This is a genomic window from Ferrovibrio sp., from assembly GCF_002796975.1.
Classification (GTDB): domain Bacteria; phylum Pseudomonadota; class Alphaproteobacteria; order Ferrovibrionales; family Ferrovibrionaceae; genus Ferrovibrio.
This window is the reverse complement of the sequence record NZ_PEKV01000005.1, coordinates 685682-792639: the sequence shown is the minus strand read 5'-3', so window position 1 is coordinate 792639 and position 106958 is coordinate 685682. Positions and strand designations below refer to the sequence as shown.

Below are 106958 nucleotides of genomic sequence, written 5' to 3'. Positions count from 1 at the left end.
CCGCAGAAACCTTCGGCGCCATGCGTGCCCGAGATGGTGAGATAAACGCGCTCGGCCTTCTCCGATCCCAGCAGTGCGACGTCGGTGGTCAGCGTCTCGCCCTTCGGCCCCTTGGCGTTGGGATTCTCGAAAGACACGAGCTTGGCGCCTGCATCCGTAGCGGCGGCGCGGAACTTGTCCCGCGCCTCGCCATAGGTGGCGGAGAAATACGATTCAACAGTCATGGGGAGGCTCTCTTTTTTTGGTCTAAGGCAGTGTCAGTTCCAGCGCGACAGTTCGAGGCGGCCGATCTGGTTGCGATGCACTTCATCCGGACCGTCGGCGAAGCGCAGCGTGCGGGCCTGGGCGTAGGCAGCGGCGAGACCGAAATCTTCCGATACGCCGGCTGCGCCATGCACCTGCATGGCCCAGTCGATCACCTGGCAGGCCATCACCGGCGCCGCCACCTTGATCATGGCGATCTCCTTGCGTGCCGCCTTGTTGCCCACGGTGTCCATCTTCCAGGCCGCATGCAGCGTCAGGAAGCGGGCCTGATCGATCATGATGCGGGCATCGGCGATACGCTCCAGCGTCACCGTCTGGTCCGCCACCGGCTTGCCGAAGGCGACGCGGCTCTTGGCGCGCTTGCACATCTTCTCCAGCGCGCGCTCGGCCTGGCCGATCAGGCGCATGCAGTGATGGATGCGGCCCGGGCCGAGACGTCCCTGCGCGATCTCGAAACCGCGGCCTTCGCCCAGCAGCATGTTGGACGCCGGCACGCGCACATTCTCGAAGGTCACTTCGCCATGGCCGTGCGGCGCATCGTCATAGCCGAAGACCGGCAGCATGCGCAGCACGTTGACGCCCGGCGCATCGCGCGGCACCAGGATCATCGACTGCTGCTTGTACTTGTCGGGATTCTTCGCGTCGGACTTGCCCATGAAGATCAGGATTTTGCAGCGCGGATCGCCGATCCCCGAGGTCCACCACTTGCGGCCGTTGATCACGTAGGAGTCGCCGTCCTTACGGATTTCGGATTCGATGTTGGTGGCATCCGACGAGGCGACGGCCGGTTCGGTCATCGCGAAGGCCGAACGGATCTTGCCGGCCAGCAGCGGCTCCAGCCATTCCTTCTTGTGCTCGTCGGTGCCGTAGCGCTCCAGCACTTCCATGTTGCCGGTATCGGGCGCCGAGCAGTTGAACACTTCAGGCGCCCAGTGCACGCGGCCCATGATTTCGCACAGCGTGGCATATTCGTGATTCTTCAGGCCGGCGCCGCGCTTGGATTCCGGCAGGAACAGGTTCCACAGACCTTGCGCCTTGGCCTTTTCCTTCAGTTCTTCCACCACGGCAGTGGGCTGCCAGCGGTCGCCCTTGGCGACTTCCTCGTGGAAGCGGTGCTCGTTCGGATAGACATGGTCGTCCATGAAGCGGGCGACGCGTTCCTGCAGGTCTTTGACCTTGTCGGAAAATTCGAAGTCCATGTTTCGTCCCTTTGTTTTCAAGTTAACCGATAGCGGATACAGGGCCGAGTTTAGGCCCGCCCAGTCGCTTCGGCTAGAGACTGGCGCTTCGGCCAGGATTGAACCAATCGCGGCGATTGGGACGGTACTATCGCCTCGCGGTGAAAAAACCGCGCAGCAGTTCGGCCGCTGCAACCTCGCCGATACCCGCATAGACCTCGGGCCGGTGATGGCAGGTCGATTGCGCGAAGAACCGCCCGCCATGGGCGACGCCGCCGCCCTTGGGATCGTCGGCGCCGTAATATAACCGCCGCAGACGGGCAAAGCTGATCGCACCCGCACACATCGCGCAGGGCTCCAGGGTGACGTAAAGATCGCAACCGCTTAGCCGCTCCGCTCCCAGCGTCGCGGCAGCCTGGCGGATCGCCAGCACCTCGGCATGGGCGGTCGGATCGTTGCGCAGCCGCGTCTCGTTGCCCGCCCGGGCCACAATGGCGCCGGCACCATCCACGATCACGGCGCCGACCGGCACTTCGCCGCGTCCAGCTGCCAGCCGGGCCTCGTCCAGCGCGATGTCCATGGGGGTTTTGGCAGTCTCCGTCATGGCGCGGAGGGTGCTGGAGGCTTCCCCGAACGTCAAGCGACCCCTCGTCATTTCAGGCTGCCCGGCCTATAAGATGGCCATGAACCAGCTCAGTCCGACACGCCCGCCCCTGATCGGCATCACCCTCGATTCCGAGGAGCCGGGCGGCTATTCGAAATTCCCCTGGTATGCGCTGCGGCAGAATTACTGCTCGGCGGTGACCCAGACCGGCGGCCTGCCGCTGGTGCTGCCGCATGAGCCCGACGCCGTGCCGGCCTATCTCGACCTGCTGGACGGCCTGATCGTCACCGGCGGCAATTTCGATGTCGACCCCGCCCTGTTCGGCGCCGCCGAGACGCATGACACCGTGAAGGTGAAGGCGGCGCGCACCCAGTTCGAATGGGCGATCACCCGCGGCATGCTGGACCGCAACAAGCCGGTCTTCGGCATCTGCGGCGGACAGCAGCTCTTGAATGTCGTGCTGGGTGGCACGCTGATCCAGCATATCCCCGACAGCGTGAGCAATCCGCTGGCGCATGAGCAGCCCAATCCGCGCGACCAGGCCGGTCATCCCGTCAAGGTGAGCGCCAACACGCTGCTGCGCCGCATCGTCGGCACCGACGAACTGCCGGTCAATTCGGCGCATCACCAGGCGGTGGATGCCGTGGCGCCCGGTGCGGTTTGCGATGCCGTTGCGCCCGACGGCGTGATCGAGGGTATCGAGCATCCGGGCTACACATTCTGCCTCGGCGTGCAGTGGCATCCGGAATTCTTCATCAGCGAAGGCGACCGCAAACTGTTTGCCGCCTTCATCGCCGCCTGCAAAAAGCCATGAGCGACGACAAGGACGACAATAGCGGCGGCGAGCGTATCGCCAAACGCATGGCACGCGCCGGCCTGTGTTCGCGCCGCGATGCCGAACGCTGGATCGCCGAGGGCCGCGTCATGGTCAACGGCCGGAAGCTCGATACGCCGGCCTGCGTGGTCACCGATGCCGACGTGATCCTGGTCAACGGCAAGCCGCTGGCCGGCGCGGCCAAGACCCAGCTCTGGCTCTACCACAAGCCGCGCGGCCTGATGACCACGCACAGGGATCCGCAGGGCCGGCCCACCGTGTTCGACAACCTGCCCACCGGCCTGCCGCGCGTGATCTCGGTCGGCCGGCTGGATTTCAATTCCGAAGGCCTGCTGCTGCTGACCAACGACGGCGAACTGGCACGCCGGCTGGAACTGCCGAGCACCGGCTGGCTGCGCAGATATCGCGTGCGCGTGAACGGCCTGCCGCACAAGCAGCATCTGGCCGAACTGGAAAAAGGCGTCAGCATCGAAGGCGTCAACTACGGCCCGATCACGGCCAGCGTCGAGCGCAGCCAGGGCGACAACACCTGGCTGGTGATCGGCCTGCGCGAAGGCAAGAACCGCGAGGTGCGCCGCGTGATGGAGCATCTCGGCCACCAGGTCAGCCGCCTGATCCGCACCGCCTACGGTCCCTTCCAGCTCGGCGCCATCGAGCCCGGCAAGGTGAAGGAAGTGCCGGGCAAGGTGATCAGGGAACAGATCGGCGGCGCGCAGAAGCCTGCCCCGAAAAAATGAGGATTGCCCGGTGCGCATAGTCGGGGGCACACATCGCGGCCGGCCGATTGCCGCGCCGCCCGACAAGACCACGCGGCCCACGACAGACCGGGTGCGCGAATCGCTGTTCAACATGCTGCTGCATTCGCCCAGCCTGATGACCGATGCGGGCAAGACGCGGCTGGACGGCGGCATCGTGGTCGATCCCTTCGCGGGCTCGGGCGCGCTCAGCTTCGAGGCGCTGTCGCGCGGCGCGGCGCACTCTTACCTGTTCGAGATCGACCCGGCAGCGCGGCGCTGCATCCTGCGCAATGCCGACACGCTCGACCTCGGCCGCCAGATCACGCTCCGCGGCGCCGATGCACTCAACCCCGGCCCTGCCCCCGCCCCGGCCGACCTGGTACTGATGGACCCGCCGTACCGCTCCGGGATCGGTACCCAGGCGCTGACCGCGCTGACGCAGGCCGGCTGGCTGAAATCCGACGCGCTGGTGATCGTGGAAACCGACGCGAAAGGAAGTTTCGCGATTCCGCCGGGATTCGCCCTGCTGGAAGAGCGCCAGCAAGGCCCCGCGCGCCTGACCTTCCTGCTGCGTGAAACGCATAAATAAGTGAAAATACTAACTTTTACTGGCTGCCCGGAGCGTCTTATCCGGAGCTTTTCAGGCGCTTGTCCGGCTTCAAAGCGGGCTTAATTCGACCCTTATTCGATGCTTATTTGCGCTTATCGGATGCTTATAGCGTGCTTATTCCGTGAAACATCCTGTGAAACGTAAGCCGTATAAAGAACAATACAGGAACTTAGATCTTTCGGCAAGTCTCATTCCGTCGTCAAGGTGCCGGTCTGCGCCAGCGTGTAGCCCCACTGCCACATCAGTTCGGCATCCTCCTTCGCCGAGCTGCCGCCCAGCCCCTTGGCGGACATCTGCACCAGCTCGATCCGCGTCACCATCTGCGACGGCTGGTTGCCGGCATCGCGCGCCTCGCGCGGGGTCATGCCGAAATAGTCGCGGAACATGTTGCTGAAATGGCTCGGCGAGACGAAGCCATGTTCCAGCGCGATATCGAAGATGCGGCGATGTCCCTGCGTGGCAATCGCCTTGAAGCAGGCCATCAGGCGGCGACGCTGGATATGTTCGCGCACGCCGCCCAGCGGCTTGAACAGGCGATACAGCGTGGCGCGCGAGCAGCGGAACTGGCGGCACAGGCTTTCGACGCTGAGCTCGGGACTGCGCAGATGCCGGTCGATGAAGCTGCACATGGTGCGCAATGTGGCCTGCTGCGCGGCGCTGGCGGTGATGTCGCCGCCCTGCACCAGCGCACCGAGCAGGCCGAGCGAGCCTTGCGTGATGGCAGCGGTTTCGGCCGTGGTGGCACGGGACAGGCTGTGCTTCAGCGCCATCATATGATGGCAGAAGACCTGCGCGCTGGCCGAGCCGTGGGTGAAAATGCCGCCCAGCGCATCGGTCAGCTGAGGAATTTCGCGGCGCACCAGTTCGCGCGGCAGGATCAGCAGCAGCACCTCCGAATCCTCGGACTGCGCCTCGATCTCGTAGGCCAGGTTGACCGCGAAGATGTTGCCCGGCTGCTCGACATATTCGGCGTCGCCGTTAACCACCTGGTTGCGACCGCGCACGAAATACTGCAGCGACAGATGGTCGGTGTCGTCATGCCGCGCCATCATCGCCATGTCGCGGCGGAAGCGCTGGGCTTCAAATTTCGAGTCCATGAACAGCGCCTGGCCAAGATGATACTGATGTATCTCGGGCGGCGTCTTCGACTGCGACGGGTCGAGTATCGGCTGGGCATCGAAATAGGCGGCAATCGACTGGCTGAACAGCGGCTGCAGCCATTCATCCGGCGCCAGCCCGCGCGCCAGCGATGCCTTTGGTATTTTCGGTGCCATATGTCCTCAATCCCCGGCGCAAGTTTTCCCATGCACCACCCGGCAAGGCAATCGCGGAGTGGCCCGGAGTTCCCCTGGCGGAGGCAATGAGACAGGGAGGCAAGGCTTTCGAGCAGTACGGACAAGACAAGTTGTGTCGGGCGGGCTAGTATTCCCGCTATGGCCTGAATGGCCATGACATCTCCAGAAGGGGGATACCATGACCCGAAAATACCAACAGATTTCACCGCCGGATTCCGTTATTTCCGTCGCCGCCTGCGGCAGCGCGATCCGCGACATTCCCGCTCCAGACAACTCGATGCTCGCAGCGCCGCCCGGTGTCGATCTGGCGGCGGAAGCAGCGGCCCTGGAAGCCTGCCAGGTGTCTGCCCTGCTGGCATCGGGGATGCTGTCGCTGACGAACCTGAGATCCGACGCGATGCCCCGGCTGCTGCACCGCGCGTAGCAGTGCTGGTCGTTATGGCCCAGGTATTTCTGGCCCATGTATTTTGTCCCGGTATTTCTGGCCTTGGCAGCGCTCTGGCCATGACGCGCTGATCCGGGGCCGGCAGAGACGAGGTCCGCTTACCGAGGGGGTGCGGCGGACCTCGTGCCCTGTTCCGTAGTCACCACATGCTGGCGCATACCCACGTGGGCGCCCATTACCACATGGTAGCGCGGGAGCGTTCCGGCCATTCGCGGTCGTAGCTCTCGCCGCCCACCCTGCCCTTGCTGAGCGCGGCCAGGATCTGCCCTGCCGTAGGCAGCGTCTTCGGATCGACATGCAGCGCCGGATTCCACAGATCGGCGCGCGCAATGGCGCGGGCGCACTGGAAATAGACGCTGTCGACCGCAATCACCATCACCGACCGCGGCGCCTTGCCTTCCATGAGGAAGCTGTCGAGCAAGGCCGGATCGGTCTCAAGATGGGCGCGACCATTCACCCGCAGCGTATTGCCCGAACCGGGAATGACGAACAGCAACCCGACGCGCGGATCGCGCACGATATTGCGCAATGTATCGACACGGTTGTTACCGCGGCGATCGGGCAGCATCAGGGTGCGCTCGTCATGCACGCGCACGAATCCGGTCCTGTCGCCGCGCGGCGAGCAGTCGAGGCCTTCCGGCCCGGCAGTGGCAACGATGACGAAGGGTGAGGCTTCGATATAGGCGCGATACTCCGGCGCGATGTAATCGACTTCCTTGGCCAGCGAGGTCTCGCCTGCCTGGCCGTACAGCGCTTCCAGCTCTTCGACAGTTCTGATGATGGTCATTGCGGCATCCCCAATCGGCAATTCGAACAAGAGACGGTATGCCGCTGTTGTGCCACGGTCCCGCGCGCGAACCAATGGATCGCAGTGCGATGGGTCTATGGATTTCGGTGAAATTTGCGAAGGCCGCGGCGGCAGTATAGTGCAGCGGTGAATTAACGCCGGCCATTCATTTGATGCGCGCCATTACTTGATACGGTGCGGCGCTAGCCGCATCAGCAAATCGAAATGGCGCGACACGCCGAGCTTGCGGTAGAGACCGCGCTGCTGCGTGCGGATGGTGTGGATGCTCAGTCCGGTCTGGCGCGCGATTTCCTTGGGCGGCAGGCCGGCAATCAGGTAATTGGCCAGCCGGCTTTCCGCCGCCGTCAGCCGATAGGCCTGGATCGTGGACTGCAGATCCTGTTTTTCCTGATCGATGATGCGCAGCGCCGCGACAATCGCATTCTCGTCGGTGAAACGGTTCCGCATCACCATGGGAACGGCCTGGATCGCATAGGGTGCGCGCCCCGATGGCCGCGCGATGGTGAGTTCGTTGCGGCCCGGCAGGCTGTGCGGCCCGAGCGAGCCCGCGATCACGGCGGCGGCCAGTTTGCCGATCGCCTCGGTGCCTTCCCATCCGCCGGCAGCGACACCGCCGTCCTTCAGATACAGCCCGTCCATGCCGGCAAAAATGCGCCGGGCATTGTCGTTCACCAGCACGACGCGGCCGGTGGTATCGAGATGCACCACCCCGACCTCCAGGTCGTTGCCCTGCAGCAGATGATGTTCCAGCGACGCATAGACCTGGGAGAAAGCGTCCCGCATCCGGCAGGCCCGCGCCAGATGCGGCAGAACCTGCTGCAGCAGCGCGACGCGCTCCGCATCGAACGGCCCGGCACCGCTCGCGCGCAGGAAACGGAGATAGCCGAACCTGTTTGCGTCATTAAGGAAGGCAACGGTCAGCATGTAGCGCCAGCCGGCCTTGCGATACTGATCGTAGAAATCGGCGGCCTCGCCGCCGTCCTGTTCGTTCAGGTCGTGCCAGAAGAGTGTGCCGACATTGTCCGGCAGCCGCAGCGGCGCGATGAAGGGATCGTGCGCGCAGTAGGCGCTGTCATAGCTGCTGAGCAGGTGGTAATCGTCGGCAATGCCGTGGATATGGCGCACCAGCGGTGCATCGGTGTCGCTCTCGCGCAACACCAGCCGTCCGCTCTCTGCCTCCAGATGCCGGCTGAGCGCGGCCAGCCCGCCTTGCAGCTGGGCGTCGTCGCGCAGGAAGCCGAAAGAAAAGGCTTCCACCAGCCCGTCGAGCATCGCCGTATCTGTCACGCCGGATGTCATCCCCGCGAATCCTGCAACCACGCCCGGCAGCATGCTGTTTTGGCGTTAAGGATACGCAAACGCTGGCACCTGCGACCCCCAGAAACGGTTTGGGGGCGGCCCTTAAGGCCGCCCCCATTCCTAACTCGGTAACTGTGATGCCGTCTGGTCCGATTAACGGAACAGGCTGAGCAGCGTGTTCGGCTGCTGGTTGGCAATCGACAGCGCCTGGATGTTGAGCTGCTGGCGAACCTGCAGAGACTGCAGATTGGCGCTTTCCGCAGCCACGTCGGAGTCGACGAGAGCGCCGAGGCCCTTCTTCGCCGCATCGACCAGGTCGTCGGTGAAGTTCTTCTGCAGGGTCAGAGCGCGGCCTTCGGCAGCGATCGTCGCCATCGCGGTGTTGACGGCGGTTTCCAGAACGGTCAGCGCGTCGTTGGCGGTGGCAAAGTCGGTGGTCGGATCGGTCACCGTCGAGTCACCCTCGAAGGTGGTGATCGCAGCTTCGATGTCCTGATTGGTCAGCTGCAGGGTGGCACCGGCGGTGTCGGCCACGAAGGTCGACGGGTCGGTGGTCGCAGAAATCAACAGGTTCTTGCCGTTGAAGTTCGCCTGCGTGGTGTACGACGTCATCGTGCCGACGAGCTGGGCCACGTCAGCGTTGTAGATGGCGCGCTGGTCGTCGCTGATCGAGCCGCTGCCGAGCAGGGCGAGCTTGGCGCGAATGTCGCCGATCACGTCGGAGATGCCCTTCAGGGCGGCGTTGGTAACCTGGGCGAGACCTTCACCGCCAGCCAGCGAGGACTGGACCGAGGCCTTGGCCTTGATGTCGCCACGGATACCCTGGGCGACAGCGAAAACGGCGGCGTCGTCCTGTGCATCGGCAACGCGATAGCCGGTCTGGACGCGCTTGGAGGTGACGTCGACTTCACGGTTCACCGTCCGCAGCGAGGACAGGGCGATCAGCGCGCCGACATTGGTATTTACGGAATTGGCCATGACGTATTCCTTTCTGGAGATTTCGGGACTCTCTCTGAGCACCAAAGTCCTGGCAATCAGGACGCCTTCGTTATCCTAGCTTCGACGAAAAGGTAAAATCGCTATGTTTGGGTAGATTAACATTTTTATATACCCAAATTTGATTAGTTGTCTATGGTTAATTTTTCCTGAACTACCGGGAAAAACCAGACGCCCCGTCAAATCAGGTACGATCCGCAGTGTAACATTCGGCGCCGAAATGGATACCGGATTCTGCCGTCGGCAGGCGGCAAAAGTCCCTTTTCAGCCTTACCGCCGGCCGAACAGCTTTTCGATATCGGCCAGCTTCAGTTCGACATAGGTCGGGCGGCCGTGATTGCACTGGCCGGAATGCGGCGTCGCCTCCATCTGGCGCAACAGCGCATTCATCTCGTCCAGCGTCAGCCGGCGGCCGGCGCGCACGCTGCCATGGCAGGCCATGGTGCCGCAGACCTCTTCGAGCTTTTCCTTCAGCGGCAGCACATTGCCGTATTCAGCAATCGCGTCGGCCAGGTCGCGCACCAGGTTCTGCACCGCGACATCGCCCAGTAAAGCTGGCACTTCGCGCACCACCACCGCACCGGCGCCGAAAGCTTCCAGAACCAGGCCGAGTTCGGCCAGTTCGGTCGCACGCGCCGCCAGCCTGCCCGCTTCGGCCTCGGTCAGCTCGACCACTTCGGGCAGCAGCAGCGCCTGGCGCGGCACTTTGCCGGCTTCGAGATTGACCTTCATACGCTCGTAAACCAGGCGCTCATGCGCGGCATGCTGGTCGACGATCACGATGCCATCCGCCGTCTGCGCCACGATATAGGTCTCGTGCAGCTGGCCGCGTGCGGCACCCAGCGGATAGCTCTGCAGCGGGACCGGGGCGCTTCCGGCATCTTCATTCCGGGCGGCTGGCGCCAGGCCGTCGGCCTCGGCCGAGACTTCGCCCGAGAAATCCCCCTGGGGCGCATTATAGAGTGCGGCTGCATCGGCCAGCCCCGGCACGGAACTCGGACGCAGGTTGTCATAGCCGCGCCAGCGCGAGGCACCGCCACCGCCAAAGGTGGACTGGCCAGAAGTCCCAAAGGGCAGCGGCATGGTCGGCGCCGATTGCGGGCGCAGCGCACCCAAAGCTGCCTGCGCCACCGTGGTCGACGCGCGATGGCCGGCCTCGGCCAGCGCATGGCGCAGCGCGCCGACGATCAGGCCCCGTACAAGGCCGGGATCGCGGAAGCGCACTTCGGCCTTGGCCGGATGCACGTTGACGTCGACCTGCTCGGCCGGCACCTGCAGGAACAAAGCCACCACCGGATGGCGGTCATGGCTGAGGAAATCCGCGTAGGCGCCTTTCACGGCGCCGACGAACAGCTTGTCGCGCACCGGGCGGCCGTTGACGAAGAGATACTGGTGCTGGGCATTGCCGCGATTGTAGGTCGGCAGACCGGCATAGCCGGTCAGCGCAATGCCTTCGCGCTCGGCCCTGATCGCCACGGCATTGTCGGCGAAGTCGCGGCCGAGGATCTGTTCCAGCCGGCCCAGCCGCTGCAGATCGGGACGCTGCACATCTTCCGGGCCATCCAGCAAATTGTCAGGTACCGCATCGGCGCGGAAACTGGTGCGACCATCCTGTTGTAATGTGAATGCTATACCTGCATGTGCCATTGCCAGCCGCTTGACGATCTCCTGCACGGCAAGGTCTTCGGCGCGGTCGGTCTTGAGGAATTTCAGCCGTGCCGGCACGGCATAGAAGAGATCGCGCACCTCGATGCGGGTGCCCGGACCCGCAGCGGCCGGCTTCACCTGCCCCACCTTGCCTGCATCGACTTCGAGCTGCGATGCGCTGTCGGCGGCCTTCTCGCGGGTGACGATATTCAGCCGCGCCACCGCACCGATCGAAGGCAGCGCCTCGCCGCGGAAACCGAGCCACTGGATGTTCAGCAGATCGTCGCCCGGCAGTTTCGACGTGGCATGGCGTTCGACCGCCACCGGCAGATCGTCGGCCGCCATGCCCTTGCCGTCATCGGCGACGCTGATCAGGGTGCGGCCGCCGGATGTCGTGGCGATGTCGATGCGGCGCGCACCAGCATCGATGGCATTCTCCATCAGTTCCTTCACGGCCGAGGCCGGACGCTCGACCACCTCGCCGGCGGCGATGCGGTTGACCAGGGTTTCCGGCAGGCGACGGATGGACAAAAGCTCAGCCTCCCTGTTTCCCGCCGGGCGTTTCGAGACCGGCCGGCTGGCCGACCACGACCACCAGATAATCGTCGCGCGCAAACAGCCGCTGCGCCACCCGGAGGATATCGTCCTGCGTCACGGCGTTGATCAGGCCGGGATAGGCGTCGATATAGTCCGGCGGCAGGCCGGTATTCTGGATCGCCACCAGCATGCCGGCGATGGCGGCATTCGAGGTCAGCCGCAGCGGGAAGCTGCCGGTCATATAGGATTTCGCCGACGCCATCTCGCCGTCGGTGACGCCCTCTTTCGCCACACGCGCCAGTTCGGCCCGTACCAGCTTCAGCGCATCGCCAACCTGGGCATTGGCGGTGGCCAGCGAACCCGAGACCAGCGCCGCCGCCTTGTAGGGCGTCAGCTGCGTGCCGACCGAATAGACCAGACCGCGCTTTTCGCGCACTTCCTCGAACAGCCGCGAGGTCATGCCGCCGCCGCCCAGGACCTGGTTCAGCACGGTGGCGGCATACCAGTCGGGGTCTTCGCGGGCGATGCCCGGCGCACCGAACAGCACGATGCTCTGCGGATTGGGGAACGGGATCACCACCGGCTGGGCGGCGGTTTTCGGCGTCACCTGCGCCGGCAGCGCCACCGTTGCCTGCGCCGGCAGCGCGCCGAAGCTGGTATCGACCAGGCGGGCGAGATCGTCGGGCGCCACATCGCCGACCGCGCCGATGACGAGATTCGAGCGCGCGAACAACGACCGGGTGAAGCCCGCCAGCGCCGCACGGTCGATGCGTTCCAGGCTTTCGGTGCTGGCGGACGAACGGCGACCGTAGGGATGATCGCCATAGGCCAGCTGGGCAAAGCGTTCGCCCACCAGCGCATTGGGGCTGGCGCGGCTGCGTTCATAGGCGACGCGGGCCTGCGCCTTCACACGCTGCACCGGCTCGTCGTCGAAACGCGGCGCGGTCAATGCCAGTTTCAGCAACTCAAAAGCACGGGCGCGGTTGCGCGTCAGGGTGCGCAGCGTCGCGGTGGTGTAATCGCGGTCCGCGCCGAAGCCCATATCGATGGCGCCATCCTGCAGCGCAATCTGAAAGTCGTCAGCGGAGAGGTCGCCGGCGCCTTCGTTCAGCAGCCCGGTGACCAGTTGGGCAAGGCCCTCCTGCCCGGCCGGATCGCTGGAGGAACCGCCGCGCCAGGTCGCCTGCAGCGAGACGATCGGAATGCTCGGCTCGCGCACGAACCAGACCTCGATGCCGAGTGGCGTTTTGATCCGCTCGATCTTCGGGCCCGCGACGGCGGGCAGCGCTGCACAGACCAGCAACAGGACGGCAATGACGAATTTGCGCATCGGCATGTCCCTAGCTCTGGTCTTTCGGCAACAGGTAACCCGTCACCGAGCGGCGCAGGTCGAACACATGGCGCGCCGCCGCCAGCACCTGTTCGCGGGTGACGGCATCGACCAGCTTGGGCCAGGCCTCGACATCCTCCACCGTCAGGCCGGTGGTGAGCGCGACGCCGAAGATGCGCGCCGCACCCGACAGGCTGTCGCGGGCATAGATCGTCTCGGCCTGCATGCCGGTGCGGGCGAGCCGCATTTCCTCGTCCGTCACGCCATTGGCGAGCAGGTCGGCGATCACCTTGTCCAATGCAGCTTCCACCTCTTCCAGCTTGCGGCCGTTCTTGGGCGAGGCGCTGAAGCCGAAGGTGCTCTGGTCGAGCGACATCGAACTGTACCAAGCGCTGGCAGAGACGGCCGGACCGTCGCCCTGCACCAGCGACTTGTGCAAGCGGCCGGTCGGCGCATTGAGGATTTCGGACAGCACGGCGAGCGGCACGGCATGCTGCTTTTCGCCCGCCGTGCGGCTCGGCGCCAGATAGCTGCGCCGCATCGAGGGCTGCACGACACGGGCATCCGACATGCTGAGGCGGCGCGCGGCCAGCTGGTTCGGCTCCTGCGGCCGGAAACGCGGCGGGATCGGGCGCATCGGGATCAGGCCGTAATATTTCTCGGCCAGCGCTCGCAACTCGCCGGGCCGCACATCGCCGGCCACGACCAGGATGGCGTTGTTCGGCGCGTAATGGCTGCGATAGAAAGTCATCGCGTCGTTCAGCGTCAGCCGCTGGATCTCCGCCGGCCAGCCGATCACCGGACGGCCATACGGGTGGCTGAGATACTGCGCGGCGTCGAGCTGCTCGCCGAACAGCGCGCCCGGGCTGTTGTCGGTGCGGCTGAGGCGCTCTTCCATCACCACCTGCAGCTCGGGCTTGGCATCCGACGCTTTCGGGTCCAGCTCGCTCATGCGATCGGCTTCCATGCTCATCACCAGTTCGAGCCGGTCGCGCGCAATGGTCTGGAAATAGCCGGTATAGTCCGACGAGGTGAAGGCATTGTCGCGGCCGCCTTCGCGCGCCACGATCTTGGAGAAATCGCCGGGCAGCACATTCGGCGTGCCCTTGAACATCAGGTGTTCGAGATAATGCGCCACACCCGACACGCCCGGCTGTTCGTCGGCGGCGCCGACCCTGTACCACACCATGTGATGCACGACGGGGGCACGGTGATCCTCGATCAGGACCACCTGCATGCCGTTGCCGAGCATGAACTGCGTCGGATTGAAGATCTGGGCCCGGCTGTCCGCGGCCATGCCCGCGAGACAGAAGACGGCGGACAGGGCGGCGATCAGTTTACGCACAGGCGGCTCCGTCGGCTGGAAGACTCCGTCAGAAAATTCCCTCAAGCGGGCCGCGTTCGCGCCGCTTGATGGTCGGGACGGTGCCGGCGGTGAGCGGCTTGCCGGTGGCGGCATTCTCGCGCAGGCGCTGGGCCTCCTTGGCCGGATCGATGGCGACGCCCGGATCGGTCGGCCCCTGCCAGAACATCAGGCGGTCGACAAAGCGGCTGTCGCGTTCGGCCAGCTGGGTGAATTCGTCATTCACCTTGCGGCGGATATCAGGATCGACGTTGCTGGCCTTGGCCTGGCTCAGCAGCGCCTGCTCACCGGCGGAGCGCGGCGTGGCAGCCGGCGCGGCGCGGCGGCCCAGCGGCGTGATCTGGCCGGCGGCATCGGTGCTGGCACCGCCGAAGGCCGCAGCGGCACGGTCGCGCGCCGGCACTTCCTGCGGACGCGGCGCGCCGGGTTCGGGCGGGCGCAGGCCGAATTCGGGTGGCAGCACCAGCGGAGCCTTGGTCACGACGACGAATTCGTCCGGCGACTTCTTGGTGATGCCGAGCGCCTCGCGCGTACTGTCGCAGCCGGCCAGCGCCAGGCTGCCGGCGGCGAGCGCGGCAAGGCTCAGCAGGCGCAGAGGTCGGCCGGCAAGGATCGGTCGACGCATGAAACAGTTCCTTCTCGAACGCGAGGCCAGAATGAAGCGGGGCCGGAATGACGTGAGGCGGGGATTTTAGCCTCGGGCATGGCGGCGGCACAAGGGCGCGCCCCGGTCCGGACGTGCACAGAACACTGCGGTTTTCCGCCGCCGTTACACCCCGTTCAGGCCGGCATGGCCAGCGGAGGGATCAGGCGCCTCCGGGCGACCGGCCGGGCAGCCGCATGGTGGCGACCGTACCCCCCGATTCGCCGCGCTCGATCGACAGCGTGCCGCCATGCAGCTCGACGAATTTGCGGCTGATCGCCAGGCCGAGACCGGTGCCCTCGCTGCGCCGGCGGATATTCGGATCGCCCTGCCAGAAGGGCTCGAAAATCCGGCTCAGGTCTTCCGGCCGGATNNGCATTGGACAGCAGGTTGAGCAGCACCTGCTTGATCGCGCGTGCATCGATGCGCACCGACGGCAATGCGGTGGGGAATTCATCGATCAGGTCGATATCGGCATCCTGCGCACGGCCTTTCACGATGGTCAGGCAGTCGCCCACCACGGTGGGCAGATCGACATCCTCAAGCGACAGTTCGTAGCGGCCCGCCTCGATCTTCGACATGTCGAGGATATCGTTGATGACATGCAGCAGATGCCGCGCGCTCATCACGATATCTTCGGCATAGTCGAAATAGCGGTCGGAGTTGGCACCCCACATGCGCAGCGTAATCACCTCGGCAAAGCCGATGATGGCATTGAGCGGCGTGCGCAGCTCGTGGCTCATATTGGCGAGGAATTCCGACTTGGCGCGATTGGCGGCAATGGCGTGTTCGCGTTCGCGGGCATAGGACGAGGCCAGCCGCTCGAGATCCTCGGCCTGGGCACGCAGGCGCGTGTTGGCCTCATCCAGCGCTTTTTCGGCCAGCTTGCGCTCGGAAATGTCCAGCGCGATGGAAATCGTGCCGGTGACCAGGCCGCTCTGTGCGTCGAACAACGGCACCTTGCTTTCCAGCATGGTCAGATGCGGCGCATCCGCCATGTGGTAGGTACGTTCGATATTCAGCACCGGCTGGCGGCTGTCGATCAGCGCCTGCTCGTTGTCTTCGCTGAACTGCACGAAGGCCTCGCGCTGCTCCGGCAGGATGCCGGGCAACGGCAGTTCGTTCAGATGCCGGCCGATGATCTCCTCTGCCGGCAGGCCAAACACATCGGAGCAGCGGCTGTTGACCAGCATGTAGCGGCCATCGGCATTCTTCAGCGTCACCGGGGCCGGGATGGCATCGAGCACCACGCGCAGCATTTCGCGATTGCGCTCGACTTCCGCCAGATATTCGCCGCTGGCGCCAAGAATGGCATTGACGCGGTCGGTCAGCAGGCCGAATTCGTCGCTCTCATGCCCTCTGGGCGCCGCGATTGCGGTTTCCTTCGGGCGGCGCGGGTCGGCGCGGTCGATCTGCGCCACCAGATTGAGCAGCGGCCGGGTCAGCGTGAAATAGAACAGCACGGCCAGGATCAGCGCGAGCACGAAGTTGCGGATCAGGCCGGTGACGATCACCACGCCGGTGCGGTTGATCACGCTGCGCGCCAGCAGCGTGCCATCGACATGCACGCGCATCTCGCCAACCAGATCGCGTTCGCGCGGTCCGTAGAGCGGACGCACCAGGATCTCTTCCGTCTCGGGCAGCGCGACGACCAGGATGCGCGTCACCAGCGAGGTATCCATCGGCGCTTCCGCGTCGCCCTGCTCGCGCTCCTGCAGCGCCATGCGGCGGCCGTAATTGTCGTAGATCTCGGCGCGCCAGACCGGCTGGTACAGCAAAAGCCCGCTGACCACGCGGGCGGCGAGCTGTTCATCGAGGGCGTAAGCGGCCTGGGAGGCCGCATCGTTGAGCATATCCATCACCTGCGCGACGGTGGCTTCGCGCTGGGTCACTTCATTGCGGATATCGAGAACGAGCTGGAACAGGCTGGAGACGAAACCCAGCACCAGGGCCGCGATCACCGTGACCTTGACCTGGCGGGCGGAAAGCTGGTGACGCGCGGACCGCTTTACTGGCGCCGGGTCGGTCATGCGTCGCCATCGGTGAGACGTTTTGCGGCAGCCGACGACGCGGCCGGCATCCGGCTGCGGCTCGTCACGTCCCCTGTCACGGACCGGTCTTGCCGTCCGGTCCACCCCGACCGAAGCATCCCGCCTCTCGCCCCACACATCATCTTCGAGGGCGATGCTGCCACCATTCGCGCTCGGGCGCAATGAATCGACATAACAACTACCGAAGGTAGCGAGCGGGCCTGATCGGCGTCTTAATCTGCTGTTTTCTGGGGCCGGAAGCCGTCGACGAGCAGGAGCAGCACGCCGATCACGATACCGCTATCTGCGACGTTGAAAGCCGGCCAGTGCCAGCCGAAGGCATGGAAATCGAGGAAGTCGAACACCGCGCCGAAGCGGTAGCGGTCGATCACATTGCCGATGGCGCCGCCGATGATCATGCCGAGCGCCACGGCTACCAGCCGGGAATGCGCGCGCCACAGCCACCAGCCGAGCCAGACCAGCACGCCGGCAGCGACCGCCACCAGCGTCCAGCTGCGGCTGGCGCTGTCTTCGCTGAACAGGCCGAAGCTGACACCGGTATTCCACACCATCACCAGGTTGAAGAACGGCGCGACGGTAATACCGGCCGGGTTCTGCTGCATCAGGCCGAGGAAAAACAGCTTGCTGATCTGGTCGGCAATGAGAATGCCGACCGCGACCAGCAGCCCGTAGAGAGAAATTCGCATCACGCCACCGCTTCAGCGCAGCGCTTGCATAGGTCGCTGTGGCCCTTCACATGGCCGACTTCCTCCAGCACCTGCCAGCAGCGCTCGCATTTCAGGCCCGAGGCCTGCTGCGGCACCACGGCCACGCCCTTGGCGTCGTCGGTGCGGAAGGCATTGGCCGGACCGTCGCCGACCTGCAGGTTGATGCTGGAGGTGATGCAGATCTCGGCGAAATCGATGCCTTCCAGCGCCGCCTTGTCTTCCGGCACGACATAGACCGTCGGGCTGGCCTGCAGGCTGGCGCCGATGCGCTTCTCGGCGCGTTCGATCTCCAGCGCGCCGGTGACGGCACGACGCACGCGGCGCACACGGTCCCACTTGGCACCCAGCGCCGCATCCAGCCATTCGGACGGGATGGTCGGGAACAGTTCGCGATGCACGCTGCCGTCTTCCGACGGGTAGCGCGTCAGCCAGACTTCTTCCGCGGTGAAGCTGATGAAGGGCGCCAGCCATTTCACCAGGCAATCGAACAGGTGATCCAGCACGGTGCGCGCGGCGCGGCGGCGAATGCTGGTCGGCGCGTCGCAATAGAGCGCGTCCTTGCGGATGTCGAAATAGAAGCCCGATAGATCGACGGCGCAGAAATTGTAGATCGCCACATACATGCGATGGAAATCGTACTGCTCGCAGCTTTCGCGCACGATGGTGCCAAGTTCGGCCAGGCGATGCAGCACCCAGCGCTCCAGTTCCGGCATCTGCGCATGCGGCAGGCGCTCGGCTTCCTGGAAGCCGGCGAGATTGCCGAGCAGGTAGCGCAGCGTGTTGCGCAGGCGGCGATAGGCGTCCGACTGCGCCTGGATGATGGTCTTGCCGACGCTGAGATCGTCGGAGTAATCCGACGACACCACCCACAGGCGCAGGATGTCGGCGCCCGACTGCTTGATCACGTCCTGCGGCTCGGTGGTATTGCCGAGCGACTTGGACATCTTGCGGCCCTTCTCGTCCAGCGTGAAGCCATGCGTCAGCACGGCATCGTAGGGCGCGCGGCCGCGCGTGCCGCAGCTTTCCAGCAGCGAGGAATGGAACCAGCCGCGATGCTGGTCGGAACCTTCGAGATACAGTGAGGCCGGCCATTTCAGGTCGGGGCGCTGCTCCAGCACGAAGCTGTGGGTCGAGCCGGAGTCGAACCAGACATCGAGAATGTCGGTCACCATCTTCCAGTCGGACGGATTGTACTTGTTGCCAAGGAAGTCGGCCGGCTGGGCGGTGAACCAGGCATCGGCGCCGCCTTTGAGACAGGCTTCCACGATACGCTCGTTCACTTCCTCGTCGCGCAGCAGCTCGCCGGTTTCCTTGTTCTCGAAGATCGCAATCGGCACGCCCCAGGCGCGCTGACGGCTGATCACCCAATCCGGACGCTGCTCGATCATCGCATAGAGACGATTGCGACCGCCGGCCGGATAGAACTCGGTGGCGTCGATGGCGGCCAGCGCCTTCTTGCGCAAATCGTTGGTGGTCATCGAGATGAACCACTGCGGCGTGTTGCGGAAGATCAGCGGCGCCTTCGAGCGCCAGGAATGCGGATACTGGTGCCGCAAACGCCCCTTGCCGAGCAGGCCGTTGGCCTCGATCAGCGTGGCGATCACGCGACCGTTGGCGTCACCCTCTTTGCCGGAATCGTCCAGCACGCGGGCCGGCTTGTCGCCGCCGAAGATCGGCACATGGCGGAAATAGCTGCCATCGGCATCCACAGTGTGCGGCACTTCAATGCCGTTGGCGGTGCCGAGATTGTAGTCATCGGCGCCATGGCCCGGCGCGATATGCACAAAGCCGGTGCCGGCATCGAGCGTGACGAAATCGCCGAACAGCACCGGCACGTCGTATTCGTAACCCTTGCCGCGCAGCGGATGCGCGCAGATCGTGCTAGCCAGATCCTCGCCCTTCAGCGTGGCGAGCACGCTGCTGCCCTCGATGGCGCAGGCTTTGCTCACGCTTTCGATCAGGTCTTTCGCGATGATCACTTCGTCGCCGACCCTGGCCAGCGTCTTTTCGCCGACGGCATCGACGCGCAGGCGGACGTATTCGGCATCCTTGGCGGCGGCGATGGCGCGGTTGCCCGGCATGGTCCAGGGCGTGGTGGTCCAGATCACCACGCTGGCGCCTTCGGCTGCCTTGGCGTTGCTCTTCACCACCGGGAACTTCACGAAGATGGTGGAGGATGTGTGCTCGTGATACTCGACCTCGGCTTCGGCCAGCGCGGTGCGTTCGACGATCGACCACATCACCGGCTTCGAGCCCTTGAACAGCCCGCCGTTCATCAGGAATTTCTGGATCTCGCGCACGATCTGGGCTTCGGCGGCGAAGCTCATGGTGGTGTACGGCTTCTTCCAGTCGCCGATCACGCCGAGCCGCTTGAACTCCTCGCGCTGCACGCCGATCCAGTGATCGGCGAAATCGCGGCATTCCTTGCGGAACTCGTCGATCGGCACTTCGTCCTTGTTCTTGCCGGCGGCACGGTATTTTTCCTCGATCTTCCATTCGATCGGCAGGCCGTGGCAGTCCCAGCCCGGCACGTAATTGGCATCGAAGCCCATCATCTGCCGCGAGCGGTTGATCACGTCTTTCAGGATCTTGTTGAGCGCGTGGCCGATATGCAGGTTGCCGTTGGCATAGGGCGGGCCGTCATGCAGCACGAACAGCTCGCGACCCTTTGAATCGGCGCGCAGCTTTTCGTAGAGGCCGATCTTCTCCCAGCGGGCGAGGATTTCCGGCTCCTTGGCCGGCAGGCCGGCCTTCATCGGGAAATCGGTGGTCGGCAGGAAAACGGTGGAACGGTAGTCGGTGGTCATGGCTCAACTCGGGTGGCGCACCAGGCCATGTGCGGCGGCGCGGAATTTCAGGAAAAGTCGAGGATATCCCGGGCCTTAGAAAAGGACCGGGCCGCTAATTCGCAATGGCTCAGAGGCCGCAGATATGGCGAATTGCCCAAGCATGGCGATGATTTAGCATTTGGGCCGGGGACTGTCGAGGCAGCCCTCACCCTCCCAGCCTTCGGCCGGGCCCCTCCCTCTCCCGCTATCGCGGGCGAGGGCAATGAAAAAACTCCCTCTCCCGCTTGCGGGAGAGGGTTGGGGTGAGGGCCTTACGATTCTCGCAATGCCTCCGCAATGCGCCGGATAACGCCCTCGGCATTGGTCAGCACCTCGTTGTTCCAGAACCGAAGCACCCGCCAGCCCTGCTCTTCCAGCCAACTCGTCCGCTGACGGTCATGTTCGCTGTTGGCATGTTGTCCGCCATCGACTTCGACGGCGAGCTGCTGACCGACACAGGCGAAATCCAGCACATAGGAACCAAGCGGATGCTGGCGGCGAAATTTATGCCCGCCCAGTTGCCGGTCGCGCAGCAGTGACCATAGCCGTCGCTCAGCATCGGTCATCGATTTGCAGAGAGTGCGGGCGTTCGGCATGGCTGAAGAGTAGCAAGAAAGCCCCTCACCCTCCCATCGCAAAGCGATGGGCCCCTCCCTCTCCCGCTACCGCGGGCGAGGGGCGTAACTTACCCTCGCCCATGCAATGGGAGAGGGAGGGCCCCGCGTCAGCGGGAGGGTGAGGGTCTTAAGATTCCTGCCGCTTTCGCGGGGACGACGGAGTATGTGCGGTTGGCGCTTGAGCTATTGCCGCGCCATCACAGCCTTCGCCGCTTCCACATCCGCCGCGATCTGGCGCTTGAGCGGCTCGGGGCCTTCGTATTTCAGTTCGGGGCGCAGGAAGGCGTGGAACTCCACGCGCAACGAACGCTCATACAGATCGCCGCTGAAATCGAACAGATACACTTCCAGCTTCACACCGGTCTGGTCCGCGAAAGTCGGCCGGATGCCGAGGCTGGCGACGCCGTCATGCACTTCGCCGTCCAGCACACAACGCACAGCATAGATGCCGAATTTCGGCACCTGGAAATCTGTGAGCGCCACATTGGCGGTCGGATAGCCCAGCTCGCGGCCGCGCTTGTCGCCATGCTCGACGATGCCGACCACTTCCCAGGGCCGGCCGAGAATGCGGTTGGCTTCCGCCTGTTCACCGGCTTCGAGCAGACGCCGCACACGACTGGACGAAAACACCTCGCCATCACCCTGCGGCGAAACCACCGTCACGCCGATCCTGTGCTTGGCGCCGAGGTCGCGCAGCAGGTCGGTGTTGCCCGACCGCGCCTTGCCGAAGGTGAAGTCATAGCCGACCACGACATGGCTGAGGCCGAGATCGCGGGCCAGGATATGATCGACGAAATCCTGCGGTGACTGCGCTGCCAATGCAGCATCGAAAGGCAGCGCCAGCGTGGCCTTGATCCCCAGATCGCCGAGGATGCGCGCCTTGGTCTCCAGCGCATCGAGCCGGAAGGGCGGCGAGTTGGGCACAAAGAAGCGGCGCGGATGCGGCTCGAAGGTGATCACCGCACGCGGACACGCTTCGCCGGACCGCGTGGCGATCCTGTCGGCTTCGGCATGTACGGCATTGATCAGGGCGCGATGGCCCAGATGCACGCCGTCGAAATTGCCGATGGCGGCCACGGCACCACGAAGTGCCGGCGGGAAACTGGCGCTGGAACGCAGAAGACGCATGCTGGTCGTGAAACTCCGGGAAGACCCGGCGCCCCTCACCTGGTCTTGCGGGAGACCATCATGGTGGCGGCGCCGTCGATCACCACAGTATCGCCGACCCGGCATTCGCAGGCAAAGGTCACACGGCGCTTCTCAGGCACAATTTCCGTCACTGTCACTTTGGCCACCACGGTATCGCCGATCCGCACCGGCGCCTTGAAGCGCAGGTCCTGCGAGACATAGATGCAGCCCGGGCCGGGCAGTTTGGTGCCCAGCACCGTGCTGATCAGGCTGGCCCCCAGCATGCCGTGGGCGATGCGGCCCTTGAATGGCGTCGCGGCCGCAAAGGCTTCGTCCATATGCACCGGGTTGGTATCGCCCGAGACATCGGCAAAGGCGACGATGTCGGCCTCGCTCACCGTCTTGGAGAACTCTGCCGTCATACCGACCTGCAGGTCTTCGAGGTAATAGCCGTGCAAGGCCTGATAGGTCATGGCTGGTCCTTTATGGGCGAATCGACGGGCGGTTGACGGTTTTTTTTGTGGCGGCGACTATAGCCGCCCGTTTGCGCGCTGCACAACCAATCTCTTCGCACTTGCAGCATAGACATTTGTATACTGGCCCCATGACCGATATTCGCCCGCTGTCTGCCTTTACCCCCGAAAATCGCAGCGGAATCCGCTACGTACTGACCGACATCGACGACACGCTGACCATGCATGGCCGCCTGCCGGCCGCGGCCTATGCGGCGCTGGAGCGGCTGGAGGCTGCCGGTTTCAGGGTCATCCCGATCACCGGACGCCCGGCCGGCTGGTGCGACCTGATCGCGCGATTCTGGCCGGTGGATGCCATCGTCGGCGAGAATGGCGCGCTCTACATGCGCTACGACCGCGCGGCCAAAAAGATGACGCGGCGTTTCTTCCAGACCGAGGCCGAACGCGCGGCTGCGCGAAGCAAGCTGACTGCCCTGAGTGAAACCATCCTGCGCGAGGTGCCGGGCACGGCGCTGGCGTCTGACCAGCAGTATCGCGAATGCGATCTCGCCGTCGATTTCTGCGAGGACGTGCCGCCGCTGCCGCAGGCCGCGATCGACAAAATCGTCGCGCTGTTCGACGCGGCGGGCGCCACTGCGAAAGTCAGTTCGATTCATGTCAACGGCTGGTTCGGCCATTGGGACAAGCTCTCGATGACGAAGGTGCTGTTTGACGAATGCTATGGTCTGCAGCTCGATGCCGTGCGTGACCAGATCGTGTTCGCCGGCGACAGTCCGAACGATGCGCCGATGTTCGGCTATTTCCCCTGGAGCGTGGGTGTGGCCAATGTGCGACCGTTCCTGGATCGCATCGCAGCCAAGCCCGCCTTTGTCACAGAGGGCGAAGGCGGCACGGGATTTGTGCAGCTGGCGGATGCGCTGATCCAAGCCCAAAAATAATCGTCATCCCCGCGAAAGCGGGGATCCAGCACGGCGGCTCGACTGGGTTCCCGCCTTCGCGGGGACGACGAAATTGAGTTACGCCGCTTTGGCCATCTTCGGCGGACCGAACAGCAGGCCCTGGCCGAAGGGGAAATTCAGCTCGGCGAGCTTCAGCAGTTCGTTTTCCTTCTCCACCTTGGCCAGCACCGGCATCAGGTCGTGGCGGCGGCAGATCTCGGCAAGATCGGCGGGATCGACAGTCGCACGGGAGATCACCGCCGGATCGGTGAAGCAGCCGGCGTTGAATTTCAGGAAACGCACGCCGGTCTTGGCCAGCGCGGCAAAATCGAGGTCGAGCCGGTCGATGCCGTCGAGCGACAGCGCGAAGCCGAGCGCCGACAGCTGACCCAGGCGATAGAGCCCGTTGCGATCGAGCAGGCGCACGCCCTCGTAGCTGAATTCCAGCACGATATTGGCGGCATGCTCGCGTTCGCGGGTGAGGAAATCGTAGAGCGGATTGAAAGTCTCGATCTGCGCCAGCATGTCGGGCGAGAGATTGAGGAAGAAGCCGACATCCTTGGCGCGCTGCTCCAGCTTGCGCACCATCTGCACGCCGCGCAGCAGCATCAGCGCATCGAATTCGGCGCGCAGGCCGGCGGCATCCAGCGCCTGCAGGCAGGCGGCGGCCGGATAGGCCTTGCCGTCGGCATCGCGCGGCCGGGCCAGCAGTTCGAAGAAACGGATCTTGCGCTGCGGCAGCGTCACGATCGGCTGCACATGCAGCTCGACGCGGTTGTTGTTCAGCGCATCGCGCACGGCTTCCAGCAGCGTACCGTCATCGGCCGGCGCGGGCGCGCGCAGCGGATCGGGCACAGTGAGGCGCGGCTCGTTCGCCGGCTGGCGGGCGGCGAGAGCTTCGGGCTGCACGTCGATCATGCCCGGGACCATGGTCGGTACGGCCTCCTGGTCGCGCAGGCGCAGTACCTCCTCGGCCAGTTCCTCGATTTCGGCCAGCAGGCGCTTCTGCACCCGGCGGCGCAGCAGGATCTCGCGAACCGCCCAGAACAGCATCAGCAGGCCGAGTGCCAGGATGCCGGGATGCTGGGCGCTCAGACCGGGCACCAGCCGGGTCAGCGACACGCCGGCGACCAGGGCGATCAGCGACAGCGCGGCAAAGGTGAGCAGGGTCGGCATCGGCATTCGCCTCCGAAAGGCGTTTGGCGGGCGCAACAAGCTGCTGCCCGGACGGGTTGATAACGCTATAGTTAAGCCCGGGTAGCGTTAATGGAGGCTGAATCATGGGCGGCCACAGCATGGACACAGGAAATCATACGTTTAGCAGGCTGCCGATGCCGTCGATGCGCCGCCGGCTGGTCGGGACGATCGCGTCCCTGCCGCTGATCGCCGCTGCCCTGGTGGCGCTCGGCCCCTTCGGCAGCAATGTGCAGGCCCAGCAGATCAGCAAAAGAGGGACCACCGGCATGACCGCGCATGATTTCGAACTGACCGGGATCGACGGCACGCCCATGCCGCTGAAGCAGTACAAGGGCAAGGTCGTGCTGCTGGTCAACACCGCCTCGCAATGCGGCTTCACCCCGCAATATGCCGACCTGGAAAAGGTCTACAAACAGTATCGCGACCGCGGCCTGGTCGTGCTCGGCGTGCCGTCGAACGATTTCGGCGGCCAGGAGCCCGGCACGGCGGCGCAGATCAAGGAATTCTGCGAGGTGAACTTCGACATCGATTTCCCGCTCGCCGAGAAGCAGGTGGTGAAGGGCCCGAACGCGCATCCGCTCTATCGCTGGATCGCCGCCGAACTGGGCGAGGACGCACTGCCAAAATGGAATTTCCACAAATACCTGATCGGCGCCGACGGCAAACTGGTCGAAGGCTTCGCCACGCCGGTCAAGCCGACCGACGCCAAGGTGACCAAAGCCATCGAACTGGCGCTGCTGAAGGCGAAGGTCTGATCCGGGGCCTAGCCCTTATCTCCCTGATGCCGTAAAGAGCCGGCATGAACTACCGCCACGCCTTTCATGCCGGCAATTTCGGCGACGTGCTGAAGCATGTCGTGCTGCTGGAGCTGCTTGATGCTTTGCACCGCAAGCCCAATCCGGTGCATCTGATCGACAGCCATGCCGGTCTCGGCCTCTACGATCTCGCCGCCGACGAGGCGCAGCGCAGCGGCGAATATCGCTTCGGCATCGGCGCCGTGCTGTCCGATCCGGCGGCTGCGAAACTCCTGCCACGCTACTGGGATGCACTGAAACGGCTCAACCCCGATCTCAAAGCCGGCGGCAGCGGGCTGCGGCGCTATCCCGGTTCACCCTGGCTGCTGCAGGACAGCGTCCGTGCCGGCGACCGCGTTTCGCTCTGCGAATTGCATCCGCAGGATGCCGAAACGCTGCGGCAGAATATCGGGCGCGACCCGGCTGTCTCGGTGCATCATCGCGACGGTTTCGAGGCGCTGAAGGCGCTGACACCGCCGACGCCGCGCAGAGGTCTGGCGCTGATCGACCCGGCCTTCGAGGCGAAGGATGAATTCGACACGCTGAGCAAAGCCGTGCTGCTGACGCATCAGCGCTGGGCCACCGGGCAGCTTGCCGTGTGGTATCCGATCAAGGACCAGAAGAGCATCGACCAGTGGAAGTCCGCACTGGCCCGGCAGATCAAGGTCGAGACGCTGTGTCTCGAACTGACGGTGCGGCCGGCGAAAGACGCCAGGCAGATGAACGGCAGCGGCCTGCTGGTGATCAATCCGCCCTGGCAGTTCGCCGAGACTCTCAAGCCGATGCTGGAGTTTCTGAAGACCCGCATGGCGCGCGAAAGCGGCGCTGGGGCGCGGATTACGACGCTGGTGAAGGCGAACTAAGCCCCTCACCCCAACCCTCTCCCATTGCATGGGAGAGGGAGTCCGACCTCGCCCTCGCCCGCTTGCGGGAGAGGGAGGGCACCGCCGCGAAGCGGTGGGAGGGTGAGGGTTTCCTGTTTAGTGAATGGTCCCCGACGGCGGATCGAGATCGTCGTCGTCTTCATCCTCGTCATCGAGGTCGTCGTCGATATCCTGCTCGTCGTCGTCATTCGCGCCGGTCGGCGGGCTGGCCACCGGTCCGGCCTGGTGATGGCTGAGCCGCCAGGCCTTGCCCTCGCGCACGAACACATTCGAGGCGATCAGATACTGGTCCTCGACCTTCTCGAAGCAGATCACCAGCGCCACATCGCCCCACAGCGTGACGCGCGGCCCCATCATCTGCAACGCCGGCTGCGACGGGTTGGACAGGATGCGGCGCCAGCCTTCCAGCACGGCCTCGCGGCCCATCAGCGGCGGCCAGCCCGGATGGATGCAGACGACAGGCGCCGTCTTGGCCCACAGCGTCTCCATGGCGTCGATGTCACGCGAAGCAAACGCGCGGTAAAACGCGGCGTTGATATCGAGCAGGGCGGTTTCGTCGTCGGGCGGCGGCGTCGGCATGCCAATACTTTAGAATGGGCGACGGCGGCTTGGTAGTGCCTTGCGGCACCTCCTTTGGAATGCTTCCCTCAGGTCATGACAGCCACCCCTGCCGCCAAGCCTGACCCCAAACCAGACTTCGCCATCCTGATGGTCTGCACCGGCAACATCTGCCGTTCGCCCACCGCCGACGGCCTGCTGCGCCATGCCCTGCAGCGCGCCGGGCTGGCTGACCGGGTGCGGGTCGATTCCGCCGGTACGCATGACTATCACGTCGGCGATCCGCCCGACCGCCGCAGCACCGCCCATGCGCAGCGCTTCGGCGTCGACCTGAGCGTGCTGCGCGCCCGCCAGGTGACACTGGAGGATTTCGCCGGCTTCGACCTGATCCTGGCGATGGATGAAGGGCATTACCGCCAGCTGCTGAAACTCTGCCCGCCACCGTATCGCGACCGGGTGAAGCTGTATCTTTCCTACGCGCCGCGTTTCGGCCGCGACGTGCCCGATCCCTATTATGGCAATTCGGATGGCTTCGACATCGTCTGGCGCATGTGCGAGACGGTGACCGAGGCGCTGCTGATCGAGATCAACCAGCGCCTCGGTTCAAAGTAGTCGTTACGGGCCGAACAGGCGCTGCATGGCGGCGACGCCCTGCTCCATCATCGCCTCGATGGCCGGCTTCATCTCGGCTGGCAGCAGGTCGGCACGCCAGACGATGCGGCAGCGGCCGGGGCCGTCTTCCGTCACCGTGAACGAGGCATTGTGATGCGTCAGGCGCCCGCCGCTGGCCGAATAGGCCAGGCGATGCGCCGCCTCGTCGAGATCGACAATCGCCTCGCGCGCTACGATGCCGTTGGCGAAGGTGACGATGCGCGCCGCGCCGCCCTCTTCCAGCCTGCAGTCGGTGACGAAGCCCGGTGCCAGCCGATGGACGGCGCCGGTATCGCGGAACGCCGCCCAGACGCGGTCGATGCCGGCGGCCACGGTGAGTTCTTTACGGATCGTCGGCATCGGTATGCCCTTTCTCAGCCAGCTTTGCTGCAGTAAGCCTCGATCCGGTAGCCGTCCGGGTCGATCGCGAAAGCCGCATAATAGTTGTCGCCGTAATCGGCGCGCAGGCCGGGCTGACCGTTATCCTGGCCGCCCTGCGCCAGCGCCGCGGCATGGAAAGCTGCGACGCCCTTGCGGGTCGGCGCGTCGAAGCAGAAATGCAGGCCCGACGCCATGTCGGCCGGCACGGGTTTGTCGGTCTGGCTAATCCACAGCACCACGGTCTTGTCGCCATAGCCGAGCGAACCCTCGCCTTCGCTGAGGCAGGTATAACCCAGAGGTTTGAGGACGGCGTCGTAGAAAGCCTTGGTCTTCGCCGTATTGCGAACACCGATGGACACGTGATTGAGCATTGTTTTCCCCTGCAAATTTCCGGGTGACGTTCTGGGCAAATTTCCGGCAGCAGTGACCGCCGGGAGCCGCACCATGCCCCGGTCTGCGGTTCCCGGGCTTGGGGAAAATTGCTATTCTTGCGCCCATGCCCGGGCTTACCTCCCAGATCAATCCCATTCCGGCCGCCCGCGTCATCGCGCGCGACGCCGACTGGACATTGAACGAGTTCGTCTGCGAGGCCGGGCCACAGGATCGCCCCTTCGAGGAACGGCATGCCAGCGTCGCCATTGCCGCGGTGCTGGAGGGTTCTTTCCAGTATCGCTGCGACAGCGGCCGCGCCCTGCTCTATCCCGGCGCGGTGATGCTGGGAAATTTCGGCGCCTGCTACGAATGCGGCCACGACCATGGCAGCGGCGACCGCTGCGTCAGCCTGCAGTTCAGCCCCGCGCTGTTCGAGGAAATCGCCGCCAGCACGGCGGGCAGCAGCCGCTTCCGTTTCACGGCCGCCATGCTGCCGGCACTGAAATCCCTGTACCGGCCGATGGCGGAGATGGCGGCGCTCGCGGCAAATACCCAGACACCAAACCGCATGACGCCAAATCACATGGCAGTCGAAGAACTGGCCATCGACATGGCCGAAGCCGTGGTGGAGGCCGTCGCCGGCGGCAATGCCCGTTCGGTGCTGCCCTCGGCAGCAGACAGCCGGCGCATCAGCCGCGTGCTGCGTCATATCGAAGTTCATGCTGCCGAACCGCTCGATCTCGCGGGCCTGGCCGCCGTGGCCTGCATGAGCAAGTACCATTTCCTGCGCAGCTTCCGCCGCATCACCGGTGTCACGCCGCACCAGTATCTGCTCGGCCTGCGGCTGCACCGGGCCGCCGAACGGCTGTGCAGCAGCAACGACCCGGTCAGCGCCATTGCCTGGGATGCCGGCTTCGGCGACCTGTCCACATTCAATGCCGGTTTCCGCGCCCGCTTTGGCGCCAGTCCGGGAAATTTCCGGAGCGCGCACGGGCGGTTGATTGCTGCCTGAGCCGGTGATTCAGTCAATGAATCCGGCGCGATCCGTATAGTGATTGAAAAATTATTTCGTTTTCCGGCCGGCATCCCGTACAAGGGCGCGGTTACGCCGTTTTATCAGGATCAGACCTATGCGCGATCATGCCTTCGCCCTTGCCCTGCTGATTGCCGCCGGCACGTTTTTCGCCGTGCAGGCCCAGGCTCAGTCGCAGCCCGGCACCGCCGCCGCCATCGAAGCCTGCATGCGCGACCTGCGCAGCGGCCTGAAGGCCGGCCAGAAAATGACCGAGCAGCAGCGCATGGTCGCCGAGACGCAGTGTCGCGCCCGCGCCGAGCAGGCCGCACAGCCGGTCAAGAAGTAAGCGCGACTCTTCTTTTAGAGATTCTTCGGGCGCGGTCCGCCGGTCGCCCAGTCGAGCAGCTGCACCGTATGCAGCACCGGCGTCTCCATACCCAAGCTTTTTGATCCCTGGGCAATCTGCACCAGACAGCCGATATTGCCAGCCGCCACGGCATCCGCATGGGTGGAGGCGATGTTCTTCACCTTGCGGTCGCGCAGCTGCGCCGAAAGCTCCGGCTGCAGCAGGTTGTAAGTTCCCGCCGAGCCGCAGCACAGATGCGCTTCCGGCACATCCTTCACCGTGAATCCGGCCTGGCTGAGCAACTGCTTGGGCAAGGCCGTGATCTTCTGGCCATGCTGCAATGAACAGGCGCTGTGATAGGCGACCGTCAGCGGCGGCAGGTCGGCCACAGGCTTCAGGCCGAGATCGCGCATCACTTCGGTGATGTCTTTCGCCAGCGCGCCGATCTTCGCGGCCCGCTCCGCCCAAGCCGCATCGCTGCGCAGCATGAAACCGTAGTCTTTCACCGTGGTGCCGCAGCCCGAGGCATTGATCACCACCGCGTCCAGCCCCTCGCCCTCCAGTTCAGCGGTCCAGGCGGCGATATTCGCCTTCGCTTTGGCATGGGCGTCGTCTTCCTTGCCCATGTGATGCGTCAGCGCACCGCAGCAGCCGGCGCCCTGTGCGACCACGACCTCGCAGCCATGCCGCGTCAGCAGGCGTATCGTGGCGGCGTTGATCTCGGGGTCGAGCACGCGCTGGGCGCAGCCGGTCAGCATGGCGACGCGCATGCGCCGTTCGCCTTCCGCTTTGAACACCTGCGGCTGGTCCAGCGGAGAGGCCGGCGGCAGCGAAGCCGGCGCCAGCGCGACCATGGCTTTCAGTTTCTTCGGCAGCAGGAAACGGAACAGCTTGCCGATGGTCGCCAGACGCAGGCTGAGGCGGAACAGGCCCGGATGGGGCAGCACGCGCGCAAGGACTCCGCGCAGCAGGCGGTCCATCAGCGGGCGTTGATACGTCTCTTCGATATGGGCGCGCGCGTGATCGACCAGATGCATGTAATGCACGCTGCTCGGGCAGGTGGTCATGCAAGAAAGGCAACTTAAACACCGATCGACATGGCGCACGGTTTCTTCCGTGGCGTCATGCCCGCCCTCCAGCATCTGCTTGATCAGATAGATGCGCCCGCGCGGACTGTCGCGCTCATCGCCGAGCAGCACATAGGTCGGGCATGTGGCCGTGCAGAAACCGCAATGCACGCATTTGCGCAGAATGTCGTTCGAGGCGGCAATGTCCGGATCGGCAAGCTGGGCCAGGGTGAAGGAAGTTTGCATGTTAGGTTCCCGCGACCATGCGGCCCGGATTGAGGATATTCATCGGATCGAAGCTGTCCTTCACGCGGCGGCTGAGCGCGGCCAAAGCCTCCGGCTGCGGCTGGAACACCGGCACAGCGGCGCGGGTCGCCGCATCGGCACGGAACAGCGTGGCATGGCCGCCGCCGTTCCCGGCAACAGTGCTGCGCACCAGCGCCGCATGGGCGTCTTCGGCGGGCGGCAAAGTGAGCCAGACCAGGCCGCCGGCCCAGTCGTAGAAGAACTGTGCGTCGGGCTGTGCCTGCGCAATCGCGGCGGTAACAGATGGCCCGCTCATCGGCGCCACGGAGATCCGCCACAGCACACGATCCTGCGGCAGTACGAAGGCTGCGACGTCGCGGATTTCGCGCCACAGCCAGGCGGAATTCATCGAATGCAGTTCTTCCAGCGGCGCCCCTACGCTGACCAGCAGATCGCGCAGCGCCTCGCAGCGCGCCTTGACTGACACCTCCGTGCCTTCGACGCGGATCGCGGTGACACTGGTGCCCGCCCTGGCAACATAGGCGATGCCGGATTGCGCGGCGATGCCGGCCGGCAGATGCGCCAGCCCCGCCACTTCATGCGGCGAAGTGGCGGCGGCGCTGAGTGCCTGAATCGCTTTCGTGTCGTCGAGGCCGAAGATCAGTACCGTGCGCGTCTTCTCCGGCGCGGGCAGCACCTTCAGCGTCACTTCGGTCAGTGCGACCAATGTGCCGTAGGCGCCGCAGACCAGCTTGGGCAGGTCGTAGCCGGTGACGTTCTTCACGACTTTCGCGCCGGCCTTGAAGATTTCACCGCGGCCCGACACGCCGGTGAAACCGAGCAGGTGGTCGCGCACCGCACCCGACTTGAATCGGCGCGGCCCGGCGAGATTGCAGCCGATGGCGCCCCCAATGGTGCCGCGCGCCGCCGCCCCGCCCCAGAGCGGGCCGTAATCCGGCGGCTCGAAGGCCAGCATCTGGTGGCTGGCCCCCAGCAGTTTTTCGACATCGGAGACCAGCGTGCCGGGGCGCAGGGTCAGCACCAGTTCGGCCGGTTCGTAATCCAGAATCCCACTGAGCCGGCCGATATCGAGTGCGTATTCGGTCTGTGCGGGACGACCGAGCCCGGCCTTGCTGCGATGGCCATGCAGGCTGAGCGGCTTGCCTTCGGCGGCGGCCCATTTGATCAGGTCGGCAACATCGGTGGTGCCGGAGGGAATGAAGGTTTCAGGCATGACCTAACACCCCCCCTCCGTCATCCCCGGGCTTGTCCCGGGGATCCATCCCAACTCTCCGCGCATCGAACTATGCAGATGGATGCCCGGCACAAGGCCGGGCATGACGATATTTTTTGTATCTTCGATATTCATGACGATACTCAAAACCTCGGCAAATCCGGAAACGCCAGCTGGCCCTTGTGCACATGCATGCGACCGAGCTCGGCGCAGCGATGCAGCACGGGAAACACCTTGCCGGGATTGAGGCGGTGGCTCGGATCGAAGGCGCATTTGACGCGCTGCTGCTGCGCCAGATCCTCTTCCGAGAACATCGCCGGCATCAGGTCGCGCTTTTCCACGCCGACGCCGTGCTCGCCGGTCAGCACGCCGCCGACCTCCACACACAGACGAAGAATATCGGCGCCGAATTCCTCGGCGCGCGCCAGTTCGCCCGGGTTGTTGGCATCATACAGAATGAGCGGATGCAGGTTGCCGTCGCCGGCATGAAACACATTGGCGACACGCAGCCCGTGCTTTTCCGAGAGCTGGCCCATGCGGGTCAGCACCAGCGGCAGGGTCTTGCGCGGGATGGTGCCGTCCATGCAGAGATAATCCGGCGAGATACGACCGACGGCGGGAAACGCCGCCTTGCGTCCGGCCCAGAAGGCGAGCCGCTCGTCCTCGTTCTGCGACACGCGCAGGGAAACCGAGCCGCAGCGTTCGGCGATTTCCTTCACGCGCAGCAGCAGGTCGTCGACTTCGGCCGGCGGCCCGTCCAGTTCGATGATCAGCAGGGCTTCGACATCGCGCGGATAGCCGGCATGGACGAAATCCTCCGCCGCATGGATGGCGGGGCGATCCATCATCTCCATGCCGCCCGGGATGATGCCCGAGGCAATGATCTTGGCGACGCAGTTGCCGGCAGACTCCGATGTCGGGAAGCCAGCCAGCACGGCGCGCTGTGTGGTCGGCTTGGGCAGGATGCGTACGGTGACTTCGGTGATGACGCCGAGCAGGCCTTCCGAGCCGCAGATGATGCCCATCAGGTCATAACCCTCGGCATCGAGATGCTTGCCGCCGAGCCGCACGATGTCGCCATTCATCAGCACCATCTCGACGCCGAGGATATTGTTGGTGGTGAGGCCGTATTTCAGGCAATGCACGCCGCCGGAATTCTCCGCCACGTTGCCGCCGATGGTGCAGGCGATCTGGCTGCTGGGGTCCGGTGCGTAATAAAAGCCGCGATGCTCGACCGCGCGGGTGATGCCCAGATTGGTGACGCCGGGCTGCACGACGGCGCAGCGGTTGTCCCAGTCGATGTCGAGTACCTTGTTGAACTTGCCGAGCCCCAGCAGCACGCCGTCGGCCAGTGGCAGTGCGCCGCCCGACAGCGACGTGCCGGCGCCGCGCGGCACGATCTTCACACCGCGCTCGTTGCACAGCTTCATCACCTCCGCCACCTGCTGCACATTGCTGGGCAGCACCGCCACCAGCGGCAGCTGGCGATAGGCGGTCAGTCCGTCGCATTCGAAGGCACGCAGGCTGGTCTCGTCGGCGATCACGCCCTCGCCCGGCACGATGCGGCGCAGCGCGGCGATCAGATCGAGCCGCTGGGCAATGATGTCCTGTTCCGGCGCCGGCATCAGCATGGCGTCACCCCTTCTTTTGTGCCGCCAGGTAGCGCGCGGCGGCATTGGTCACATGGCGCCGGGCCGCGAAACCCGCCGCTTCGGCATCACCCTGCAGGATCGCCTTCACCATATCGAGATGTTCGGCCTGCGCCGCCAGCGTGCTGCCGCTGGCGCGCGCTTCCGCCTGCCAGGTCACGGCGCGGGTGGCGGAGAAATGCTGCGCCAGAAAGGCGGCGAACTGCGCCAGATAAGGATTATGTGCGGCGGTCGCGATGGCGGCGTGGAAGGCATCGTCGGCCTCGGCACCATCCGTGCCGGCTTCCAAGGCGCCCTGCATCTGCATGAAGGCGGCATCGAGGGCTTTGATATCGGCCTTGCTGCGGCGCTGCGCCGCCAGTTCGGCCATGCCGACCTCGATCACGCCGCGCAGCTCGAAGACATGCGCCAGATCGGTGGCCTGCAGCCGACCGTCGATACGGAAATTGGCGAGGCCGGGTTTGGCCGCCACGAAAGCGCCGGAGCCCTGCCGGCTTTCAACGAAGCCGTCGGTCTTGAGCCGGGCGATCGCCTCACGCACCACGGCGCGGCTGACGGCGAAACGCTCGACCAGCTGCATCTCGGTCGGCAGCCGGGCGCCGGGCTGAAATTCCCCTGCCCGGATCGCGGCAGCAAGGCGGGCCGCCAGGGTGGCGCCGAGGCCGGCGCGGGGCAGTTCGGATGCGGATGAAAATGGAGTCGGCATCGGGTAAATTTGTCAGGTTGTCAGACAAATTTCCACCCGGAACGCCACCGTCCGGGCAAAAGAAAACGGCCCGGCTGCATCAGCAACCGGGCCGTTTAAACCACACAAAACCGACGGGGTATTACCCCCGGATCGATTAACCCTGGCGCGCCTTGAAGCGCGGGTTGGTCTTGTTGATCACGTAGACGCGGCCCTTGCGGCGCACGACGCGGCAATCGCGGTGACGGCCCTTGGCCGACTTGAGGGAATTCACGACCTTCATGATACCTGACCTCAGTAACGAAAAACCGGGCGCAGTCTTCACCCGCCCGGCGGAAAAGTGGGCCGGAACATACCGGCGGGTCCCCGGCCTGTCAACCGGAAACCCCGCCGGAAATCGCCCCGGCCGCAGTAAGGCTAAAGCCTTAGAATTCCTGCCAATCCTCATCCTTGTTGGCGGCCGGAGGCGCAGGTTTGCGCGGTGCGGCGGCGGCCGGTTTCGCCGGTGACGCGGCAGGCCGGACGACAGGCGCCGGACTCGGGGCCGGCAGGCTGGGCGCAGCGCCACCCGAAACCTTGAAGAAGCCGACCAGTTCGGCGAGCTGCCCGGCCTGGGTATTCAGGCTCTGCGCGGCAGCCGTGGTCTCTTCCACCAGGGCGGCGTTGCGCTGGGTCATCTCGTCCATGCTGCCCACAGCCGTGTTGATCTGGTCGAGGCCGGTGGCCTGCTCGCGCGAGGCGGCAGCAATCTCGGCGACGATATCGCTCACCTTCTTGATTGCGGTGACGATGTCGTTGAGCGAAGCACCGGTCTGGTTGACCAGCGACGCGCCGGTCTTGACCTGGGCATTCGAGGCCGAGATCAGCGCCTTGATATCCTTCGACGCATTGGCCGAGCGTTGCGCCAACGCACGCACTTCCTGCGCCACCACCGCAAAGCCCTTGCCGGCTTCGCCGGCGCGCGCCGCTTCCACCGAAGCATTCAGCGCCAGCAGATTGGTCTGGAAGGCGATCTCGTCGATCAGGCCGACGATATCGGAAATCTTCTGCGCGCTGGCTTCGATCTGCGTCACCGCGGTGACGGCATCGCTGACCACGCTGCCGCCTTTTTCGGCCGTGTCGCGCGCCGCGACGGCCAGCTGGTTGGCGGCCTGGGCGTTGTCGGCGTTCTGCTTCACCGTCGTGGTGATCTCATGCATCGAGGCGGCGGTTTCTTCGATGGAAGCGGCCTGCGATTCCGTACGCTGCGCCAGATCCTGGCTGCCGGTCGAGATTTCGTCCGAGGCCACCTTCACCGACTGCGCCGTCTGGGTCAGACGGCCGGCGAAATCGCGCAGCCGCTCGGCCATGCCGTTGGCGCTGGATTTCAGCTGGCCGAACACGCCGTGATATTCGCCGCGCACGGCACGGGTGACATCGCCCTGTGCCATCGCGCTCATCACCTCGGCCAGTTCGCCGGCCATGGTCTGCAGCGTGGCGGTCAGGCGGTTCAGCTCCTGGCTGGTGGAGAGGAAGAAGCCCTCCTTGCCGCTTTCGCTGATGCGGCCGGTCAGGTCGCCATCTGCCACCTTGTTGACCAGCGCTGCGATTTCGTCGCCGGCGGCCTTTTCGCGCGCCACCTGCTGGACGCGGCGCTGCTCGGCTTCCTCGCGCTGCTGCGCGATCTCGGTCTCGGCGGCCTCGCGCGCGATCATGCTGTCCTTGAAGACCTGCACGGCCTTGGCCATCTCGCCGATCTCGTCGCGGCGCTCGCTGCCGGTGACGGCAACGCCGGTATCGCCGGTCGCCAGCCTGTTCATCACCCCGGTGATGCGGCTGATCGGACGGGTCAGCGTGGCGATCACGATATACAGCGCCAGCGCCACCGACACGGCAATGGCAGCCACCGTGATCATGATCAGCAGCGGACGCTGCGTGTTGTAGTAGGAGGTCAGCCCGTTGCTGACTTCCACGACGCGCTCGGCATTGCGTTTGGTGACGCCGTCGATCAGGCGATTGACCGCCTGGCGGTTGCTGCGGTTGGCATCGTTGTCGCCGTAGGTGCGCGCTTCACCCGGCTTGCCTTCGAGGCCGAGGCGGGCCAGTTCGCGGCGGAACTGGATGAACTGATTGACCGTGGCGATGAACTGCTTGGCCTCGTCGCTGTTGCCGGCCTGCGGGCCGATCAGCGCGCTCCATTCCTTGATGACGTTTTCCATCTCACCGGTGAAGCGCACGATGCCGGCGGAATAAGGCTTGGCGGCAGCGGCATCGGCCGACATGTAGACGCCGCGCGAATCCATCACCACGGCATAGACCAGCGCATTAAGCCTTTCGCCATACTGCGTCTGCTTGGCGATGCTCTCCATCACGTTGGTCTGCCGCTCGAAGCGGTCGAGGGAAATCACACCCATCGCGCCGATGGCGGCGGCGGCAATCGCCAGCAGCGCAACGACAGCGAGTACCCGCGGGCCAATTTTAAGGTTCGACGCAAAGGACATGGGATTCCCCCTGATTTTTCGGCGAGATGCGCGACTGTATCACTTTCTCATAAATCTTTGATATGCGGGGTTAATAAACAGACACCTCGCCAAATTTCCAAGTCTGAACAGTGGTTTGTGATACTGGCATTACCTCTTGGCCGTACACTCACGGATTGAATTGTATACGGAGCATCCGAAATCGCTCTGCCCCAGCCGCCGGGCGCCGCTATGCAGACGTCATAAAAACCGCCTGGAGCGCCACCTCGCACCTCCCCATCGGGCAAATTCAGCTATAGTTTTCAGACACTAGGCCGCCTTTCGCGCCTTAACGCCCGCCCCGCCCAGCAGGTCATGACTCCAGCCCCTCCCCCGGTCGGTACTTTCGCTCCATTCCAGCACCGGATCTTCCGGCTGTTCTGGACCGCCTCGCTGATCTCGAATATCGGCGTGCTGGTCCAGACCATCGGCGCCAGCTGGGTGATGATGACCATCAGCGGCTCGGCCAGCCTGGTCGCGCTGGTCCAGGGCATGAATGCGCTGCCGGTCATGCTGTTCGCGCTGGCCGCCGGCGCGCTGGCCGACAGTTTCGAACGCCGCCTGGTCATGCTCGGCGCCCAGGTGGCGATGCTGTGCTTTTCGCTCATCCTGGCGGCCGCGGTGTTCTTCGACTGGATCACGCCCTGGATGCTGCTGGCGCTGACGTTCCTGATCGGCACCGGCAGCGCGGTGAACAATCCGTCCTGGCAGGCCAGCGTGCGCGACACCGTGCCGCGCGACACCCTCTCGGCTGCCGTGATCCTCAACAACATGGGCTTCAACGTCACCCGCAGCATCGGCCCGGCGATCGGCGGCACCATCGTGGCCGCGCTCGGCGCCGCGCTCTCCTTCCTGTTCAACGCCGTCACCTACCTGCCGATCATCTGGGTTCTGGCCCGGTGGAAACCCGACACGGCGAAATCGGATCTGCCGAGAGAAGACTTCCTCAGCGCCATGTCGGCGGGACTGCGCTATGTCGCGATGTCGCCGCAGATCCTGGTGGTGCTGCTGCGGACCATCCTGTTCAGTTCCTGCGCCGGATCGGTGCTGGCCCTGCTGCCGGTCGTCGCCCGCGACCTGCTGGGCGCCGGCGCGCTGACCTATGGCGGCCTGCTCGGCACCTTCGGCGTCGGCGCCATCCTCGGCGCGATCATCAATGCCCGCGTGCGCCGGGCGCTGACCGATGAAAACATCACGCGGCTCGCCTGCCTGATCTCGATGGCAGCCACCGTCACGCTCGGCCTCAGCACCAATCTCTACCTGAGTTTTGCCGCGCTGATTCCGGCCGGCGCCTGCTGGGTGATTGCGCTGTCGCTGTTCAATATCTCGGTGCAGCTCTCGGCGCCGCGCTGGGTCGTCGGCCGCGCCATCGCGCTCTACCAGATGACCAATTTCGGCGGCCTCGCCATCGGCAGCTGGCTCTGGGGCTCGCTGGCGGATGCCCATGGCGTATCGACCGCGCTGGTGGCGGGCGGGCTGGGACTGCTGCTCTGCGCCGCCGCAGGGCTCCGCTTCACGTTACAGAATGTCGTCTCCGTCGACCTCGATCCGCTTGGACAGTTCCAGGCGCCGGCCACCGGGCTCGACATCAAGCCGCAGAGCGGCCCGATCTTCGTGATGGTGGAATATCGCATCCGCTATGAGGACGTGACGGAATTCCTCGCGGTGATGACGCGCCGCCGCCGCATCCGACTGCGCGACGGCGCCCAGCGCTGGGCGCTGCTGCGCCATGTCGAGGATACCGAATTGTGGACGGAGTCCTATCACGTGCCGACCTGGCTGGAATATATCCGGCACAATACGCGGCGCACCAAGGCCGATGCCGACGTGATGGCATTGCTGCGCGGGCTGCATCAGGGCGAAGGGCCACGCGTGCATCGCTGGATCGAACGCCAGACCGTGCCGCCGCGGGAAGACATCCTGGTCAAGGACAATCCGGAACTGCACTAAAACAAACAGAGGCGCCTTTTGGGCGCCCCCGTGGAATCAGGTATCGGAAATGGTAATTGCCAGATATCTTTCCTCAAAACTACCGATAACTCGTTGATGCCGACGTTCAAATTGCCAATTTGCGGCAACATTTTGCCATATAAAGAACCGAGATTTCGGGGTTTTGCCAGATAAGAAGCGATACTCTGAAAACTCCCCACCTTCTTCGGCTGAAAAGTTACCAAGCCTATTTGGATTTTCGAAGCGGCCGCTTGAGGTTATCAATTCCGTCAGGAAGGACTGGCCCCCAATCGAAAGACGCCACGTCATCACGTCGGAAAATGTGCACCCTTGTATTAAATTGGCGCTTTACGCCACCACGCACTAGATGAGTGGACGCAAATCCGCCGCCGTAGCCCGGCATCCGCCCCAAACGATACAGCGCGTAGGCGAGCGACACCAGGGTATACAGGAACCCAAGGTAATAGATGTTGTCGCCAATCTTGTCCTCGCGGATACGATACCGCTTGGTGACCAGCGCCACGCCCGCATACCCGAACATGATGGCCACGGGGAATGCGGTTACGACATACTGATGGAAACCGGCCATCTTCATGAACCAGATCGCCAGGCCGCCCACCGCAAACAGGCCGAAGAACAGCGCCTGATCCGGGATATCGTTCAGCGGGTTCAGATACTTCTTCTTCGACGAGGCAATCTCAACCATCGCCCGCTCCTATTAAATTGGGTTCCATTCGCCAACGACCCCGTTGGCCGCCGCAGTAAACTCAAACCAGAACTCGACCAGCGGTGGCTGCTGTACGCGCCGCATCGTGTCGCGCGGTATCACGAAGTAATCGACAGAAGCTCCGGCCAAATCCGGCTTAATCTGTGGATAGTAGTTGGTCGTGCGGAATTGCTTGAACGACTGCACACCCTGATACATGGAATGCTGCCGGGTATGATGGATGAAGTCCGAGATGATGATGATTCGCTTCTTGGCAGGTACGGCCCTGGGCGTTCCCAATGACGTCACCGCCACCGACTGCAAACCCTCGAAGATGGGTGAATTATTCTGCTGAGGCAGCTTCTTCAGACCTTCAATGACCTCGTCCAGCTTTGCCTCAAACAATTGATGATATCGCTTGTTTGCTAGGTCCGGATTTCCATAGAACCTGCTGTCGACATCGGCACCGGTGCCGGGGCTGCAGGCTGCAAACAGCGGGTCGATTGTCTTTGTTGCGACGGACTCCAGGGGATAAGTGCTGCTGACCTGGCCAAGGCACCTCAGATTGATGCACACGAGTTTATCGCGAGGTCGATTGAGGGCGATGTCGACCTTTGACTTGCAGCAAGGCGCTGACCGTTTGAATTTGCTGCGAAAATTGGCGAACGCATACATGGGTAAACCCGCATGCGGACGAATCCAAACTCATTGCAACAGCCCTCGACCTGTCGTGCCGCTCGGGCGTGCCAAGCTCCGATTTCTTCCGCTAAAGTCGCAGTGGGCAGGCAAGGCAAGTTCAGGGGGAGCTCTCCAATGGAGTGGCTGGTACTCATCGTGATCGGCTTCGTCATCTACAGGGTGACGCGCAAGAAGAAGAAACCGGAACCCAAGCCGGACTTCGCCAACTTCAAGCTTGAGCCAGTCACCCGACGTAATGACCCGACGTCATCGTCGCCAGCCCGCCATGCCACGGATTCAGACACACTCGCTCGCTGGGGCGTTACCGTCAGCTTGTCCACATCTTCAGGGTCACGCAGCAATAACAAAGACCCCGGCCGCTGGCTGCCCCCCAGCGAATCCATCACCATCAAAGGCATCACAATCAAAGGCGGCCTATTCTACGTCGGCGGCCTGTTCCCCGGGCAATCTCATTACGACGTCGACAACTGCCTGGTCGATCCGACCCTGACTGTTGCGAAAACCGCCGTCGGCGCTCAGATGAACTATTGGCCGTCATATTCGACCATCGGTGCGACCGCCCGTCGGGGGTACCTCGAGTGGCTGGCGAGCGATCGCAGTGACCCGAATGCCGATATCGGATACGTCTTCCTGTATTTCTACGGCATCGAACGCCGGATGTTCGTCGACAAAGCCATTGCTGAAGCTCCAACACTGATTGCCGAGGTCAGGCGCCTGAAGGCGCTTCGAACTGACAACAATTCTTTCCAGAGGTATGCCGAGGCTTTCCTGCAGTCGGCTCAGGCTCTGATGGGCGTCACTCCCACCGAACCTGACTTGACCGACGTTGATGCAGCAATGAGCGATCTAAAGCTTCCCGTGCTTATGTATCTGGGCCGGAAACTGGCCCAACAGGAGCCACTCAATGCTTTTGATTCCTTGGCGTGGCTACTAGGCGCACCGGATGTCTATTCCAAAACAGCGCTGACGCGGTGCTGGGATGAATTCAAGCTGCTCTGGGCTGTGCGGTTTGCCGCCAAGTATCCCAAGGGCAGAAAGGTCTCTACCCCCAAAACGCTACTCAAGGCTCACTACAGAGCCTGCAGCGGAAACTTCGGTGCCGACATTCCGCTAGCAGGCGACTTTCCTGATATCACCGCCGTCTCGGCGCCGATGAAGCCGTTGCGTGAATTGTACAACCGCTGCATTGATGACCTTGAGGCGTACAGCCGCCTGCTGGGGCGCAAACCGCAGACCCGGGGCAAGCCGGAAAGCATCTTGCTGTTGCCGAAGGAAATTCAGCACAGCGTTGCCAACTCGCCGCTCAAAGCAATCTCGGAGTATCTGACCACCGCGTTTTCAGGTGATGACACCTTCGTCACCAGTGCCGAAAAGATGCTCGAGACCTTCAGTGTCGAACAGGACGAGAAGAAGACGCTTGCCGCCCAAATGGCGCAGATTGCTCCGGCATTCGACGCGATGAATGTCGGATTCGAGCCTGACAAACGCTACGGGTCATCCAGCTTCCCAAAGGACGGCACCGTTGTCCTGTTCAGGCGCACCGAGCAGCAGGAGGTAAATCCGGAAAAGCCGGAATACCAGATTGCCAAAACACTCATCGAAGTCACATCGCTGGCCGCTGCGGCCGACGGCGGCGTCAACCCCGCCGAACTGGCCGCCGTGAAAGCGGATATTCAGGCGCTGAATGGCCTGAACCCGGCGGAAAAACAGCGATTGGCGGCCTATGCAAAGCTGCTGGCTGAAGATGCACCGCGCCAGCAGGGCGTCATGAGCCGATTGGCCAAGCTGTCGTCGGCCGAAAAAGCTCGCGTGGCCAGTTCTGCAATCGCCTCTGTTCTGGCTGACGGCCACGCCGACCCGGCCGAGATGAAATTTCTGGAGAAGCTCTACAAGGCATTGGGCATGCCTGCGGATGAGTTGTATTCGGCCGTCCATCGCGGTGCCATTGTCATTGATGAGCCAGTCACCGTGGTGGCGGAAGAAGCGCCACGCGGGCGGGCCATCCCCAAGAAGCCCGCTCCGGCCGCGATTCCTGCTTCCAGTGGCATCAAAATCGACATGGCCCGCCTGGAGCGCATCAAGAGCGAGACGTCCGCTGTCTCCAACCTGCTGGCCGATATCTTCGTCGAGGAAACACCCGCACCAGCAGCAACAGCTCCCATTGTCGTCGAGGCCAGCGCGTTCGAGGGCCTGGATGCTGCTCATGCCAGGCTCGTCGTCCTGTTCCTGGCTCAGCCGGAGTACGACCGCGGTGCATTCGAGGAAGAAGCACGCGGATTGCAGTTGATGCCCGATGGTGCAGTCGAGACCATCAATGAATGGGCATTCGACACTTTCGACGAACCCCTGCTGGATGGTGAAGACACCATCGTTGTTGCCGAACACCTTGTTGCCAAGCTGAAGGAAATGGAAGTCAGAGCATGAACACCGCGATTAAGCCCAAAGACCGTGACGTTATCCTTCAGGCACTGGCTGCCGGTGTCGTCCCTCGCCTTGGCCTGCGCCATATCCAGGTCGGCCGCGCCCCGGAAGTGGGCGCGCTCGTCAAAGACATCGACCGCATTACCGGCAACGGGTCGGCCATCCGGTTCATCATCGGCGAATATGGTGCAGGTAAGACCTTCTTCCTGCACCTGACGCGCCTGATCGCCATGGAGAAGAAGTGCGTCACCATGCATGCGGACCTCGCACCCGACCGTCGCATCCACGCGACCGGCGGCCAGGCACGCGGCCTGTATGCCGAAGCCATCCGCAATATGGCGACCCGCACGAAACCTGACGGCGGCGCTTTAGCCAGCATCGTCGAACGCTTCATCACGGACTGCATCAAGGAAGCCGGTCAGCGCGGCATCACCGCCGACGCCGTTACCGAGCAGCGGCTGGCATCGCTGCAGGAACAGGCCAGCGGCTATGACTATGTGGCGGTCCTGAGCGCCTATAGGAAGGGTAGCGAGGAAGACAACGAAGCCCTGAAGGCCTCGGCGCTCCGTTGGCTGCGCGGTGAATTTCCGACCAAGACAGACGCCCGCAATGCGCTCGGCGTCCGCAACATCATCGACGACCATGAGGTCTACGACGCTTTCAAGGCGCTGGCTGCCTTCATCAAGCTGGCTGGATATGCCGGTACCCTCATCATGTTCGATGAGATGGTGAACCTGTATAAGCTGCAGAGCTCCCAGGCTCGCAACCAGAATTACGAGCAAATCCTGCGCATCGTGAACGACACCCTGCAGGGCAATGTCCAGAATCTGGGCTTCGTCTTCGGCGGAACGCCTGAGTTCCTGATGGACACCCGCCGCGGCCTGTACAGCTACCAGGCACTGCAGTCTCGGTTGGCGGAGAACGCGTTTGCCAAGAACGGCCTGGTCGACCTGTCCGGTCCGGTCGTCCGGCTGCCCAGCCTGACGCCGGAAGACCTGCTGGTGCTTCTGTCTAATATTCGCGGCGTCTTCGCCCATGGCGATCCGGCCAAGAACCTGGTGCCCGACGAGGCGCTGCCGATGTACATGGACCACTGCAACAAGCGCATCGGGGACGCCTATTTCCGGACGCCGCGCAACACCATCAAAGCCTTCATCCACTTCCTGAACGTGCTGGAGCAGAACCCGGCGACCAACTGGAAGGAGCTGCTCGGCCATGTCGACGTCGCCGTCGATACTGACGGTGCGGACGATACCGAAATCGCTGACGCCCCCGAGCCGGTCGCAGCCCAACCGGTCAATGGCGCCCAGCCCCAGCCTGCCCAGGACGGAAATGACGAGCTCACCAGTCTCCGTCTCTGAGGTGACCTCCGCTGTTGAGCTGGCGTCCAACTTCGACCGGCTGCATCCCAAGGTCCGCCAGTGGATCTGGGAGCAGAACTGGACGGAGCTGCGTGAAGTCCAGGAACTGGCTATCGAAGCCGTCATGGGTGGCCAGGACGATGTCCTGATTGCCGCTGCCACGGCTGCGGGCAAGACCGAAGCGGCCTTCTTCCCCATCCTGTCGCAGGTGGCGGAAAAGGAAGAAGCCGGGCTGTCCGTCCTGTACATCAGCCCGCTCAAGGCACTCATCAACGACCAGTTCGGCCGCCTTGACCAGGTCTGCGAGAAACTGGAGCTGAATGTCGTCCGCTGGCATGGCGATGCGTCTCAAGGCGCCAAGAAGCGCATGCTCAAAAAGCCGAGCGGCGTGGCCCTGATTACCCCTGAGTCCATCGAGGCGCTGTTCGTCCGCAAGCCTAAGGACGCCTACGCCCTGTTCCAGAACCTGGAATTCATCGTCATCGACGAGCTGCACGCCTTCATGCAGGGACCGCGTGGGCTCCATCTGGCGAGCCTGCTGCGGCGTATCGATGCCCTGTGCAAGGTCCGGCCTCGCCGGGTCGGCCTGTCGGCTACCATCGGCGACCTGAGCGTGGCAGCCAAATGGCTCAATTCGGCCAACCCCGCGGCTGTTGCGATCGTGAACCCGCCCGGCGGCAGCCCTGAACTGCGACTGCAGGTCCGCGGCTACATCGAACCACCCGATATCGGTGCCGATGACTTGGAAAAGGATGAAGGCCGCAAGGAAGCCTTGGACTTCATCGCCGACCATATCTTCGCCCACCTGAGGGGCAGCAATAACCTGGTCTTCGGTGGCTCCAGGCGGCGGGTAGAAGCCGTCGCCGATCGTCTGCGCCGCCGCAGTGAGGCGGCAGAAGTCCCCAACGAGTTCTTCCCACACCACGGCAGTCTGTCCAAGGAGCTGCGAGAAGACCTGGAACATCGCCTTAAGGCTGCTGAGCTGCCGACGACGGCCGTTGCCACCACGACCCTGGAGCTGGGCATCGACATCGGCTCGGTCGATTCAGTCGCCCAGATCCTTGGGCCGCGTTCCCTGGCATCGCTGCGGCAGCGCCTGGGGCGCAGCGGACGTCGACGGGGCAAGGCAGCCACTCTGCGCATCTATGTCCGCGAGAAATACCTGACGCCGCTGTCCGACCCGATGGACCGCCTGCGGCTGGAGGTGGTGCGTTCCGTCGCTGCCGTCGAACTCCTCAAGGAAAAGTTCGTCGAACCGCCGGTCCAGGACCCCTCCATTGCGACGGTGGCGCTCCACCAGACACTTTCCATCATCACAGAGCGCGGTGGCGCCAGGGCCGAGCAGCTCTACCAGACCATCTGCGGTGACGGGCCGTTGTCGGCCCTGACCCAGGCTGACTACGTCGAACTGCTGAGAGCGATGGCATCGCCGGAGGCCGGTTTGATTGAGCAGGCGCCCGACCGCACGATCATGCTGGGCGAGGTCGGCGAGAAGATTGCGTTTAGCCGAGACTTCTACGCCATCTTCCCTTCCGACGAGGAGTGGCGCCTTATCAACAATGGCCGCCAGCTCGGCACCATTCCCATCTCCAATATTCTGGGCATCGGCAGCCTGGTGGCTTTCGCGGGAAGGCGTTGGCGGGTCATGGCGGTCGATGACACCGCCAAGGTGCTGACCGTCGAACCGCACCGGTCTGCCCAGATTCCGAAATTCGAAGACCCGTCGCAGGAGGCCATCCACGACAGTCTGGCGGCCCGCATGAAGGCGGTCCTGATGGGCACCGATATCCCGCCCTATCTCGACCAGACAGCCCAGGAGCTGCTGGTCGAGGGTCGGCAGGCTTTCCATGAGATGAATTTGGAAACGGAAATCCTCGTACAGGCGCAGAAGGACACGCATCTCCTGCTGTGGCACGGGGAAGCCATGAACTCGGTATTCGCCGTCGCCCTGTCCAGCGCCGGGTTCGAATGCTCGGCCAGCGATATCGGGGTCACCGTCGCTAAGGCCACCCCGGACGACGTGCGGGCGGTCCTGAAGGTGCTCGCTGAGAATCCGCTGTCGGTGGAGGACGTGGCCGACTTCGTTCAGAACCTGCAGGTCGCCAAGTATGACGAACTTATCCCGACCGGATTGCTCAGGAAGCTATGGGCGCGGGCGAATGCGGAGACGGTGGAACGGGTGGCGGGATTGGCTAAGAGACTGGTGGATACGCATGAGCATGGTCAGCCATCCAAATAAGAAACGGCGACACATCTCAGTGTCGTCGTTCTAAATCGGCCTGAGTGAAAATTTATTAAGTCACTGATATTATTGCCACAAAACCACGAAACTCGTGGCAAAAGATCGAAACTTATGTGGCAATTACCAGAAAGTCCGCTGCCGCTCAGGCGGCGGCAGGCACCGCAGGCACGCCGCGGCTGAACAGGCGGTTCACGTCGAGCAGCGCGACCATGCGGTCTTCATGGGTGGCCAGCGCGCTGAGGAAGGAATGTTCTTCGTCAGCCGCCGTGGCCGGCACCGGCTGCAAGGCCGAGGCATCGAGGGCGAGAATATCCGACACGGTATCGACCAGCAGGCCGACAGACTCGCTGCCGATCTCGACCACGATCACCACATTGGCGCTGGTCGCCTGGGTGATGCCGCCGCCGAGGCGGACGCGCAGATCGAAGATCGGCACCACGGCGCCGCGCAGGTTGATCACACCGCGCACGAAAGGCGGCGTGTTGGGCAGCGGCGTCACGTCGGTCCAGGCGCGGATTTCGCGCACGCTGAGCAGATCGAGGCCGTAATTCTGGTCGCCGATGGTGAAGGTGAGCACTTCCTGGCTGCCGAGCGCAGTCCCGGCCTTGTCGGCGGTGGCGGGCAGAGCGGGAGCCGAAACGGTCGCGGGCATGGACATGTCGCTTACACCTTCTGTTGTCGCGCTCGCCGTCTTCTGCGGCAGCGCCGTCACGAAATCTGGTTAGAAACGCCGTCCCCGGTAACAAAGGACGGCGCATGCCCGGTGGGGCGTTTGCTGCGGTTTCCCTTCGGCGATCGGAACCGGCGACAGGCCTGACCCGCCTGCCGCTTCAGGGCAACCGTAAATATGATTGGCAAATTTCCGGCACAGCTGCAAACGGAATCGGGTTTAACACCCGAGCATTATCAAGTGTTTAGCATTTCGCCGCCGCGCCGCTACCAAAGCTTGTGGTGGTTTCAGAACACCAACTCAACGAGTTGTGGTCCCCTGGTTTCCAGCGCCGCGGCGAAAGCCCGGCTGAAATCGCCCATCTCGTCGACCCGCACGGCCGGAACGCCATGGCCCTTGGCCAGGGCCACCCAGTCCGGGTCGGGACGATCCAGCGTCAGCATGTCGACGGCGCGCGGTCCCGGATTGAGAACGCCCACATTGGTCAGTTCGCCGCGCAGGATGTTGTAGGTGCGGTTGGCGAAGATCACGACGGTGATGTTGAGCTGTTCGCGCGCCATGCTCCACAGCGCCTGCAGCGTGTAGAAGGCGCTGCCGTCGCCAGTCAGTGCGATCACCTTGCGGTCGGGACACGCAACCGCACAGCCGACCGCCATCGGCAGGCTGTAGCCGATCGAACCGCCCATATTCTGCAGCCAGTCATGCGGGCCTGACGCCTCGGTGGCGGCAAAAATGCCGCGGCCCGACGTGAGCGATTCATCCAGCACGATGGCATGGTCGGGCAGCAGGGCTGCCACGGCGGCGGCGATCTTTTCCACGCTGACGCCGCCGGTGGGAAGGCCGGGCTTTTCCAGCGGCGCCGGGCCGGCGGCTTTGCCCTTCGGGGCTTTCACCGCATCGGCGAGACGTTCCAGCGCATCGAGCAGATCGTCATCCACATCGGCGACCGGCGTGATGTTGCAGTGATCCGGCGTCAGCAGGCTGGGCTGGTCCGGATAGGCGAAGAAGGCCACCGGGCGACGGCAGCCGACCAGCACCATCTCGTCGGTGTCTTTCAGATAGGCGAGCGCCTGCGACAGGATGTAGGGCACGCGGCCGGTGCGCGGCAGGTCGCCACCGCGTTCCATGCGTGCGCTGGCGCCGGGATTGGAGAGTTTGCAGCCGGTGGCAGCCGCGATGCGCGCCGCCACGTCCTGGCAGGGCCGCAGCAGGGCATGGCCGCCCAGCACCAGCATGCCGCGCGGGCCGGCCTTCTTCAGCGCCGCCGCCGCCGCAAGGATCGCGCTGTCATCGACCTGCGCGCGCGGCGGCACTGGCAGCTGCGGCGCCGGGCCGGTCACTTCGGTCCAGGCAGTATCGGCCGGCAGCACCATGGTGGCGATTTTGCCGGAACCGCTGCGGGCGATGCTGACCGCTTCGGCGCCCAGCTTGGCCACGTCATGCGCGGCTTTGGCGCGGCCGATCCAGGCCGAGAAAGGCCGCGCGATGCCGTCGATATCGGAAGTCAGCGGCGCATCGTATTGCAGGTGATAGGTGGCATGTTCGCCCACCACGTTGACGATGCCGGAACTGGCCTTGCGCGCGTTGTGCAGATTGGCCGCGCCATTGGCGAGGCCGGGCCCGAGATGCAGCAACGTGGCGGCCGGCTTGTGCAGCATGCGCCAGTAGCCGTCGGCAGCGCCCGTGGCCACGTTTTCCTGCAGGCCGAGCACGCAGCGGATGCCGGGCACATGATCGAGGGCTGCCACGAAATGCATTTCGGAGGTGCCGGGATTGGCGAAGCAGGTGTCGACGCCGGAGGCAACCAGGGTTTTGACGAGGCTTTCGGCGCCGTTCATCGGGAACTCCTGAGGGACTGATTTATACGGTGGCGATGGGCGACGACGGCGAACCGACCGCACCGGTGAGACGCAGCGGCGGCGCGGTGAGCAGGAAGCGGTTGCGCTTGTTCTGCTTCAGATAGGCCGCCAGTTCCGACAGGTACCAGAGTTCGCCGAGCGGCACGCCGAGCTTGAACAGGCAGTGTTCATGCAGCGGCAGCATGGCATGGCTGCCATCCACCGCCTTGGCCGGCAGGCCTTCGACCGCGTAATTGTCGGCGATCAACGTGCTGACCTTCGAGTCGGTGATCCAGTTGAGCAGCTTCCTGTCGCGTCCGTCGATCACGGCACAGGAATTCTCCAGCCGGTGATGATCGGGCTTGCGGCCCATCGACAGCAGCACATCGCCGAAGCCGGTATAGAAACAGAGCATGTCGCCCTGCTCGACTTCCACCTTCTGCGCCTCCATCGCCTTCATCAGCAGGTCGTAGCCGACCCAGGTGCGGGTATCGCCGCAATGGTCGTGCAGATTGACCAGCACGCCGCGCCCCTGCAGGCCGTGCCGGGCGAAATTGTGGATGCCCAGCGCCTCGGTGCCCTTGGAGGGGAAGCGTTCCAGTCGCGGCTCGCCGACGCCGCGGTCTTCCACATCGGGAATGTCGCTGCCGCCGCGCCAGCCGTTGTAGAAGACGCGCTCGGGCTCGCCGTCGCCATCGGCATCGAACATCGAGCCGATATGGGCGAAGCTGTCCCATTGCGTGGAATACTGCAGATAGAGCAAAGCCGCGTCGTCGCTGGAGACGTCGGTGACTTTCGGATCGTACAACGACAGCGGCAGCGCCATGTTCGGCCGGCCTTCGCGCACGACGGCAAACAGCTGCGGCGGGAAGCGGCGCGGATTGAGCAGGTTGCCGCCGGGATATTCGAGCGGCAGGGAAAGACAGAAGGTGCGGCCCTCGCGCACTTCGGCGATGCCCTGCTTCACCTTCTCCGGCGTGATCCAGTTGACGCGGCCGATCCGGTCATCGGCACCGAACTCACCCCAGTTCGACCCTTCCGGCCGGTTCTTCCAGCGCTTCGTCATGTCGCTTCCTCGAAAATGATGATGGCCGGCGGGAGAAATCCCGGGCCCGGCCATCACACACAGTTACGTCGGATGTTTCAAGAAGGTACGACTTGGTTCAGGCCGCCGCGCGCTCCCGCATCGCACCAACGGAATAATTGCGCCAGCGCGCTTCGACCGCGTCGTGCAAATCCTTCTGCTGGCCCAGCGCAAACACGGTTTCGGCGACCAGGAACATCGGGCCGATCAGGGCCTGCAGCAGGTTGTCGGCCAGCGCCGGACGGCGGCCTTCGAAAGCATGGCCGACCAGCTGGAACACCCAGCCGCCGACGAAGAAGACGGCAAACGCGATCCAGCCGGTCATGCTGCCCATATTGGCAACCTGGGCGGCGAGCTGCATCAGCACGAAGGACAGCAGTATCATCAGGCTGCCCATGCGACGGTCGAGCCAGAGGTAGAACATCCCGGTGCCGAACCACAGCAGGGTGGCCAGCGTGACCACGGCCTCGCCCTGCCACAGCGTGAACAGCGTGACCCAGTGCAGCGGGATGAACAGCGCAAACACGATGGCCGGAATGCCGATGAAATGCGTGGCGCGATTGCGCGCGTCGCGGTGATAGGCGGAATACATCGCCATCTGTTCGATGAAGAACGGGTTCATCGCAGTTTCCTCCAGTATTTATCGAGTCGCCGAGTCGCGCTGGCGAAACGGCAAACCGCTTTGCTGTGGATAACCCTAAACCGCTCTAAAGCATTGTCAATCGTGGTCTTTTCCAGCTTCCGTAAGGTCACGGGGAAACTCGTTGACTCATATAGGGCGCCGTCTATCCTCGCCGCGTCGCTAGCAGTCTGGCGGGAGAGACGCGAAACCCGATTCTATCTCGGGGGCCCGCGCGCCGAAGGAGCAACCGCCCCGGAAACTCTCAGGCCAAAGGACCGACCGGACTGGCGACACTCTGGAAAGCGGATCGGGAGTCCAACCCCGGTCCCACCGAAGGAGTAAGGAAGAGCATCACTCTTCCGAATCTCTCAGGTTCCCGGACAGAGGGGGCGAACGGCGAAACCATCCGCCGGTTCGACTCTGATTCTGTCTGCAAGGGAACCTCGCTTGGGCGACACAGCCGAAACTCTCAAAGTCACGCCACTTCACGCGCTGCATAAGGAGCTGGGCGCGCGCATGGTGCCCTTCGCCGGCTATGACATGCCGGTGCAGTATCCGACCGGCATCCTGACCGAGCATAAGCATACGCGAGCTTCTGCAGGTCTCTTTGACGTATCACACATGGGCCAGGTGAAGCTGACCGGCGCCGATCCGGCCAAGGCGCTGGAGACGCTGGTGCCCGGCGATATCCAGGCGCTGGATGTCGGCAAGATGCGCTACACGGTCTTCACCAATGATCAGGCCGGCATTCTCGACGACTTCATGGTCAACAAGCGCGACCGCGACCTGTTCGTCGTCTTCAATGCCGGCTGCAAGGATAACGACCTTGCCCATGCCCGCGCCAACCTGAAGGGCGTCGAGATCGACTATCTCGAAAGCCATGCGCTGCTGGCGCTGCAGGGCCCGGCCGCCGTCGCGGTGCTGGCGCGGCTCAACAGCGTGGTGCAGGCGATGAGCTTCGGCATGGGCGCCACGCTGGCGCTCGGCAAATACGAGGCTTTCGTCACGCGGTCAGGTTACACCGGCGAGGACGGCTTCGAGATTTCGGTCGCAAACGATCAGGCCGAGGAGTTTGCGCGCTGGCTGCTGAGCCAGCCCGAGGTCAAACCCATCGGTCTCGGCGCGCGCGACAGCTTGCGCCTCGAAGCCGGGCTCGCGCTGTATGGCCATGAACTCGACCCGACCACGACGCCCATTGAGGCCGGCCTGAACTGGACGATCTCGAAACGTCGCCGCGAGGAAGGCGGCTTCCCGGGCGCGGCCATCGTGCAGCAGCAATTGAAAGACGGCCCCGCCCGCAAGCTGACCGGCATCCAGCCCGAAGGCCGCGCGCCGGCCCGCGAAGGCACGGAAATCCTCAACAGCGAAACCGGCGAGAGGATCGGCGTGGTGACCTCGGGCGGTTTCGGCCCCAGCGTCGATGCGCCGATAGCCATCGGCTATGTCGCCACGCAATACGCTGCGCCGGATACACCGCTCAGCCTGATGGTGCGCGGCAAGGCGCTGCCCGCCAGAACCTGCAAACTTCCCTTCATCGCCAAACGCTACGCGAAATAACAGGAGAGACGATCCATGACTACCCGCTACAGCAAGGACCATGAATGGATCCGTCTCGATGGCGATGTCGCCACCGTGGGGATTTCCGACTACGCCCAGAGCCAGCTCGGCGACGTGGTCTTCGTCGACCTGCCGGCCAAGGGCAAGACGGTCGCAGCCGGCGCCGAAGTGGCTGTCGTTGAATCGGTCAAGGCTGCCTCTGAGGTCTACGCGCCAGCCGGCGGCGAAGTGGTCGAGACCAACCAGGCCATCGTCGACGATCCGGCGCTGGTCAATCGCGCCGCCCAGACCGACGGCTGGTTCGTCAAGCTCAAGCTGGGCAACAAGGCCGACCTGGACGCCCTGATGGATCAGGCCGCCTACGACGCTTACCTGAAGACTCTCTAACTTTAAGGAGCGCACATGCGCTATCTCGGTCTGACCGAAGCCGATCGCGGCAACATGCTGGAGACCATCGGCGTCTCCGGCATCGACGCGCTGTTCAAGGATGTGCCGGCCGGCGCGCTGAATCCCAGGCTGGACCTGCCGCCGCATCAGGGCGAACTGGAAGTGGAACGCGCGTTCGCAGCTCTGGCGAAGAAGAATGTCTCGCCGATGGACGTGCCATTTTTCCTGGGCGCAGGCGCTTATCGCCACCATATCCCGGCTGCCGTCGACCATCTGATCCAGCGTTCGGAATTCCTGACATCCTACACGCCGTATCAGCCCGAGATCAGCCAGGGCACCTTGCAGTATCTGTTCGAATTCCAGACCCAGGTGAGCATGATCACCGGCATGGAAGTGGCGAATGCCTCGATGTATGACGGCGCCACTTCGGCGGCCGAAGCCGTGCTGATGGCACAGCGCATCACCAAGCGCAGCAAGGCGGTGCTGTCGGGCGGGCTGCATCCGCATTACCGCGACACGGTCGCCACGTTGATGGACCAAACCGACCAGCCGCATGTGGCGGCGCCGGTCGATCTCGCCGGCACCGAAGACCTCTCCACCTTGATCGATGACCAGACCGCCTGCGTCGTCGTGCAGAATCCGTCCGTGTTCGGCCAGCTGCGCGACCTGACTTCGCTGGCCAAGGCCTGCCAGGCCAAAGGCGCGCTGCTGGTGGTTGCCGTTACCGAGATCACGTCGCTGGGCCTGATCACGCCGCCGGGTGCGATGGGCGCCGATATCGTGGTGGCGGAAGGCCAGAGCATCGGCGTGCCGCTCAGCTTTGGCGGGCCTTACGTGGGCCTGTTCGCGACGCGCGAGAAATTCGTGCGCCAGATGCCGGGGCGCCTCTGTGGCGAAACCGTCGACCAGGACGGCCGGCGCGGCTTTGTGCTGACCTTGTCGGCGCGCGAGCAGCATATCCGCCGCGAAAAGGCGACCTCGAATATCTGCACCAACTCGGGTCTCTGCGCGCTGGCCTTCACCATCCATATGAGCCTGCTGGGCGAAGCCGGGCTGACCCGCCTTGCCGAGATCAATCACGGCAAGGCCGTGCAGCTGGCCGAGAAGCTCAGCGCCATGAAGGGCGTCGCCGTGGTGCCGCAGGCCTTCTACAACGAATTCGCCATCACGCTGCCCAAGCCGGCGGCAGGCATCGTTGAGAAGCTGGTCGAGAAGAAAATCCTCGGCGGCGTGCCGGGCTCGCGCCTCTTCCCGGGCGACAAGTCGCTGGAGAACGTCCTGCTGGTCACGGTGACCGAAACCAATACCGAAGGCGACATGGACAAGCTTGTGGCTGCGCTCAAGGAGGTGCTGTGATGAACCGCCAGGGACGCCCCACCACGCCGCATGCCGCTGCCAATGCGGCGTCAGCCGGCACCATCACCGGCAATCGCGGGTTGCTGCAGGAAGAAGCGCTGATCTTCGAGCAGGGCGAAGACGGCCGCACCGGCGTCGACCTGCCGGATGCGCCGGATGTGAAAGACCGCCTCGGCGGTCTGCGTCGCGCCGGCAGGATCGGCCTGCCGGGCCTGAGCGAGCCGCAGGTGATCCGCCATTTCGTGCGCCTGAGCCAGAAGAACTACTCCATCGATGCCGGCCTGTATCCGCTCGGCTCCTGCACGATGAAGCACAATCCGCGCCTCAACGAAAAGATGGCGCGCCTGCCGGGCCTCGGCGACGTGCATCCGCTGCAGCCCATCTCGACCGTGCAGGGCGCGCTGGAAGTCATCGACACGCTGGCCACCTGGCTCAAGACGCTGACCGGCATGCCGGCGGTGGCGATGTCGCCTGCTGCCGGCGCGCATGGCGAACTCTGCGGGTTGATGGCGATCCGCGCGGCGCTCAAAGCCCGCGGCGATGTACGCAAGCGCATCCTGGCGCCTGAATCCGCGCATGGCACCAACCCGGCCACGGCGGCGCTCTGCGGCTACACCGTCGATCCGATCCCGGCCACTGCCGACGGTCGCGTCGATCTCGACGCGCTGCAGGCCAAGCTCGGCCCGGATGTGGCGGCGATCATGCTGACCAATCCGAATACCTGCGGGCTGTTCGAGCGCGACATCAGGAAGGTCGCCGATATGGTCCACAAGGCTGGCGCCTTCTTCTACTGCGATGGCGCCAATTTCAATGCCATCGTGGGCAAGGTGCGGCCGGGCGATCTCGGCATCGACGCCATGCATATCAACCTGCACAAGACCTTTTCGACGCCGCATGGCGGCGGCGGTCCCGGTTCCGGTCCGGTCGTGCTGTCGGACTCGCTGAAAGACTTCATGCCGGTGCCCTATGTCGTCCACGGCAAGGATGGTTTCACGCTCATCGAGAGCGGCGACGCCAAAAGCTTCGGCCGCATGAAGGGCTTCCACGGCCAGATGGGCATGTTCATCCGTGCGCTCGCCTATATGATGAGCCACGGCGCCGACGGCCTGAAGCGCGTGGCGGAAGACAGCGTGCTATCGGCCAACTACGTGCTGGCCAGCCTGAAGGACATCATGAGTCCTAGTTTTGAAGGCCCCTGCATGCATGAGGCGCTGTTCGACGACCGCTTCCTGAAGGATACCGGCGTCACCACCCTGGATTTCGCCAAGGCGATGATCGACGAGGGCTATCATCCGATGACGGTGTATTTCCCGCTCGTCGTGCATGGCGCCATGCTGATCGAGCCGACCGAATCTGAGAGCAAGGACAGCGTCGATACCTTCGTGAACACGCTGCGCGGCCTGGCCGAAAAGGCGAAAGCCGGCGGTGAGAATCTGGCGATGTTCCAGGCCGCGCCGCAGCTCACGCCGCGCCGTCGTCTGGACGAAACCCGCGCCGCGCGGTCTCCTGTGTTGCGGTGGAAACCCGGCAGCAACGGTGCGCCGATCGATAAGGCGGCAGCGGAGTAAACGCTGCCATCATCCCTGAAATGCGAACCGCCCGGTCAGCAATGGCCGGGCGGTTTTCTTTTGCCCCTTGCGTCATGGCCGGGCTTGTCCCGGCCATCCACGACTAAAAACGGCAATCCGAAAATGGCCTGCTCAGCTTTCCTCTCATACGGAGACGCAAGAAAGGCGTGGATGGCCGGGACAAGCCCGGCCATGACAACGATGGATTATGAGGTGCCTTGTTACGGCAGATTGATCTGCCAGCTGACACCGAACCTGTCCTGCACCCAGGCGAAGAGCTGACTGAAGCCGTAGTTGTTGACCGGCATCAGTTCCGAGCCGCCTGCCGCCAGCGCCGCATGCAGGCGGCGCAGCTCGGCCTCGCTCTCGCAATCGATGAAAAACGAAAACGACGGCGTGAATTCGAAAGCGTGCTTGACCGGGCTGTCGATGCAGATCACGTCCTGGCCAGCCAGCGTGAAATCGGCGCGCATCACCGTGCCCTCCGGCCCCGGACCGGCAGCGCCATAGCGCTGGATGTCGGTCACCTTCGCGCCAGGGAAGAGTGAGACATAGAAATTCATCGCCTCTTCGGCATTCTGTTTCTGGAACATCAGAAACGGGCGCAGTCGCGTCATGGCAATCTCCTGTGGCCTGTTGTCGCACAAGGTCTCAATTCACGGCAGACATGTAAAGCTTGGCGATTTTTCAAGGCTTGGCAGGAAACTATTCAGGCCTTACTGCCTTTATCTGGCATGAGTGATTTCAACATCCTGTTCGACCGTTTTCTGCTGCAGCTTGAATGGATGCCCAACTGGGCCGCCAGTCTGCTGATCCTGCTGCCGGCGCCGTTTCTGGCGCATATCCTGCATCGCTTCCTGTTCCGGCATGTGACGCGCTGGGTCAGTGGAATGGACCTGCTATGGCGCGCATTGGTGGCCCGCACCGAAGGTCCGACGCGGCTCGCCTTCCTGATCGCCGCGATTGGCTTTGGCGCCAGCATCGCACCGCTGCCGCCCGGCTGGGCGCCGATCATCCGCAACATCCTCTCGGTCGGCTTCATCGCGCTGATGGGGTGGATGGCGCTGACCGCCTTCCATGTCTGGATGGTGGTGCATCTGCGCCGCTTCAAGCTGGATGCCGCCGACAACCTGCTGGCGCGCAAGCATGTGACGCAGACAAAAATGCTGCAGCGCGTGGCCAACGTGCTGATCGTGGTGGTGACCGCCTCGATTGCGCTGATGACCTTCGACAGCGTCCGGCAATATGGTGTGTCGCTGCTGGCTTCAGCCGGTGCGGCCGGTCTGATCATCGGTCTGGCGCTGCAGCCGGTGCTGAAAAACCTGATTGCCGGTATTCAGCTGGCCGTGACCCAGCCGATTCGCATCGACGACGCGCTGATCGTGGAAGGCGAATGGGGCAATGTCGAGGAGATCACCTCCACCTATGTGGTGGTGCGGCTGTGGGACTGGCGCCGCATGATCCTGCCGCTCAGCTATTTCATCGAGAAGCCGTTCCAGAACTGGACGCGCGAGAATGCCGACCTGATCGGCACCGTCTTCATGTATCTCGATCACAGCGCCCCGGTGGGCACCATCCGCGCCAAGGTGGAAGAGATCGTCGCCACCATCCCGGTCTGGGACAAGCGCGTGGTGGCCGTACAGGTGACGGATTTCAAGCAGACTACGATGGAAGTGCGTATCCTGGCCAGCGCCGGCACTGCCGGGCAGGCCTTCGATCTGCGCTGTCAGATCCGCGAAAAGGTGATCGACTTCCTGCAGCGTGAACACCCCTATGCCCTGCCGCGTTTCCGGACGGAAACACCGATAGGACCAAATGTCGACGTTGTGAAGTAACCTCAACTCTCGTCGTTCCCGCGAAAGCGGGAACCCAGTCGTGCCGTTGTGCTGGATTTCCCCGTCGCGCATAGCGCGACAGTATGTAAGGCGGCAAAGCCGCCGGGCGCGGGGATCACGAAGGGAAGAAGGTCTATTCCGCCTTCTTCACATTGGTATAACTGGCATTCCCAAGACCGGTCCCGATGGTGAGCGCGGCCCAGCGTTTCACATCGCGCATGCGGAAGACCTCGCTCAATCCCTGCACCACGGCATCGTTATGCAGGGCCACGCTGATGCTGCGGCCGGCGATGCGCGGCAGGCGTTCATGCAGCGCATCGGTCAGGTTGAAATCCTCGCCTTCCCAGTTGCCCGGCAGGTTCTGGGCGCCGCGCTTGATCCAGCCGTCGCCGGCAATCAGTCCTGGGCAACCGACGGCGATCACCGGGGCAAGCCGAAGTTTTTTCTTCTCCGCGCGCGCGGTCAGTTCGCGCATCATGCCGCCAAGATGGTCCAGCACCGCCTCGCGGCCCAGTCGTTCGTCGCGATGCCGCCAGTGCAGCAGGCGCTCGACTTTCGCGCTGTCACCCAGCCGATCCTTGCGGCGGATGGTGACGATGCCGCAACGAAGATTCGTGCCGCCGATATCGATGGCCACGAAGCCGTCATGGCCGCGCATCACCTCGGGCGCCAGCAACTGCAGCCCGCCGAGCAGTCCGGCTTCGTCTGGGTGATGCCCCAGCGGCCACATGTCCACATTGAGGTCAGCCTGCCGCAGCAGCGTGGCGGCGCGCAGGATGGCGATCTCGCCGATGCGGCTGCGCCGCAACCCGCCGCCGACGACGATGCGCTGCACGTCTTTCCAGGATTGCTGCCGCAGGAAGCGCTGCGAGACGGCAGCCAGGTTCTGGGCGAATTCCTCGATGGCACCCTGCACAATGGCGGCGGCGCCGAGATCGTCTCCGGTCAGGATGGCATCGAGTTCGGACTTCGACATGTCATGCGTCGACGCCATGTCGGTCTCGGTCGTGCCTTTGGCGTCCTTGCGGATCTCTTCCAGCAGTTTGCGGAAAGCGCGCCCGCTGGCCTTGTCACCAATGAAGCCTTCGGCATCGCGCAATTCGAGATTGTAGCTGTCGACATGCACATGCGGCAGATCGGCGGCACCATGATAGGGCAGCGCCACAGCTGGCGCGTCACGGCCGTTATTGTCGTGCGCGATTCGCTTTGCCGCGCGTGCAGCCACATCAACCTCGCTGAGCATCACAGGCAGGATTGCCTGCGCAGACTCAACGTTCGATGCGGGCCAGCAGTGCCATCAGGATATAGGCGACGAGCGCAAAGCCCAGACCAGGCAGCAGGATGCTGCTGCCGACGAAGCCCCAGTCCACGCCGCAGGTGGTGGGAATGCCGCTGCCACGACTCATGTCGATCGGGATATGGCCCTGCGCGGCCGGCACCGGCTTGCACAGGCCCATCGGCTCATAGCCATGGGTGCGCAGCAGCAGGATGCCATACAGCACCACCGGCAGGCCGAGGCCGGCCACCAGGCTGGTCACGATCCGGCCGGCAACTGTCCGGGGCCGGATCAGGCGGGATAAGCGCAACAGCACGTCTGTCTCCAATTCGGGAGGTCCTGATAGCAGGCCCGGGCGATTTACGCCAGTTCGATGGCCGCGATCCGGCGGTCATGCCAGCGCGACAGAGCCAGAGCCGCCAGTGCGCCGATCAGCGCCATGAACATGTCGGACTGCGTGTCCCATTCATCGCCTTGCGTACCGAGGAATTCATCCGCGCCCTGCCCCATGCTCAAGGCAGCGGCCCATTCAATCAGTTCGTAGACCGCGCTGATCGCCAGACAGATGCAGACCACCAGGAAGCCGGTCAGTTTTCTGCCGTCGATGCGGAATACGCGAATCAGCAATTCGCGCGCCACGATGGCGGGCACGAAGCCCTGTGCCAGATGGCCGATGCGGTCATAGGGATTGCGCTCCAGCGACAGCCAGTCCTGCAGCCAGAAACCGAGCGGCACGCGCGCGTAAGTGTAGGCGCCGCCCAGCATCAGGATCAGGCCATGCAGTGCGATCAGCGCCATGGCGAGATCGGTGAAGCGGAAGCGCGGACGCAGGTAGAACAGGATCGGCCAGGCGATGAGTGCCGGCAGCACTTCCATCAGCCAGGTCAGGCGGTCGTAGGGCGCGATGCCGCTGAGGATCAGGCCGGCGGCCCAGAGCGCTGTGAGAAGCCAGAACATGGGGCGGATTATGCCGCTTTCGACCAGCTGCGGTCCACCAGCGCGACGATGGCACGCATGATCTGGGTCAAATTGAAGTCCTTCGGCGTGAACACACCGGCGATGCCCGACGCCTTCAGCCGCGCTTCATCCTCCGGCGGGATGATGCCGCCGACCACCACCGGTACGCCGCCGATGCCCTCAGACCGCATGCGCTGCATCACGTCGGTGGCGAGTTCGACATGGCTGCCCGACAGAATCGACAGACCGACGAGATGCACACCTTCTTCCAGCGCCGCGGCGACGATCTGCTCCGGCGTCAGACGGATGCCTTCGTAGACCACTTCCATGCCGCAATCGCGTGCCTTCACGGCGATCTGCTCGGCGCCGTTCGAATGGCCATCGAGACCCGGCTTGCCGACCAGCAGCTTGACCGGCCGGCCGAGGCGTTTGGCGACAGCCTTCACTTCCTCGCGCAGCTCGTCCATGCCGTCATTGCTCAGCGCACCGCTGGCGGCCGAGACACCCGTCGGTGCGCGATATTCGCCGAAGACCTTGCGCAAGGTGGCCGCCCATTCGCCGGTGGTGACGCCGGCCTTGGCGGCGGTGATGCTGGGTTCCATGATATTGCGGCCGTCGCGGGCTGCAGCTTCGAGATCCTTCAGCGCCGCCGCCACCGCCGCCTGATCGCGTTTGGCACGCCACTCTTTCAGCCGCGCGATCTGCTCGCTCTCGGCGGCGGCATCCACCGTCATGATCGCACCACCCTCGGTGCCGACCAGCGGCGACGGCGCGCTTTCGGTGAACTTGTTGACGCCGACGACGGTAATGCCGCCGGTCTCGATGCCGCGCACGCGCGCCGTATTGCTCTCGACCAGAGCCTGTTTGAGATAGCCGCTCTCGACCGCCTGGATCGCGCCGCCCATATCCTCGATGCGCTTCAGCTCGGCCCGTGCAGCGTCTTTCAGCTCATTGACCTTGGCGTCGATGGCCGGGTTGCCATCGAACAGATCGCCATATTCCAGCAGGTCGGTTTCATAGGCGACGATCTGCTGCAGGCGTAGCGACCATTGCTGGTCCCACGGGCGCGGCAGGCCGAGCGCCTCGTTCCAGGCCGGCAACTGCACGGCGCGGGCGCGGGCTTTTTTCGACAGCACCACGGCCAGCATTTCGAGCAGGATGCGATAGACATTGTTTTCCGGCTGCGGCTCGGTCAGGCCGAGCGAATTGACCTGCACGCCATAGCGGAACATCAGCGCCTTCGGATCGGTGACGCCATAGCGCTCGCGGCCGATCTCTTCCCAGAGATCGACGAAGGCGCGCATCTTGCAGATTTCGGTGACGAACCGAATCCCGGCATTGACGAAGAAGCTGATGCGACCGAAGGCCTGCGCGAAATCCTCCGGCGGTACCTGGCCCGAGGCCTTCACGGCATCCAGCACCGCGATCGCCGTGGCAAGCGCATAAGCCAGTTCCTGCACCGGCGTGGCGCCGGCTTCCTGCAGGTGATAGCTGCAGACGTTGGTGGGATTCCACTTGGGCAGTTCGCGATAGGTGAAGGCGATCACGTCGGTGATCAGCCGCATCGAGGCTGCCGGCGGATAGATATACGTGCCGCGCGACAGATATTCCTTGATGATGTCGTTCTGCACCGTGCCGTTCAGGTCGGCGCGCTTCGCGCCCTGTTCCTCGGCGACGGCGATATACAGTGCCAGCAACCAGGCGGCCGGCGCATTGATGGTCATCGAGGTGTTCATCTGCGCCAGCGGGATCTGGTCGAACAGCACCCGCATGTCGCCGAGATGGCTGATCGGCACGCCCACCTTGCCCACCTCGCCGCGCGCCAGCACATGGTCGCTGTCGTAACCGGTCTGTGTCGGCAGGTCGAAGGCCACCGACAGACCGGTCTGTCCACGGCCCAGGTTGGTGCGATACAGCTCATTCGAGGCCGTGGCCGAGGAATGGCCCGAATAGGTGCGGAACAACCAGGGCTTTTCCCGGTTATTGTCAGACCCTTTTTCGCGTGTGCGAAGAGAGTCAGCCTTGCCGGCATCGGTCGGGCGAGTCGCAGACATAATTTTATTCCGAGTCAAGTTGACGTTAGGATATTTAGTTTCTCGTTGCGTCAGGCTTGAGAAATAACATAACCTGTGCTGCATTGCAAAACGATCTTGCCATTTTTTCGCCACTGCAAAAAGATAGGCCAAGGTCTTGCCAGGTACCGTCTCGCGGCGCTGCACAAGGCTAATCCCGGCCCGTGCGGCCCAACAAGACCAGAAATGACGCCTGCGGTGACAATCGTGAGCGTAATAGGGAAACAACGAGGGAGTTTCGTCATGTCGAATGCGGGTGGATCGGTTGTCACGCTGGCGACCAATAACGGTGCCCCGGCCGGTCAGGCCGCAGCTCCCTCCAAGGGTGGCGCGCTGAAGGACCTCTATGAGGTCGGCGAAATTCCGCCGGTCGGCCATGTGCCGAAGCAGATGTATGGCTGGGCGATCCGTCGCGAGCGCCACGGGCCGCCGGAAGAGTCGATGCAGCTGGAAGTCCTGCCGACGCCCGAGATCGATGCCGACGAAGTGCTGATCCTCGTGATGGCCGCCGGCGTGAACTACAACGGCGTCTGGGCTGGCCTCGGCGTGCCGATCTCGCCCTTCGACGTGCACAAGGCCGAATATCACATCGCCGGCTCGGATGCCTCGGGTATCGTCTACAAGGTCGGCCGCCGCGTGAAGCGCTGGAAGGTCGGCGATGAAGTCATCGTCCATTGTAACCAGGATGACGGCGACGACGAGGAGTGCAACGGCGGCGACCCGATGAATTCGCCAACGCAGCGCATCTGGGGCTACGAGACTCCGGACGGCAGCTTTGCGCAGTTCGCCCGCGTGCAGTCGCGCCAGCTGATGCCGCGCCCCAAGCACCTGACCTGGGAAGAGAGCGCCTGTTATACGCTGACGCTCGCCACCGCCTATCGCATGCTGTTCGGCCACCGTCCGCATATTCTGCGGCCGGGCCAGAATGTGCTGGTCTGGGGCGCCGCCGGCGGCCTCGGCTCGATGGCGATCCAGCTGATCGCCATTTCCGGTGCCAATGCCATTGGCGTCATCTCGGATGACTCGAAGCGCGATTTCGTCATGAGCCTGGGCGCCAAAGGCGTGATCAACCGCAATAACTTCGACTGCTGGGGCCAGTTGCCGCCGGTGATGGATACCGAGAAATACGGCGAGTACATGAAGAAGTGCCGTGCTTTCGGCAAGGCGATCTGGGACATCACCGGCAAGGGCAACGATGTCGATTTCGTCTTCGAGCATCCCGGCGAGCAGACCTTTCCGGTCTCCTGCTTCGTGGTGAAGCGCGGCGGCATGGTGGTGTTCTGCGCCGGCACCACCGGCTTCAACATCACCTTCGATGCGCGGTTTGTATGGATGCGCCAGAAACGCATCCAGGGCAGCCACTTCGCCAACCTGCTGCAGGCCAGCCAGGCCAACCAGTTGGTGATCGAACGCCGCCTCGATCCCTGCATGTCAGAAGTGTTCAGCTGGGCCGATATCCCGCGCGCCCATACCAAGATGTGGAAGAACCAGCACAAGCCCGGCAATATGGCCGTGCTGGTCAGCGCCAAGGTGCCGGGCCTGCGCACCCTTGAAGATGCAATCGAAGCAGGGAATTCATAATCCCTCTCGATGCTGACCGGCTGGCGGGGGAGACTTCGCCAGCCGACATTCTTTATTCCGATTTTCAAGAACGAGCTTCCGCATGTCCGCTGCCCCGAAACCCACTCCTGTCACTGATAGTCTGGTGATCGCCGACCTGCTGCCGACCTGCGGCAAGGCGCTGGAGGCGGCCGAGCAGCTGCTGGCCCATGCCACGGCGGCGGTGGCGCAGCTGGTGCGCGACGCGAATGGCAATATCGACAGCACCAGGCTGGAAGACGAGCAGTATGCCACGCATGGCCTCGCCTGGCTCGCGACCTATGTGGCGACGCTGAAGGAAAGCCTGCACTGGGCCGAGCGCATCAAGGCCGATGGCAAGCAGCGCGAACTCGAGCAGCTGATCCTGCAGGCCGGCTTCGGCGAATATCTCGCGCAGATGCAGGGCGGCATCAGCATGAGCCAGGTGGAAATCTGCCGCCTGTCCGACCTCGGCGTGGCCGCGGAAGCCCAGCAGGCGCTGCTGACGCCGGCCGTGAAGACGCTGATTGCCAGCGGCAACACGCCGCCGGTGCGCAGCCGTATCGCCGAGCTGGTCAAAGACGGCCTCGATACCGGTGACTTCGGCGAACTCGGCCTGGATGAAACCATGGCCATGGTGCGCGAACAGTTCCGCCGCTTCGGCGAAGACAAGGTCATCCCCTACGCACATGACTGGCACCGCAAGGATGAATTCATCCCGATGGCGGTCGTCGACGAGATGGCCGAACTTGGCGTCTTCGGCCTCACCATTCCGGAAGAATACGGCGGCCATGGTCTGGGCAAGACCGCCATGTGCGTCGTTTCGGAAGAACTCAGCCGCTGCTATATCGGCGTCGGCAGCCTCGGTACCCGCGCCGAGATCGCCGCCGAGCTGATCCTGCGCGGTGGCACCGAGGAGCAGAAGAAGCAGTGGCTACCGAAGCTCGCATCCGGCGAGACGCTGCCGACCGCCGTCTTCACCGAGCCGAATACCGGCTCGGACTTGGGTTCGCTGCGGACACGCGCGGTCAGGGACGGCGATGTCTACAAGGTGACCGGCAACAAGACCTGGATCACGCATGCCGCGCGCACCGACCTGATGACCCTGCTGGTGCGCACCGATCCGAACGAGAAGAGCTACAAAGGCCTTTCGATGTTCCTGGCCGAGAAGCCGCGCGGCGACGATGCCAATCCCTTCCCGGCCCAAGGCATGACCGGCGGCGAGATTGAAGTGCTCGGCTATCGCGGTATGAAGGAATACGAAATCGGCTTCGACGGTTTCGAGGTGAAGGCCGAGAATCTGCTGGGCCAGCGCGAGGGCCAGGGTTTCAAGCAGCTGATGGAAACATTCGAGTCAGCCCGCATCCAGACCGGCGCGCGTGCGCTCGGTGTCGCGCAATGCGCGCTGGAGCTTGGCCTGAAATACGCCAACGAGCGCGTGCAGTTCGGCAAGCCGATCTACAGCTTCCCGCGCGTGCATGGCAAGATCGCCTGGATGGTGGTGGAAACCATGCTGGCGCGGCAGCTGTGCTATTTCGCCGCGCGCGAAAAGGACCAGGGCCGCCGCTGCGACCTGGAAGCCGGCATGGCCAAGCTGCTGGCCGCGCGTATCGCCTGGGCCAATGCCGACAACGCCCTGCAGGTGCATGGTGGCAACGGCTATGCCGAGGAATATCCGATCAGCCGCGTGCTGTGCGACGCGCGCATCCTCAACATCTTCGAGGGCGCTGCCGAGATCCAGGCACAGGTGATCGCCCGCCGCCTGCTGGAAACGCGGAATGGCTAGTTCATAAAGTCCGTGCTGGTCGGGTTGCTGCCGCAGACCAGCACAGCGACCTTCTCCCTCGGCTTCGGCACATAGCGGCCCGACAGCAGCGCGGCGAAAGCAGCTGCACCCCCGGGTTCGGCCACCAGCCGCAGCTTTTCCCACAGCGCCTTCTGCGCGTCGCGGATCGCATCATCCGTCACCAGCACGGACTCCGCCACGCCCTTCTGCGCAATCGGAAACATCAGGCTGCCGATCATTTTGGGGGCGAGTGAGTCTGCTGCGATACCACCGGCGGGCGCCTCCACCGGCTTGCCGGCCTTGAGCGCCATGTTCAGCGTCGGCGCCGCTTCCGGCTCCACAGCCACCACTTTCACCTTGCCGCCATACCAGGCGGCGATACCGCCGATCAGCCCGCCGCCGCCAACCGCGACCAGCAGCGTGTCGATCTCCGGCACCTGCTCTTCCAGCTCCAGCCCGACACTGCCCTGGCCGATCAGGGTTTCCGGCTGGTCATAGGCATGGATCGCCAGCGCGCCGCTTTTTTTCAGCCAGACCTCGCTGGCCGCCAGCGCATCGGCATAGCGGTCGCCACCCACCACCAGATCGGCGCCGTAGCTTTTGATCTTCGCGATCTTCATCGGCGCAGCGATGCTGGGCACGAAAATCTTGGCCGGCACTTTCAGCACCATGGCAGCATAGGCCACGGCCGCCCCGTGATTGCCGCCCGAGGCCGCCACCACCCCGGCGGCCGGTACCTTGCCGGCCAGAAGCCCGGTGAAAGCGCCGCGCGGTTTGAAGGAGCCGGAATGCTGCAGCAGTTCGAGCTTGAGCTGCAGGCTCCCGACCGGCAGGCCGAAATCCGACCCCGCCACCGCCATCACCGGCGTGCGCCGTATATAAGGTGCGATCTTGGGATAGTTGGCAGCGATGGCGGCGCGGTCGACAGAGATAGATGTCATGGGTATCCCGGCAGGCAGATGAAACAGGCTGGCTTGACTATAATTAGGGAAATGGCTAATTGACAATATGGCTTCGGAGCAAAATACGCTTGCCGTCTTCCGGGCGCTGGCCAGCGCCCGCCGTCTGGCCATCCTCGACTGGCTGCGCGACCCGACAGAGCATTTCCCGCCGCAGAGCGACGGCGACCTGGTGCGGGACGGGGTCTGCGGCCTGCTGATCGCGGAAAAGCTGGGCGTGAGCCAGCCAACCGCCAGCGAGCATCTGAAAATCCTGGTCCAGGCCGGCCTGCTGCGCGGCAAGCGGATCAGGCAGTGGACCTTCTATCGCCGCGACGAAACCGCACTCACCCAGCTGAAACAGGGCCTGCGCGACCTCTAAGCCTGCGGCGGCCATCCCTTGCGGCGGATTGCCGCCGAGGGGTGCTGAGACTTGGACCTGCCCGGCCGGACCCTATATTCTCAGGCCATGCAGAATTTCGTCCAGTACCTGATCCCGGCCTTTGCAGTCGCCACCTTCGCGGTGCTCTGCGTCGGCATCTATGCGCTGTTCCGCGGCGGCCAGTTCAACCGGTCGTATTCGAACAAGCTGATGCGCTGGCGCATCCTGCTGCAGTTCATTGCCATCATCCTGATCGGCATTGCCAGTTTCGCCTTCCGCAACTGAGGCTGTCGCATGGTTAAGCTCGACCGGATCTACACCCGCGGTGGCGACAAGGGCATGACCTCGCTGGGCAACGGCGAGCGCGTGCCCAAGCATGACCTGCGGGTGGAAGCCTTCGGCGCCGTGGACGAAGCCAATGCCGCCATCGGTCTGGCCCGGCTGCATACCCGCCCCTCGGAGGATGACGGCACCGACCTGGATGCCATGCTGTCGCGCATCCAGAACGACCTGTTCGACCTGGGTGCCGACCTCTGCACCCCGGAAGAGGAAGAAGAGAATCCGCGCCAGCGCCCTGCCCTGCGGATGGCACAGGTGCAGGTCGACCGGCTGGAAGCCGAGATCGACGCCATGAATGCCCGGCTCAGCGCGCTGACATCTTTTATACTGCCCGGCGGGAGCCCGGCGGCCGCCTACCTGCACCTGGCCCGCACCATCGCCCGGCGGGCAGAGCGGCTGGTCACCGCCCTGCAGGATGCCGAACGCATCAACCCGGCCGCGCTCAGCTATATCAATCGCCTGTCCGACCATCTCTTCGTCGCCGCCCGCCATGCCAACCAGGACGGCGCCGGCGACGTGCTCTGGGTGCCGGGACTGAACCGCGGCTGAGGCTCCCCGGTCGATCCTGGCCGCCGGTCATGCCCGGCAAAATCTGCCGTGCCGGACCCGGCAAGACGGCGACACGGCAGAAGCTGCCGCGTTAACCCAGTTCCGAAATATTGTGATTTCCCCTGCAATAATAATGCATTAGCCAGCCAACCCAAAACTGGCACGGCGCTTGCTCCTCCTAAGCCAAATCAGTTTCCAGCCCAGGAGGGGTGTTATGTCAATTAGTGGCGCTTTGCAGACCTCGATCACCGGCCTGAATGGTCAGTCCGCGGCGATCGGCTTCATCTCGGACAACGTCGCGAACGCGAGCACCATCGGCTACAAGAAGGTGGAATCGCGGTTCCAGACCCTGGTGACGCAGTCGAGCGCCCAGGCGAATACGCACTCGCCCGGCGGCGTGCTGAACCAGCCTTTCTTCGCCAACAATTCACAGGGCGCGATCCAGCAGGTGTCCTCCACCACCTCGATCGCCCTGGTCGGCGGCGGCTTCATCCCGGTCTCCAAGAAGAACGGCACCGACGGCTCCACCGGCCTGCCGACTTTTGAGACCACCAGCTACTTCACCCGCGTCGGCGACTTCAACCAGAACAGCGATGGTTTTCTGGTGAACTCCTCGGGCTACTTCCTGCGCGGCTGGCCGATCGATCCGGTCACCGGCGTGGTCGACAGTTCGGCGACCGAGGAAGTGCGCGTGTCCAACCTGCTTGACGCACCCGTCGCGACCAGCATCGTGGACTACGCCGCCAACCTGCCTTCCAACGCCCTGGACACGTCGGGCACGCTGCCGGCCACCCTGCCGGCCAGTTCGATCCAGATCTTCGACGCGCTGGGCAATGCCCGCACGCTGAACCTGACCTGGACCCGCACCAGCAACAACGCCTGGGAACTGGCGCTGAATGCCCCCGGCGCGGATACCACCGCCTCCACCGTCGCCTTCGGTCCGATCACCGTGACGTTCGGCGGTTCGATCGCCGGCACGAACATCGCGCCCGGCACCATCGCCACGCTTGGCGCCGCCGACGGCACCACCCCCTCTGGCGCCGGCGCCGGCGCCCTTTTGGGTTCGGCAGCCACCGCGGTTGACGACGATGCCTCGATCAGCTTCAGCATCGACTACGGCTCGGGCGGCCAGACTATCCGCCTCGACCTGGGCTCCTACGGCAACTCGCTCGGCACCACGCAGTATGCCGGCGATACGCTGACGCTGAACAACTTCCAGCAGAACGGCGTGCCGCAGGGTAACTTCAAGAACCTTGCGATCGACCAGGACGGCTTCGTCTCGGTCACCTTCGACAACGGCAACGTCAAACAGTTCTACCAGATCCCGGTGGCCAAGTTCCGCGATCCGACCGAACTGGACCGTGTCGGGGGTAACGCCTTCGTCGAAACGCCAAGCTCCGGTGCTGCGGTTCTGACGCAGTCGGGTGCGAGCGGCGCGGGCGACTATGTGTCCGCCGCCATCGAAGGCTCGAACGTCGATATCGCGGATGAGTTCGCCAAGCTGATCGTCGCCCAGCGCACCTACTCGGCCAATGCCCGGCTGATCACCGCTGCCGACGAACTGCTGCAGGAAACCATCAATATCCGCCGCTAAGCCTGAACTGACGGCCGGACGCTAACCCCGCCCGGCCGTCGTAACCGCCCCCCAGGAAAGGTTCTGTATCATGTCTCTGAGCGCCGCCCTCAACACTGCCGTCATCGGCCTGCAGACCCTGCAGAGCCAGACGCGCATTGCGGCGGGCAATGTCTCGAACGCACAGAACCCGAACTACACCCGCAAGGTTGCCACACTGACCACGCCGACGGCCGACGGTCTGCCGCAGGCAGCCCTCGTCTCCAGCGTCACCCGCGCCGTCGCCCCGGAAATCCAGCAGGACTTCTTCACTGCCAATGCCGACTATGGCCGCCTGGATATGCAGCTGGGCTATTCGAAGGAACTGGCCGAAGCGCTGGATGCCACCAATACCACCGGTGACCAGCCGACCATCCTGGCCATGATGACCCGCTTCGAAGATGCCTGGAAGCAGCTCGAAGCCACGCCGGAAAACAACGACCTCAAAAGCCTGGTGGTCCAGCGCGGCAGCGAACTCGCGTCCGAAATCCGCCGCCTGAACGGCCTGCAGTCTGAACTGCAGAACCGCGCCCAGCAGAATGTCCAGACCGACATCGAGGCCATCAATACTGCGACGGCCAAGGTTGCCGAACTGAACGGCAAGATCGCTTCGCTGAAAGCCGCCGGCACACCGGTCGGCGATCTGGAAGATCTGCGCGATGCCGAGATCAAGCGCCTGTCCGACAAGGTCGGTATCCGCACTCTTGAGAACGATCGCGGCGAAACCTTCGTCTATACCGAAGGCGGCGTTCAGCTGGTCGGCACGACCGCGCAGAAATTCGAGTATGTCGAGACTGCCAATCCGCCCGCCTACCCCCAGGCCGGCATCTACCTGCAGGGCTCCAGCACCGACGTAACCGGTGGCTTCCTGAACGGTTCGACGCGCGCCTCGCTGGATTATCTCGACGTGACCGCCAGTGCGCTGGCCTCGACGGATCCGAATGTCGGCTCACTGTCGAAATTCTTCAACCAGCTCGACACGTTCGCCGCCAATCTGGCCGACGTGGTGAATACCGCTTACGGCGGCGTATTCTTCGACTACAGCGCCCCGGTCGGCACGCCGCCGGACGAGGCTGGCCTGCTTGTGGTTGAAGCAGGCGTTGTGGCCGATCCGAGCACGCTGGATGCAACCGTGGCCGGCACCGTCCAGCAGGCGATGCGCAATACCACGATGAACAATGCGCAGATCAACCGCTCCACGGACCCGAACGGCCTGGTCGTCGCCAACGTCAATATCTTCGGTATTGCGAACAGCATCCTGTCCTACCAGGCGCGCGCCGCCGCCGATAACGAGCTGCAGCGCGACACCTCGGAACGCCTGCAGCACACGCTGGACCAGAAATTCCGCAATATCACCGGCGTGAACATCGACGACGAGCTTGCGCAGCTGCAGCTTCTGCAGAACAATTACGCCGCGCTGGCCAATGTCATGAACACGATCACGCAGATGTTTGACACGCTCGTCAACATCGGGAGGTAAGTCATGGTCGCACTCGTAGGCACTACCCAATACGCCACCCAGCTTGATGTAACCCGTAATATACGGCTGCTGAACCTGCAGCTGAACAAGCAGAACCAGCAGCTGGCCGATGGCCGTTATGCCGATGGCCTGATCGGCGTTTCGCAGCGCGCCCAGGAACTGGGCAACCTGAAATCCGAAATCGGCACGGTCAACAATTACAAGAGCGCGATCCAGTCGGCGTCGAACCGCACCAACCTCTATGCCATCACGATCGAGGAGATCATCGATATCGCCGTCGAGGCGCAGGATACGATGATCAAGAACCGCGACCCGTATTTCGCCACAAGCTCCGCGCCGGATGTGCAGGCGAATCTGCTGCTCGACCGCATCGGCGGCCTGTTGCAGACCAAGGACGGTGACCGCTACCTGTTTGCCGGCACCAATTATACCCAGAGCCCGATCAATGGCACGCTCTCGGGCATGGGCGTTATCTACGGCGCCAATGCCGTCCCGGGCGTCGACTACGATCCCTTCACGGCCTTCACGGCGCCGGCTGGTTTTCCCGGTACCAGCCAGTATGCCACGGCAAACGATTTCTACATCAACCCGAACGCGACGGCACCGGGCACCTATGACGCTTTCTACGACACGACCAGCACGACGCTCTATACCGACGACAATGAGCAGTTGAGCTACGGCGTCTCGGCCGCAGAAGGCGGTTTCCAGATTCTGGTCGATGCCATCATACGTTTCCGCGATGCCGCCCAGGACATCGCCGGTAATCCGGAAAACTATCAGGCCCGCGTCGACCAGGCCCGCAGCCAGCTCAACGAGGCGATTTCCTCGCTGAAGTCGATTGCCTCGCGCAACGGCTACAAGCAGCAGCAGCTGACCGAGGTGATGGAGCGCCATGACCGCGCGCTGGACGTGCTGAAGGTGCGCGTCGGCAGCATCGAGAATGTCGATATCGGCGAGGTTTCGGTGAACATCAAGAACCTGCAGACCACGCTGGAGGCGTCCTACGTGATCACGCGCGACAGCCTGCAGCTCTCGCTGGTCAACTACCTCCGCTAAGAGGCTTTTCCCGCTCTTTTGACCGGCCGGCCTTCTCGGACTGGGGGGAGTAATCCGCCGGTTGCGATTCCGGCACCATTCCCTATATTCCGGGCCATAAGCACGGGCCCCGGAAATGGACATTCAGCTCTACAATACCCTCACCCGCCAGAAGGAAGTCTTCCAGCCGCTCGATCCGCAGCGGGTGACGATGTATGTCTGCGGGCCCACCGTTTACAACTACGCCCATATCGGCAACGCCCGCCCGGCCGTGGTGTTCGACACGCTCTACCGCCTGCTGCAGAAAAACTTCCCGCAGGTGGTCTACGCCCGCAATGTCACCGACGTGGACGACAGGATCAACAAGGCCGCCAAGGACCAGGGCGTGCCGATCAGTGCGATCACTGAAAAGTATCTCGCGGTCTACCATGCCGACATGGACGCGCTCGGCGTGCTGCCGCCGGGCATCGAGCCCAAGGTGACCCAGCATATCGACGCGATCATCAGCATGATCGAACGGCTGATCGCCAACGGCCATGCCTATGAAAAGGATGGCCAGGTGCTGTTCCATGTGCCCTCCTTCAAGAAGTATGGCCAGCTGTCGCGCCGCGACCGCGACGAGATGATCGCCGGCGCGCGCGTCGATGTCGCCGCCTACAAGCGCGACCCGGCCGACTTCACCCTGTGGAAGCCGTCGGATGCCGAGATGACCGGCTGGGACAGCCCCTGGGGCCGCGGCCGGCCGGGCTGGCATATCGAATGCTCGGCCATGATCGAACGCAGCTTCGGCATCGGCCCGATCGACCTGCATGGCGGCGGCCATGACCTGATCTTCCCGCACCATGAAAACGAGCTGGCGCAGAGCACCTGCGCCCATAACGGTGCGCAGTTCTGCCGCACCTGGATGCATAACGGCTTCGTCAACATCAATGCCGAGAAGATGTCGAAGTCGCTCGGCAATGTGACGCTGGTGCATGACCTGCTGAAGCTGGCGCCCGGCGAGGCATTGCGGCTGGTGCTGCTGTCGGCGCATTACCGCCAACCGCTCGACTGGACCGAGAACGCCGTGAGGGATGCGCGGACCCAGCTGGACCGCCTCTATCGCGCGCTGGACTCGCTGAAGGATGTGCAGGCCATCGCAACGGCTGCGCCGGCCGCTTTCATGGCCGCACTGGCCGACGACCTGAACACGCCGAAGGCGCTGGCCGAACTGCATCAGATCGCCAATGCGGCCAACAAGGCCACCGATCCGGCCGAACGCGCGCGCCTGAAGGGCGAACTGGTTGCCGCCGGCTGGCTGATCGGGCTGCTGCAGCAGGATCCGGCGGCATGGCTGAAAGGTGGCACCGATGCCGATGTGGACGCGGCTGCGATCGAAGCCCTGATCGCCGAACGCAAGGCGGCGCGCGCCCGCAAGGACTGGGCTGAGTCGGATCGCATCCGTGACGAACTGGCAGCGCGCGGCATCCTGCTGGAAGACAAGGCCGGCGAAACCACCTGGCGGGTCGCATCATGAGTGAGACCGACATCAAGGCGGTGCAGGACGAGATCATCGAGGATTTCAGCCTCTTCGACGACTGGATGGACCGCTACCGTTTCCTGATCGATCTGGGCCGCGCTTTGCCGCCCTATCCCGACGAATTGCGCACCGACGACTGGCGCGTGAAGGGCTGCATCAATCGTGCCTGGCTGCATGGCGAGGCGCGCGACGGCCGCGTCTATTATCAGGCGAGCAGCGAGTCCGAGATCGTCGCCGGGCTGATCGCGTTGCTGTTGAAGGTCTATTCCGGCCGCAAGCCGCAGGAGATCGTCGATACCCCGCCCGACTTCCTGCAGAAGATCGGCGTGTGGGAAAACATCACGTCCAACCGCATCAACGGCCTGAATGGCATGATCGGGCTGATCCAGAATGTGGCGAAAGCGGAGCTGAAGACCGCTTAAGCCCTCCTGCTGGCCTCAATCTGATCGATCGCCTTCACGGCGGCCTCAAAGGGCAGCAACACGGCATTGTGTCGGGCCTTGTGTTCACGCACCGGCACCAGCACCTCCAGGTCGCTGAAAACCCCACCGGCAAAATCCGCGTCCGGTGGCGGACCGTTATCCTTGAGCATGCTGCGCATCACCCCAACCAGTTGGCGCAGTGTGGCGGCATCCTGGCCGACGATATGCTGGCCCAGGATGCTGGCCGCCGCCTGGCCCAGCGCGCAGGCCCGTACCTGCTGGCCGTAGGCCGCCACGCGGCCCTGGTCGTCCAGATTGAGGTCGACCGTGATCCGGCTGCCGCAGAGCGGGCTGTGATGGGTCACCGTGGCATGAGGTGCCGCCAGCCGCTCGGTCTGGCCGATATGTGCCGCAAAATTAAGGATTTTTTCGTTGTAGAGGGCATTCAGCATGGGCTTAGGCTACTCCTCGGGCGGCCACGGTGCACTGCCTTGAGGCCCCATTGCCTTGAAGCAGGGGCCACCCGACGATATATAACGGCCCATCTTTCAAGAGCAATCCGGGCGGCCACCCTTCAGGCCCGACCGGCAGGAGCAAAGCCCGTGTTCGCCAAGCGTGTTTCGATTGAGCAGGTTGAAGAAGGCAGGGATCTGGCGCCGAAATTCGATGCCGACGGCCTGATCGCCTGCGTCACCACCGCCGCCGAAAGCGGCGAGGTTCTGATGCTGGGCTACATGAATGCCGAGGCCCTGCAGAAGACCATCGAAACCGGCGAGGCGCATTACTACAGCCGCAGCCGCAAGGTGCTGTGGCACAAGGGCGCTACCTCCGGCCTGGTGCAGAAAGTGGTCGAGATGCGTATCGACGACGACCAGGATGCCGTCTGGCTGCGCGTGAAGATTCCGGGCGATGCCTCCTGCCATGTCGGCTATCGCTCCTGCTTCTACCGCTCGGTGCCGACCGGCGCAGCAGCCGACCAGGTCGAACTGACCTTCGAAGAGAAGGAAAAGATGTTCGACCCGAAGGCGGTCTACGGCGACGCGCCCAATCCGACGATCCTGTAAGGCCGACCATTCTCTGAGCCGCAGCGTTCCGACGCCGAACGCGTCGCAGACATAGCGACGCTGGCCTCGCCGCTCGATTCTACGACTGAAATTTGTGCAACTTTTGATGCGCGTCGGCGTTATTTCCGCGTCGCGGGGCAATCAACTGGCGTCGACCGGCCAAGGTGAAGTGTCCTTCATATTGCCGCAGCCATGCCCGATGTCCTATATCAGCCAAGTCTCGAAATCAGTTCCGTCCCGGACGACCAGCCAAGAACGAGGAGTCGAAGATGACCGCCCCCTTCACCATGAAGCCCCTGCCCTATGCCGATAATGCCCTGGATCCGGTCATCACCGCCCAGACCATCGGCTTCCACTATGGCAAGCACCACACCACCTATCTCAACACGCTGAACAAGCTGGTGGGCGAGGATGCATCGCTGCAGGGCAAAAGCCTGGTCGAGATCATCAAGGCGGTGCACGGCAAGAGCGACAAGGCCGCCGTGTTCAACAATGCGGCCCAGGTCTGGAACCATGACTTCTACTGGGACAGCCTGAAGCCCAATGGCGGCGGCAAGCCCACCGGCCGCATCGCCGACCTGATCAAGGACAGCTTCGGCGACTACGACAAGTTCAAGACCGATTTCGCCCAGACCGGCGTCACCCAGTTCGGCTCGGGCTGGGCCTGGCTCTGCCTGGAAGGCGGCAAGCTGGTGTTCAAGAAGACCGGCAATGCCGAGAACCCGCTGCATATGAACGGCGTCACCCCGCTGCTGACGCTGGATGTGTGGGAACATGCCTATTATCTCGACTGGCAGAACCGGCGCCCCGACCATCTGAATGCCTGCATNNTTTTTCATGCCGGGCTTTTCATAAATCCCTAAGACATTCGCCGCTACAAAGCAGGGGATAAAAAGGCGCCAGTTGCGCCCCATTGCCAAAGGACAGTTCGATTATGCCGCATGACGCACCGCTCATCACGATGCTGGCGCTTGCCTTCGTGATCGCGTTTGTCTTCGGCATGGTCGCCCAGAAATTCCGGCTGTCGCCGCTGGTCGGCTATCTGCTGGCCGGCATTGCCGTCGGACCCCATACGCCCGGTTTCGTCGCCGATACCGTACTGGCGCAGCAACTGGCCGAGATCGGCGTCATCCTTCTGATGTTCGGCGTCGGCCTGCATTTCTCACCCGCCGACCTGATGCGGGTGCGCTGGATCGCCATTCCCGGCGCGCTGGCGCAGATCGTGGTCGCCACCCTGCTCGGCTTCGCGGTGGCGCAGGTTTTCGGCTGGGGCCTGGGCGGCGGCCTGGTCTTCGGCCTGGCATTGTCGGTGGCCAGCACCGTGGTGTTGCTGCGCGCACTGGAAAGCCGCAACGAGGTGGACAGCGACCAGGGCCGCATCGCCGTCGGCTGGCTGCTGGTGGAAGACATCCTGATGATTGCAGCCCTGCTGCTGCTGCCGGCCTTTGCCGACCTGCTGGCCGACCGGCCGAGCAGCGGCAGCGACAGCCTGGCCTACAGCCTGCTGATGACGGTGGTGAAGATATCGTTGTTCGCGGCGCTGGCGCTGGTAGTGGGGCGCCGTGTCATTCCCTGGCTGCTGCAGCATGTCGCCGATACCGGCTCGCGCGAGCTGTTCACCCTCGCCGTGCTGGCCTGCGCGCTGGGGATCGCCTTCGGCGCAGCCATGCTGTTCGACGTGTCATTTGCACTCGGCGCATTCTTCGCCGGCGTGATCATGAACGAGTCGGATTTCAGCCACGATGCCGCGCAGCGCTCGTTGCCCTTCCAGGATGCCTTCGCCGTGCTGTTCTTCGTCTCGGTCGGCATGCTGTTCCGCCCCAGCATCATCTTCGAGGCGCCGCTGGCGGTGCTGGCCGTGCTGCTGATCATCCTGCTGGGCAAGTCGGTGGCGGCCTTCCTGATCGTGCTGGCCTTCCGCCACCCGCTTACCTCGGCGCTGACGATTTCCGCCAGCCTGGCGCAGATCGGCGAATTCTCCTTCATCCTGGCCGGACTTGGCGTGTCCTACGGCCTGCTGCCGCCCGAGGGTCGCGATCTGATCATGGCCGGCGCGCTGCTGTCGATCTCGCTCAACCCGCTGCTGTTCCGCGCCCTGGAGCCGGTCGAAGCCTGGCTGCGCGCAAGACCCGACCTGCTGCGCAAGCTCGGCTCCGAGGAACACAAAGACTGAAGCACGTCCGTTCAGCCGGTGGCGATATAGTGCCGCAGCGCCTCGGCTTCCATTTCGGTGTCGGCGATGCGGCGTTTGACCACGTCGCCGATCGAAATCATGCCGATCAGCTTGCCGCTATCCACGACAGGCAGATGGCGGATGCGGCGCTTGGTCATCAGATGCATGACATCCTCGATGGTGTCATGGCTGGAACAGACCATCACATTCCGCGTCATGATGGTGTCGGCGCTCTGCTGCAAGAGGTCAGTGCCGATCATCGCCAGGCCGCGCACGATGTCGCGTTCCGACAGGATGCCGGCGATGCCGCCATCGCCCCGCAGCACCATCACCGCGCCGATCCCCTTGTCGGCCAGTTTCTGGCAGACGGCCTCGATGCCGTCATCGGGCCGGACGCTGATCACCCCGGGCACCTTGTCCTTGAGTATTGCCGCAACGGTCATGGTGTTTCCTCCTGGATTGCCCGCACTGCGGCGGGCCTGTGCGCTATCGATCCGTAACAGTCCTCTCCTGCCAAACGTCGCAGCCGACGGCCGGGTTCAGGTGCCAGATTGCAAAGAGCGGCGCCGCAACGAACGGCGCTGTGATGAATTGCGGGTGCGGAATGACGACCGCAGCGGCCGGCAGGCCATTGCGGCTGGGGCATTTGCGGGCGTGGTCAGGCCCAAACCGACCTTTTGTACCGGTGCTCATGCGGCCTCCCGGTTCTGGCGCCGCCGAACCTGCCTGCTGGCAGTATAAACGGCGCCTAAACAGTCTCGGACAAGGCCGGGGCGATGACAAGGCCATTCGAAACGGCCCTGCAAAGGCTGTTTCAAGTGCCTGAAGCGGCTCCAGCTTTGCCGTGATTCAGCAGGTCGCCCAAGGCCTTGCGGGCAGGGAGCGGTTCAGTTAAGGTCCGCGCCGTTTTCGACCCCCGGCCGTGGTTTGCACCTTCAGCCGGTTCCTCGCGGAGAGGTGCCAGAGTGGTCGATCGGGGCGGTCTCGAAAACCGTTGTGCGTGCAAGCGTACCGTGGGTTCGAATCCCACCCTCTCCGCCAGTATTCTCCCCAAGATATTGAAGACGCTGATATTTGCATCAGATCTTGTTCTGCACTCATACATTCCCGCAGGCACACCTTCATGAAGAAGATCGGCTTCTTATCCTTTGGCCATTGGTCGGAATCGCCTGGGTCAGAGGCGCGGTCGGCGCAGGACGTGCTTTTGCAGTCCATCGATCTGGCGGTCGCCGCTGAAGAACTTGGCGCCGATGGCGCGTATTTCCGTGTCCACCATTTTGCCCGCCAGCTTGCCTCGCCCTTCCCGCTTCTCGCCGCCGTCGGCGCGCGGACGCAGCGGATCGAGATCGGCACTGCCGTCATCGACATGCGGTATGAAAATCCCCTCTACATGATCGAGGATGCCGGCGCCGCCGACCTGATTGCCGGCGGCCGTCTGCAGCTTGGCATCAGCCGCGGCTCGCCCGAACAGGTGATCGATGGCTGGCGCCATTTCGGGTATGCACCGGCCGAAGGCGAGAGCGATGCCGATATGGGCCGCCGCCACGGCGAGGTGTTTCTGTCGCTCCTGAGCGGCAAAGGTTTTGCCCGGCCCAACCCGCGCCCAATGTTTGCCAATCCGCCGGGGCTGCTGCGGCTTGAACCTCATTCGGAAGGTTTGCGTGACCGCATCTGGTGGGGCTCTGCCTCCGACGCCACCGCCGTCTGGGCAGCACAGCAGGGGATGAACCTGCAAAGCTCGACCCTGAAGGCCGACGAGACCGGCGAACCTTTCCATATCCAGCAGGCCAACCAGATCCGGCGCTATCGCGAAGCCTGGAAAGCAGCGGGGCATACGCGGACACCGCGCGTCTCCGTCTCGCGCTCGATCTTTGCGCTGGTCAACGATCTCGACCGTACCTATTTCGGTCGCGACACCAGCAGCGACCAGGTCGGCGTCATCGACAATATGCGGGCCATATTCGGCCGCTCCTACGCAGCCGAGCCGGAGCAGTTGATCGAGGCACTCAAAAGCGATGAAGCGATTGCCGAAGCCGACACCCTGCTGCTGACCGTGCCCAATCAGCTGGGCGTTGCCTACAACGCCCATGTCATCGAGACCATTCTCACGCAGATTGCGCCGGCGCTTGGCTGGCGCTGAGTTTCTGACGTAAAGGATAAATCATGGTGGACGACAACGTCGCGGCGCGGGTCAACGCACTTGAGGAGCGTGTCGCATACCAGGATGAGACAATCGAGGCCTTAAACCAGACCATTACCAAACAATGGGCTCAGATCGATAATTTAACGCGACTGGTCAAGGCCCTGAGCGACGGGATGCGCGACATCGAAGCAAAGGCAATCCAGGGGCCCGGAACCGAACGCCCGCCGCATTATTGATCGGATGCCAGCGCCGCTTCGAACTTGCAGAAGCGGGCGGCAGATCTAGCGTACCGCTCCCGGCCCCGGCGTGGCGCTGGGCGGGCATTTGCCCAGGATGATCATCCCGAGCACTTCATCCTTGGTGACATTGGCAACGCGCACCGAACCGACCACCCGGCCGTTTTTCATCACGAAGACCCGATCTGCCAGATCGAAGACGTCATGAATGTCATGGCTGATCAGGAAAATGCCGATGCCCTCAGTCTTGAGTTGGCGAACCAGATCGGCGACTTGCTTTGTCTCGGCCGGGCCGAGGGCTGCGGTCGGCTCGTCCATGATCAGGATGCGGGCGTCGAAATGAATCGCCCGCGCGATGGCGACCGACTGGCGCTGCCCGCCTGACAACGCCCTGACCGGCATCTTGAAGCGATGGAAATGCGGGTTGAGGCGCGCCATCACCTTGCGGGTCTGCATTTCCATGGCGCCGTCGTCGAGCGTGCCCCAGCGCGTCAGCAACTCGCGACCGAGGAAGACATTCGCGGCAGCATCGACATTATCGGCCAGCGCGAGCGTCTGGTAGATCGTCTCGATGCCGTATTTCTTCGCGTCGGCCGGATTGCGGATCGATGCCGTCTGGCCATTCACGCGGATCTCGCCATCGTCAGGTTTGTAGGCGCCTGACAGGATCTTGATCAGCGTCGACTTGCCGGCACCGTTATGGCCGAGCAGCCCGACCACCTCGCCGGGGAACAGGTCCAGCGAGGCGCGATCCACCGCCTTCACGCCACCGAAGGCAATGGAGATGTCGCACATTTCGACAAGCGGCGACGCAACCGTATCTGCCATGGCCGTCCCCTTATCCGACGCGCCGCCGGAAAACGCCATCCACCCAGACGGCAAGCACCAGCACGCAGCCGACGACGATGTTCTGCAGCGGTGTCGGCATGTCGAGCAGCAGCATACCGGATTGCAGCGATCCCATCAGAACGGCACCCAGCATCGCACCATGGATGGTGCCGACGCCGCCGGCCAGCGAGGTTCCGCCGATCACCGTGGCGGCAATGACATAGAGTTCGTCAAAGGTGCCGGTGGCATTGGTGGCGGATTGCAGCCGCGCGGTGGAGATGCAGGCCGCCAGGCCGCAGAGCACACCCATCAATGTGAAGACCAGCATCTGGGTGCGTCGGGTACGGATGCCGGAAAGCTCTGCGGCTTCCGGATTGCCGCCGATGGCAAACAGATACCTGCCGAAGCGGGTCCGGATCGCCAGGAAGCTGACCAGGATGCCGGCGACGATGGCAATCAGTACCGGGATTGCATAGCCATGTGCGATCTGCACGCCGCCTTCGGGCCAGACCTGCCCGCTGGCTTCGACAATCCGCCGGGCGACCGAGACAGGGATGTAATAGGCATTGAAGATCCAGGTCACGCCGAGGATGGTAATGGCGACGACACCATAGATCGCCGCTTCCGACCAGGCCGGACGTATCGAGAAGCCGTAAGCGATGCGCCGGCGGCGCGCCAGCAGCATCAGCCCGATCACCAGCAGGGTTGTCACGATACCGATGGCCCAGCTCACAGGTGCTCCGACCGAACCCTTTATCCCGCCGCCGAGCATCTGGAAGCGGGCATCGATCGGTGCCACCGTCTGGCCCTGGGTCACCCACCAGGCCGCACCGCGCCAGACCAGCAGCCCGCCCAGCGTGACGATGAAGGACGACACACCGAGATAGGCGATGATGAAGCCCTGGATGGTGCCGATCAGACCGCCGATGCCAAGGCCGGCCAGCACGGCCACCAGCCAGATCCAGTGGTTGTCATAGCCCCAGCCGAGATCGACGGGGAGGAACCGCGCCTGTACCACGCCGACGATCATACCGGCGAAACCCAGGATCGATCCGACCGAAAGATCGATACTGCGGGTGACGATCACCAGCACCATGCCGCAGGACATGGTGGCGATCGACGCCGTCTGCACCGACAGATTCCACAGATTGCGCGGCGTGAGGAACAGGCCGCCGGTGAAATAATCGAAGCCGATCCAGACAAGGCCGAGGGCAGCGACCATGCCGACCAGGCGAATGTCGATCTCCAGCTTAGCCAGAAGGTCGTTCATCGCCGCAGCCCCCGTTCCCGCGTCGCGTCAGGTCCGCGTCAGCCGCAGGCCTTGACCGTGCCGGCTTTCACGCCCTGACAGACGGCGGCTTTGGTCGCCCAGCCGGCATCGATCACGACATTGAGGTTCTCTTTGGTGATTGCCACCGGCTTCAGCAGCCGTGCCGTCATCTTCACCTTCTTGGGTCCGTCGCCGAAGGTCGTTGAATTCGGGATCTCGGACAGCTTCTTGCCCGAGGCCAGGGCGACCGCGATCTCGGCGGCATTCTGGCCAAGCACGCGCGCATCCTTCCACACCGACACCGTCTGCGTGCCCAGCGCCACGCGGTTGAGCGCCGCCTTGTCGCCGTCCTGCCCCGACACCGGCACGGTGCCGGCCAGGCCCTGCGCCGTCAGAGCGGCGATGACGCCGCCGGCGGTACCGTCATTGGAGGCCACCACGGCATCGACCTTGTTGTTGTTGCGCGTCAGGATCTGCTCCATGTTTTTCTGCGCATTGGCCGGCAGCCACTGGTCGGTATAGGCCTCGCCGACATTCTTGATGTCGCCCTTGGCGATGGCCTCTTTCAGCACATCCTCCTGACCGGCGCGCAGGAAATCGGCATTGGGATCGGTGGAAGATCCCTTGATGAAGACGTAGTTGCCCTTCGGCTTGGCCATATGCACGGCGCGCGCCTGCAGGCGACCGACTTCACGGTTGTCGAAGGTGATGTAATAGACGCCCGGGATCTCGATCAGCCGGTCATAACCGACCACGGGTATGCCCTCCTGCGTCGCCCTCTCTACCGCCGGCCGGATCGCATCTGAATCCTGGGCCAGCACGATGAGCGCCTTTGCGCCGCGCGCGATCAACCCTTCGATATCGGTGAGCTGCTTGGCCGGCGAAGATTGCGCATCAGCCGAGATATACGTGCCGCCGGCCTTGGCGATCGCCGCCTTGATCGCGGCTTCGTCGGTCTTCCAGCGTTCCTCCTGAAAATTCGACCAGGATACGCCGATGGCGGCCTTTTGCGCCATGGCGCCCGTGCCGATACAGGCAAACAGCATGACAAGGGTAGCAATCGAAAGCAGCTTTGTGCTGAACCTCATGTTTTCCTCCTTGGCCTTCATCGCGGTCTGATTATGATTTTATGCAGCCGCGCCGCGCTGCGGCTTTATGTCCGCACTATAACTGCAATTGCCAAGGTGAGTTCCGGAACTTTCTCGAAGGCGTAGAGTTGGCCGGCGTTGTTGCAATGAAGCTGCATGTGCTCAAACATGTTTGGCATGGAGAAGCGAATATGACACTCACCGCAATCTACCCAAGCCTGAAAGACAAGGTCGTCTTCATTACAGGCGGCGGAAGTGGAATTGGCGCCTGCCTGGTGGAAGCCTTTGCCCGCCAGGGTGCGAAAGTCGCGTTCGTCGATATCGCCGTGCCTGCCAGCGAAGCCCTGGTCAAACGGCTGCGCGACGAGTCCTCCGCATCCGTTCTTTTCCTGCCCTGCGACATCACCGATATCGAGGCCCTGCGCCGCGCCATCGCGACGGTGCGCGAAAAGCTCGGCGATATCGGCGTGCTGCTCAACAATGCCGCCAACGACCAGCGTCACGCGACGCTGGAAGTTTCCGTCGACTACTGGAATGAGCGGATCGCGATCAACCAGAGACCGCAGTTCTTTGCCGCGCAGGCCGTGATCCCGCAGATGCAGGCTCTGGGTGGCGGCGTCATCCTCAACTTCGGTTCGGTCAGCTGGATGCTCAAGCAGGGCGGCATGGCCGCCTATACGATGGCAAAGGCCTCGGTGCAGGGGCTGACGCGATCGCTGGCGCGCGATTTCGGACACGACAATATCCGGGTCAATACCATCGTGCCGGGCTGGATCCTGACCGAACGCCAGGTCGAACTCTGGCTCGATCCCGAAAGCGACAAGGGGCGCCGCGCCGGCCAGTGTCTCGACATCCGCCTGCAGCCGCATCATGTGGCCGCAATGGCCCTGTTCCTCGCCGCCGACGACAGCAGCGGCTGCACGGCACAGGATTTCATCGTCGACGCCGGCTGGGCATAATTTCGTCCGGCGTGTGACCGCTCGCGGCAGACGGCAATGCCCCGATTTTGGGCAGGCCGTCGCCGGCTTTTGCCCAAATACTGTCCCGCAGCGGCGTAAGCCCCGGTTCGAGGGCACGATTTTGCAGTGCAGCGTCGCTGGCACGATCCCTGCTTTGCACAGGTCACTCAGGCCAACGGCGGTTTGAGCCCAGGCGCATCGATGGCGCCATCCGTGAAAATGGACAGGGGCCCCGTTTCTGAGAACCGGCGCTTTGTCCCTTTGAAGCACTGAAGGGGACTCTCATGGCTTATCTGATACCGACCGAATTCGTCACCAAGATGATCGATGCCGGTGAATCGAAAATCTTCATGTCGACGCGCGACACCATCATACGCGCCTATATGGCCGGTGCGATCCTGACCCTGGCGGCCTGGTTCGCCATCACCATGACCGTCAATACCGGCGTGCCGATCATCGGCGCGATCCTGTTTCCGGTCGGATTCTGTATCCTCTATCTGTTCGGCTTCGACCTGCTGACCGGCGTTTTCGTCCTGTCGCCGCTGGCCCTGATCGACAAACGTCCGGGCGTGACGTTCGCCGGGGTGCTGCGCAACTGGGGGCTGGTCTTCGTCGGCAATTTCGGCGGCGCCTTCACGGTTGCCGTGATGGCGGCCATCGTCACCACTTTCGGCTTCTCCTCGCCGCCCGACAAGGTTGGCGTCGCCCTCGCCCATATCGGCGAAGGCCGCACCCTGGGTTATGCCGCGCATGGCGCTGCCGGCATGCTGACGCTGTTCATCCGTGGCGTGCTCTGCAACTGGATGGTGTCTGCCGGTGTCGTCGGCGCCATGATCTCCACCACCGTCAGCGGCAAGGTGATCGCCATGTGGATGCCGATCATGCTGTTCTTCGCCATGACCTTCGAGCATTCGATCGTGAACATGTTCCTGTTCCCGTCCGGCCTGCTGCTCGGCGGCAATTTCTCGATCATGGACTACCTGATCTGGAACGAGATCCCCACCGTGGTCGGCAACCTGGTCGGTGGCCTGGCCTTTACCGGCCTGACCCTCTACGCCACCCACGCCCGGACCGCACCGAAGCGCGGCCTGGCCTGATCACCACCGTCCGGCAGGGCCCTTCTCCGTCACGGAAAGGGCCCTGCCGAGATCGGACACGGCATGGTGAGCGAACTGAAGATATCGATCGGGCAATATTCCGACCGGGGCCGCAAGGAGATCAACCAGGATTTCCACGGCGCCGTCATCCCGAGGGAACCCACACTCAGCGCCAAGGGCATCGCCATCGCGCTGGCCGACGGCATCAGCAGCAGCGATGTCAGCCAGGTTGCCGCCGAGTCCGCCGTCAAGGGCTTTCTCACCGACTATTACTGCACCTCCGACGCATGGTCGGTGAAGACCTCAGCGCATCGTGTGCTGGATGCCACCAATTCCTGGCTGCATGCGCAGACGCGGCGCAGCCACTATCGTTACGACGGCGACAAGGGCTATGTCTGCACCTTCAGCGGCATGGTGATCAAATCGGCGACCGCACATCTCTTCCATGTCGGCGACGGTCGCATCTACCGGCTAAACGGCAATGCGCTGGAACAGCTGACCAACGACCATCGGGTTGCCGTCTCGTCGCAGCAGAGCTATCTCAGCCGCGCTCTCGGCATCAACCCGCAGCTCGAACTCGACTATCGCGCCGTACGGCTGGAAAAGGGCGATATCTTCCTGCTCGCCACCGACGGAATCTACGAATATGTCGACGACGCCTTCATGGCCGAGACAATCCGCAGCAACCCGGAAACACTCGATTTCGCCGCCGAAACCCTGGCCGGCGAGGCCTTGCGCCGCGGCAGCCCGGATAATCTGACCGTCCAGATCCTGCGCATCGACGACCTGCCCGGCCGCGACGCCAACGAGGCGCTGGGCGAACTGGCCGACCTACCGTTGCCCCCGGTACTGGAGGCTCGCATGGTCTTCGACGGCTACCGGATTCTGCGCCAGGTGCATGGCAGCAGCCGCAGCCATATCTACCTCGCCACCGATGCGGCCTCCGACGACCTGTTCATCCTGAAGATTCCGTCCATCGACCTGCGCGACCAGCCGGATTACCTGAAGCGTTTCGCGATGGAGGAATGGGTGGCGCGCCGAATCAACAGCGCCCATGTGCTCAAGCCGCGCGAACAGAACCGCCGGCGCAGCTATCTCTATGTCGCCATGGAATACATTGAGGGCCAGACGCTGGCGCAGTGGATGATCGACAATCCGAAGCCGGACCTGCAGACCGTGCGTGGCATCGTCGAACAGATCGCCCGCGGCCTGCAGGCATTCCATCGCATGGAGATGCTGCACCAGGACCTGCGGCCGGAAAACATCATGATCGACCGGACCGGCACGGTGAAGATCATCGACTTCGGCTCGACCCGCGTCGCCGGCGTGATCGAGACCGCCAGCCCGAGCAGCCGCAGCGGCATTCTCGGCACGCATCAATATACGGCGCCGGAATATTTCCTCGGCGAAAGCGGCAGTCCACGTTCCGATCTCTTCTCGCTCGGCGTCATCACCTACCAGATGCTGACCGGCCGGTTACCCTACGGCGCCGCCGTGGCCCGCACGCGAACCCAGGCGGCGCAGAAGAAGCTGCACTACGCCTCGGTACTGCATGAAGATCGCGATATTCCGGCCTGGATCGACAGCGTGCTGCGCAAAGCGGTGCAGCCCGATCCGCTCCGGCGCTATGCCGAGCTTTCGGAATATATCTACGATCTGCATCACCCGAACAAGATGCATCTGAGCCAGCCGGACAGGCCGCTGCTGGAGCGCAACCCAGTGCGGTTCTGGAAATCCGTTTCCGCGGTTCTGGCGGTTATCGTGGCCGGCCTGCTGGTGTGGATCGGCCTGCACCGCTGATCGCGGAAGCCGATCACTCAGGCCTTGTACAGCGTCTTGTATTGATCGCGCAGCAGGTTCTTCTGCACCTTGCCCATGGTATTGCGCGGCAGGTCGTCGACGAAGAACACGCGCTTGGGCAGCTTGAACTTGGCCAGGCGGCCGTCCAGCGCCTTCAGCACGCCGGCTTCATCGAGCTTGTGGTCTTTCGTCGCCACGATCACCGCGGTCACGCCCTCGCCGAAATCGGGATGGTCGACGCCGATCACCGCCGATTCGACCACGCCCGGCATCGCATCGATCTCGGTCTCGACTTCCTTCGGGTAGACATTGTAGCCGCCGGTGATGATCAGATCCTTGCCGCGGCCGACGATATGTACATAGCCGCGCTCGTCGATCTTGCCGAGATCCCCGGTGATGAAGAAGCCGTCGGTCCGGAATTCGGCCGCGGTCTTTTCCGGCATGCGCCAGTAGCCCTTGAACACATTCGGGCCCTTCACCTCGATCATGCCGATCTCGCCCTGGGCAAGATGCTTGCCGCTCTCTGGGTCTGCAATGCGCACCGACACACCGGGCAGCGGGAAGCCGACCGTGCCGGCAACGCGCTCGCCGTCATAGGGATTCGAGGTATTCATGTTGGTCTCGGTCATGCCGTAGCGTTCAAGGATGCGGTGGCCGGTACGCGCCTCCCATTCCTTATGTGTGTCGGCCAGCAACGGCGCCGAGCCGGAGACGAACAGGCGGATATGCTTGACCGCGTCCTTGGTCAGCGCCGGGCTCTGCAGCAGACGCACGTAGAAGGTCGGCACGCCCATCATGGAAGTCGCGCGCGGCAGCAGCTTCATCACCTCGTCGCCGTCGAATTTCGACAGGAAGATCATCGAGGCGCCGGCCAGCAGCGTGATGTTGCTGGCGACGAACAGTCCATGCGTATGGAAGATCGGCAGGGCGTGCAGCAGCACGTCGTCCCTGGTGAAGCGCCAGTAGTCTTTCAGCGTGGCGGCATTGGAATAGAGGTTGTGATGCGTCAGCATCGCGCCCTTCGAGCGGCCGGTGGTGCCCGAGGTATAGAGAATCGCAGCGAGATCGTCGGCCGCACGCGGCACGGCGGCGAACCCGGTCGGCACCGCCTTGGCCTTGTCCATCAGGCTGCCGTCGCCGTTGCCGCCCAGAGTCAGCACATGGGCGACGCCCAGCTTCGTGGCCAGGGGCGCGAGATCTTTCTCGGCATTCGGGCGGCAGACCACCACGCGCGGTTCGGCATCGCCGATGAAATATTCCAGTTCGGTCAGGGTATAGCCGACATTGAGCGGCAGATAGACGCCGCCGGCGGCCACAACACCCAGATAAAAGATCAGCGCCTCGGCCGATTTGTCGACCTGTACGGCGACGCGATCGCCCGGCTGCACACCCAGCCCGGCCAGCAGGCCGGCAAAGCGCTCGGCCAGCGCGAAGGTATCGGCGTAGCTGAATGTCCGTCCGTCGCCGGTCTCGATGAAGATCTTGGCCGGATCGGCAATGCTGGAACGGATCAGGGTATACAGGTTCTCGGACATCGGCGTTTTTCGTCTTGCGCGTGGTTGCGGATCAGGAGCGATACTAAATCGCCCCGATACTTAATCGTTCCCGGCCCGGTTCGCGCAAGTCTCCCAGCCGCCCGGGAGCTTGTTCAACGCATTTTAAGAAGCCCTGACCTCTTAGGACGCTATGGCTTCCAGTTGGTCCGCCGCCAGCAGGCGGTAGCCCACGCCCAGCTCGGTCACCACATAGGTCGGGTGGGCGGGGTCGCGCTCGATGCGCTGGCGCAGCTTGCGCATGAAGATGCGCAGGTAATGCACATCCTCGGCATGTTCATCGCCCCAGACGCCGCGCAGCAGCTGCTCATGCGTCACCACCTTGCCGGCGTGACGGGCCAGATGCTGCAGCAGGCCATACTGCTTCGGCGTCAGCTTGACCTCGGCACCCTCGACCAGCACGCGACGCCGCGCCAGGTCGACCGACAGGCCGCCGACTTCGAACACCGGCTCCTCGTTGGCCGGCGGTGCGCGCCGCATCACGGCGTTCACGCGGGCCAGGAATTCGGCAATGCTGAAGGGCTTGGTCAGGTAATCGTCGGCGCCGCGTTCGAAGGCGCGGATCTTGTCGGCCTCGCGGCTGCGCACGGTCAGCACGATCACCGGGACCCAGCTCCATTCGCGCAAACGCTTGAGCACATCCAGCCCGTCCTGGTCGCCAAGTTGCATGTCCAGCACGACGAGATGGATCTCGGTCTTGCCCAGCGCCTCCAGCGCCTCGGCGCCGCTGGCCGCTTCGATGACCTCGAAGTCATGCATTGCCAGTGCCGGCCGCAAAAACCGCCGGATCTGCACTTCATCGTCGACAATCAGGATTCTGCGCTTGTCGCCCATGCGGCTTCCCCTTCATCAGTTACTTGCAGAGTTTTGGCGAGCGGCATGCCGATATGGAATGCGGCACCTTGCCCCACCCCACGGCTGTCCGCCCAGATTTCGCCTCCGGCGGCCTCCACAAAGGCCTTGCTCACCATCAGGCCCAGCCCGTTGCCGGCCACCTGGCCCGAGGTGGCATCGGCCGCCCGGTAGAAGGGCGCGAAAATCTTCTGCGCCTCGGTCCCGTCCAGCCCGATGCCGGAGTCCTGCACAGTCAGCACCACCCGTCCAGCCTCAATCTGGCCGCGCAAGGCAATTACCGAGCCGGGGGGCGAGTATTTCGCGGCATTCTCCAGGATATTCACCAGCGCCTGCTCCACCAGCACCGGGTCGGTTTCCACCATCGGCAGGGCCAGCATGTCGTCGGATTCGATGCTGTGCCGCACCAGCGCCTTCTGGGTCTGACGCAAGGCGGCATTGGTGATATCGGCAACGTCGATCGGTTCCACCTGCGGCGCCAGGCGGCCGGCGCGGATACGCGTCAGATCCAGCATGCGCCGGATATAGCGCTCCAGCCGCTGCGCCTCTTCGCGAATGGTCGACTGCAGTTCCGCGCGCGTATTCTCGTCGCAGATCGGGCCGAATTTTTCCAGCGTGGTGACGGAGCCGAGAATGGAGGCGAGCGGTGTGTGCAGGTCATGGCTGATCGACCCCAGCACGGCCTCGCGCAGATTCTCCGCCTTGGCCTGCACGCGGGCCTCTTCCACCCGCAGCGCCAGCCGCATACGCGCCAGCGCCAGGCCGGATTGCTCGACCATCGCTGCGATGGCCAGCGGATCGAGGCGGCCGTCGGGCTCGGCGCCGGTCACGATCACGCCGACCGGCGCACCGCCGCTGTGCAGGAGATAGACCGGCGGCACGGCCGTCGCGCGCTCCTGCCGGCGCCAGGTCTGTTCGGCGACAGCCAGCGGCTGCACGGCACCGAAATCGCCAACTGCGGCGAGTTCGCGCAGGCTGCCGGCATCGTCGACGTAAATGGCGACGGCGCTGCCCAGGCTGTGGCTCAGTTCTTCGGCCAGCACGGCCGGGATCATAGCCGGATCGACCACCGCGCTGATGCGGCGGTTGAAAGCCAGCAGGTATTCCATGATTGCCTCGCGGTGGCGCGAGGCGGCGGCAGCGCGGCGGGCATAGCCGGCCAGTTGGCTGGAGGCGATGGCGACGCCGGCAAAAACGAAAATGTCGGCAACTTCCTGCGGATCGGCATCGGGCAGGAAGAAGGCCGGGTTGTAGAACAGCACCGAGCAGACCGCGAGCGATGCGAAGGCCGCGGTCAGCGACGGGATCATGCCGCCGAAAATTGCTGCGCCGAGGATCACCGGTACGAACAGGATCGAAGCGGAGGTGACGTTGATGGCGCGGCTGAGCGTGAAGACGGCGATGCCGGCCAGCCCGACCACGACCGCCGCCATAACGCTGTGCAGCAGAATCCGGCCCGCACGCGGACGGGCGGGTTCCTTTCCGGCGATGGGAAGCGCAATCGGCGACGTCATGCCCGATTATCCCACAGGCCGGCGGGCGATACAGCCTCCGGCCGCCATCGGTCGCCGCCCTGCGTCAATCGACCCGGTTTGCGCTGCGAAAGGGTTACTTCAGGCAGGCAAGCTGAGCCGGGGCCAGCTGCCCCATCCGCCCGCGGATCACGCCGGACCGCCGCTCGATATAAGCTGTCGGCCGGGCGGCATTCCAGCGGTTCGGGCTGGGCAGGATGGCCGCCAGCCGGGCCGCCTGGCCCTCGCTCAGCCGGCTGGCCGGCACGCCGAACAGTGCCTGCGCCGCTGCCTCCGCCCCGAACAGGCCCGGACCCATCTCGGCGATGCCGAGATAGACCTCGATGATCCGCCGTTTTGGCCAGATGACATCAAGCGCCAGGGCCAGCGGCAGCTCCAGCCCCTTGCGCACAAAGCCGCCGCCCGGCCAGAGGAACAGGTTGCGCGCCACCTGCATCGTGATGGTGCTGGCGCCACGCAGGCGGCCGGTTTCCTCGTAGTCGTCCAGCGCATCCTGCACGGCGCCGAGATCGATGCCATGGTGCAGACAGAAACGGCTGTCTTCGGATGCGATCACGGCACGCGGCACCCCCTGGGCGACAGCCGACAATGCTACCGGCCGATAATGGATGAGTTGACCGCGCTCGATCATGCGGATCGCCATCAGGGGCGTGCCCGGTGGGTCGATGAATCGGTAAATCAGCAGCCCGCCGCCCCAGAACAGGGCAAGGACCAGCAGAAGCAGTTTCAACAGGCGCAGCAACAGCGTCATGCCCGCAGCAAAGCCGGCTATGGCCGCGCTGGCAACCATCCGGCCTGAATCCCTCGGGCCCAAAGCCGCCCCCCAGGCCGGTGGACAGCCGCCCGGCAGAAGGATTTACTGACCGGAACGGGGAGAAAACATTTCATGCTGCAGGGCAGCGCCATCCTGCTTCTGTCGCTCGGGTATCTCGGGCTGCTGTTCGCCGTCGCCCATCTCGGCGACCGGCTGAATGCCCGCTGGTACACCGGCCGCACCGGCGCCACCATCTACGCCCTGTCGCTGGCGATCTACTGCACCTCCTGGACCTTCTACGGTTCGGTCGGCCGCGCCGCCCTGTCGGGCCCCGACTTCATCCTGATCTATGTCGGGCCGATCCTCGCCATCACGGCCTGCTATCCGACGATGGCGAAGATGATCCGCATCGCCAAACGGCAGAATGTGATCTCGATTGCCGACTTCATCGGCTCGCGCTATGGCAAGAGCCGTGCGGTGGCCGTGCTGGTCACGCTGATCGCGGTGATCGGTGTGCTGCCCTACATCTCGCTGCAGATGCAGGCAGTCAGTGTCACTTTCGAAGTGCTGGTCGGCAGCGACATGGCGCATCTTCTCAATGCAACGCTGCCGCCGCCCTGGCGCGACACCGCCATGTTCGTCGCCGGTATCATGGGATTGTTCACCATCCTGTTCGGCGTGCGCCATGTGCAGGCCACCGAGCAGCATCGCGGCATGATGCTGGCCATCGCCTTTGAGTCGCTGGTCAAGCTGGCGGCGTTTCTCGCCGTCGGCCTCTTCGTGATCTACGGCCTGTTCGACTCCGGCAGCGACCTGGTCGCCCGCGTTCAGGAGCGGCCGGATCTGCGCGAACAGCTGAGCAAGGGGCTGGGCACGAACTGGATCGCCATGACGCTGCTGTCGGGCTTTGCCTTCCTCTGCCTGCCACGCCAGTTCCATGTCGCCGTGGTGGAAAGCGGCGATGCCGGCCAGCTCAAGGCCGCACGCTGGCTGTTCCCCACCTACCTGTTGGTGATCAACCTGTTCGTGGTGCCGATTGCCGCGGCCGGCCTGCTGCTGACCGACAAAGGTACCAATCCCGATTTCTTCGTGCTCACCCTGCCGCTGATGCACGACCAGCTGGCGCTGTCGGTCTTCGCCTTCATCGGCGGCCTGTCGGCGGCGACCTCGATGGTGATCGTCGCCTGCATGGCGCTGTCGATCATGGTGTCGAACGAACTGGTCACGCCGCTGCTGCTGCGTTCGCGCGCCGGCGGCTCGCATGACGTCGGCCAGATCGTGCTGAACGTGCGCCGCGCCGCCGTCGTCGTCACGCTGGTTGCGGCCTATATCTACCACACCTGGATTGCCGGCTATCTGCCGCTGGCCTCGATGGGCATGATCTCCTTCTGCGCCGTGGCGAATTTCGCGCCTCCGTTGCTGCTGGGCCTCTACTGGAAGCGCGCGCACCGCCATGGCGTGATTGCCGGGCTGATCGCCGGCTTCGGCGTCTGGTTCTACGCCCTGCTGCTGCCCTCCATCCAGGGTGCCGCCATCGGCCAGCCGATGCTGGCGCCGCTGGGGCCATGGCTGCCTGCGCCGATCGACCGTTTCGACGCGATCCTGCAGGGCTTCGTCGCCTGCGTCGCGATCAATACCTCGCTGCTGGTCGGCATCTCGCTGCTGTCGCGGCCCAGCATGCGCGACCGCGAACAGGCCGCCATCTTCGTGTCCGGCGGCGAAGGCCTGCCGGGTGCCGCTTTCGCCGAAGCCGACCAGGATCCGCGCATCGACGAGTTGCGTGCGCTGGCCGCGCGTTTCATCGGAGCCGAACGCGCCGAACGTGCTTTCGCCGGCAAGCGCATGACTGCTGCTGAAGCCATGGCCTTCACCGAGCATCTGCTCGGCGGCGCCATCGGTGCAGCCTCGGCACGCATCGTGATGGCCTCGGCACGCGGCAAAAATCTGTTGAGCCCGCGCGCGGCCCGCGCCATGCTGGGCGAGGCGTCGGAGGCGATCCGGCACAATCTCGACTTGTTGCGCACCACGCTCGACCATATCAGCCAGGGTATCGGCGTGTTCGACCACGAGCAGCGGCTGGCCGCCTGGAACGACCGCTTCTTCGATCTGCTGAGCCTGCCGGTCCATCTGGCCGAGAATGGCATGCCGCTCACCCAGGTCGCCGGCGACGGCACCGGCGACCTTGCCGTGACACTGGCCTCCGGCGCGCATGGCTCGCGCATCTACGAGCGCCGCCGGCCCGATGGCGGCGTGATCGAAATCCGCGTCGACCCGATGCCGGACGGCGGCTTCGTCGCCACCTGCACCGATGTCAGCGAACGCGTGCGCGCCGCCGAAGCCCTGCGCGCATCGGAACGCGCCATTCGCGTCTATACCGACAACGTGCCGGTGCTGATCGCCTATGTGGATCGCGAGGAGCGCTACCGGTTCACCAACATGCCGTTCCGCCGCTCGCTCAACCTGCCGCAGCAGCAGATCGACGGCCGGCCGCTCGACGAGATGATCTCGGCCGACCGCTACAGCCGCCTGAAGCCGCATATCGATGCGGCGCTGGCCGGCCAGCGCCAGAGCTTTGAAATCGAATTTCCCACCAACGATGCCAAGATCGAGGTGGCGCACGGCACGTATATTCCACATATCGGTCATAGCGGCGAAGTGCTTGGTTTCTTCCTGCTGTACCAGGATGTCACCGAGCGCCGCCGCGCCGATGCAGCCCTGCGCGCCGCCTATGAAGGCCTGGAGCGTCGCGTCGCCGAGCGCACGGCCGAACTGCAGCTTGCCGTGCAGGAACTGGAAGCCTCACGTGCCCAGGCCGAGGCCGCAAATCTCGGCAAGACGCGCTTCCTGGCGGCCGCCAGCCACGATCTGCTGCAGCCGCTGCATGCCGCGCGACTGTTCACCGCCGCCCTGGCCGAGCGCGAGCCGGATAATCCGCTGGTCTCCAAGATCGATCATGGACTGGGTTCGGTCGAGGTACTGCTCGATGCGCTGCTCGATATTTCCAAGCTGGATGCCGGCGCGGTGCGGCCTGAAATCCGCCCGGTCGCGCTGTCATCGCTGTTCGATGCCATCGCGACGTCGTTTGGCCCGCTGGCGGCGCGCCGCGGCGTGACGCTGAAGGTCGTGCCGACCAGCGCCACGATCAGCACCGATCCGGCGCTGCTCCGTCGTGTCTTGCAGAATTTCGTCGCCAATGCGATCCGCTATGCCGATCCCGGCCGCGACGACCGCCGCGTCGTGGTCGGCTGCCGGCGCGACGGCGGCGAGATCCGTATCGAGGTCTGCGACAACGGCCCAGGTATTGCCGCCGACAAGCAGCAGGTGATCTTCCAGGAATTCGCCCGGCTGGAGCGCAGCGGCGGCGATACCGAACGCGGGCTGGGGCTTGGCCTTGCCATCGTCGATCGCATCGGCCGCATGCTCAACAATCCGATCCGTCTCGACTCCCGTCTGGGTCATGGCTCGGTCTTCAGCGTCACCGTGCCGCGCGCAGCCGTCGAACCGGCGCAGGCCGTCACGGATGCGCCCGAGCCGGCTTTCGTCGCCGGTTCGCTCGCCGGCAGCTTCGTACTCTGCATCGAGAACGAGGCCGGCGTGCGCGAGGCGATGATCACGCTGCTGGAAGGCTGGTCCTGCACGGTCGCCGCCGTCGACACGATTGATGCCGCGCGGCAGGCAGTGGCGCAGGCCGGCCGCGGCCCCGACATCATCCTCGCCGACCTGCATCTGGATGACGGCAGCCCGGACGGGCTGGAGGCCATCGCACTGCTGCGCAGGGACTGGGGCCGGCGCATTCCGGCCATTCTGATCACTGCCGAACGCAGCCAGGAGATGCACCAGCGTGCCGCCGAGATGGGCGTGGATGTGCTGCACAAGCCGGTGAAGCCAGCCGCGTTACGCGCGCTGATCAGCCAGCGCCGCCGGCCCACGGGACCGCTGGCGGAGACTGGCGACTAGGCTTTCAGTTAGACCGAGAAGTGCCGTGCGGCGATCACGGCCTGGGTGCGGCTGCGCACGCCGAGTTTCTTCAGGATCGCGGTGACATGCGCCTTCACGGTCGCCTCACCCACCGACAGCTCATGCGCGATCTGCTTGTTCAGCTTGCCCTTCGACAGCAGCGTGAGAACGCGCAATTGCTGCGGTGTCAGTTCGCCCACGCGGCGGGCGAAATCGTCGGGCATCGCGCCGTCGCCGCCTTCCATCTCGGGCGGCAGCCAGACCTCGCCATCCAGCACCGACTGCAATGCGCTGGCGATGGTTTCCATCGCCGCCGATTTCGGCACGAAGGCTGCGGCGCCGAATTCGATGGCACGGCGCATCGTCGCCGGCTCACGCGTCGAGGACACGATGGCGACCGGCACGGCGGGATGGCTGGAACGTACGGCGGCCAGGCCGGCAAAGCCGTCCATGCCCGGCATGTCGAGATCGAGAATGAGAAGATCGACGGCTTCATGCGCGTCCAGCGCGGCACGGGCGCCATCCAGATCAGCGGCGCCGACCACCTCGACGCCGGTCATGGCCTGACGCAGGGCCTGGCCCAGCGCCTCGCGCACCAGCGGATGGTCGTCGGCAATGATGATCGTCAGTGCCGGCTCTGTAACGCCGGTCTTTTGCGCTCCCGTCATGTTCGTGACGGTAGCCCAGCCGATGGCTGGCGACAAGGCTGGACAGGCCTCATCCAAAGGGCTAGTGCAGTCGCCACCCAGCATGAGGAGAGCAAGATGGCCGCCGTCGACGCCATGGAGATCCGCAACCTCACCGCCCGCTGCGCCGAGGCGCAGCCCCGCCACGACTGGACACGCGCCGAGATTGCCGCGCTGTTCGCGCTGCCCTTCAGCGACCTGACCTGGCTGGCGCAGCAGGTGCACCGCCGGCATTTCGATCCCAACCAGGTGCAGATGAGCACGCTGCTGAGCATCAAGACCGGCGGCTGCCCGGAAGACTGCGGTTACTGCTCGCAGAGCGCGCATTTCGAGACCGGACTGAAGGCCACCAAGCTGATGGATGTGCAGGCCACCCTGGCCGCCGCACAGGCGGCCAAGGCGCAGGGCGCCAGCCGTTTCTGCATGGGCGCCGCCTGGCGCAATCCGAAGGCGCATGACCTGGACAAGGTCTGCGACATGATCGCCGAGGTGAAGGCGCTGGGCATGGAGACCTGCGCCACGCTGGGCATGCTGACCGGCGAGCAGGCGCAGCAGCTGCGCGCCGCCGGACTGGACTACTACAACCACAACCTCGACACCTCGCCCGAACACTATGCCGAGGTGATCACCACCCGCAGCTATCAGGACCGACTGGATACGCTGGAGCATGTACGCGGCGCCGGCATGAAGGTCTGCTGCGGCGGCATCGTCGGCATGGGCGAAGCTGCCACCGACCGCGTCGGCCTGCTGCACAGCCTGGCCACCCTGCCGGCGCATCCGGAAAGCGTGCCGGTCAACATGCTGATGCAGGTCGAGGGCACGCGGCTTGGCCAGTCGGCACCGCTGGACGGCATCGACTTCGTCCGCATGATCGCGGTCGCGCGGATCGTGATGCCGCAATCGATGGTGCGGCTCTCGGCCGGCCGCGAAACGATGAGCGACGAACTGCAGGCGCTGTGCTTCCTCGCCGGCGCGAACTCGATCTTCCTGGGCGACCGGCTGCTGACCACGAAGAATCCGGGACAGGATCGCGATACCGCCCTGATCGCCAAGCTGGGCATCGTGCCGATGCCTTATGTGACGGTCGAGGAAGACTCAGCCGAAGCGGCGGAGTGACGGCAGCAGCGGCGGCAGGCCGGTGCAGCCGGCCAGGGTAAACAGGTTGAAAGGCTGCGCGCGGTAAACGGCAATCGCGCCGCTGTCGCGCAGGCGGTCAGCAAAACCCGCATCGTCGGAAGCCAGTTCGACCGCGTTGGTCAGCCAGGTCTGCCGCACCAGCCGGGCTTCGGTCCGCATCGCCGCCGCGGTCACCGTCGTTTCATTCCAGCCGAAGGGATAGACGGCGATCACGCGTCCGCTGGCCTCGGGCGGCAGGGCGGCGCGCTGCAGGGTCCAGCCGAACAGGCCGGCCCAGAGCAGCAGCACGGCCGCGATAAATCCGAATGCCAGGCGATGCGGCGCCGCCATGTTTACTCCGCAGCAGCAGCAGCCGGCGCCGGTGCACGCACCAGCGGGCGTTCGTCGATCGGCCAGTGTACGATGGCGGCGAAAATGGCCAGACCCGTCGAGATCCACCAGACCACGTCATAGGAGCCGCTGGCATCGAACAGCCGGCCGCCGAGCCAGACGCCGAGGAAGCCGCCGACCTGGTGGCTGAAGAAAACAATGCCGAACAGGGTGGCCATGTAGCGCGGGCCGAAAATCTGCGCCACCAGCCCTGAGGTGAGCGGCACGGTGGAGAGCCAGAGCAGCCCCATGGCGAAGGCAAAGATGAGCACGCTGACCTGCGTCATCGGCAGCATGACGAAGACGGCGATCACCACGGCGCGCGCCGCGTAGATGAAGCTGAGCAGGTATTTCTTGCTGCGCTTGCCGCCGAGTACGCCGGCGGTATACGAGCCGACCACATTGGCGAGGCCTACCAGCGCCAGCGCCCAGGCGCCGGTCTGCGGATCGAGGCCGCGATCGACGATATAAGCCGGCAGATGCGTCTGGATGAAGGAGACATGGAAGCCGCAGACGAAAAAGCCCGAGATCAGCAGCCAGTAGCTCTTCTGGTTGCCGGCTTCCTTCAGCGCCTCGCCCATCGACTGTTTCGGACCGCCGCCCTCGACGGCCTTGCCGGCCAGCGCGCTCGACAGGGGTATGATGGCGAGCGCGAACAGGCTGAGCAGCAGCAAGGCGGTCTGCCAGCCCCAGGCGGCGATGAAGCCCTGGCTGAGCGGCACCATGAGGAACTGCCCCATCGAACCGGCGGCGGTGCCCAGCCCAAGCGCCCAGGACCGCCGCTCGGGCGACACCATGCGGGCGATGGCGGCAAGCGCCACGGTAAACGACGTGCCGGCCAGCCCCATGCCGAGCAGCACGCCCAGCGTGAGATTGAGCATCAGCGGCGTGGCGGCATAGGCGGTGAGCGCGACGCCGCCGGCATAGAGCAGCGCGCCGACGGCGAGCACGCGGGCCGAGCCGTAGCGATCGGCGATGGCGCCGGCGAAGGGCTGGCCGAAGCCCCAGAGCACGGTCTGGATGGCGATGCCGAAGGCAAACACCTCGCGACCCCAGCCGTTGGCGATGCTGATCGGCTCGAGGAACAGTCCGAAGCCGGAGCGCACGCCGAAATTCAGCAGGGCAATGGTGCAGCCGGCGATGATGACCAGGAGCGGCGTGCGCCAGCCCAGCACGGGGCCAGGCGCCGATCCGGGGGCGGCTGCGGGGGGTGCGGACATCGGGAGGCCTCTCCTGAACGGGCGTGCGGTTCGTCTGCAGCAGAGCTAAAGCCCTGACCGGCAAGGGGCAAGTCTACAATTGCGCCCCTGCATTCGGCACTCACACCGAAGGGTGAGCCGCAGGATCAGCCCTGGACCCTGCCTTGCGCTTGTTTCGGTTCGTTTGAGTTCGTTAGATGCTCGTTTGCGTTCGTTCGGCTTCGTTGGATACTCGTTGGTGTTCGTTTCGCTTCGTTTGCGTTCGTTTGGGCTAATACCGCCTATCGCTGCCTATCCGGCGGGGAGATACACGCCAAATGGAACATTATAGCAACATTTTACTGCAAAAGAAAGCCGGGATTGCGGCCCGGCCTTTCCTCAGCAGACGGATGAATGCCGGCGCCTCAACCGGGCTTTCGCCCGGTTGCCTGCTCGATCTGTTTGGCGGTGCTGTACTGGCTGAGCGCATAGACCGCCCAGAGCGCCGCCGGGATCCAGCCGATCAGCGTGCATTGCAGGATCAGGCAGATGATGCCGGCGATCGGCCGGCCGATGGTGAAGAACAGCAGGAAGGGCAGAAAGATCGCGATGATCAGGCGCACCATGGGTCTCCCAGGGGTTTGAGCGGGCAACAGTATAGCAAAAAAAATTAATCTCGCCGCTACACTCAGTTACACCTCCCTCTTATATCGCCGTTTGCGCAGGGCAACTCCTTCATCACATCCGCTCAGAGAAAGGCTATTTTGAAGGTCGCATCCTTCCAGATGATTTAAATTCGATTATTTGCGTGAAGGCGAAACGAACAAATACAAGAATAAAATCGCAGTTAGGCGCTTTCTTACTATACGGACACGAAGCAACTTTGCCTGAAGGCGGCAACGAAACAATTGAGATTGCCCGCATCACGATTAGAAATAAGCAACGCGTCCTGAAACAACTCGACAGCATCAACATTAATGCAACAACAGTTTACCCGAGCATAGATCAGACGGCGGTTCATTTGCGAAACCGATACCGGCAAGTTGCTACATCCGGATAAGCTGCCCCTAATCCCGAGCATAGGATTTAGCGACCCACATTTTCAGTAGAGAGTCTCCCGTGAGAGGCGGGAGATGATTCAATGCACTGAAGTATGCGATGAGTGAAAAACGGCGCGCTGTTGCCAGCGCGCCGCTCTGAACTTTCCCACTCACGTCATGGTCGGACTTGATCCGACCATCTCTCACAAGACTGAGAAAGATCCTCGGGTCGAGCCCGAGGATGACGCGTTTGGTTTGCTTCGGTTTGCTTTACTTGCCCAGGCTCGGATCAATCTGTTTGCAGGCGTCGACCAGGCCCTTCACGGCATTGGCCGAATGCTCGAACATCTTCTGCTCGTCGGCATTGAGCTGGATCTCGACGATCTTCTCGACGCCATTGGCGCCGATCACCACCGGCACGCCGACATACATGCCCGACTGGCCATACTTGCCCTTGTCGAGCCAGGCGGCGCAGGGCAGCACACGGCGCTTGTCCTTCAGGTAGCTCTCGGCCATTTCGATGGCCGAGGAGGCCGGCGCGTAGAAAGCCGAGCCGGTCTTGAGCAGCGCCACGATCTCGGCGCCGCCGTCGCGGGTGCGCTGGATGATCTTGTCGATCTTCTCCTGCGTCGACCAGCCCATCTTGATCAGGTCAGGCACCGGGATGCCGGCGACGGTGGAATAGCGGATCAGCGGCACCATGGTGTCGCCATGGCCACCGAGCACGAAGGCGTTCACGTCGTTGACCGAGACGTTGAATTCCTCGGCCAGGAAGTGACGGAAGCGGGCGCTGTCGAGCACGCCGGCCATGCCGATCACCTTGTTATGCGGCAGGCCGCAGACTTCGCGCAGCACCCAGACCATCGCATCGAGCGGGTTGGTGATGCAGATGACGAAAGCATCCGGCGCATGCGCCTTGATGCCGGCGCCAACCGCCTGCATGACCTTGATGTTGATGCCGAGCAGGTCGTCGCGGCTCATGCCGGGCTTACGCGCCACACCGGCGGTGACGATGATGACATCCGAACCGGCGATGTCCTTGTAGTCCTGGGTGCCGCGCAGCCTGGCATCGAAGCCTTCGACCGCGCCGGCCTGCGCCATGTCGAGCGCCTTGCCCTGCGGCAGGCCTTCGACCACGTCGAAGATGGTGATGTCGCCCAGTTCCTTCATGCCGGCCAGCAGGGCCAGGGTGCCACCGATATTGCCGCCGCCGATGAGAGCGATTTTCTTGCGCGCCATAGGGAAATCCTCCGGAATTCTGATGTTCAGTCAGGGGGTGGAAAGGTCGGCCCAAGGGGTACCGGGAATCGTCCGGGCGGGCAAGGCTTCGGCGCCCCTCTGAGGGCCGGAGATCGCCGGATTCCGGGCAAAGAAAAGGCCGCCCGATGAGGGCGGCCTTAAGACGTGGATGGCCGGGTCAAGCCCGGCCATGACAAGTGTAGTTTAAGTCCCTTGTGTCATGCCCGGACTTGATCCGGGCATCCACGCGTTTCTTTTTACCGCGGCGCCATCCGCAGCGCGCCGTCGAGACGGATGGTCTCGCCGTTCAGCATGGTGTTCTCGCAGATATGCTTGGCCAGCGCGGCGTATTCTTCCGGGCGGCCGAGACGCGACGGATAGGGCACCGACTTGCCGAGCGACTCCTGCGCTTCCGGCGGCAGGGCGAACATCATCGGCGTGCCGAACAGGCCCGGCGCGATGGTGCAGACGCGGATGCCGAACGAAGCGAATTCACGCGCCAGCGGCAAGGTCATGCCATGCACGCCGGCCTTCGAGGCGCCATAGGCCGGCTGGCCGATCTGGCCGTCGAAGGCGGCGACGGAGGCGGTGTTGATGATGCAACCGCGTTCCTTGTCGGCCATCTCCGGCTGCTGCTGCATGTGATGCGCGACGAGGCGGATCATGTTGAAGGTGCCGATCAGGTTGATCTGCACCACCTTGATGAACTTCTCCAGCGCGACCGGGCCATCCTTGCCCACCGCCTTCATCGGCGTACCGACGCCGGCGCAGTTGACCAGCACACGCACCGGACCGACCTTGGCGATGGCATCCTTCACCGCGGCCTCGCCGCCCGGACCGTCGGCCACGTCGCATTTGATCGCCACGCCGCCGATGTCCTTGGCGGTCTGCTCGGCGAGTTCGAGATTCATGTCGAAGATGGCGACCCTGGCGCCCGCGCCGGCCAGCGCCCTGGCAGTCGCCGCGCCCAGACCCGAAGCACCGCCGGTGACGATCGCGCCTACACCCTTGAGATCCATGAGATCACTCCCTCTTCAATCTGTTATTGGCAATCTGTTATCTATCGTAACTAATTTTCCGGGCGTGGTTATAACCAATCGACCCGCTTTTGGCTACGTCCGGGCCGGTTCGAGCCTACTGCGCCAGCAGGCGGTCGTAATCCCCACTGGCCCTGACCTGCGCCAGGGCTGCATTGAAACGCGCAATCAGCCCGGCTGCATCCGCGCGGCTGCGCGGCACGATGAAATGAATTTCCGACAGGCCGAACGGCGGCTCGCTGACGGCGACGATCTCCTGCGTCAGGCCGGCCCTGGTCAGCAGGGTCTGGCCGATGCGCAGATCCTGCACGAAGAAATCGGCGCGGTCGGCCGCCAGCAGGCCGGGACAGGTCGCAGCATTGGCGACCGAGATGCGCTCGATCTGTTTGTTTTCGATCATCGCCTGCAGGCCCTGCGCGGGTGCATAGCCGAGCGGCGTGCAGACGCGGCGGCCGTTCAGGTCGGCCGGCCCGCGATAGGCAAAACGCCGCGCGACCGGCATGAAGATCGCCTGCCGCATCTGGAACAGCACATCGGAATAGAGGAAGTCGCGCTCGCGCTCGGGTGTGCGCACATAGGGGAAAGTGGCGTCGAAGCGGCCGCGCCGGGTTTCCTCATAGCCGCGGCGCCAGGGCGCGATCTCGACCGTGGCCGTCGCATTCATGCGACGCATCGCCTGCTGCACCAGCTGGACGGCGAGCCCGCCGCCGGGTGCATCGCCATCGACGTAAGGCGGATAATCCTCGCCGGTCACCAGCATCAGGCGGTCAGCCGCCCGGGCCGGCGAAATCGCCAGCGCCACCAGCACCACAGCCGCGCCCAGAACCTCTAAAATCCTCATAACCTGCGAAAATCCCTCAACACCCGAGGCAGTTATCGCATACCCCGGCCCGGCTTGCAGCGGCCGGCTTGCAGGAGCCGGCTTGCATGAGCCTGGGCCGCACCCCATATCAGCCGCCATGAGCCGAGACCCCAATCCGCTGGCCTTCCAGGTGCCGGCCGATCCCGCCCGCCTGAAGCTGGAAGAGCCGCGGCTGGCCAGGCGCTTCTGGCGCAAGCTGAAACACACCGTCAGCTACCTGCCGGGCGCCGAGAGCTTTCTGGCTGCCTTCTATGCCGCCATCGACCCGAAAACACCGGCCACCGCCAAGGCGGTGCTGTTCGGCGCACTGGGCTATTTCGTCATGCCGGTGGATTTCATCCCCGACATCTTCGGCGCCATGGGCTATGGCGACGACCTCGCGGTGATCTACGCCGCGATCAAGGCGGTGGAATCCAGCATGACCGACGCGCATCGCCGCGCCGCCTCGGTCTGGCTCAACAAGCTGCGTCGCGACTGACACTTCGCTCAGTCACTCTGCTAGACTGGCGGCATGCGATGGCCTGCCGCCACCTTCCTCCTGCTGACCCTGCCTGCCATGGCTTTTGCAGCCCGGGCTGAAGAGCCGCCGGCGCCGCCGCTGCATTTCCGTGCCGGCACCATCCTGGCTGGCGGACATGTGCTGTCCGCCGACGTGACGCTGCCGCCGGTCACCGGCCCGGTGACGCTGCAGCCACAGGACGGCCCGCCGCTGCACTGGCGCGTCACCGTCGCCAATGGCGAGACGCGGCTGCTCGACGGCAACGGACGCTGGGCGGCGAAGGTGGAGTATCACCGGCTCGAACGCGACGGCCACGAAGTATGCCAGACCTACCAGACGACGATCTCGCCGGAATGGATGGCGACGGGCAAGGACAGCGCCGCCCGCGCCGACTACACGCCGGCGGATGACCGCATCTACGCGTTTCGCGACGTGCCCTGTCCGTAAAAAACAAGAGCCCTCACCCTCCCACGCTGCGCGCGGGCCCCTCCCTCTCCCGCTTGCGGGAGAGGGAGGGGGTGAGGGTCTGACTGTCTAAAAAATCAGGGCCCGCCTCCCATGACGCAGGAGACAGGCCCTGACCTTGATCTTCAGACGATGCGCTTAAGGCTTAGCGTGCCGGCTGCAGGATGACAGTTCCGCTCGGCGGCGCGGCCGGCGCCGGCGCCACGTAGTAGGTGCCCGGCGCAGCCGGCGCCGGCTGCACGATCACCGACCCGGTGGCCGGGCCTGAGGTGGTTGTGGTGGTGGTCTGCTGGACCACCGTCCCCGGCGCCACGGCAGGCGACGGCACGAACATGGCGGCGACCTGCTCGAGTTCGACATTGATGTTGCTGGACGGCGCGGTCTTGGTCAGCACCTGGTAGACCTTGTTGTTGCGGAACAGGATGCGGCCGCCCTGCTCGATCCAGGCATTCACCACATAGGTGGCGTTCGGATCGATGGTGCCGTACTGGTAGGGCAGCGAGAACTGCGTCACCGCCATGCTGTTCGGCACGATGCGCTGCTCCGAAATCACGTTCGGATAGGCCTGACCGCGGGTGACGTCTTCAAGGCGGACGACGATCACCGAGTCCGCCGGCAGGATAAGGCGTTCACGGTACGAGACGGTGCCGTTGACGGCGTAGCTGCGCGACGCGCAGGCGACGACTGAGGAAGCCGCAATGGCAGCGGCAGCGAGCATGAAGAAAGAGCGACGCGCGATCATGTTTTTTCTCCTTATGGCCAGGATGCGCTTCGCAGGAAGCGCTGTCCGGCAGGGTGGCAGGCAACAAACGTGACCGTGGAGATGCGGTTCCGCTTGGTTTTGACGCGGTCATGTTTTTGTTTCAGGCAGAAAACCGCGACCCGCCGCAATGGGTGCGGCGGAAATGCGGCAGCTTGGCCGTTCAGAGACAGGCCCGGCTAAAGATAAGCAATGAGCCGGCCGCCGATCACTGCGCCGGTCCAGGCCAGCAGCGAGGTGGCGGCGCCCAGACGCGCCACCGGCGGCACGTAATTCGCGGCACCCCAGAGCGTCATCGTGCGCCAGGGGCCGAGATGGAACAGGATCGCATTGGCAAGGCCGAGCGCGATGCAGAAGAGCTTCACCTGGAAGGCCGGATTCATCGCGATGCTGGTGGCCTCGGTGGCGAACAGCAGGAAGCCGGCCGGCGCGGCGATGCAGAAGCCGATCATGGCGAGCGGCACGGCGTGATGGGCCAGCGGCGGCACCGGCAGGAAGCGGTGCAGGCCGAGCAGCCGCAGGTCGAAGCCGACGATGCTGCCGACCAGCAGGATGAAGCCGAAGATGTGCAGGATCTCGACGGCGGGATACAGCCACATCGACTCGCGCATCGCCGCGCCGAGATTCGACTGCTCCAGAGAGACCAGCAGCGGGTGATGCGAGGCGGGATGCTCCACGGTCAGCGTAACTCTACGGTGAAGCCGTTATGGGTAATGCGTTCGGCGCGCATCTCGTCCGCCCGCGAACGGTTGGGATAGCCGACCGCCACCACCCTGTCGCCGACCTTGATCTCGGCAATCGGCTTGCCGCGGCTTGCCATGCGCGAGGGCGGCGACAGCGTGACGATCCAGGTCTTGTCCGCCGTCTTCAGCCTGAGTTCGCCATGCGGATTGTTCGGGTCGATCGCGGTCACCGTGCCGTCCAGAGTCAGCACCGTGTTCGCGTCGTACGAACCCCAGCCGTGATGAGCGAGAGCGCCGCCCGAGAACAGAGCCAAAGCGGCAATGAGAAATGTGCGACGGACAGGCATGGGGCACCTCCTGCTGGTGAAGTCCATTGTCCGGAGATCCACCGCCCTGCGCAATGAAAAAGGCCCCGGCAGATACCGGGGCCTTCATCACATCAGCGTATGCGAAGCGTTACTTCGCGCCGCTTTTACTTAGCACTGGCGGCCACGGTGTAGTCCGCGCCGGTCTTGTCCTTCAGTTCTTCCAGCGTCACGCCCGGCGCGCGCTCGATCAGCACCATGCCGCCACCCTTGCGGTCAATGGTGAAGACGGCGAGGTCGGTGATCACCATGTCGACGACACCGGCGCCGGTCAGCGGCAGGTCGCAGCTCTTGAGCAGCTTCTTCTCGCCGTCCTTGGAATTGTGTTCCATGACGACGACGACGCGCTTCACGCCGGCGACGAGGTCCATCGCGCCGCCCATGCCCTTGACCATCTTGCCCGGGATCATCCAGTTGGCCAGATCGCCATTCTGCGCCACCTGCATGGCGCCGAGGATGGAGAGATCGATATGGCCGCCGCGGATCATCGCAAACGACTGGTCCGAGCCGAAGAAGCTCGAAATCGGCAGTTCGGTGATGGTCTGCTTGCCGGCGTTGATCAGGTCGGGGTCTTCGTCGCCCTCATAGGGGAACGGCCCCATGCCGAGCATGCCGTTTTCCGACTGCAGCACGACGTCGACGCCGGCGGGGATGTAGTTCGAGACGAGCGTCGGGATGCCGATGCCCAGGTTGACATAGAAACCGTCCTTCAGCTCTTTCGCTGCACGGGCGGCCATTTCATCGCGGGTCCAAGCCATTGTGTTGTCTCCTTCCCGTCTTCAGGCGCGCTTACGCACGGTGCGGTTTTCGATGATCTTGTTGTACGGCGCGCCACAGACGACTCGCTGCACATAGATGCCCGGCGTGTGGATGTTGTCGGGGTCCAGCTTGCCGGGTTCGACGATCTCTTCCACCTCGGCAATGGTGATCTTGCCGGCGGTCGCCATCGCGGGATTAAAGTTGCGCGCGGTCTTGCGGTAGATCAGGTTGCCCGCGGTGTCGGCCTTCCAGGCCTTGACCAGCGAGATGTCGGCGACCAGGCCGGTCTCCATGATGTAGCGCTCGCCGTTGAAGACGCGCTCTTCCTTGCCTTCGGCGATCAGCGTGCCGACGCCGGTCTTGGTGAAGAAGGCCGGGATGCCGGCGCCGCCGGCGCGGATGCGCTCGGCCATGGTGCCCTGCGGGTTGAATTCGAGTTCCAGTTCGCCGGCCAGATACTGCTTGGCGAAGATCTTGTTCTCGCCGACATAGGACGAGATCATCTTCTTCACCTGGCGCGTCTCAAGCAGCTTGCCGAGGCCGGCGCCGTCGACGCCGGCATTGTTCGACACGCAGGTCAGGTTCTTGACGCCGCTTTCCATCAGCGCGTCGATCAGCTTTTCCGGCAGGCCGCAGAGGCCGAAGCCGCCGCACATCACCATCATGTTGTCGCGGACGATGCCTTCCAGCGCCGCCTTCGCATTCGGGTAAACCTTGTTCATGCGCCCCTTCCCAAACTGGAGAGTTCGGCACCGGCCATTTACCATGCGGGCCCAAGTGCCTGAAACGCGGGGACATTACCGGCGCGTTTGCGCTGCGGCAACGGTCCACTTGACGCAGGCCGGCATGACTGGCAATTTGTTGGGGATATGAACAAAACCGCCCGCCTGAGCCTACTCCTTCTTAGCGGCCCGATCCTGTAAGCAGGGTCGGGGTCAGAAGAACGCGCCCAAGGGCGCAGGCTCAGTCTATCTCGCGGTTTGTCATGTCCATCTCATCCGAAAACCCTGTTTTCTCGCTCCTGCTTCGACTTACCAGCGGCCGCTGAACAGCGGGCCTCTGTCAGCGGCCATTCACGGCCCTTCCCTACAGTCGATATAAAATCCCTTTCGCTTCAGGAGCGAAGACCATGAATAAGATGAATTTCCACAAATACCGCCCGTTCGCGCCGATCAATTTACCCGACCGGACCTGGCCGAACAAAACCATCATCAAAGCGCCGATCTGGTGCAGCGTCGACCTGCGCGACGGCAACCAGGCGCTGATCGAACCGATGGGCCCCGAGCGCAAACTGCGCATGTTCGAAACGCTGGTGAAACTCGGCTTCAAGGAGATCGAGGTCGGCTTTCCCGCCGCCTCCGATACCGACTTCGCCTTCGTGCGCCAGATCATCGAAGAGAATCTGGTGCCGAAGGACGTCAC

101 protein-coding genes, 1 tRNA gene, 2 pseudogenes and 1 riboswitch (2 of these 105 running past the window's edge) are annotated in these 106958 nt (G+C 64.0%); of the genes and pseudogenes, 43 read left to right on the top strand and 61 right to left on the bottom strand.

The features are described from left to right. The 3 genes and pseudogenes from CTR53_RS08725 to CTR53_RS08715 form a co-directional block, all read right to left on the bottom strand. A pseudogene (locus CTR53_RS08725) lies at nt 1–224 on the bottom strand (M14 family metallopeptidase); it reaches 806 nt to the left of the window's first position. Nucleotides 225–257: 33 nt separating this feature from the next. Further along, nucleotides 258–1463: an acyl-CoA dehydrogenase family protein gene (locus CTR53_RS08720; protein ID WP_290811463.1), complete on the bottom strand. Its 1206-nt coding sequence runs from the start codon at nt 1461–1463 to the stop codon at nt 258–260. A gap of 127 nt (nt 1464–1590) precedes the next feature. Beyond that, the gene (locus CTR53_RS08715; protein ID WP_290811460.1) at nt 1591–2046 is read right to left on the bottom strand and encodes a nucleoside deaminase; all 456 of its coding nucleotides are present in this window, start codon (nt 2044–2046) and stop codon (nt 1591–1593) included. Between the two features lie 79 nt (nt 2047–2125). Here CTR53_RS08715 and CTR53_RS08710 point away from each other — a divergent pair, with 79 nt between their 5' ends. Genes CTR53_RS08710 through rsmD form a run of 3 tightly spaced genes read left to right on the top strand, consistent with a single transcriptional unit; the run spans nt 2126 to nt 4207 of the window. Beyond that, the gene (locus tag CTR53_RS08710) at nt 2126–2860 is read left to right on the top strand and encodes a gamma-glutamyl-gamma-aminobutyrate hydrolase family protein (RefSeq protein ID WP_290811456.1); all 735 of its coding nucleotides are present in this window, start codon (nt 2126–2128) and stop codon (nt 2858–2860) included. Further along, on the top strand, nt 2857–3618 hold the full coding sequence (locus tag CTR53_RS08705) for a pseudouridine synthase (protein ID WP_290811453.1): 762 nt from the start codon (nt 2857–2859) through the stop codon (nt 3616–3618). The genes CTR53_RS08710 and CTR53_RS08705 overlap by 4 nt, the downstream gene beginning before the upstream one ends. A gap of 10 nt (nt 3619–3628) precedes the next feature. Next, the gene (gene rsmD / locus CTR53_RS08700) at nt 3629–4207 is read left to right on the top strand and encodes a 16S rRNA (guanine(966)-N(2))-methyltransferase RsmD (protein ID WP_290811450.1); all 579 of its coding nucleotides are present in this window, start codon (nt 3629–3631) and stop codon (nt 4205–4207) included. A gap of 209 nt (nt 4208–4416) precedes the next feature. Here the strand turns inward: rsmD and CTR53_RS08695 are convergent, their stop codons facing one another. Next, nucleotides 4417–5502: an AraC family transcriptional regulator gene (locus CTR53_RS08695; protein ID WP_290811447.1), complete on the bottom strand. Its 1086-nt coding sequence runs from the start codon at nt 5500–5502 to the stop codon at nt 4417–4419. A 199-nt stretch (nt 5503–5701) separates the two neighbouring features. On the opposite strand from CTR53_RS08695, the gene CTR53_RS08690 reads away from it, so the two are divergent. Further along, nucleotides 5702–5947 (top strand): hypothetical protein, encoded by a 246-nt coding sequence (locus CTR53_RS08690; protein ID WP_290811444.1) that lies wholly within the window; start codon nt 5702–5704, stop codon nt 5945–5947. A 196-nt stretch (nt 5948–6143) separates the two neighbouring features. Here CTR53_RS08690 and CTR53_RS08685 read toward each other — a convergent pair whose 3' ends face one another. The 14 genes and pseudogenes from CTR53_RS08685 to CTR53_RS08625 form a co-directional block, all read right to left on the bottom strand. After that, nucleotides 6144–6755: a pyridoxamine 5'-phosphate oxidase family protein gene (locus CTR53_RS08685; RefSeq protein ID WP_290811441.1), complete on the bottom strand. Its 612-nt coding sequence runs from the start codon at nt 6753–6755 to the stop codon at nt 6144–6146. 183 nt (nt 6756–6938) lie between these two features. Next, the gene (locus CTR53_RS08680; protein WP_290811438.1) at nt 6939–8075 is read right to left on the bottom strand and encodes a helix-turn-helix transcriptional regulator; all 1137 of its coding nucleotides are present in this window, start codon (nt 8073–8075) and stop codon (nt 6939–6941) included. 153 nt (nt 8076–8228) lie between these two features. Further along, on the bottom strand, nt 8229–9053 hold the full coding sequence (locus tag CTR53_RS08675) for a flagellin (RefSeq protein WP_290811435.1): 825 nt from the start codon (nt 9051–9053) through the stop codon (nt 8229–8231). A gap of 288 nt (nt 9054–9341) precedes the next feature. Beyond that, complete coding sequence (gene mutL / locus CTR53_RS08670) at nt 9342–11249, bottom strand: DNA mismatch repair endonuclease MutL (RefSeq protein ID WP_290811432.1); 1908 nt, start codon at nt 11247–11249, stop codon at nt 9342–9344. A gap of 4 nt (nt 11250–11253) precedes the next feature. Beyond that, nucleotides 11254–12591, bottom strand: a complete 1338-nt coding sequence (locus tag CTR53_RS08665) for a pitrilysin family protein (protein ID WP_290811429.1) — start codon at nt 12589–12591, stop codon at nt 11254–11256. Nucleotides 12592–12595: 4 nt separating this feature from the next. Continuing rightward, on the bottom strand, nt 12596–13930 hold the full coding sequence (locus tag CTR53_RS08660; protein ID WP_290811427.1) for a pitrilysin family protein: 1335 nt from the start codon (nt 13928–13930) through the stop codon (nt 12596–12598). Between the two features lie 28 nt (nt 13931–13958). Then, the gene (locus CTR53_RS08655; protein WP_290811425.1) at nt 13959–14573 is read right to left on the bottom strand and encodes a DUF3035 domain-containing protein; all 615 of its coding nucleotides are present in this window, start codon (nt 14571–14573) and stop codon (nt 13959–13961) included. Nucleotides 14574–14754: 181 nt separating this feature from the next. Continuing rightward, nucleotides 14755–14970: a sensor histidine kinase gene (locus CTR53_RS21255; protein ID WP_367158958.1), complete on the bottom strand. Its 216-nt coding sequence runs from the start codon at nt 14968–14970 to the stop codon at nt 14755–14757. Between the two features lie 193 nt (nt 14971–15163). Further along, a pseudogene (locus CTR53_RS21250) lies at nt 15164–15850 on the bottom strand (histidine kinase dimerization/phospho-acceptor domain-containing protein); the annotation flags it as partial. A 1004-nt stretch (nt 15851–16854) separates the two neighbouring features. Continuing rightward, a complete protein-coding gene (gene lspA, locus CTR53_RS08645) occupies nt 16855–17328 on the bottom strand; it encodes a signal peptidase II (protein ID WP_290811678.1) in 474 nt (157 codons plus the stop codon). Beyond that, nucleotides 17328–20156 (bottom strand): isoleucine--tRNA ligase, encoded by a 2829-nt coding sequence (gene ileS, locus CTR53_RS08640; RefSeq protein ID WP_290811419.1) that lies wholly within the window; start codon nt 20154–20156, stop codon nt 17328–17330. Before ileS ends, lspA begins: the two co-directional genes overlap by 1 nt. A 293-nt stretch (nt 20157–20449) precedes the next feature. Beyond that, complete coding sequence (locus CTR53_RS08635) at nt 20450–20773, bottom strand: endonuclease domain-containing protein (RefSeq protein WP_290811416.1); 324 nt, start codon at nt 20771–20773, stop codon at nt 20450–20452. A 204-nt stretch (nt 20774–20977) separates the two neighbouring features. Next, a complete protein-coding gene (locus CTR53_RS08630; RefSeq protein ID WP_290811413.1) occupies nt 20978–21922 on the bottom strand; it encodes a bifunctional riboflavin kinase/FAD synthetase in 945 nt (314 codons plus the stop codon). Nucleotides 21923–21957: 35 nt separating this feature from the next. Then, nucleotides 21958–22395, bottom strand: coding sequence for a MaoC family dehydratase (locus CTR53_RS08625; RefSeq protein WP_290811410.1), 438 nt, complete (start codon nt 22393–22395; stop codon nt 21958–21960). A gap of 131 nt (nt 22396–22526) precedes the next feature. Between CTR53_RS08625 and CTR53_RS08620 the strand changes: the two genes are divergently transcribed. Further along, nucleotides 22527–23333 (top strand): HAD-IIB family hydrolase, encoded by an 807-nt coding sequence (locus CTR53_RS08620; protein WP_290811407.1) that lies wholly within the window; start codon nt 22527–22529, stop codon nt 23331–23333. Nucleotides 23334–23411: 78 nt separating this feature from the next. On the opposite strand, the gene CTR53_RS08615 is transcribed toward CTR53_RS08620, so the two are convergent. Further along, nucleotides 23412–24509, bottom strand: a complete 1098-nt coding sequence (locus CTR53_RS08615) for an EAL domain-containing protein (protein WP_290811404.1) — start codon at nt 24507–24509, stop codon at nt 23412–23414. 155 nt (nt 24510–24664) lie between these two features. On the opposite strand from CTR53_RS08615, the gene CTR53_RS08610 reads away from it, so the two are divergent. Continuing rightward, nucleotides 24665–25285, top strand: a complete 621-nt coding sequence (locus tag CTR53_RS08610; RefSeq protein WP_290811401.1) for a glutathione peroxidase — start codon at nt 24665–24667, stop codon at nt 25283–25285. A 44-nt stretch (nt 25286–25329) separates the two neighbouring features. Beyond that, a complete protein-coding gene (locus tag CTR53_RS08605; protein WP_290811398.1) occupies nt 25330–26187 on the top strand; it encodes a 23S rRNA (adenine(2030)-N(6))-methyltransferase RlmJ in 858 nt (285 codons plus the stop codon). A gap of 117 nt (nt 26188–26304) precedes the next feature. Here the strand turns inward: CTR53_RS08605 and CTR53_RS08600 are convergent, their stop codons facing one another. After that, nucleotides 26305–26787 carry a nuclear transport factor 2 family protein gene (locus CTR53_RS08600; protein WP_290811395.1) on the bottom strand — a complete coding sequence of 161 codons (483 nt, stop codon included), beginning with the start codon at nt 26785–26787 and terminating at the stop codon, nt 26305–26307. Between the two features lie 75 nt (nt 26788–26862). On the opposite strand from CTR53_RS08600, the gene CTR53_RS08595 reads away from it, so the two are divergent. Next, on the top strand, nt 26863–27378 hold the full coding sequence (locus tag CTR53_RS08595) for a low molecular weight protein-tyrosine-phosphatase (RefSeq protein ID WP_290811391.1): 516 nt from the start codon (nt 26863–26865) through the stop codon (nt 27376–27378). 3 nt (nt 27379–27381) lie between these two features. On the opposite strand, the gene CTR53_RS08590 is transcribed toward CTR53_RS08595, so the two are convergent. Both CTR53_RS08590 and CTR53_RS08585 read right to left on the bottom strand, forming a co-directional pair. Beyond that, nucleotides 27382–27777, bottom strand: a complete 396-nt coding sequence (locus tag CTR53_RS08590) for an SRPBCC family protein (RefSeq protein ID WP_290811388.1) — start codon at nt 27775–27777, stop codon at nt 27382–27384. 14 nt (nt 27778–27791) lie between these two features. Further along, the gene (locus tag CTR53_RS08585) at nt 27792–28169 is read right to left on the bottom strand and encodes a VOC family protein (RefSeq protein WP_290811385.1); all 378 of its coding nucleotides are present in this window, start codon (nt 28167–28169) and stop codon (nt 27792–27794) included. A gap of 125 nt (nt 28170–28294) precedes the next feature. Here CTR53_RS08585 and CTR53_RS08580 point away from each other — a divergent pair, with 125 nt between their 5' ends. Both CTR53_RS08580 and CTR53_RS08575 read left to right on the top strand, forming a co-directional pair. Next, nucleotides 28295–29182, top strand: coding sequence for a helix-turn-helix domain-containing protein (locus CTR53_RS08580; RefSeq protein ID WP_290811382.1), 888 nt, complete (start codon nt 28295–28297; stop codon nt 29180–29182). A gap of 118 nt (nt 29183–29300) precedes the next feature. After that, nucleotides 29301–29531 (top strand): hypothetical protein, encoded by a 231-nt coding sequence (locus CTR53_RS08575; protein ID WP_290811379.1) that lies wholly within the window; start codon nt 29301–29303, stop codon nt 29529–29531. Between the two features lie 14 nt (nt 29532–29545). On the opposite strand, the gene glcF is transcribed toward CTR53_RS08575, so the two are convergent. The 6 genes from glcF to CTR53_RS08545 form a co-directional block, all read right to left on the bottom strand. Further along, nucleotides 29546–30844, bottom strand: a complete 1299-nt coding sequence (glcF, locus tag CTR53_RS08570) for a glycolate oxidase subunit GlcF (RefSeq protein ID WP_290811376.1) — start codon at nt 30842–30844, stop codon at nt 29546–29548. Between the two features lies 1 nt (nt 30845). Next, complete coding sequence (gene glcE, locus CTR53_RS08565) at nt 30846–32078, bottom strand: glycolate oxidase subunit GlcE (RefSeq protein WP_290811348.1); 1233 nt, start codon at nt 32076–32078, stop codon at nt 30846–30848. Nucleotides 32079–32221: 143 nt separating this feature from the next. Then, nucleotides 32222–33709 carry an FAD-linked oxidase C-terminal domain-containing protein gene (locus CTR53_RS08560; protein ID WP_290811344.1) on the bottom strand — a complete coding sequence of 496 codons (1488 nt, stop codon included), beginning with the start codon at nt 33707–33709 and terminating at the stop codon, nt 32222–32224. 4 nt (nt 33710–33713) lie between these two features. Then, nucleotides 33714–34433 carry a FadR/GntR family transcriptional regulator gene (locus CTR53_RS08555; RefSeq protein ID WP_290811340.1) on the bottom strand — a complete coding sequence of 240 codons (720 nt, stop codon included), beginning with the start codon at nt 34431–34433 and terminating at the stop codon, nt 33714–33716. Between the two features lie 136 nt (nt 34434–34569). Continuing rightward, nucleotides 34570–34695, bottom strand: a complete 126-nt coding sequence (gene ykgO, locus CTR53_RS08550; RefSeq protein ID WP_144066828.1) for a type B 50S ribosomal protein L36 — start codon at nt 34693–34695, stop codon at nt 34570–34572. A gap of 142 nt (nt 34696–34837) precedes the next feature. After that, nucleotides 34838–36892, bottom strand: coding sequence for a methyl-accepting chemotaxis protein (locus tag CTR53_RS08545; protein ID WP_290811334.1), 2055 nt, complete (start codon nt 36890–36892; stop codon nt 34838–34840). A gap of 333 nt (nt 36893–37225) precedes the next feature. On the opposite strand from CTR53_RS08545, the gene CTR53_RS08540 reads away from it, so the two are divergent. Further along, on the top strand, nt 37226–38860 hold the full coding sequence (locus CTR53_RS08540) for an MFS transporter (RefSeq protein WP_290811331.1): 1635 nt from the start codon (nt 37226–37228) through the stop codon (nt 38858–38860). A gap of 226 nt (nt 38861–39086) precedes the next feature. Here the strand turns inward: CTR53_RS08540 and CTR53_RS08535 are convergent, their stop codons facing one another. After that, on the bottom strand, nt 39087–39566 hold the full coding sequence (locus tag CTR53_RS08535; RefSeq protein ID WP_290811329.1) for a hypothetical protein: 480 nt from the start codon (nt 39564–39566) through the stop codon (nt 39087–39089). Nucleotides 39567–39578: 12 nt separating this feature from the next. Next, nucleotides 39579–40241 carry a hypothetical protein gene (locus CTR53_RS08530; protein WP_290811327.1) on the bottom strand — a complete coding sequence of 221 codons (663 nt, stop codon included), beginning with the start codon at nt 40239–40241 and terminating at the stop codon, nt 39579–39581. A 138-nt stretch (nt 40242–40379) separates the two neighbouring features. Between CTR53_RS08530 and CTR53_RS08525 the strand changes: the two genes are divergently transcribed. From CTR53_RS08525 to CTR53_RS08515, 3 genes are read left to right on the top strand one after another with little or no spacing between them, the layout of a single operon-like run. Beyond that, nucleotides 40380–42689 carry a TerB N-terminal domain-containing protein gene (locus CTR53_RS08525; RefSeq protein WP_290811324.1) on the top strand — a complete coding sequence of 770 codons (2310 nt, stop codon included), beginning with the start codon at nt 40380–40382 and terminating at the stop codon, nt 42687–42689. Next, a complete protein-coding gene (locus CTR53_RS08520) occupies nt 42686–44047 on the top strand; it encodes an ATP-binding protein (protein ID WP_290811321.1) in 1362 nt (453 codons plus the stop codon). Before CTR53_RS08525 ends, CTR53_RS08520 begins: the two co-directional genes overlap by 4 nt. Continuing rightward, nucleotides 44019–46286, top strand: a complete 2268-nt coding sequence (locus tag CTR53_RS08515; protein WP_290811306.1) for a DEAD/DEAH box helicase — start codon at nt 44019–44021, stop codon at nt 46284–46286. Before CTR53_RS08520 ends, CTR53_RS08515 begins: the two co-directional genes overlap by 29 nt. Nucleotides 46287–46431: 145 nt before the next feature. Here CTR53_RS08515 and CTR53_RS08510 read toward each other — a convergent pair whose 3' ends face one another. The 4 genes from CTR53_RS08510 to CTR53_RS08495 all read right to left on the bottom strand — a co-directional run bounded on the left by CTR53_RS08510 (nt 46432) and on the right by CTR53_RS08495 (nt 50503). After that, nucleotides 46432–46947: a chemotaxis protein CheW gene (locus CTR53_RS08510; protein ID WP_290811303.1), complete on the bottom strand. Its 516-nt coding sequence runs from the start codon at nt 46945–46947 to the stop codon at nt 46432–46434. Between the two features lie 299 nt (nt 46948–47246). Continuing rightward, a complete protein-coding gene (locus CTR53_RS08505; RefSeq protein ID WP_290811300.1) occupies nt 47247–48797 on the bottom strand; it encodes an acetolactate synthase large subunit in 1551 nt (516 codons plus the stop codon). A gap of 22 nt (nt 48798–48819) precedes the next feature. Further along, complete coding sequence (locus CTR53_RS08500) at nt 48820–49863, bottom strand: cyclase family protein (RefSeq protein ID WP_290811297.1); 1044 nt, start codon at nt 49861–49863, stop codon at nt 48820–48822. Nucleotides 49864–49960: 97 nt separating this feature from the next. Next, entirely contained in the window at nt 49961–50503 is a 543-nt protein-coding gene (locus tag CTR53_RS08495) for a DUF962 domain-containing protein (RefSeq protein ID WP_290811294.1), read from the bottom strand. A 182-nt stretch (nt 50504–50685) separates the two neighbouring features. Further along, nucleotides 50686–50791: riboswitch (glycine riboswitch) on the top strand. 159 nt (nt 50792–50950) lie between these two features. Here CTR53_RS08495 and gcvT point away from each other — a divergent pair. The 4 genes from gcvT to gcvPB are packed head-to-tail and all read left to right on the top strand — an operon-like array spanning nt 50951 to nt 55371. After that, the gene (gcvT, locus tag CTR53_RS08490) at nt 50951–52060 is read left to right on the top strand and encodes a glycine cleavage system aminomethyltransferase GcvT (RefSeq protein WP_290811291.1); all 1110 of its coding nucleotides are present in this window, start codon (nt 50951–50953) and stop codon (nt 52058–52060) included. 15 nt (nt 52061–52075) lie between these two features. Beyond that, nucleotides 52076–52447: a glycine cleavage system protein GcvH gene (gene gcvH / locus CTR53_RS08485; protein WP_290811289.1), complete on the top strand. Its 372-nt coding sequence runs from the start codon at nt 52076–52078 to the stop codon at nt 52445–52447. A gap of 15 nt (nt 52448–52462) precedes the next feature. After that, a complete protein-coding gene (gene gcvPA / locus CTR53_RS08480) occupies nt 52463–53803 on the top strand; it encodes an aminomethyl-transferring glycine dehydrogenase subunit GcvPA (protein ID WP_290811286.1) in 1341 nt (446 codons plus the stop codon). Continuing rightward, on the top strand, nt 53803–55371 hold the full coding sequence (gcvPB, locus tag CTR53_RS08475; protein ID WP_290811284.1) for an aminomethyl-transferring glycine dehydrogenase subunit GcvPB: 1569 nt from the start codon (nt 53803–53805) through the stop codon (nt 55369–55371). The genes gcvPA and gcvPB overlap by 1 nt, the downstream gene beginning before the upstream one ends. A gap of 221 nt (nt 55372–55592) precedes the next feature. On the opposite strand, the gene CTR53_RS08470 is transcribed toward gcvPB, so the two are convergent. Further along, a complete protein-coding gene (locus CTR53_RS08470; RefSeq protein WP_290811281.1) occupies nt 55593–55988 on the bottom strand; it encodes a VOC family protein in 396 nt (131 codons plus the stop codon). A 117-nt stretch (nt 55989–56105) separates the two neighbouring features. On the opposite strand from CTR53_RS08470, the gene CTR53_RS08465 reads away from it, so the two are divergent. Continuing rightward, a complete protein-coding gene (locus tag CTR53_RS08465; protein WP_290811278.1) occupies nt 56106–57206 on the top strand; it encodes a mechanosensitive ion channel domain-containing protein in 1101 nt (366 codons plus the stop codon). Between the two features lie 133 nt (nt 57207–57339). On the opposite strand, the gene CTR53_RS08460 is transcribed toward CTR53_RS08465, so the two are convergent. The 4 genes from CTR53_RS08460 to CTR53_RS08445 are packed head-to-tail and all read right to left on the bottom strand — an operon-like array spanning nt 57340 to nt 61493. After that, nucleotides 57340–58449 (bottom strand): ROK family protein, encoded by a 1110-nt coding sequence (locus tag CTR53_RS08460; protein WP_290811274.1) that lies wholly within the window; start codon nt 58447–58449, stop codon nt 57340–57342. A gap of 25 nt (nt 58450–58474) precedes the next feature. Further along, the gene (locus CTR53_RS08455; protein WP_290811271.1) at nt 58475–58798 is read right to left on the bottom strand and encodes a hypothetical protein; all 324 of its coding nucleotides are present in this window, start codon (nt 58796–58798) and stop codon (nt 58475–58477) included. A gap of 44 nt (nt 58799–58842) precedes the next feature. Further along, the gene (locus CTR53_RS08450) at nt 58843–59439 is read right to left on the bottom strand and encodes a DUF2238 domain-containing protein (protein WP_290811268.1); all 597 of its coding nucleotides are present in this window, start codon (nt 59437–59439) and stop codon (nt 58843–58845) included. Between the two features lie 8 nt (nt 59440–59447). After that, a complete protein-coding gene (locus tag CTR53_RS08445) occupies nt 59448–61493 on the bottom strand; it encodes a methylmalonyl-CoA mutase family protein (protein ID WP_290811256.1) in 2046 nt (681 codons plus the stop codon). A gap of 261 nt (nt 61494–61754) precedes the next feature. Here CTR53_RS08445 and ccrA point away from each other — a divergent pair, with 261 nt between their 5' ends. Beyond that, entirely contained in the window at nt 61755–63092 is a 1338-nt protein-coding gene (gene ccrA / locus CTR53_RS08440; RefSeq protein WP_290811253.1) for a crotonyl-CoA carboxylase/reductase, read from the top strand. Between the two features lie 82 nt (nt 63093–63174). Then, on the top strand, nt 63175–64875 hold the full coding sequence (locus tag CTR53_RS08435) for an acyl-CoA dehydrogenase family protein (RefSeq protein WP_290811251.1): 1701 nt from the start codon (nt 63175–63177) through the stop codon (nt 64873–64875). Here the strand turns inward: CTR53_RS08435 and CTR53_RS08430 are convergent. Further along, nucleotides 64872–65816 (bottom strand): threonine/serine dehydratase, encoded by a 945-nt coding sequence (locus CTR53_RS08430; protein WP_290811248.1) that lies wholly within the window; start codon nt 65814–65816, stop codon nt 64872–64874. The genes CTR53_RS08435 and CTR53_RS08430 overlap by 4 nt on opposite strands. Nucleotides 65817–65883: 67 nt before the next feature. Between CTR53_RS08430 and CTR53_RS08425 the strand changes: the two genes are divergently transcribed. From CTR53_RS08425 to CTR53_RS08390, 8 genes are all read left to right on the top strand, one after another. Continuing rightward, entirely contained in the window at nt 65884–66195 is a 312-nt protein-coding gene (locus tag CTR53_RS08425; protein ID WP_290811245.1) for a helix-turn-helix domain-containing protein, read from the top strand. 87 nt (nt 66196–66282) lie between these two features. After that, complete coding sequence (locus CTR53_RS08420; protein WP_290811243.1) at nt 66283–66480, top strand: twin transmembrane helix small protein; 198 nt, start codon at nt 66283–66285, stop codon at nt 66478–66480. A gap of 9 nt (nt 66481–66489) precedes the next feature. Beyond that, nucleotides 66490–67083, top strand: a complete 594-nt coding sequence (locus CTR53_RS08415; protein ID WP_290811240.1) for a cob(I)yrinic acid a,c-diamide adenosyltransferase — start codon at nt 66490–66492, stop codon at nt 67081–67083. 214 nt (nt 67084–67297) lie between these two features. After that, nucleotides 67298–68677 carry a flagellar hook protein FlgE gene (locus CTR53_RS08410; RefSeq protein ID WP_290811237.1) on the top strand — a complete coding sequence of 460 codons (1380 nt, stop codon included), beginning with the start codon at nt 67298–67300 and terminating at the stop codon, nt 68675–68677. A gap of 70 nt (nt 68678–68747) precedes the next feature. Then, nucleotides 68748–70175 (top strand): flagellar hook-associated protein FlgK, encoded by a 1428-nt coding sequence (flgK, locus tag CTR53_RS08405; RefSeq protein ID WP_290811234.1) that lies wholly within the window; start codon nt 68748–68750, stop codon nt 70173–70175. A gap of 3 nt (nt 70176–70178) precedes the next feature. Next, nucleotides 70179–71231: a flagellin gene (locus CTR53_RS08400; protein WP_290811231.1), complete on the top strand. Its 1053-nt coding sequence runs from the start codon at nt 70179–70181 to the stop codon at nt 71229–71231. A 115-nt stretch (nt 71232–71346) separates the two neighbouring features. Continuing rightward, the gene (gene cysS, locus CTR53_RS08395) at nt 71347–72726 is read left to right on the top strand and encodes a cysteine--tRNA ligase (RefSeq protein ID WP_290811228.1); all 1380 of its coding nucleotides are present in this window, start codon (nt 71347–71349) and stop codon (nt 72724–72726) included. Beyond that, nucleotides 72723–73151 carry a SufE family protein gene (locus CTR53_RS08390; RefSeq protein ID WP_290811225.1) on the top strand — a complete coding sequence of 143 codons (429 nt, stop codon included), beginning with the start codon at nt 72723–72725 and terminating at the stop codon, nt 73149–73151. Before cysS ends, CTR53_RS08390 begins: the two co-directional genes overlap by 4 nt. Here the strand turns inward: CTR53_RS08390 and CTR53_RS08385 are convergent. Next, nucleotides 73148–73603, bottom strand: a complete 456-nt coding sequence (locus CTR53_RS08385; RefSeq protein ID WP_290811223.1) for an iron-sulfur cluster assembly scaffold protein — start codon at nt 73601–73603, stop codon at nt 73148–73150. The genes CTR53_RS08390 and CTR53_RS08385 overlap by 4 nt on opposite strands. Before the next feature lie 150 nt (nt 73604–73753). On the opposite strand from CTR53_RS08385, the gene hisI reads away from it, so the two are divergent. The 3 genes from hisI to CTR53_RS08370 all read left to right on the top strand — a co-directional run bounded on the left by hisI (nt 73754) and on the right by CTR53_RS08370 (nt 76388). After that, nucleotides 73754–74215, top strand: a complete 462-nt coding sequence (gene hisI, locus CTR53_RS08380; protein ID WP_290811220.1) for a phosphoribosyl-AMP cyclohydrolase — start codon at nt 73754–73756, stop codon at nt 74213–74215. 269 nt (nt 74216–74484) lie between these two features. Next, nucleotides 74485–75078, top strand: coding sequence for a superoxide dismutase (locus CTR53_RS08375; protein WP_290811217.1), 594 nt, complete (start codon nt 74485–74487; stop codon nt 75076–75078). A gap of 71 nt (nt 75079–75149) precedes the next feature. Continuing rightward, on the top strand, nt 75150–76388 hold the full coding sequence (locus CTR53_RS08370; protein ID WP_367158948.1) for a cation:proton antiporter: 1239 nt from the start codon (nt 75150–75152) through the stop codon (nt 76386–76388). A gap of 11 nt (nt 76389–76399) precedes the next feature. Here CTR53_RS08370 and CTR53_RS08365 read toward each other — a convergent pair whose 3' ends face one another. After that, the gene (locus CTR53_RS08365) at nt 76400–76831 is read right to left on the bottom strand and encodes a CBS domain-containing protein (protein ID WP_290811214.1); all 432 of its coding nucleotides are present in this window, start codon (nt 76829–76831) and stop codon (nt 76400–76402) included. A gap of 508 nt (nt 76832–77339) precedes the next feature. On the opposite strand from CTR53_RS08365, the gene CTR53_RS08360 reads away from it, so the two are divergent. From CTR53_RS08360 to CTR53_RS08350, 3 genes are all read left to right on the top strand, one after another. Further along, nucleotides 77340–77429, top strand: a tRNA-Ser gene (locus tag CTR53_RS08360). Nucleotides 77430–77511: 82 nt separating this feature from the next. Continuing rightward, nucleotides 77512–78528 (top strand): LLM class flavin-dependent oxidoreductase, encoded by a 1017-nt coding sequence (locus CTR53_RS08355; protein WP_290811211.1) that lies wholly within the window; start codon nt 77512–77514, stop codon nt 78526–78528. Nucleotides 78529–78551: 23 nt separating this feature from the next. Then, on the top strand, nt 78552–78767 hold the full coding sequence (locus CTR53_RS08350; protein WP_290811208.1) for a SlyX family protein: 216 nt from the start codon (nt 78552–78554) through the stop codon (nt 78765–78767). 45 nt (nt 78768–78812) lie between these two features. Here the strand turns inward: CTR53_RS08350 and CTR53_RS08345 are convergent, their stop codons facing one another. Genes CTR53_RS08345 through xylF form a run of 3 tightly spaced genes read right to left on the bottom strand, consistent with a single transcriptional unit; the run spans nt 78813 to nt 81953 of the window. After that, nucleotides 78813–79595, bottom strand: a complete 783-nt coding sequence (locus tag CTR53_RS08345) for an ATP-binding cassette domain-containing protein (RefSeq protein WP_290811205.1) — start codon at nt 79593–79595, stop codon at nt 78813–78815. Between the two features lie 10 nt (nt 79596–79605). Continuing rightward, the gene (locus CTR53_RS08340; RefSeq protein ID WP_290811202.1) at nt 79606–80865 is read right to left on the bottom strand and encodes a sugar ABC transporter permease; all 1260 of its coding nucleotides are present in this window, start codon (nt 80863–80865) and stop codon (nt 79606–79608) included. Nucleotides 80866–80903: 38 nt separating this feature from the next. Further along, nucleotides 80904–81953, bottom strand: coding sequence for a D-xylose ABC transporter substrate-binding protein (gene xylF, locus CTR53_RS08335; RefSeq protein ID WP_290811199.1), 1050 nt, complete (start codon nt 81951–81953; stop codon nt 80904–80906). Nucleotides 81954–82144: 191 nt separating this feature from the next. Here xylF and CTR53_RS08330 point away from each other — a divergent pair, with 191 nt between their 5' ends. From CTR53_RS08330 to CTR53_RS08320, 3 genes are all read left to right on the top strand, one after another. Continuing rightward, entirely contained in the window at nt 82145–82912 is a 768-nt protein-coding gene (locus CTR53_RS08330; protein WP_290811196.1) for an SDR family NAD(P)-dependent oxidoreductase, read from the top strand. A gap of 284 nt (nt 82913–83196) precedes the next feature. Then, nucleotides 83197–84009: a formate/nitrite transporter family protein gene (locus tag CTR53_RS08325; RefSeq protein WP_290811194.1), complete on the top strand. Its 813-nt coding sequence runs from the start codon at nt 83197–83199 to the stop codon at nt 84007–84009. 63 nt (nt 84010–84072) lie between these two features. Next, nucleotides 84073–85809, top strand: a complete 1737-nt coding sequence (locus CTR53_RS08320) for a bifunctional protein-serine/threonine kinase/phosphatase (protein ID WP_290811191.1) — start codon at nt 84073–84075, stop codon at nt 85807–85809. Nucleotides 85810–85826: 17 nt separating this feature from the next. Here the strand turns inward: CTR53_RS08320 and CTR53_RS08315 are convergent, their stop codons facing one another. From CTR53_RS08315 to mtgA, 4 genes are all read right to left on the bottom strand, one after another. Further along, nucleotides 85827–87344, bottom strand: a complete 1518-nt coding sequence (locus CTR53_RS08315; protein ID WP_290811189.1) for a malonyl-CoA synthase — start codon at nt 87342–87344, stop codon at nt 85827–85829. A 141-nt stretch (nt 87345–87485) separates the two neighbouring features. Further along, nucleotides 87486–88196 carry a response regulator transcription factor gene (locus tag CTR53_RS08310; RefSeq protein WP_290811186.1) on the bottom strand — a complete coding sequence of 237 codons (711 nt, stop codon included), beginning with the start codon at nt 88194–88196 and terminating at the stop codon, nt 87486–87488. Next, nucleotides 88172–89728, bottom strand: a complete 1557-nt coding sequence (locus CTR53_RS08305; RefSeq protein WP_290811183.1) for an ATP-binding protein — start codon at nt 89726–89728, stop codon at nt 88172–88174. The genes CTR53_RS08310 and CTR53_RS08305 overlap by 25 nt, the downstream gene beginning before the upstream one ends. A gap of 94 nt (nt 89729–89822) precedes the next feature. Next, nucleotides 89823–90536 carry a monofunctional biosynthetic peptidoglycan transglycosylase gene (mtgA, locus tag CTR53_RS08300; RefSeq protein ID WP_290811180.1) on the bottom strand — a complete coding sequence of 238 codons (714 nt, stop codon included), beginning with the start codon at nt 90534–90536 and terminating at the stop codon, nt 89823–89825. Nucleotides 90537–90632: 96 nt separating this feature from the next. Between mtgA and CTR53_RS08295 the strand changes: the two genes are divergently transcribed. Continuing rightward, nucleotides 90633–94457, top strand: coding sequence for a NahK/ErcS family hybrid sensor histidine kinase/response regulator (locus tag CTR53_RS08295; RefSeq protein WP_290811177.1), 3825 nt, complete (start codon nt 90633–90635; stop codon nt 94455–94457). Between the two features lie 8 nt (nt 94458–94465). On the opposite strand, the gene CTR53_RS08290 is transcribed toward CTR53_RS08295, so the two are convergent. Further along, complete coding sequence (locus CTR53_RS08290) at nt 94466–95125, bottom strand: response regulator transcription factor (protein ID WP_290811174.1); 660 nt, start codon at nt 95123–95125, stop codon at nt 94466–94468. 114 nt (nt 95126–95239) lie between these two features. Between CTR53_RS08290 and bioB the strand changes: the two genes are divergently transcribed. Next, nucleotides 95240–96259 (top strand): biotin synthase BioB, encoded by a 1020-nt coding sequence (bioB, locus tag CTR53_RS08285; protein ID WP_290811676.1) that lies wholly within the window; start codon nt 95240–95242, stop codon nt 96257–96259. Here bioB and CTR53_RS08280 read toward each other — a convergent pair. The 6 genes from CTR53_RS08280 to CTR53_RS08255 all read right to left on the bottom strand — a co-directional run bounded on the left by CTR53_RS08280 (nt 96239) and on the right by CTR53_RS08255 (nt 101984). Further along, complete coding sequence (locus tag CTR53_RS08280; RefSeq protein WP_290811172.1) at nt 96239–96610, bottom strand: hypothetical protein; 372 nt, start codon at nt 96608–96610, stop codon at nt 96239–96241. The two genes, bioB and CTR53_RS08280, sit on opposite strands and share 21 nt — an antisense overlap. Before the next feature lie 2 nt (nt 96611–96612). Further along, on the bottom strand, nt 96613–97869 hold the full coding sequence (locus CTR53_RS08275; RefSeq protein ID WP_290811169.1) for an MFS transporter: 1257 nt from the start codon (nt 97867–97869) through the stop codon (nt 96613–96615). 383 nt (nt 97870–98252) lie between these two features. Beyond that, nucleotides 98253–98450: a YqaE/Pmp3 family membrane protein gene (locus CTR53_RS08270; RefSeq protein ID WP_290811673.1), complete on the bottom strand. Its 198-nt coding sequence runs from the start codon at nt 98448–98450 to the stop codon at nt 98253–98255. A 687-nt stretch (nt 98451–99137) separates the two neighbouring features. Beyond that, on the bottom strand, nt 99138–100106 hold the full coding sequence (mdh, locus tag CTR53_RS08265; RefSeq protein ID WP_290811167.1) for a malate dehydrogenase: 969 nt from the start codon (nt 100104–100106) through the stop codon (nt 99138–99140). 257 nt (nt 100107–100363) lie between these two features. Next, nucleotides 100364–101125 carry an SDR family NAD(P)-dependent oxidoreductase gene (locus CTR53_RS08260; protein WP_290811164.1) on the bottom strand — a complete coding sequence of 254 codons (762 nt, stop codon included), beginning with the start codon at nt 101123–101125 and terminating at the stop codon, nt 100364–100366. Nucleotides 101126–101240: 115 nt separating this feature from the next. Continuing rightward, a complete protein-coding gene (locus tag CTR53_RS08255; RefSeq protein ID WP_290811161.1) occupies nt 101241–101984 on the bottom strand; it encodes an ABC transporter substrate-binding protein in 744 nt (247 codons plus the stop codon). 118 nt (nt 101985–102102) lie between these two features. Between CTR53_RS08255 and CTR53_RS08250 the strand changes: the two genes are divergently transcribed. Together CTR53_RS08250 and CTR53_RS08245 are read left to right on the top strand one after the other, a co-directional pair. Continuing rightward, nucleotides 102103–102483, top strand: a complete 381-nt coding sequence (locus tag CTR53_RS08250; protein WP_290811158.1) for a YkvA family protein — start codon at nt 102103–102105, stop codon at nt 102481–102483. Nucleotides 102484–102516: 33 nt separating this feature from the next. Next, nucleotides 102517–102951, top strand: coding sequence for a hypothetical protein (locus CTR53_RS08245; protein WP_290811155.1), 435 nt, complete (start codon nt 102517–102519; stop codon nt 102949–102951). 163 nt (nt 102952–103114) lie between these two features. Here CTR53_RS08245 and CTR53_RS08240 read toward each other — a convergent pair whose 3' ends face one another. From CTR53_RS08240 to CTR53_RS08220, 5 genes are all read right to left on the bottom strand, one after another. Continuing rightward, complete coding sequence (locus CTR53_RS08240) at nt 103115–103711, bottom strand: YbaY family lipoprotein (protein WP_290811152.1); 597 nt, start codon at nt 103709–103711, stop codon at nt 103115–103117. Nucleotides 103712–103908: 197 nt separating this feature from the next. After that, entirely contained in the window at nt 103909–104406 is a 498-nt protein-coding gene (locus CTR53_RS08235; protein WP_290811149.1) for a hypothetical protein, read from the bottom strand. Between the two features lie 2 nt (nt 104407–104408). Next, nucleotides 104409–104759: a DUF6152 family protein gene (locus tag CTR53_RS08230; RefSeq protein WP_290811147.1), complete on the bottom strand. Its 351-nt coding sequence runs from the start codon at nt 104757–104759 to the stop codon at nt 104409–104411. 125 nt (nt 104760–104884) lie between these two features. Next, nucleotides 104885–105535 carry a 3-oxoacid CoA-transferase subunit B gene (locus tag CTR53_RS08225; RefSeq protein WP_290811145.1) on the bottom strand — a complete coding sequence of 217 codons (651 nt, stop codon included), beginning with the start codon at nt 105533–105535 and terminating at the stop codon, nt 104885–104887. Nucleotides 105536–105556: 21 nt separating this feature from the next. Next, nucleotides 105557–106258 (bottom strand): CoA transferase subunit A, encoded by a 702-nt coding sequence (locus tag CTR53_RS08220; protein ID WP_290811143.1) that lies wholly within the window; start codon nt 106256–106258, stop codon nt 105557–105559. Nucleotides 106259–106665: 407 nt separating this feature from the next. Between CTR53_RS08220 and leuA the strand changes: the two genes are divergently transcribed. After that, on the top strand, nt 106666–106958 hold the start of the coding sequence (leuA, locus tag CTR53_RS08215) for a 2-isopropylmalate synthase (protein WP_290811140.1). It continues 1417 nt past the right edge of the window; the window shows 293 of its 1710 coding nt (coding positions 1–293); its start codon is at nt 106666–106668; its stop codon lies beyond the right edge, outside the window.

What these genes read in the sequence shown, in the direction of transcription:
- CTR53_RS08720 (WP_290811463.1), bottom strand. Translation starts at nt 1,463, where the DNA reads ATGGACTTCGAATTTTCCGACAAGGTCAAAGACCTGCAGGAACGCGTC.
- CTR53_RS08715 (WP_290811460.1), bottom strand. Translation starts at nt 2,046, where the DNA reads ATGACGGAGACTGCCAAAACCCCCATGGACATCGCGCTGGACGAGGCC.
- CTR53_RS08710 (WP_290811456.1), top strand. Translation starts at nt 2,126, where the DNA reads ATGAACCAGCTCAGTCCGACACGCCCGCCCCTGATCGGCATCACCCTC.
- CTR53_RS08705 (WP_290811453.1), top strand. Translation starts at nt 2,857, where the DNA reads ATGAGCGACGACAAGGACGACAATAGCGGCGGCGAGCGTATCGCCAAA.
- CTR53_RS08695 (WP_290811447.1), bottom strand. Translation starts at nt 5,502, where the DNA reads ATGGCACCGAAAATACCAAAGGCATCGCTGGCGCGCGGGCTGGCGCCG.
- CTR53_RS08690 (WP_290811444.1), top strand. Translation starts at nt 5,702, where the DNA reads ATGACCCGAAAATACCAACAGATTTCACCGCCGGATTCCGTTATTTCC.
- CTR53_RS08685 (WP_290811441.1), bottom strand. Translation starts at nt 6,755, where the DNA reads ATGACCATCATCAGAACTGTCGAAGAGCTGGAAGCGCTGTACGGCCAG.
- CTR53_RS08680 (WP_290811438.1), bottom strand. Translation starts at nt 8,075, where the DNA reads ATGACATCCGGCGTGACAGATACGGCGATGCTCGACGGGCTGGTGGAA.
- CTR53_RS08675 (WP_290811435.1), bottom strand. Translation starts at nt 9,053, where the DNA reads ATGGCCAATTCCGTAAATACCAATGTCGGCGCGCTGATCGCCCTGTCC.
- CTR53_RS08665 (WP_290811429.1), bottom strand. Translation starts at nt 12,591, where the DNA reads ATGCCGATGCGCAAATTCGTCATTGCCGTCCTGTTGCTGGTCTGTGCA.
- CTR53_RS08655 (WP_290811425.1), bottom strand. Translation starts at nt 14,573, where the DNA reads ATGCGTCGACCGATCCTTGCCGGCCGACCTCTGCGCCTGCTGAGCCTT.
- lspA (WP_290811678.1), bottom strand. Translation starts at nt 17,328, where the DNA reads ATGCGAATTTCTCTCTACGGGCTGCTGGTCGCGGTCGGCATTCTCATT.
- ileS (WP_290811419.1), bottom strand. Translation starts at nt 20,156, where the DNA reads ATGACCACCGACTACCGTTCCACCGTTTTCCTGCCGACCACCGATTTC.
- CTR53_RS08635 (WP_290811416.1), bottom strand. Translation starts at nt 20,773, where the DNA reads ATGCCGAACGCCCGCACTCTCTGCAAATCGATGACCGATGCTGAGCGA.
- CTR53_RS08630 (WP_290811413.1), bottom strand. Translation starts at nt 21,922, where the DNA reads ATGCGTCTTCTGCGTTCCAGCGCCAGTTTCCCGCCGGCACTTCGTGGT.
- CTR53_RS08625 (WP_290811410.1), bottom strand. Translation starts at nt 22,395, where the DNA reads ATGACCTATCAGGCCTTGCACGGCTATTACCTCGAAGACCTGCAGGTC.
- CTR53_RS08620 (WP_290811407.1), top strand. Translation starts at nt 22,527, where the DNA reads ATGACCGATATTCGCCCGCTGTCTGCCTTTACCCCCGAAAATCGCAGC.
- CTR53_RS08615 (WP_290811404.1), bottom strand. Translation starts at nt 24,509, where the DNA reads ATGCCGACCCTGCTCACCTTTGCCGCGCTGTCGCTGATCGCCCTGGTC.
- CTR53_RS08610 (WP_290811401.1), top strand. Translation starts at nt 24,665, where the DNA reads ATGCCGTCGATGCGCCGCCGGCTGGTCGGGACGATCGCGTCCCTGCCG.
- CTR53_RS08605 (WP_290811398.1), top strand. Translation starts at nt 25,330, where the DNA reads ATGAACTACCGCCACGCCTTTCATGCCGGCAATTTCGGCGACGTGCTG.
- CTR53_RS08600 (WP_290811395.1), bottom strand. Translation starts at nt 26,787, where the DNA reads ATGCCGACGCCGCCGCCCGACGACGAAACCGCCCTGCTCGATATCAAC.
- CTR53_RS08595 (WP_290811391.1), top strand. Translation starts at nt 26,863, where the DNA reads ATGACAGCCACCCCTGCCGCCAAGCCTGACCCCAAACCAGACTTCGCC.
- CTR53_RS08590 (WP_290811388.1), bottom strand. Translation starts at nt 27,777, where the DNA reads ATGCCGACGATCCGTAAAGAACTCACCGTGGCCGCCGGCATCGACCGC.
- CTR53_RS08585 (WP_290811385.1), bottom strand. Translation starts at nt 28,169, where the DNA reads ATGCTCAATCACGTGTCCATCGGTGTTCGCAATACGGCGAAGACCAAG.
- CTR53_RS08580 (WP_290811382.1), top strand. Translation starts at nt 28,295, where the DNA reads ATGCCCGGGCTTACCTCCCAGATCAATCCCATTCCGGCCGCCCGCGTC.
- CTR53_RS08575 (WP_290811379.1), top strand. Translation starts at nt 29,301, where the DNA reads ATGCGCGATCATGCCTTCGCCCTTGCCCTGCTGATTGCCGCCGGCACG.
- glcF (WP_290811376.1), bottom strand. Translation starts at nt 30,844, where the DNA reads ATGCAAACTTCCTTCACCCTGGCCCAGCTTGCCGATCCGGACATTGCC.
- glcE (WP_290811348.1), bottom strand. Translation starts at nt 32,078, where the DNA reads ATGCCTGAAACCTTCATTCCCTCCGGCACCACCGATGTTGCCGACCTG.
- CTR53_RS08560 (WP_290811344.1), bottom strand. Translation starts at nt 33,709, where the DNA reads ATGCTGATGCCGGCGCCGGAACAGGACATCATTGCCCAGCGGCTCGAT.
- CTR53_RS08555 (WP_290811340.1), bottom strand. Translation starts at nt 34,433, where the DNA reads ATGCCGACTCCATTTTCATCCGCATCCGAACTGCCCCGCGCCGGCCTC.
- ykgO (WP_144066828.1), bottom strand. Translation starts at nt 34,695, where the DNA reads ATGAAGGTCGTGAATTCCCTCAAGTCGGCCAAGGGCCGTCACCGCGAT.
- CTR53_RS08545 (WP_290811334.1), bottom strand. Translation starts at nt 36,892, where the DNA reads ATGTCCTTTGCGTCGAACCTTAAAATTGGCCCGCGGGTACTCGCTGTC.
- CTR53_RS08540 (WP_290811331.1), top strand. Translation starts at nt 37,226, where the DNA reads ATGACTCCAGCCCCTCCCCCGGTCGGTACTTTCGCTCCATTCCAGCAC.
- CTR53_RS08535 (WP_290811329.1), bottom strand. Translation starts at nt 39,566, where the DNA reads ATGGTTGAGATTGCCTCGTCGAAGAAGAAGTATCTGAACCCGCTGAAC.
- CTR53_RS08530 (WP_290811327.1), bottom strand. Translation starts at nt 40,241, where the DNA reads ATGTATGCGTTCGCCAATTTTCGCAGCAAATTCAAACGGTCAGCGCCT.
- CTR53_RS08525 (WP_290811324.1), top strand. Translation starts at nt 40,380, where the DNA reads ATGGAGTGGCTGGTACTCATCGTGATCGGCTTCGTCATCTACAGGGTG.
- CTR53_RS08520 (WP_290811321.1), top strand. Translation starts at nt 42,686, where the DNA reads ATGAACACCGCGATTAAGCCCAAAGACCGTGACGTTATCCTTCAGGCA.
- CTR53_RS08515 (WP_290811306.1), top strand. Translation starts at nt 44,019, where the DNA reads ATGACGAGCTCACCAGTCTCCGTCTCTGAGGTGACCTCCGCTGTTGAG.
- CTR53_RS08510 (WP_290811303.1), bottom strand. Translation starts at nt 46,947, where the DNA reads ATGTCCATGCCCGCGACCGTTTCGGCTCCCGCTCTGCCCGCCACCGCC.
- CTR53_RS08505 (WP_290811300.1), bottom strand. Translation starts at nt 48,797, where the DNA reads ATGAACGGCGCCGAAAGCCTCGTCAAAACCCTGGTTGCCTCCGGCGTC.
- CTR53_RS08500 (WP_290811297.1), bottom strand. Translation starts at nt 49,863, where the DNA reads ATGACGAAGCGCTGGAAGAACCGGCCGGAAGGGTCGAACTGGGGTGAG.
- CTR53_RS08495 (WP_290811294.1), bottom strand. Translation starts at nt 50,503, where the DNA reads ATGAACCCGTTCTTCATCGAACAGATGGCGATGTATTCCGCCTATCAC.
- gcvH (WP_290811289.1), top strand. Translation starts at nt 52,076, where the DNA reads ATGACTACCCGCTACAGCAAGGACCATGAATGGATCCGTCTCGATGGC.
- gcvPA (WP_290811286.1), top strand. Translation starts at nt 52,463, where the DNA reads ATGCGCTATCTCGGTCTGACCGAAGCCGATCGCGGCAACATGCTGGAG.
- gcvPB (WP_290811284.1), top strand. Translation starts at nt 53,803, where the DNA reads ATGAACCGCCAGGGACGCCCCACCACGCCGCATGCCGCTGCCAATGCG.
- CTR53_RS08470 (WP_290811281.1), bottom strand. Translation starts at nt 55,988, where the DNA reads ATGACGCGACTGCGCCCGTTTCTGATGTTCCAGAAACAGAATGCCGAA.
- CTR53_RS08465 (WP_290811278.1), top strand. Translation starts at nt 56,106, where the DNA reads ATGAGTGATTTCAACATCCTGTTCGACCGTTTTCTGCTGCAGCTTGAA.
- CTR53_RS08460 (WP_290811274.1), bottom strand. Translation starts at nt 58,449, where the DNA reads ATGCTCAGCGAGGTTGATGTGGCTGCACGCGCGGCAAAGCGAATCGCG.
- CTR53_RS08450 (WP_290811268.1), bottom strand. Translation starts at nt 59,439, where the DNA reads ATGTTCTGGCTTCTCACAGCGCTCTGGGCCGCCGGCCTGATCCTCAGC.
- CTR53_RS08445 (WP_290811256.1), bottom strand. Translation starts at nt 61,493, where the DNA reads ATGTCTGCGACTCGCCCGACCGATGCCGGCAAGGCTGACTCTCTTCGC.
- ccrA (WP_290811253.1), top strand. Translation starts at nt 61,755, where the DNA reads ATGTCGAATGCGGGTGGATCGGTTGTCACGCTGGCGACCAATAACGGT.
- CTR53_RS08435 (WP_290811251.1), top strand. Translation starts at nt 63,175, where the DNA reads ATGTCCGCTGCCCCGAAACCCACTCCTGTCACTGATAGTCTGGTGATC.
- CTR53_RS08430 (WP_290811248.1), bottom strand. Translation starts at nt 65,816, where the DNA reads ATGACATCTATCTCTGTCGACCGCGCCGCCATCGCTGCCAACTATCCC.
- CTR53_RS08425 (WP_290811245.1), top strand. Translation starts at nt 65,884, where the DNA reads ATGGCTTCGGAGCAAAATACGCTTGCCGTCTTCCGGGCGCTGGCCAGC.
- CTR53_RS08420 (WP_290811243.1), top strand. Translation starts at nt 66,283, where the DNA reads ATGCAGAATTTCGTCCAGTACCTGATCCCGGCCTTTGCAGTCGCCACC.
- CTR53_RS08415 (WP_290811240.1), top strand. Translation starts at nt 66,490, where the DNA reads ATGGTTAAGCTCGACCGGATCTACACCCGCGGTGGCGACAAGGGCATG.
- CTR53_RS08410 (WP_290811237.1), top strand. Translation starts at nt 67,298, where the DNA reads ATGTCAATTAGTGGCGCTTTGCAGACCTCGATCACCGGCCTGAATGGT.
- flgK (WP_290811234.1), top strand. Translation starts at nt 68,748, where the DNA reads ATGTCTCTGAGCGCCGCCCTCAACACTGCCGTCATCGGCCTGCAGACC.
- CTR53_RS08400 (WP_290811231.1), top strand. Translation starts at nt 70,179, where the DNA reads ATGGTCGCACTCGTAGGCACTACCCAATACGCCACCCAGCTTGATGTA.
- cysS (WP_290811228.1), top strand. Translation starts at nt 71,347, where the DNA reads ATGGACATTCAGCTCTACAATACCCTCACCCGCCAGAAGGAAGTCTTC.
- CTR53_RS08390 (WP_290811225.1), top strand. Translation starts at nt 72,723, where the DNA reads ATGAGTGAGACCGACATCAAGGCGGTGCAGGACGAGATCATCGAGGAT.
- CTR53_RS08385 (WP_290811223.1), bottom strand. Translation starts at nt 73,603, where the DNA reads ATGCTGAATGCCCTCTACAACGAAAAAATCCTTAATTTTGCGGCACAT.
- CTR53_RS08370 (WP_367158948.1), top strand. Translation starts at nt 75,150, where the DNA reads ATGCCGCATGACGCACCGCTCATCACGATGCTGGCGCTTGCCTTCGTG.
- CTR53_RS08365 (WP_290811214.1), bottom strand. Translation starts at nt 76,831, where the DNA reads ATGACCGTTGCGGCAATACTCAAGGACAAGGTGCCCGGGGTGATCAGC.
- CTR53_RS08355 (WP_290811211.1), top strand. Translation starts at nt 77,512, where the DNA reads ATGAAGAAGATCGGCTTCTTATCCTTTGGCCATTGGTCGGAATCGCCT.
- CTR53_RS08350 (WP_290811208.1), top strand. Translation starts at nt 78,552, where the DNA reads ATGGTGGACGACAACGTCGCGGCGCGGGTCAACGCACTTGAGGAGCGT.
- CTR53_RS08345 (WP_290811205.1), bottom strand. Translation starts at nt 79,595, where the DNA reads ATGGCAGATACGGTTGCGTCGCCGCTTGTCGAAATGTGCGACATCTCC.
- CTR53_RS08340 (WP_290811202.1), bottom strand. Translation starts at nt 80,865, where the DNA reads ATGAACGACCTTCTGGCTAAGCTGGAGATCGACATTCGCCTGGTCGGC.
- xylF (WP_290811199.1), bottom strand. Translation starts at nt 81,953, where the DNA reads ATGAGGTTCAGCACAAAGCTGCTTTCGATTGCTACCCTTGTCATGCTG.
- CTR53_RS08330 (WP_290811196.1), top strand. Translation starts at nt 82,145, where the DNA reads ATGACACTCACCGCAATCTACCCAAGCCTGAAAGACAAGGTCGTCTTC.
- CTR53_RS08325 (WP_290811194.1), top strand. Translation starts at nt 83,197, where the DNA reads ATGGCTTATCTGATACCGACCGAATTCGTCACCAAGATGATCGATGCC.
- CTR53_RS08320 (WP_290811191.1), top strand. Translation starts at nt 84,073, where the DNA reads ATGGTGAGCGAACTGAAGATATCGATCGGGCAATATTCCGACCGGGGC.
- CTR53_RS08315 (WP_290811189.1), bottom strand. Translation starts at nt 87,344, where the DNA reads ATGTCCGAGAACCTGTATACCCTGATCCGTTCCAGCATTGCCGATCCG.
- CTR53_RS08310 (WP_290811186.1), bottom strand. Translation starts at nt 88,196, where the DNA reads ATGGGCGACAAGCGCAGAATCCTGATTGTCGACGATGAAGTGCAGATC.
- CTR53_RS08305 (WP_290811183.1), bottom strand. Translation starts at nt 89,728, where the DNA reads ATGACGTCGCCGATTGCGCTTCCCATCGCCGGAAAGGAACCCGCCCGT.
- mtgA (WP_290811180.1), bottom strand. Translation starts at nt 90,536, where the DNA reads ATGGTTGCCAGCGCGGCCATAGCCGGCTTTGCTGCGGGCATGACGCTG.
- CTR53_RS08295 (WP_290811177.1), top strand. Translation starts at nt 90,633, where the DNA reads ATGCTGCAGGGCAGCGCCATCCTGCTTCTGTCGCTCGGGTATCTCGGG.
- CTR53_RS08290 (WP_290811174.1), bottom strand. Translation starts at nt 95,125, where the DNA reads ATGACGGGAGCGCAAAAGACCGGCGTTACAGAGCCGGCACTGACGATC.
- bioB (WP_290811676.1), top strand. Translation starts at nt 95,240, where the DNA reads ATGGAGATCCGCAACCTCACCGCCCGCTGCGCCGAGGCGCAGCCCCGC.
- CTR53_RS08280 (WP_290811172.1), bottom strand. Translation starts at nt 96,610, where the DNA reads ATGGCGGCGCCGCATCGCCTGGCATTCGGATTTATCGCGGCCGTGCTG.
- CTR53_RS08275 (WP_290811169.1), bottom strand. Translation starts at nt 97,869, where the DNA reads ATGTCCGCACCCCCCGCAGCCGCCCCCGGATCGGCGCCTGGCCCCGTG.
- mdh (WP_290811167.1), bottom strand. Translation starts at nt 100,106, where the DNA reads ATGGCGCGCAAGAAAATCGCTCTCATCGGCGGCGGCAATATCGGTGGC.
- CTR53_RS08260 (WP_290811164.1), bottom strand. Translation starts at nt 101,125, where the DNA reads ATGGATCTCAAGGGTGTAGGCGCGATCGTCACCGGCGGTGCTTCGGGT.
- CTR53_RS08255 (WP_290811161.1), bottom strand. Translation starts at nt 101,984, where the DNA reads ATGAGGATTTTAGAGGTTCTGGGCGCGGCTGTGGTGCTGGTGGCGCTG.
- CTR53_RS08250 (WP_290811158.1), top strand. Translation starts at nt 102,103, where the DNA reads ATGAGCCGAGACCCCAATCCGCTGGCCTTCCAGGTGCCGGCCGATCCC.
- CTR53_RS08245 (WP_290811155.1), top strand. Translation starts at nt 102,517, where the DNA reads ATGCGATGGCCTGCCGCCACCTTCCTCCTGCTGACCCTGCCTGCCATG.
- CTR53_RS08240 (WP_290811152.1), bottom strand. Translation starts at nt 103,711, where the DNA reads ATGATCGCGCGTCGCTCTTTCTTCATGCTCGCTGCCGCTGCCATTGCG.
- CTR53_RS08230 (WP_290811147.1), bottom strand. Translation starts at nt 104,759, where the DNA reads ATGCCTGTCCGTCGCACATTTCTCATTGCCGCTTTGGCTCTGTTCTCG.
- CTR53_RS08225 (WP_290811145.1), bottom strand. Translation starts at nt 105,535, where the DNA reads ATGGCTTGGACCCGCGATGAAATGGCCGCCCGTGCAGCGAAAGAGCTG.
- CTR53_RS08220 (WP_290811143.1), bottom strand. Translation starts at nt 106,258, where the DNA reads ATGAACAAGGTTTACCCGAATGCGAAGGCGGCGCTGGAAGGCATCGTC.